The 101,243-nt window shown below is 31.8% G+C and carries 81 protein-coding genes, 2 tRNA genes and 1 other RNA gene; 50 read left to right on the top strand and 34 right to left on the bottom strand.

Features of this window, described 5'->3' with window-relative positions; translation table 11 throughout:
• The 3 genes from CLV91_RS14145 to cmk all read left to right on the top strand — a co-directional run.
• Positions 1-1,518: T9SS type A sorting domain-containing protein (locus tag CLV91_RS14145; RefSeq protein ID WP_147406426.1), on the top strand; the 1,518-nt coding region annotated here is incomplete at its 5' end.
• 212 nt (positions 1,519-1,730) lie between these two features.
• The gene (lon, locus tag CLV91_RS14140; RefSeq protein WP_121068867.1) at positions 1,731-4,181 is read left to right on the top strand and encodes an endopeptidase La; all 2,451 of its coding nucleotides are present in this window, start codon (positions 1,731-1,733) and stop codon (positions 4,179-4,181) included.
• A 24-nt stretch (positions 4,182-4,205) separates the two neighbouring features.
• On the top strand, positions 4,206-4,913 hold the full coding sequence (cmk, locus tag CLV91_RS14135; protein WP_121068866.1) for a (d)CMP kinase: 708 nt from the start codon (positions 4,206-4,208) through the stop codon (positions 4,911-4,913).
• 28 nt (positions 4,914-4,941) lie between these two features.
• On the opposite strand, the gene CLV91_RS14130 is transcribed toward cmk, so the two are convergent.
• From CLV91_RS14130 to CLV91_RS14120, 3 genes are all read right to left on the bottom strand, one after another.
• Positions 4,942-5,643 (bottom strand): fibronectin type III domain-containing protein, encoded by a 702-nt coding sequence (locus CLV91_RS14130; RefSeq protein ID WP_121068865.1) that lies wholly within the window; start codon positions 5,641-5,643, stop codon positions 4,942-4,944.
• 3 nt (positions 5,644-5,646) lie between these two features.
• A complete protein-coding gene (locus CLV91_RS14125; protein WP_170146763.1) occupies positions 5,647-8,226 on the bottom strand; it encodes a T9SS type A sorting domain-containing protein in 2,580 nt (859 codons plus the stop codon).
• 181 nt (positions 8,227-8,407) lie between these two features.
• Positions 8,408-8,788, bottom strand: a complete 381-nt coding sequence (locus tag CLV91_RS14120; protein WP_121068863.1) for a LysM peptidoglycan-binding domain-containing protein — start codon at positions 8,786-8,788, stop codon at positions 8,408-8,410.
• Between the two features lie 260 nt (positions 8,789-9,048).
• Between CLV91_RS14120 and rpsA the strand changes: the two genes are divergently transcribed.
• From rpsA to CLV91_RS14075, 9 genes are all read left to right on the top strand, one after another.
• A complete protein-coding gene (rpsA, locus tag CLV91_RS14115) occupies positions 9,049-10,875 on the top strand; it encodes a 30S ribosomal protein S1 (RefSeq protein WP_121068862.1) in 1,827 nt (608 codons plus the stop codon).
• Positions 10,876-11,039: 164 nt separating this feature from the next.
• Positions 11,040-11,579, top strand: a complete 540-nt coding sequence (pyrR, locus tag CLV91_RS14110; RefSeq protein ID WP_121068861.1) for a bifunctional pyr operon transcriptional regulator/uracil phosphoribosyltransferase PyrR — start codon at positions 11,040-11,042, stop codon at positions 11,577-11,579.
• Positions 11,580-11,582: 3 nt separating this feature from the next.
• The gene (locus CLV91_RS14105; protein ID WP_121068860.1) at positions 11,583-12,509 is read left to right on the top strand and encodes an aspartate carbamoyltransferase catalytic subunit; all 927 of its coding nucleotides are present in this window, start codon (positions 11,583-11,585) and stop codon (positions 12,507-12,509) included.
• 2 nt (positions 12,510-12,511) lie between these two features.
• The gene (locus tag CLV91_RS14100; protein ID WP_121068859.1) at positions 12,512-12,844 is read left to right on the top strand and encodes a ribonuclease Z; all 333 of its coding nucleotides are present in this window, start codon (positions 12,512-12,514) and stop codon (positions 12,842-12,844) included.
• Between the two features lie 6 nt (positions 12,845-12,850).
• Positions 12,851-13,756, top strand: a complete 906-nt coding sequence (locus CLV91_RS14095) for a ribonuclease Z (RefSeq protein ID WP_121068884.1) — start codon at positions 12,851-12,853, stop codon at positions 13,754-13,756.
• Positions 13,757-13,831: 75 nt separating this feature from the next.
• Complete coding sequence (gene pdxH / locus CLV91_RS14090; RefSeq protein WP_121068858.1) at positions 13,832-14,479, top strand: pyridoxamine 5'-phosphate oxidase; 648 nt, start codon at positions 13,832-13,834, stop codon at positions 14,477-14,479.
• A 7-nt stretch (positions 14,480-14,486) separates the two neighbouring features.
• Positions 14,487-14,975 carry a SixA phosphatase family protein gene (locus CLV91_RS14085; RefSeq protein WP_121068857.1) on the top strand — a complete coding sequence of 163 codons (489 nt, stop codon included), beginning with the start codon at positions 14,487-14,489 and terminating at the stop codon, positions 14,973-14,975.
• Positions 14,972-17,041 (top strand): polyphosphate kinase 1, encoded by a 2,070-nt coding sequence (ppk1, locus tag CLV91_RS14080; protein WP_121068856.1) that lies wholly within the window; start codon positions 14,972-14,974, stop codon positions 17,039-17,041. The genes CLV91_RS14085 and ppk1 overlap by 4 nt, the downstream gene beginning before the upstream one ends.
• Before the next feature lie 12 nt (positions 17,042-17,053).
• The gene (locus CLV91_RS14075; RefSeq protein WP_121068855.1) at positions 17,054-17,950 is read left to right on the top strand and encodes a Ppx/GppA phosphatase family protein; all 897 of its coding nucleotides are present in this window, start codon (positions 17,054-17,056) and stop codon (positions 17,948-17,950) included.
• Between the two features lie 16 nt (positions 17,951-17,966).
• Here CLV91_RS14075 and CLV91_RS14070 read toward each other — a convergent pair whose 3' ends face one another.
• Positions 17,967-19,142, bottom strand: a complete 1,176-nt coding sequence (locus CLV91_RS14070; RefSeq protein WP_121068854.1) for a helix-turn-helix domain-containing protein — start codon at positions 19,140-19,142, stop codon at positions 17,967-17,969.
• A 495-nt stretch (positions 19,143-19,637) separates the two neighbouring features.
• On the opposite strand from CLV91_RS14070, the gene CLV91_RS16965 reads away from it, so the two are divergent.
• Positions 19,638-21,500: a hypothetical protein gene (locus CLV91_RS16965; RefSeq protein WP_211333227.1), complete on the top strand. Its 1,863-nt coding sequence runs from the start codon at positions 19,638-19,640 to the stop codon at positions 21,498-21,500.
• Between the two features lie 141 nt (positions 21,501-21,641).
• Here the strand turns inward: CLV91_RS16965 and miaE are convergent, their stop codons facing one another.
• Positions 21,642-22,223 (bottom strand): tRNA-(ms[2]io[6]A)-hydroxylase, encoded by a 582-nt coding sequence (gene miaE, locus CLV91_RS14060; protein WP_121068853.1) that lies wholly within the window; start codon positions 22,221-22,223, stop codon positions 21,642-21,644.
• A gap of 89 nt (positions 22,224-22,312) precedes the next feature.
• Here miaE and CLV91_RS14055 point away from each other — a divergent pair, with 89 nt between their 5' ends.
• Positions 22,313-22,663, top strand: coding sequence for a transmembrane 220 family protein (locus CLV91_RS14055; protein ID WP_121068852.1), 351 nt, complete (start codon positions 22,313-22,315; stop codon positions 22,661-22,663).
• Here CLV91_RS14055 and CLV91_RS14050 read toward each other — a convergent pair.
• Complete coding sequence (locus tag CLV91_RS14050; RefSeq protein WP_121068851.1) at positions 22,655-24,442, bottom strand: DNA polymerase III subunit gamma/tau; 1,788 nt, start codon at positions 24,440-24,442, stop codon at positions 22,655-22,657. The genes CLV91_RS14055 and CLV91_RS14050 overlap by 9 nt on opposite strands.
• A 136-nt stretch (positions 24,443-24,578) precedes the next feature.
• Between CLV91_RS14050 and rnpB the strand changes: the two genes are divergently transcribed.
• Positions 24,579-24,892, top strand: an RNA gene (rnpB, locus tag CLV91_RS14045) — RNase P RNA component class A.
• Here the strand turns inward: rnpB and CLV91_RS14040 are convergent.
• Genes CLV91_RS14040 through CLV91_RS14025 form a run of 4 tightly spaced genes read right to left on the bottom strand, consistent with a single transcriptional unit; the run spans position 24,890 to position 27,381 of the window.
• On the bottom strand, positions 24,890-25,360 hold the full coding sequence (locus CLV91_RS14040; RefSeq protein ID WP_121068850.1) for an OsmC family protein: 471 nt from the start codon (positions 25,358-25,360) through the stop codon (positions 24,890-24,892). The genes rnpB and CLV91_RS14040 overlap by 3 nt on opposite strands.
• A 17-nt stretch (positions 25,361-25,377) precedes the next feature.
• On the bottom strand, positions 25,378-25,923 hold the full coding sequence (locus CLV91_RS14035) for an RsmD family RNA methyltransferase (protein WP_121068849.1): 546 nt from the start codon (positions 25,921-25,923) through the stop codon (positions 25,378-25,380).
• Entirely contained in the window at positions 25,923-26,753 is an 831-nt protein-coding gene (locus tag CLV91_RS14030; protein ID WP_121068848.1) for a DUF3822 family protein, read from the bottom strand. The genes CLV91_RS14035 and CLV91_RS14030 overlap by 1 nt, the downstream gene beginning before the upstream one ends.
• Complete coding sequence (locus tag CLV91_RS14025) at positions 26,734-27,381, bottom strand: hypothetical protein (protein ID WP_121068847.1); 648 nt, start codon at positions 27,379-27,381, stop codon at positions 26,734-26,736. Before CLV91_RS14025 ends, CLV91_RS14030 begins: the two co-directional genes overlap by 20 nt.
• A gap of 101 nt (positions 27,382-27,482) precedes the next feature.
• On the opposite strand from CLV91_RS14025, the gene CLV91_RS14020 reads away from it, so the two are divergent.
• Genes CLV91_RS14020 through CLV91_RS13990 form a run of 7 tightly spaced genes read left to right on the top strand, consistent with a single transcriptional unit; the run spans position 27,483 to position 33,216 of the window.
• Entirely contained in the window at positions 27,483-28,916 is a 1,434-nt protein-coding gene (locus tag CLV91_RS14020) for an ATP-dependent DNA helicase (RefSeq protein ID WP_121068846.1), read from the top strand.
• An 11-nt stretch (positions 28,917-28,927) separates the two neighbouring features.
• Positions 28,928-29,494, top strand: a complete 567-nt coding sequence (locus CLV91_RS14015) for a DUF4126 domain-containing protein (RefSeq protein WP_121068845.1) — start codon at positions 28,928-28,930, stop codon at positions 29,492-29,494.
• A gap of 31 nt (positions 29,495-29,525) precedes the next feature.
• Entirely contained in the window at positions 29,526-30,239 is a 714-nt protein-coding gene (kdsB, locus tag CLV91_RS14010) for a 3-deoxy-manno-octulosonate cytidylyltransferase (RefSeq protein ID WP_211333228.1), read from the top strand.
• Entirely contained in the window at positions 30,230-30,928 is a 699-nt protein-coding gene (locus CLV91_RS14005) for an HAD family hydrolase (RefSeq protein ID WP_121068843.1), read from the top strand. The genes kdsB and CLV91_RS14005 overlap by 10 nt, the downstream gene beginning before the upstream one ends.
• Complete coding sequence (locus CLV91_RS14000; protein WP_121068842.1) at positions 30,928-31,551, top strand: CatA-like O-acetyltransferase; 624 nt, start codon at positions 30,928-30,930, stop codon at positions 31,549-31,551. Before CLV91_RS14005 ends, CLV91_RS14000 begins: the two co-directional genes overlap by 1 nt.
• Positions 31,552-31,557: 6 nt before the next feature.
• Positions 31,558-32,634, top strand: coding sequence for an iron-containing alcohol dehydrogenase family protein (locus CLV91_RS13995; protein ID WP_121068841.1), 1,077 nt, complete (start codon positions 31,558-31,560; stop codon positions 32,632-32,634).
• A gap of 42 nt (positions 32,635-32,676) precedes the next feature.
• Positions 32,677-33,216 (top strand): 1-acyl-sn-glycerol-3-phosphate acyltransferase, encoded by a 540-nt coding sequence (locus CLV91_RS13990; RefSeq protein ID WP_121068840.1) that lies wholly within the window; start codon positions 32,677-32,679, stop codon positions 33,214-33,216.
• 53 nt (positions 33,217-33,269) lie between these two features.
• Here the strand turns inward: CLV91_RS13990 and CLV91_RS13985 are convergent, their stop codons facing one another.
• The 8 genes from CLV91_RS13985 to thrA form a co-directional block, all read right to left on the bottom strand.
• On the bottom strand, positions 33,270-33,980 hold the full coding sequence (locus CLV91_RS13985) for a YebC/PmpR family DNA-binding transcriptional regulator (RefSeq protein WP_121068839.1): 711 nt from the start codon (positions 33,978-33,980) through the stop codon (positions 33,270-33,272).
• 74 nt (positions 33,981-34,054) lie between these two features.
• Positions 34,055-34,342: a 4a-hydroxytetrahydrobiopterin dehydratase gene (locus CLV91_RS13980; RefSeq protein WP_121068838.1), complete on the bottom strand. Its 288-nt coding sequence runs from the start codon at positions 34,340-34,342 to the stop codon at positions 34,055-34,057.
• A 17-nt stretch (positions 34,343-34,359) separates the two neighbouring features.
• Positions 34,360-35,181 (bottom strand): sugar nucleotide-binding protein, encoded by an 822-nt coding sequence (locus CLV91_RS13975; protein ID WP_121068837.1) that lies wholly within the window; start codon positions 35,179-35,181, stop codon positions 34,360-34,362.
• 2 nt (positions 35,182-35,183) lie between these two features.
• Positions 35,184-36,098, bottom strand: coding sequence for a glutaminase (locus CLV91_RS13970; protein WP_121068836.1), 915 nt, complete (start codon positions 36,096-36,098; stop codon positions 35,184-35,186).
• A complete protein-coding gene (gene gcvT / locus CLV91_RS13965; RefSeq protein WP_121068835.1) occupies positions 36,098-37,183 on the bottom strand; it encodes a glycine cleavage system aminomethyltransferase GcvT in 1,086 nt (361 codons plus the stop codon). Before gcvT ends, CLV91_RS13970 begins: the two co-directional genes overlap by 1 nt.
• Positions 37,184-37,276: 93 nt before the next feature.
• Complete coding sequence (thrC, locus tag CLV91_RS13960) at positions 37,277-38,569, bottom strand: threonine synthase (RefSeq protein ID WP_121068834.1); 1,293 nt, start codon at positions 38,567-38,569, stop codon at positions 37,277-37,279.
• A 3-nt stretch (positions 38,570-38,572) separates the two neighbouring features.
• Positions 38,573-39,496, bottom strand: a complete 924-nt coding sequence (locus CLV91_RS13955; protein ID WP_121068833.1) for a homoserine kinase — start codon at positions 39,494-39,496, stop codon at positions 38,573-38,575.
• Between the two features lie 2 nt (positions 39,497-39,498).
• Positions 39,499-41,943, bottom strand: a complete 2,445-nt coding sequence (thrA, locus tag CLV91_RS13950) for a bifunctional aspartate kinase/homoserine dehydrogenase I (RefSeq protein WP_121068832.1) — start codon at positions 41,941-41,943, stop codon at positions 39,499-39,501.
• 261 nt (positions 41,944-42,204) lie between these two features.
• Here thrA and CLV91_RS13945 point away from each other — a divergent pair, with 261 nt between their 5' ends.
• A complete protein-coding gene (locus tag CLV91_RS13945) occupies positions 42,205-43,755 on the top strand; it encodes an NAD(P)H-hydrate dehydratase (protein WP_121068831.1) in 1,551 nt (516 codons plus the stop codon).
• A 1-nt stretch (position 43,756) separates the two neighbouring features.
• On the opposite strand, the gene CLV91_RS13940 is transcribed toward CLV91_RS13945, so the two are convergent.
• Together CLV91_RS13940 and CLV91_RS13935 are read right to left on the bottom strand one after the other, a co-directional pair.
• Positions 43,757-44,146: an STAS/SEC14 domain-containing protein gene (locus CLV91_RS13940; protein WP_394340497.1), complete on the bottom strand. Its 390-nt coding sequence runs from the start codon at positions 44,144-44,146 to the stop codon at positions 43,757-43,759.
• 201 nt (positions 44,147-44,347) lie between these two features.
• Positions 44,348-46,900, bottom strand: a complete 2,553-nt coding sequence (locus CLV91_RS13935; protein ID WP_121068829.1) for an ATP-dependent Clp protease ATP-binding subunit — start codon at positions 46,898-46,900, stop codon at positions 44,348-44,350.
• Between the two features lie 262 nt (positions 46,901-47,162).
• Here CLV91_RS13935 and gyrA point away from each other — a divergent pair, with 262 nt between their 5' ends.
• A complete protein-coding gene (gene gyrA / locus CLV91_RS13930; RefSeq protein ID WP_121068828.1) occupies positions 47,163-49,721 on the top strand; it encodes a DNA gyrase subunit A in 2,559 nt (852 codons plus the stop codon).
• Positions 49,722-49,755: 34 nt separating this feature from the next.
• Complete coding sequence (locus CLV91_RS13925) at positions 49,756-51,018, top strand: tetratricopeptide repeat protein (protein WP_121068827.1); 1,263 nt, start codon at positions 49,756-49,758, stop codon at positions 51,016-51,018.
• A gap of 73 nt (positions 51,019-51,091) precedes the next feature.
• Here the strand turns inward: CLV91_RS13925 and CLV91_RS13920 are convergent, their stop codons facing one another.
• Positions 51,092-52,267 (bottom strand): acetyl-CoA C-acyltransferase, encoded by a 1,176-nt coding sequence (locus tag CLV91_RS13920; RefSeq protein WP_121068826.1) that lies wholly within the window; start codon positions 52,265-52,267, stop codon positions 51,092-51,094.
• Between the two features lie 124 nt (positions 52,268-52,391).
• Between CLV91_RS13920 and CLV91_RS13915 the strand changes: the two genes are divergently transcribed.
• The 5 genes from CLV91_RS13915 to CLV91_RS13900 all read left to right on the top strand — a co-directional run bounded on the left by CLV91_RS13915 (position 52,392) and on the right by CLV91_RS13900 (position 56,294).
• Complete coding sequence (locus CLV91_RS13915) at positions 52,392-54,443, top strand: HD family phosphohydrolase (protein WP_121068883.1); 2,052 nt, start codon at positions 52,392-52,394, stop codon at positions 54,441-54,443.
• A 110-nt stretch (positions 54,444-54,553) separates the two neighbouring features.
• A tRNA-Ser gene (locus CLV91_RS13910) sits at positions 54,554-54,642 on the top strand.
• Between the two features lie 96 nt (positions 54,643-54,738).
• Positions 54,739-54,813: transfer RNA gene (locus tag CLV91_RS13905), tRNA-Pro, on the top strand.
• Between the two features lie 216 nt (positions 54,814-55,029).
• On the top strand, positions 55,030-55,392 hold the full coding sequence (locus tag CLV91_RS17065; protein ID WP_317124781.1) for an Arm DNA-binding domain-containing protein: 363 nt from the start codon (positions 55,030-55,032) through the stop codon (positions 55,390-55,392).
• Between the two features lie 23 nt (positions 55,393-55,415).
• Positions 55,416-56,294, top strand: a complete 879-nt coding sequence (locus tag CLV91_RS13900) for a site-specific integrase (protein WP_317124780.1) — start codon at positions 55,416-55,418, stop codon at positions 56,292-56,294.
• Between the two features lie 109 nt (positions 56,295-56,403).
• On the opposite strand, the gene CLV91_RS13895 is transcribed toward CLV91_RS13900, so the two are convergent.
• From CLV91_RS13895 to CLV91_RS13885, 3 genes are all read right to left on the bottom strand, one after another.
• Complete coding sequence (locus CLV91_RS13895) at positions 56,404-56,946, bottom strand: BfmA/BtgA family mobilization protein (RefSeq protein ID WP_121068825.1); 543 nt, start codon at positions 56,944-56,946, stop codon at positions 56,404-56,406.
• Between the two features lie 322 nt (positions 56,947-57,268).
• The gene (locus CLV91_RS13890; RefSeq protein WP_121068824.1) at positions 57,269-57,940 is read right to left on the bottom strand and encodes a LytR/AlgR family response regulator transcription factor; all 672 of its coding nucleotides are present in this window, start codon (positions 57,938-57,940) and stop codon (positions 57,269-57,271) included.
• A complete protein-coding gene (locus CLV91_RS13885) occupies positions 57,937-58,983 on the bottom strand; it encodes a sensor histidine kinase (protein ID WP_121068823.1) in 1,047 nt (348 codons plus the stop codon). The genes CLV91_RS13890 and CLV91_RS13885 overlap by 4 nt, the downstream gene beginning before the upstream one ends.
• 359 nt (positions 58,984-59,342) lie before the next feature.
• Between CLV91_RS13885 and CLV91_RS13880 the strand changes: the two genes are divergently transcribed.
• From CLV91_RS13880 to tnpA, 7 genes are all read left to right on the top strand, one after another.
• Entirely contained in the window at positions 59,343-60,092 is a 750-nt protein-coding gene (locus CLV91_RS13880) for a polyphosphate polymerase domain-containing protein (RefSeq protein WP_121068822.1), read from the top strand.
• A gap of 6 nt (positions 60,093-60,098) precedes the next feature.
• Positions 60,099-60,701: a DUF4956 domain-containing protein gene (locus tag CLV91_RS13875; RefSeq protein WP_121068821.1), complete on the top strand. Its 603-nt coding sequence runs from the start codon at positions 60,099-60,101 to the stop codon at positions 60,699-60,701.
• A gap of 8 nt (positions 60,702-60,709) precedes the next feature.
• Complete coding sequence (locus CLV91_RS13870) at positions 60,710-61,420, top strand: DUF2490 domain-containing protein (RefSeq protein WP_121068820.1); 711 nt, start codon at positions 60,710-60,712, stop codon at positions 61,418-61,420.
• Between the two features lie 5 nt (positions 61,421-61,425).
• The gene (locus tag CLV91_RS13865; protein ID WP_121068819.1) at positions 61,426-62,892 is read left to right on the top strand and encodes a CotH kinase family protein; all 1,467 of its coding nucleotides are present in this window, start codon (positions 61,426-61,428) and stop codon (positions 62,890-62,892) included.
• A gap of 72 nt (positions 62,893-62,964) precedes the next feature.
• A complete protein-coding gene (locus CLV91_RS13860) occupies positions 62,965-64,200 on the top strand; it encodes a cytochrome-c peroxidase (RefSeq protein ID WP_121068818.1) in 1,236 nt (411 codons plus the stop codon).
• Entirely contained in the window at positions 64,172-65,506 is a 1,335-nt protein-coding gene (locus CLV91_RS13855) for a sulfatase-like hydrolase/transferase (protein WP_121068817.1), read from the top strand. The genes CLV91_RS13860 and CLV91_RS13855 overlap by 29 nt, the downstream gene beginning before the upstream one ends.
• A gap of 207 nt (positions 65,507-65,713) precedes the next feature.
• A complete protein-coding gene (gene tnpA / locus CLV91_RS13850; RefSeq protein ID WP_121068816.1) occupies positions 65,714-66,145 on the top strand; it encodes an IS200/IS605 family transposase in 432 nt (143 codons plus the stop codon).
• A gap of 315 nt (positions 66,146-66,460) precedes the next feature.
• On the opposite strand, the gene CLV91_RS13845 is transcribed toward tnpA, so the two are convergent.
• Positions 66,461-67,945, bottom strand: coding sequence for a cytochrome C (locus CLV91_RS13845; RefSeq protein ID WP_121068815.1), 1,485 nt, complete (start codon positions 67,943-67,945; stop codon positions 66,461-66,463).
• Positions 67,929-68,405, bottom strand: coding sequence for a DoxX family protein (locus CLV91_RS13840; RefSeq protein ID WP_121068814.1), 477 nt, complete (start codon positions 68,403-68,405; stop codon positions 67,929-67,931). The genes CLV91_RS13845 and CLV91_RS13840 overlap by 17 nt, the downstream gene beginning before the upstream one ends.
• Before the next feature lie 120 nt (positions 68,406-68,525).
• Here CLV91_RS13840 and CLV91_RS13835 point away from each other — a divergent pair, with 120 nt between their 5' ends.
• Positions 68,526-69,194: a LytR/AlgR family response regulator transcription factor gene (locus CLV91_RS13835; protein ID WP_121068813.1), complete on the top strand. Its 669-nt coding sequence runs from the start codon at positions 68,526-68,528 to the stop codon at positions 69,192-69,194.
• On the opposite strand, the gene CLV91_RS13830 is transcribed toward CLV91_RS13835, so the two are convergent.
• From CLV91_RS13830 to CLV91_RS13805, 6 genes are all read right to left on the bottom strand, one after another.
• Positions 69,178-71,841 carry an ATP-binding response regulator gene (locus CLV91_RS13830; protein WP_121068812.1) on the bottom strand — a complete coding sequence of 888 codons (2,664 nt, stop codon included), beginning with the start codon at positions 71,839-71,841 and terminating at the stop codon, positions 69,178-69,180. The two genes, CLV91_RS13835 and CLV91_RS13830, sit on opposite strands and share 17 nt — an antisense overlap.
• Positions 71,842-72,192: 351 nt before the next feature.
• A complete protein-coding gene (locus CLV91_RS13825; protein ID WP_121068811.1) occupies positions 72,193-73,389 on the bottom strand; it encodes an acetate/propionate family kinase in 1,197 nt (398 codons plus the stop codon).
• Between the two features lie 14 nt (positions 73,390-73,403).
• The gene (pta, locus tag CLV91_RS13820) at positions 73,404-75,491 is read right to left on the bottom strand and encodes a phosphate acetyltransferase (protein WP_121068810.1); all 2,088 of its coding nucleotides are present in this window, start codon (positions 75,489-75,491) and stop codon (positions 73,404-73,406) included.
• A 37-nt stretch (positions 75,492-75,528) separates the two neighbouring features.
• On the bottom strand, positions 75,529-77,160 hold the full coding sequence (pckA, locus tag CLV91_RS13815) for a phosphoenolpyruvate carboxykinase (ATP) (RefSeq protein ID WP_121068809.1): 1,632 nt from the start codon (positions 77,158-77,160) through the stop codon (positions 75,529-75,531).
• A gap of 25 nt (positions 77,161-77,185) precedes the next feature.
• A complete protein-coding gene (locus tag CLV91_RS13810; RefSeq protein WP_121068808.1) occupies positions 77,186-79,024 on the bottom strand; it encodes an SLC13 family permease in 1,839 nt (612 codons plus the stop codon).
• A 22-nt stretch (positions 79,025-79,046) separates the two neighbouring features.
• Positions 79,047-79,826: a universal stress protein gene (locus tag CLV91_RS13805; protein WP_121068807.1), complete on the bottom strand. Its 780-nt coding sequence runs from the start codon at positions 79,824-79,826 to the stop codon at positions 79,047-79,049.
• Positions 79,827-80,057: 231 nt separating this feature from the next.
• On the opposite strand from CLV91_RS13805, the gene CLV91_RS13800 reads away from it, so the two are divergent.
• Positions 80,058-80,774 (top strand): DUF2490 domain-containing protein, encoded by a 717-nt coding sequence (locus tag CLV91_RS13800; protein ID WP_121068806.1) that lies wholly within the window; start codon positions 80,058-80,060, stop codon positions 80,772-80,774.
• A 7-nt stretch (positions 80,775-80,781) separates the two neighbouring features.
• Here CLV91_RS13800 and CLV91_RS13795 read toward each other — a convergent pair whose 3' ends face one another.
• Positions 80,782-82,386 (bottom strand): helix-turn-helix domain-containing protein, encoded by a 1,605-nt coding sequence (locus tag CLV91_RS13795; protein ID WP_121068805.1) that lies wholly within the window; start codon positions 82,384-82,386, stop codon positions 80,782-80,784.
• Positions 82,387-82,772: 386 nt separating this feature from the next.
• Here CLV91_RS13795 and CLV91_RS13790 point away from each other — a divergent pair, with 386 nt between their 5' ends.
• The 3 genes from CLV91_RS13790 (at position 82,773) to CLV91_RS13780 (ending at position 85,797) form a co-directional block, all read left to right on the top strand.
• Positions 82,773-83,597, top strand: coding sequence for an SDR family NAD(P)-dependent oxidoreductase (locus CLV91_RS13790; protein ID WP_121068804.1), 825 nt, complete (start codon positions 82,773-82,775; stop codon positions 83,595-83,597).
• A gap of 97 nt (positions 83,598-83,694) precedes the next feature.
• Positions 83,695-84,966, top strand: coding sequence for an NTP/NDP exchange transporter (locus tag CLV91_RS13785; protein WP_121068803.1), 1,272 nt, complete (start codon positions 83,695-83,697; stop codon positions 84,964-84,966).
• 54 nt (positions 84,967-85,020) lie between these two features.
• Complete coding sequence (locus tag CLV91_RS13780; protein WP_121068802.1) at positions 85,021-85,797, top strand: ThuA domain-containing protein; 777 nt, start codon at positions 85,021-85,023, stop codon at positions 85,795-85,797.
• Positions 85,798-85,851: 54 nt separating this feature from the next.
• Here CLV91_RS13780 and CLV91_RS13775 read toward each other — a convergent pair whose 3' ends face one another.
• Positions 85,852-87,003, bottom strand: coding sequence for a helix-turn-helix domain-containing protein (locus CLV91_RS13775; protein ID WP_121068801.1), 1,152 nt, complete (start codon positions 87,001-87,003; stop codon positions 85,852-85,854).
• Positions 87,004-87,145: 142 nt separating this feature from the next.
• Between CLV91_RS13775 and uxaC the strand changes: the two genes are divergently transcribed.
• Genes uxaC through CLV91_RS13735 form a run of 8 tightly spaced genes read left to right on the top strand, consistent with a single transcriptional unit; the run spans position 87,146 to position 101,147 of the window.
• Complete coding sequence (gene uxaC, locus CLV91_RS13770) at positions 87,146-88,549, top strand: glucuronate isomerase (protein ID WP_121068800.1); 1,404 nt, start codon at positions 87,146-87,148, stop codon at positions 88,547-88,549.
• Between the two features lie 8 nt (positions 88,550-88,557).
• Positions 88,558-91,383: a glycoside hydrolase family 2 TIM barrel-domain containing protein gene (locus CLV91_RS13765; protein ID WP_121068799.1), complete on the top strand. Its 2,826-nt coding sequence runs from the start codon at positions 88,558-88,560 to the stop codon at positions 91,381-91,383.
• Positions 91,384-91,394: 11 nt separating this feature from the next.
• The gene (locus CLV91_RS13760; protein WP_121068798.1) at positions 91,395-94,226 is read left to right on the top strand and encodes a glycoside hydrolase family 2 protein; all 2,832 of its coding nucleotides are present in this window, start codon (positions 91,395-91,397) and stop codon (positions 94,224-94,226) included.
• A 12-nt stretch (positions 94,227-94,238) separates the two neighbouring features.
• Positions 94,239-95,546: a glycoside hydrolase family 117 protein gene (locus CLV91_RS13755; RefSeq protein WP_121068797.1), complete on the top strand. Its 1,308-nt coding sequence runs from the start codon at positions 94,239-94,241 to the stop codon at positions 95,544-95,546.
• A 16-nt stretch (positions 95,547-95,562) separates the two neighbouring features.
• Positions 95,563-96,876 (top strand): glycoside hydrolase family 117 protein, encoded by a 1,314-nt coding sequence (locus CLV91_RS13750; RefSeq protein WP_170146762.1) that lies wholly within the window; start codon positions 95,563-95,565, stop codon positions 96,874-96,876.
• 44 nt (positions 96,877-96,920) lie between these two features.
• A complete protein-coding gene (locus CLV91_RS13745; protein ID WP_121068796.1) occupies positions 96,921-98,210 on the top strand; it encodes a glycoside hydrolase family 117 protein in 1,290 nt (429 codons plus the stop codon).
• Positions 98,207-99,592: a sulfatase gene (locus CLV91_RS13740; RefSeq protein ID WP_121068795.1), complete on the top strand. Its 1,386-nt coding sequence runs from the start codon at positions 98,207-98,209 to the stop codon at positions 99,590-99,592. Before CLV91_RS13745 ends, CLV91_RS13740 begins: the two co-directional genes overlap by 4 nt.
• Before the next feature lie 25 nt (positions 99,593-99,617).
• The gene (locus CLV91_RS13735; RefSeq protein ID WP_121068794.1) at positions 99,618-101,147 is read left to right on the top strand and encodes an alpha-L-fucosidase; all 1,530 of its coding nucleotides are present in this window, start codon (positions 99,618-99,620) and stop codon (positions 101,145-101,147) included.
• Positions 101,148-101,243 lie beyond the last annotated feature (96 nt).

Below are 101,243 nucleotides of genomic sequence, written 5' to 3'. Positions count from 1 at the left end.
TTTGTATCTAACGAGGATGCGGGGCAGTATGTGTTAACTACAATTGATGGTTGTATTACGGTAATAAACCTAAATGTATCTGGTAATTGTGACCCAGGAGATACTCCTATATCCGCAGAATGGCGTATTGGAGGTTCTGGAAACCCTTATGAATCGGAAAGTGAAGGAGTAAATGCTTCTATAACTGCGGATAATGGACAAGAGGTACGTTTAAGTATTCTACCAAATGGACTTGGTTATAAGGTTATTACACCAAATGGAGGAATAATAGAAAATCTTACAGGGGATTATATAATTACAAATGTCACAAATGACAATACAGGGCTTTATTTACTAGAATCTGACCAAGGGTGTTCTGTTGCTATAGATGTAACTATTAATCAAGTGGTATGCGATGCAACTACTCTTAGAGCAGAATGGTCTTTAGACGGTGGTAACACCTACAATGAAGCACCTGATAACCTTCCTGTAACAATAGAAGCTAATACTGGTGATAACGTAATTCTAAGTATGATCCCTAATGGTATTACTTTCACTGTATCCCTTAACGGAGTAGAAGTTTATTCAGGAGTAGGGGATTACATATTAGGGAATATTGGTTTTTCGGATTCTGGTGTTTATGTAATAACCTCATCAGAGGGTTGTTCTACTTCAATAGATTTGGATGTGATTGGCGAATTGGAGCCTTGTTTACCAGAGCGTTCTATTCCAGAATATAGAATAAATGGGAATTGGCAAAGTGGGTCAACAGAGTTGAGTTTAGAGTTAGGTACATCGTTAATGTTGAGTATGTTGCCAAACAATATAGATGTTTCGATTACATTACCTAATGGGGATGTAGTTGGGGATGATTATAGTTTAGGGAATATTGGTTTTTCGGATTCTGGTGTTTATGTAATAACCTCATCAGAGGGTTGTTCTACTTCAATAGATTTGGATGTGATTGGCGAATTGGAGCCTTGTTTACCAGAGCGTTCTATTCCAGAATATAGAATAAATGGGAATTGGCAAAGTGGGTCAACAGAGTTGAGTTTAGAGTTAGGTACATCGTTAATGTTGAGTATGTTGCCAAACAATATAGATGTTTCGATTACATTACCTAATGGGGATGTAGTTGGGGATGATTATAGTTTAGGGAATATTGGTTTTTCGGATTCTGGTGTTTATGTAATAACCTCATCAGAGGGTTGTTCTACTTCAATAGATTTGGAGATATTTGATTCTGTGTCGCTGAAGTTTAATAGTAAGGAAAAGACATCGGTAAATAATAATGAAGTCTTAATTTATCCTAATCCAACAGCTTCTATAATAAATATAGATTTATCAAGTAAATTAAATGAGGCTTTAGATGTGAGAGTTATAAACTCATCGGGACAAGTAGCTTATTTTGTTAACTATAATAAAGATCATAAAGCAATAGAGAAATTAAATTTAGGTACTCTTTCAGATGGTGTATATCTTATAATAATAGAAGGTATTAATTATAAAATTTCTAAATCAGTAATTTTAAAAAAGTAAAAAATAAAGAATTTAATGTATAGCTTAACCCTTTCTAGTATACTAGAAAGGGTTTTATTTTTTATCTAATTGGCATGACAATTGTCTTTATAGTATTGAAAGAATGAGATGTGAGTTGTAAAGCTAATAAAAACAAGACTTTACAAATTAATTTAATAATAAGATAAAAAAGGTTTTTGTTATATTAATGACAAAATGACCGAATTAAAAATATGGGAGATTCTAAATTTTCAAATTTTGACAATATGTCTTTACATAGTATAGATGAGGATTCTGAGTTAATACCGTTATTAACACCAGAGGATGAAGAAAAAATGAATAGTGAAGGTTTGCCAGAAACGTTACCAATATTACCGTTACGAAATACTGTATTGTTTCCTGGAGTTGTTATTCCAATAACAGCAAGTAGAGATAAATCTATACAATTAATAAAAGAAGCTAATAATGGGGCTAAAGTAATAGGTGTTGTATCTCAGAAAAATGAAGAAACAGAAGATCCTGATGTAGATGATATAAATACATTAGGGACTGTAGCTAGAATTTTAAGAGTTTTAAAAATGCCTGATGGTAACACTACTGTTATTATTCAGGGTAAAAAAAGGTTCGAGATTGCAGAAGTGCTTACAAAAGAACCTTATTTTACAGCTACTGTTAGAGAAACGGAAGAAGAGAGAGGTGACCAAAATACAGAAGAATTCTTAGCTATTATTGAGTCTATTAAAGATTTGGCGCTTAAAATTATTAGAGATAACCCTAATATTCCAAGTGAAGCTTCTTTTGCTATTAAAAATATTCAGAGTAACTCATTCTTAATTAATTTTGTGTCTTCTAATCTTAACTTAGAACTAAAAGCAAAACAAGATTTATTAGAGATAGGCAATTTAAAGGAGCGTGCTTTAGCTACTTTAAAATACATGAATGTAGAGCTTCAAAAGTTGGAATTAAAAAATGATATTCAATCTAAGGTTCGTAACGATTTAGATAAGCAACAGAGAGAGTATTTTCTACATCAACAAATGAAAACCATTCAAGAAGAATTGGGAGGAGTTTCTTATGATGAAGAAATCCAGGTAATGCGAGAAAAAGCTGAAAAGAAGAAATGGAATAAAAAAGTAGGGGAGCATTTTGATAAAGAGTTGGCTAAAATGCAACGTATGAATCCGCAAGTTGCGGAATATTCTATTCAAAGAAATTATCTAGATTTATTTTTAGATTTGCCTTGGGAAGAATTTTCTAAAGATAAATTCGATTTAAAAAGAGCGCAAAAAATATTAGACCGTGATCATTACGGTTTAGAAGATGTTAAGAAAAGGATTATTGAATATTTGGCTGTTTTAAAGTTAAGAAATGATATGAAATCCCCTATTCTTTGTCTTTATGGTCCTCCAGGTGTTGGTAAAACATCTTTAGGAAAGTCTGTGGCAGAGGCCTTAGGTAGAGAATATGTTAGAATTTCATTAGGAGGATTACGTGATGAAGCGGAAATAAGAGGGCATAGAAAAACCTATATAGGGGCAATGCCTGGTAGAATTATTCAGAGTTTAAAAAAAGCCGGAACTTCTAATCCAGTGTTTATTTTAGATGAGATAGATAAATTATCAAACAGTCATCAAGGGGATCCATCTTCAGCTATGTTAGAGGTCTTAGATCCTGAGCAAAATAGCGAGTTTTATGATAATTTTTTAGAAATGGGCTATGATTTCTCTAAAGTAATGTTCATTGCCACAGCAAATAATATAGGTTCTATTCAACCTGCATTAAGAGACAGAATGGAAATTATTAATGTTACTGGTTATACTATAGAAGAAAAGGTAGAAATAGCTAAAAAACATTTGCTGCCAAAGCAATTAAAAGAACATGGTTTGTCCGATAAGCATTTAAAAATTGGAAAACCACAGTTAGAAAAAATTGTAGAAGGGTATACTCGTGAATCTGGAGTGCGTTCTTTAGAAAAACAAGTAGCAAAAATGGTTCGTTATGCAGCAAAATCAATTGCCACAGAAGAGGAGTATAATATTAAAATTAACAATGATGATGTAGAAGAGGTTTTAGGTGTGCCAAGACTAGAAAGGGATAAGTACGAAAATAATGATGTTGCTGGAGTAGTTACAGGTTTAGCATGGACTAGTGTTGGGGGTGATATTTTATTCATAGAATCTATTTTATCTAAAGGAAAAGGAGCGCTTAATATTACAGGTAACCTAGGTAAGGTTATGAAAGAGTCTGCAACAATTGCTATGGAATATATTAAATCTAATGCGGATGTTTTTGGAATAGAAGCTGATGTGTTCGATAAGTATAATGTACATATTCACGTACCAGAAGGGGCTACTCCTAAAGATGGTCCAAGTGCAGGTATTACAATGTTAACTTCCTTAGTTTCTTTGTTTACACAACGTAAGGTTAAAAAGAGTCTTGCAATGACAGGAGAAATAACTTTAAGAGGAAAAGTTTTGCCCGTAGGAGGTATAAAAGAGAAGATACTTGCTGCAAAAAGAGCACGTATTAAAGAAATAATTTTATGTGAATCTAACAAAAAAGATATTCTTGAGATTAAAGAAAGTTATTTAAAAGGATTAACTTTCCATTATGTTATAGATATGTATGAGGTTGTGGAATTAGCGTTAACTAAAACAAAAGTAAAGAATGCTAAAAAATTGTAATGTTACCGATGTAAAATATATGTAATGACAAAAATTACCATAGCAATAGATGGGTATTCATCTACCGGGAAAAGTACCATTGCTAAGCAATTAGCTAAAGCATTGGAGTATGTGTATGTAGATACAGGTGCCATGTACAGAGCGGTTACTTTGTATGCTATGCGTAGGGGTTTTGTTGATGGTTCTAAAAATGATATTTCTTTACTTTCTGGTAGTTTGTCTGAGATTAAATTACGTTTTGAGTATAATGAAGTTTTGGGTTATTCTGAAATGTATTTAAATGATGAAAACGTAGAAAAGGACATCCGAACTCTTGAGGTATCTAAAAATGTAAGTAGAGTAGCAGAGCTGCAAGAAGTAAGAGAAAAGCTTGTTCATATGCAACAAGAAATGGGGAAATCCAAAGGAATTGTTATGGACGGTAGAGATATTGGTACTGTAGTTTTTCCGGATGCTGAGCTAAAGGTTTTTATGACGGCTTCTGCAGATAAAAGAGCTTACAGGCGTTACAAAGAATTGTTAGATAAAGGGGAGAAGGTTACTTATGAAGATGTTTTAAAAAATGTAGAAAGTAGAGATTATATAGATTCTCATAGAGAGTTTTCACCATTACGACAAGCAGAGGATGCGATACCTTTTGATAATAGCGATATGGGACTGGAAGAGCAATTTGAGCGAATGTATAATTTTGCTTTAAGAATAATTAATAAAGATGAAAAGGGTGCTAATTAGCACCCTTTTTTAGTTTTGTGTAATACTCTTAATTAGTATTAAAACTCCATATTTGCCCTATAGACTGACCACCTTTGTTATCTTTAGAAACAATTTTCCAATAATAAGTTGTGGAAGTAGTTAAGGTAACATCTAAAGATTTTTCGCTTTGATTTTCACTAATTAGGGTTGTTGGAGGATTTGTAGTGTCAAAATACACATCATATACAAGAGGATCGTTATCTACATCACTAGCATCCCATTGTAATTTTGTAGCCATTCCAGTAACATTTCCGTCGATTTCAGGAGCAATTATTTTTGGAGAAAAAGGGACGTGATTTGTTTCTCCAATACCTTCTGTGTAAAATTGATATGTTGTTGAATAATCACCACTTAAATTTTTGCTATCCATTGCTTTTACACGCCAGTAATAAGCAGTTTCTTTTTCTAAAGTTACATTTTTGGTAGTTCCAGAAACTTCAAATGATTCCTCTGTAGTGGTAAATAGATTGTTTTTAGAAATTTCAAGTAAATAAGAAATACTATCACCGTCTGGGTCAGAAGCAGCGCTCCATTCAAAATCCAAAACATTTGTAGTACATAGCAGATTATCTGTGGGGAAAGTTAAAGTTTCAACTTTTGAAGGTGCTTGGTTTTCTGTAGGTGGTGGAGTAGGTTCATCACCGCCACCACTTTTTGAACATGAAATTAATAAAACTCCTGTTATGATTAATATGTTTATTTTTTTCATCTTTTAGTTCTTTATTATTTTAACATTAGTAGGTTTTTTACTTTTAATCTTTGCAAAATAAATTCCATCAGGATTGTTCTCAATATTTAGGTCAACAGTTCCAGACTCTATAGGGTATAATTTGGAGGAAATTAATTGAGAATTCATATCATATAATTCAATAATAACCTTTCCTTCATGAACTGGTAATGAAAGTTGAAAATTACCTTGAGTTGGGTTTGGGTAAGCAACTACATTTCCTTGTAAGTCTATAGGTTCAATAATTGTTCCTTCACATGTAACATCCGATTTAACTTCAACCGTATCACCATGTTTTACATCAACCGAAAAAGATTTTTCAGATGTTTTAAAAATAACTTTGTCATTAACAGAAACTCTAAAAGGAGCTGTACCTTTTTCAATATTTACAGAAAGTTTATTCTGTGTAAGTAATGATATACCTTGAATTTCATCAGCTTCTTTTATTTCTACACTAAAACATTGACTTTCGGTATCACCGTTTATAGAAATACAGAAATCATAAGTGCCTGGTTCAATGTTTTCTAATGTAGTTTCTGTTGTAAAATTGGTATTAGTACCGTTAAAAGCAACAACATAATCTTCCGGGTAATTTGCTACAATATTAACTTTACCATTATTTTGGTTTGGACATGTTTCAGTTGTTGTTGCAATAGTAAATTGAGTGTTCAGTACAGACCAAGGGATGCCTTCTCCTGTATCTTCTATAGCATTTATCCCTGCTGTCCATCTTGTGCCACCTAACTCGTAAGCACCTATATCTGGAGAATTTCCTTTAAAAGGTTTATTAAAACCAGTAATTATTGGTGCCATATCTACTAATGCACTACCTATAGCGGGCATAAAATTTTGGTTGTCCGCATCTTCAAATGGAGAGTCTGCAAAAATTGGGCTATCCTTAATTTCAAAATCCGTAGCCGTTTTTGTAAACCATTCTCCAGTATTTGCGTAATTATTATAAATTTTGTTGTCTAATTGAGGCCCGTTTATATCCCAAGAATCCATAGCACGTTCAGCATTCCAAATGGTATTATGGTAAAAATCGAGATTTGTATTATTCCAATTTACTTGGTAGCCACTCCATGATACATTCCATACAACGTTATGATGAACAGTAAAACCTTTACTATCGTTATCTAGATATATACCTGCGGCTTTTGCTGGGCTATTTGGGTTGTGTGAATAAGAAGGAGCCGTAGCATCATGGAACCAGTTGTGATGAATCTCACTATTTCTTAAATTATCATTTCCTACAGTGTAAAATACACCTGAATCACTATTGATTTTTTGAGAAGCAGACACATCATTATAGGCTATTTCATTTCCAGTTCCTGCAACATACATTCCATCTCTACCTGTAGTAAAGATGGTGTTTTTTAAAATTTTCATGTTATCACCACTAGATCTTATTGGAGAAGCATGTATACCTACATAATCTAAATTACTAATGGTATTTTCCTCAATAATGCAGTCGTCTGCAGCCCAACCTGCTACTAAAATACCATTAGTTGAACTGTGATTTATGGTGCAACCTTTTATAATGGTGTTATCTCCTAGAACCTCTATAGCAGATTCTCCAACTTGAGCGGAGGCATTAGTAAGAGAATCATGTCCTTCACTACCGTGTATAACTTTGCAGTTGATTATTTGATTGTTATCAGCATTATTGTGAATTTTTATAGCACCACCAAAAATTTCTAGCCCTTCAAGTTTTATGTAGTCTCCATTTAATTCGATAGCATATTTACGAGTTGCATATTGCACACTGCCATCAGTAGGAATATTACCATTAGCCGTTTGAAGGTATAATACCTTGTCTACATTATCATAGTACCATTCTCTTGCGCTATCTAAAGCTTCTAGTTTATTGAATAAAAATAATTGTCCATGTGGATTTGCTATATTACCTTCAGTCCATTGTGGGTTGTGATTAGAAAATGGCCATTTGTTTATATCAACACCCGCATGTTCAATCCTATTGGTAGAGCTTGCTGTTATAGGTCTAGTCCAACTAGTTCCAGAATGAGTTGCTAGGTAATAAACCATCCCTCCTGTCCAATCTATATTTGGGATGTTATCAGCAAGAAAATGCGCACCGTCACCTCCAGTAACAGGTTGGCAGTCTATAGTCCATCTGTTATTATCTGTATTATTAGGCCATCTAGCCAAATCCATATAGTCGTTGTTGTGATATACAGCTCTAAATCTACTTTCGATAGCCATATCAACATCGGCTTTGTAGATGTTTCCATTATGTATTTCCCATCCATCAACTGTAGAGGTAGCTTTAATTTCAACAGTTTCCCCATCTGCGGCTTTAAAGGTTAAGGGGTTGCCTGGTGTTCCGTTTTTATTCATAGATAGTTGTTCTTCATACACTCCTCCTTTAATAATGCAAATATCTCCAGCAGACATTTCCGAGATAGCTTTGCTAAATGTTTTATAAGGTGTGCTTTCAGATCCATTATTGTTGTCATCGCCATCAGTTGCAACATAAATAGTTTGGGCAAGAATTATAGAATGCGTAAAAAAAATAAATAAGAATGTAAAAAGTAATTTATTCATCATAAGTAGTTTTCTACAAATTAAATATGAATAAGGTGTTTGTGAAGATTTTCATGATCTTATTTATGATTCATATGGTCAGTAGATAAATTTTTAGTTTTTATTTAATTTTTTAATGAGAACTATATGTAAACAAAAAGGACGCTAAGTAGCGTCCTTTTTTATAAGTAATTTACTTTTTTTACAAGTTTGGAATAACTAATTCCTGGTCTGGGTGTATAACATCTGGGTTTTTTAAAATACTAGTGTTAGCAGCAAAAATTTCTTTGTATTTCATTGCATCACCATAATAGTGCTTTGCAATTTTACTTAAAGACTCACCACCTTTAACAGTATGTCTGTGGTATACAGAACTGTCAGTAACTGTAATATTAGCTTTAATGTCGCTAGCACTTTCACCACCTAATTCTTTTATTTTATCCCATAATAAGTTTTTCTCGTATGGAGTATTAGCTTCACCTTTTATCTTTAAGACACCACCTTCTTCAGATACATCTCCATTTTTTATTCCTAATTGCTCACCTAGATTTAATACTCCTTGGTATTTTGCTTTAACGCTCATAATAATTTTTTAAAACGGTTAATATTTATAGCTCAATATACTAATAAATAGCACAATTAATCCTAAAAAAAAGCTTAATTCTAAATTAAATATTTCACAGGTGCTAAAAAGGTTGGTAAAATGATAAATAAAGACTATTTTTGCACACCTTTTTTACAAAGAATCAAGAGGAAAAGGAATTAAATAAAAACAAACATAACAACTTCTGTGATAATTGTTTAGCTCTTGTAAAATTACAGAATACAAATTTAAATCTTCAAATGGCTGAAGAAAATACAAATGTTCCTGCAGAAGAAACTGTAGAAACACAAGAAACAAAGGTGGTAGCACCTGTACAAGATCCTAAGGAATTTTTAGAAAATTTTAACTGGGAAAAGTACGAACAAGGAATTGAAAAAGTGGAAGACTCTAAATTAGAAGAGTTTGAAAAGCTTGTATCTGAAAACTTCGTTGATACTGCAGATGAAGAAGTTGTAGAAGGAACAGTAGTTTACCTTACGGATCGTGAAGCAATTATTGACATTAATGCTAAATCTGAAGGAGTTATTTCTTTAAATGAGTTTCGATACAATCCAGATTTAAAAGTAGGAGACAAGGTTGAAGTATTAATCGACATCCGTGAAGACAAAAGTGGTCAGTTAGTTCTTTCTCATAGAAAGGCAAGAACAATCATGGCTTGGGATAGAGTTAATGCTGCACATGATAAAGAAGAAATCGTTAGTGGTTTTGTTAAGTGTAGAACTAAAGGTGGTATGATTGTAGATGTTTTCGGAATCGAAGCATTCTTACCAGGTTCTCAGATAGATGTGAAGCCAATTCGCGATTACGATCAGTATGTAAATAAAACAATGGAATTCAAGGTTGTAAAAATAAACCACGAATTTAAAAACGTTGTTGTTTCTCATAAAGCACTTATTGAGGCTGATATTGAAGAACAGAAAAAAGAAATCATTGGTCAATTAGAAAAAGGACAGGTATTAGAAGGTGTTGTTAAAAACATTACTTCTTACGGTGTGTTTATTGATCTTGGTGGTGTTGATGGTTTAGTACATATTACAGATCTTTCTTGGAGTAGAATTAATCATCCAAATGAGGTTGTTGAGTTAGATCAGAAATTAAACGTTGTAATTTTAGACTTTGATGAAAACAAATCTAGAATACAATTAGGTCTTAAGCAATTAGAGAAGCATCCTTGGGAAGCTTTATCTGATGAAATTAAGATTGGTGATAAAGTAAAAGGTAAAGTAGTTGTAATCGCTGATTACGGTGCATTTATCGAAGTTGTTGAAGGTGTTGAAGGATTAATTCACGTTTCAGAAATGTCATGGTCTACGCACTTACGTTCTGCACAAGATTTCGTAAAAGTAGGAGATGAGGTTGAAGCTGTTGTTTTAACTCTAGATAGAGATGATCGTAAAATGTCTCTTGGTATTAAGCAATTAACGCCAGACCCTTGGACAGATATTACTTCTAAGTACCCAGTAGGTTCTAAGCACAGTGGTATTGTAAGAAACTTTACAAACTTTGGTGTTTTTGTTGAGCTAGAAGAAGGTATTGATGGTCTTATTTATATTTCTGATTTATCTTGGACTAAGAAAATTAAGCACCCATCAGAATTTGTTTCTGTAGGGGATAAATTAGAAGTTGAAGTATTAGAATTAGATGTTGAAGGTCGTAAATTAAGTTTAGGACACAAACAAACTACTGCTAATCCTTGGGATAAATATGAAGCTGAGTTTGCTTTAGATACTGTACATACAGCAACTATTGCAGATGTAGTAGATAAAGGAGCTACAATTGAATTCAACGAAGATATTGTTGCTTTTGTACCGCAACGTCATTTAGAGAAAGAAGATGGTAAAAAATTAGGCAAAGGAGACGAAGCTCAATTTAAAATCATTGAATTCAATAAAGACTTTAAGCGTGTAGTTGCAAGTCATACTGCAATCTTTAGAGAAGAAGAAAAACGTAATGTAAAAGCTGCTGTTAAGAGACAAGCTGCTGCTGCAGATGAAGCTAAGCCTACTTTAGGAGATGCTAATGAAGCGTTACAAGCGTTAAAAGATAAAATGGAAGGTAAAGCGTAATGCAACATTCTTAATAATCTTATTCTACTAAGTAGAATCAAAAAGCCCAAACTCATGTTTGGGCTTTTTTGTTTTTAAATTTTAGGAATGCATTCGTGCATTTTCTTTTTCTTTAATGATAATTCCCTATTTTTGTATTTCAAAAAGTGTATAGAACCTAATGCATGAGTAAAAAAGTTCTACTTTCCTCAAAAGAAATAAACATCATCCTACATCGATTAGCTTGTCAGCTTCTCGAAAGTCACTTAGATTTTAAAAATACTGTTCTAATAGGAATTCAGCCTAGAGGAAAATTCTTGGCAGATAGGCTAACTAAAATACTTAGGGAAGAGTATGGGGTTAAGGAGATAGAATTAGGTTATCTAGATATTACTTTTTATAGAGATGATTTTAGAAGAGGAGATAAAACTCTAGAAGCTACAAAAACCAAAATAGACTTTTTAGTAGAAGATAAGAAAGTAGTTTTAATAGATGATGTTTTATACACAGGTAGAAGCATAAGAGCTGCGTTAACAGCAATACAAAGTTTTGGTAGACCTTCCGAAGTAGAGTTACTAACTTTAATAGATCGCAGATTTAGTAGGCATTTGCCAATACAACCTAATTATAGAGGAAGGCAGGTAGATGCTATAAATGATGAAAAAGTGCAGGTAATGTGGGAGGAGAATGATGGTAAAGATGTTATATATTTAATAAATAAATAAGAAATGAGCGAACTAAGTGTAAACCACTTACTGGGAATAAAATATCTAAAAGAACAAGATATACAACTCATTTTTGAAACTGCTGATCATTTTAAAGAAGTAATAAATAGGTCTATTAAAAAAGTACCTTCTTTAAGAGATATAAATATTGCGAATATCTTTTTTGAGAACAGTACAAGAACAAAACTTTCTTTTGAGTTAGCAGAGAAAAGACTCTCTGCAGATGTAATTAATTTTTCTGCAGGACAATCTTCCGTTAAAAAAGGAGAAACTTTAATAGATACGGTGAATAACATATTATCTATGAAAGTAGATATGGTTGTTATGCGTCATCCAAATCCTGGTGCAGGGATATTCTTGTCTAGACATGTAAAAGCTGCTATAATAAACGCAGGAGACGGGGCACATGAGCACCCAACACAAGCCTTATTGGATAGCTTTTCTATTAGAGAAAAATTTGGAGATGTTGCAGGAAAAAATGTGGTTATCGTTGGCGATATTTTGCACTCTAGAGTAGCGTTATCTAATATTTTTGCACTAAAATTGCTTGGAGCTAATGTTAAAGTTTGTGGGCCTAAAACATTAATACCAAAATATATAGAGTCTTTAGGAGTAGAGGTAGAGACTAATTTAAGAAAAGCTTTAAATTGGTGCGATGTTGCTAATATGTTGCGTATTCAGAATGAGAGGTTAGATATTAGTTATTTCCCAACTACAAGAGAGTATACACAACAATATGGAGTAAATAAGGCATTATTAAATAGTTTAGATAAAGAAATAGTAATTATGCACCCAGGCCCAATAAATAGGGGGGTAGAAATAACTAGTGATGTAGCAGATTCTAAACAATCTATAATCTTAAATCAAGTAGAAAATGGAGTAGCCATTCGTATGGCTGTAATTTACTTATTAGCAGCAAAAATTAAATAATCATGATTTTTACTAAAGAAGGAAATACTACTATTGTTTTTCAGGAAAATATAACTTTAAATGTGTTTTTGGATAATTTAAATAAAGAATATTCTAAAATAAATAAGGATAATATTATTGTAAATCTTTTTTCTTTTGATGCAATTACTGCAAATGATGTATTAGAATTTTTGCATTTATCAAATAATCATAGAGCTTTAAAAAAATCTTTTGTATTAGTTACTAATAAAGTATCTTATGACGACGTTCCAGAAGAGCTTTGCGTAGTTCCTACCATACAGGAAGCAAAAGATATTATAGAAATGGAAGAAATAGAAAGAGATCTTGATTTTTAATTAATGATAAAGCTAACCATATTAGGTTGTTATGCAGCTACACCAAGGACATTAACAAACCCAACAGCGCAATTACTCGAAATTAAAAACCATATGTTTTTAATAGATTGTGGCGAGGGAACACAAGTGCAATTACGTAAGCATAAGATTAAATTTTCTAGAATAAATCATATTTTTATTTCACATTTACATGGGGATCATTTTTTTGGTTTGCCTGGTTTAGTTTCTACATTTAGATTATTAGGACGCGACAAAGAATTGCATATTCATGGTCCTAAGGGAATAAAAGAAGCAATTACGATGCTTCTTAAACTAGGAGATTCATGGACTAATTATAATTTGTATTTTCATGAGATTACAGCTAAAGAATCTGTGTTGGTGTATGAGGATGATAAAGTTACTGTAGAAACTATCCCTTTAAACCATAGAGTATATACCAATGGATATTTGTTTAAAGAAAAAAAAGGGCTTAGAAAGTTACATGTAGAAGCGGTAGAAAAGTATAAAATTGATAAAGTCTACTATCAAAAAATAAAAAGTGGAAAAGATATTACTTTAGATACTAGAGAAACTATTTCAAATTCAGAACTAACAATAGATCCAGATGCTCCTAAAAGCTATGCTTTTTGTAGTGATACGGCGTATAAGCCAGATATAGTTCCAATTATTAAAAATACTACAGCTCTTTACCATGAATCTACTTTTTTACATACGCAAGAAGATTTAGCGGTTAAAACAAAGCATTCTACAGCAAAAGAAGCAGCTACTATTGCAAAAGATGCTGAAGTTGGCACTCTGGTTTTAGGTCATTACTCTACCAGATATAAATCTATAGAGTTATTTAAAACAGAGGCGCAAGAAGTTTTTGCTAATGTGCATTTAGCGGAAGACGGAAAAGTCTTTGAATTTTAATAAATACCCTCTCATTTTTTTCTTTGTCCCTTCTTTTGCAGAACTTTGTGTATCTTGTAAATAGACTAGAAAATAATGCAAAAAGACTTAGGTAATTATAGAAAATCCTACGAGAAAAGTGAACTTGTAGAGGAAGCTATTTCAGATAACCCAATGGAGGTTTTTCAGAAGTGGTTTTATGAGGTGGAAGCTTCTAAAGGAGTAGATGAAGCTAATGCAATGACAGTCTCCACGATAGGTTTAGATGGTTATCCAAAAAACCGAGTCGTGCTTTTAAAAAAATATACTTTCGAGGGTTTTATATTTTATACCAATTATACCAGTGAAAAGGGGAAAGCAATTTCTGAAAACCCTAATGTGTGCTTGTCTTTTTTTTGGCCAAATTTAGAACGCCAAATAATTATAAAAGGAAGAGCCGAAAAAATTGCAAAAAACCTATCGGATGGCTATTTTGAGTCTAGACCAGATGGCAGTAAATTAGGGGCAATTGTATCTAACCAAAGTAATGTTATAGCTTCTAGGGAAGTTTTAGAAGGAAAACTAAAAAAATTAGAGGAGGAATATCAAAATAAAGAAATAAAGCGTCCAGAGTATTGGGGTGGTTATATTGTAAAACCTGTATCGATGGAATTTTGGCAAGGAAGACCTAATAGATTACATGATAGAATCCGTTTTGAAATACAAGAAGATTTTAACTGGAAAGTAGAACGTTTAGCCCCATAAATTGTGTATGAAAAATTTAATTTTAGTTCGTCATGGTAAATCTTCTTGGGAGTATAATGTAAAGGATAAAGACCGTCCGCTAAAAGAAAGAGGCATTAATGATGCTTTTTTGGTAGCTGAAGTGTTAAGAAAACAACAATTAAATATAGACTACGTGTTTTCTAGTCCTGCAAATAGAGCGTTACATACAAGTATGATATTTTGTAGAGAGCTAAAACATGATTTTTCTAATTTTCAGATTTCCAATGAGTTGTATGATTTTTCTGGGGAAAGTGTTCTTTCTTTTGTAAAAACGATAGATAATAATTTAAATACAATAGTAATATTTGGACATAATTATGCGTTTACGCATATTGCTAATTCTTTAGGAAATAACTATATTGAAAACGTTCCGACCAGCGGTTTGGTACATTTACAATTTAACGAAGATAAATGGTCTTCTGTTACTAAAGGAATAACAAAACAAGTCATTTTTCCAAAACAATTAAGGGTATGATAAAAAATAAGAATCAATACATAAATAGAGAAATAAGTTGGTTGTTATTTAATGAAAGGGTGCTACAAGAAAGTGCAGACACTAATGTTCCTTTAATAGAACGCATGCGTTTTTTAGGAATTTTTTCTAACAACTTAGATGAGTTTTTTAAAGTTAGGTATGCTACTGTAAAGCGTATTGTAGAGGCTGGTAAGAATGGAAAAAGTGTCTTGGGCGGCGAAAAAGCTAAGGACCTTTTAGAAGAGATAACTAAAATCGTAATTTATCAGCAAACAAAAAGTTTAGGAATATTAAAAAAGGTAGAAGAGGAACTAGAGGCGCAAAATATTTTTATAATAAAAGAAACGGAACTCAACGATAGTCAAAAAGAGTTTGCCAAAAATTATTTTTTGCAAAAGGTAGGTCCGCAACTAATGACTATTATTTTAAGTGATGTAAATAAGTTTCCTACCCTAAAAGATACCGCAGCATATTTGGCTGTAAGAATACTTTTAAAAGAAGAAAAAGGGAAAAAACTAAAAAGGTTTGCTTTAATAGAAATTCCTAAAGGGATAGATCGTTTTGTAGTTCTTCCTAAAGAAGGAGATAAAGACTATATTATACTATTAGATGATTTAATTAGATATTGCCTTGGTAGTATATTTACTATGTTCGATTATGAGTCTATTTCTGCGCATATGATTAAAATTACCAGAGATGCAGAATTAGATATTGATAACGATTTAAGTAAGAGTTTTATAGAAAAAATATCCTCTAGTGTAGAACATAGAAAAGTTAGTGACCCAGTACGTTTTGTGTATGATAAAAGTATAAGGGCAGATACCTTATCCTATCTAAAAGAAAAAATGGAAGTGGAAGATACAGATAGTGTTATTCCCGGCGGGCGTTACCATAACCGTAGAGATTATATGGGGTTTCCAAGCTTGGGAAGACAAGATTTGTTATACGACAAAATAAAACCTTTGCCTGTTAAAGGCTTAAATACCGAAGGTAGTATTATAGAGTCTATTGCTAAAAAAGACTATTTATTATATACACCATACCATACTTTTTCTTATATAATTAAATTTTTAAGAGAAGCAGCTTTAGACCCAAATGTAAGGTCTATAAAAATTACTGTTTATAGACTTGCAAACGATTCTCAAGTGGCAGCTTGTCTAATAAATGCAGTTAAGAATGGGAAACAAGTAACAGTACAAATAGAATTACAAGCACGTTTTGATGAGCAAGCAAATATTGAATATGCTGAGCAATTACAGTCAGAAGGTGTTAAATTAATTTTCGGAGTTCCAGGGTTAAAAGTACATAGTAAAATATGTTTAGTAGAGCGTGAAGAAGAAAATGGTTTAAAAAGATATGGCTTTGTTAGTACTGGTAATTTTAACGAGTCTACCGCTAAAATATATACAGATTTTACGTTGTTTACTGCACATGATGCAATTTTGAAGGAGTTAAATAAAGTTTTTGACTTTTTTGAGACTACCTATAAAATTAATAAATACAAACATTTAATAGTTTCTCCACATTATACAAAAAGTACATTTATTAAATTCATTGAAAAGGAAATACAAAATGCCAACGAAGGTAAAGAGGCTTTTATTAAAATTAAGATGAATAGCTTTACATCGTATAAAATGATTGATAAATTATATGAAGCTAGTAATGCGGGGGTAAAAATACAATTGATAATTAGAGGAATCTGTTGCTTAATTCCTGGTGTAAAAGGAATGAGTGAAAATATAGAAGCAATTAGTGTAGTAGATAAATTTTTAGAACATTCTAGAGTTTTTATTTTTGGTAATGACGGAGATTCTAAAGTGTATATATCTTCTGCGGATTGGATGACAAGGAATCTAGACAATAGAGTAGAGGTAGGATGCCCAATCTATGATGAAGATATTAAAAAAGAAATTTTAGATACGTTTGATATTTGTTGGAATGATAATGTTAAAGCTCGTATTTTTTCAGACAAACAAGATAATGCTTATAAAGAAGGAGGAGAAGAGGCAAGTAGATCTCAGTTTGTAAGCTACAACTATTATTTAAATAAATTAAATTTGCAATAAAAAGGCAGAAATTTGAAGGTTAGAAAATTTGCAGCAATAGATATAGGCTCTAATGCAATACGTTTATTAACACATAACGTAATAGAGGAAGAAGGAAAAAAAACGCAGTTTAGAAAAAGTGCATTAGTACGTGTTGCTGTTCGTTTAGGAGAAGACTCTTTTACAAAAGGAGAAATATCCGAGAAAAACGAAATTAGAATGCTAAAATCTATGAAAGCCTTTAAACTTTTAATGGAGGTTGCAGGAGTAGAAGATTATAGGGCTTGTGCCACATCTGCAATGAGAGAAGCAAGTAATGGTACAGAAATTATTGAGAAAATAAAAAAAGAAGCTGGTGTTTCTATAGATTTAATTAACGGAAAACAGGAAGCTGCAATTATTGCATCTACAGATTTAAAAAGTTTAATCAAGGAGGATCAGTCTTATTTGTATATAGACGTTGGTGGTGGTAGTACAGAATTTACCATATTCACTAATGGAAAAATAAAAATATCTAAATCATTTAAATTAGGTACTGTACGTTTGTTAAATGATATGGTAAAACAAGAAGTTTGGGATAACCTTAAAAAATGGATAGAAACTAATACAGATAGTTTAGAAAAACTTTCTATTATTGGTTCTGGAGGAAACATTAATAAGTTACATAAAATGTCTGGTAGGAAAGAAGGACAAGCACTTTCTTATATATGGCTTAATGCACAATACAAGTTTTTAGATAGTTTAAGTTATGAGAATCGTATATCAGAATTAGGTTTAAATCCAGATAGGGCAGATGTTATTATACCAGCCGCACGGATATTTCTATCGGCTGCAAAGTGGAGTGTTGTCAAGAAAATATATGTTCCTAAAATAGGATTGTCAGATGGTATAATAAAAACGCTTTATCATTCTAAAAAGAAAAAAGCCTAGGTTAAAAGTGATTTAACTAATTTACTATTTCTAATTTAATTAATTCACAACTAATATCTGTTCGTTGTAATCCACTTACACGAAAAAGAGCATTAAAATGTTGTGATTTACCTTGTAATTCACTTTTAAATGTTGCTAGCCATTTTTTGTTAGTAAATTTTCTTACAGTGGCCATTACACCAATATCATTGTTTGATACAAAGTATAAAGCACTTTTATTAGGGTTTAGGGATGTGTAAGAAACCATTGCGTATTCCACTTTTTCATTAGCGCTAAATTCGGTGTTATAAATTTTTTCGATACCGTCTTTTGTGTACTTAAATCCGTCATTAAAAGTAGCAAATATTTTACTTTTTTTTAAGAATAATGATTTAGATAAATTCATCGTTTTATACTGTCCTATAAATAAAATATTGTGGTTTTGTATGTCTTTATATTTAAGTTTGCTCTCCAGTTCTAGTTGAAAATCAGAATCATTAGAACAGAACCAATAACTTAGAGCCTTAGTTGTATACGGTGCCATCTTAGACATTAGTGTATAATCTGTTGTACTTAACTCTTTATCAGTGTGCGCTTTTGTGTATTTAATAAAATCATTATAATTATTAATTTCTGGGTATGAAACCCCATAAGTTTTACCGTCAGTTAGCTTTTCATAAACTATGAATTGGTCAGAAAGTACAAGTAAATTTTTGGCGCCTTTCCTAAAATAGTCTTCCCATATAAAACTTGGTTTTTTTAAGTATTTCTGGATAACTAATAAAGATGCTATTGTAATTATTAAAAATACGAATGCTAGTTTAATATATTTTGTCGGAATCTTTACTGATTTACTGTAGTTGGGCTTAGATTTGTAATACTCATCAACAGACAAGAAACTTAGATTATACTGTCCTTTAATAATCTCGAAAATAATATCTTCATTCCCCTCCGTTTCTTTGTAGTATTCCGTTAGTTTTTTACGAAGTTTATACATGTAGGAACGGACGGTACTATTTCGTTTGTTTTCTGAATAATCAATTCCATAAAGATTACTTCCAATAGTAACTTCATTTATTTCTTCTTCATTAATTGTTTTTTTAACTAGGTATTTTAATAATAAAATATGTGTAGGTGAGTTTAAAAAAATTCTATGCGAGCAAATTTGATTAAGTGCTTTGTTAATAGACTTTTTTTCTTTCTCGGTTATCATAGGATACAAAAATACTACGATTTTACTTTAATGTATATATTACATAATATAATTGTTATATAGAGTGTTTAGTTGTTGATAATTAATAGTTTAAAGGTGGTTAGTAACTGTTGCAATCACCGTTTTATAACCCAAAATTATAGATTTAGCAGTTTTTTTATTTCAATTAAGCATACTATTGTATATGGCTTTGTGAAATAAAGAAGAAATTATTTTGTAAAAGAACACGCCATATATAAATTTAAAAATTGTATTAGTAGGTTCTATAAGTACATATGTTCAAATTTTGGAAAGAAGTTAAGGCAGATATTGATAATCGTGAAGAAGATTTATTGTCAAATCAGAAAAATTTTATAGTCCTTATTGAAATGTGTTTTTTGTTAATATATTATGGTGCCTCATGAAAATTAACTTTAAACAAGACTATTTAACTACTAATATAATGCAGGTATTAACTTTAGAACGGTTTCAAGAACCGTTATAGAAAATTTAAAAATGAAATTAAAAACCTTTATATTTTTAATAATTCAAATTCTTTTCCTAAAGAGTTTTGGACAAGCTTGGGACTATAACAATCATAGAATTGCTATAAGTGCTGATGGTAATAGTGCTCCAGATAATGAATATAAATGGCCAATTGGTGACCCAGATGATTGGGGTGCTAACGCTGCTATTCTTGCAGTTTTAGCAAAAAAGGAAATGCAAGATAATTTGGTGCATTATTCATATAATAATTTTATAGACGCTCCGGAAGGACCAGATAGTGAAAACCAAAACAAAATTAGTTGTGATGGCGGTATTATTCGGTGGAATTTTGATTCTTCTAACTTTTTTGATGTTACAGCGCAAAAAGAAAAAGCTATCCTTCATTTAGCAAAAGAAATGGCAAAGTCTACGGCAGAAGACCCGCTATATTTTTTGCATGCTGGTTTGTCCGAATTTGTATATCAGGCAGTAGAGAAAACAATCGATATTGGAGGTTTAAAAGCTTTGAGTCATGTAAAACTTATTTCACATAGCGGTTTTAATGAAAAAGAAAAGCGTAGAGAGTGGCATCATACATGGGCTGATATTCAAAGAATATCCGGTCAGCGTATACAGTATCATAAAATTAAAGATCAAAATGCATGTAGTGAGCCTGATATTTTGTGGTGTTCTGGTAAAAATTTTTCTCCTTGGTATTGGATGCGAGACCACAAAGATGAGAGTCTTCGTTGGCTATATACAAGGATGTTGGCTCATGATACAGGTAAAGCTGATATATCAGACGTTGGTATGCTGTATTGGTTATTAACTGAAGATGAGAATGGAAGCCCAGAAAAATTTAAATTATTTTTAGGAGATGGTATACCAAATGCAGTGCAAGGTATTGCTTTAACAAAAAAGCTTGATGAGAACGATAAGTTTACTCTTGAGGCCATAAAAGATTTTCCTATAATTAATATTCCAGGGTATGTGGCTCCTTATATTGATTCTCACAGAAAAGCATTAGCTATTGATGCATCAAAATATCAAAACATGTATGCTGCTAGTAAAGTAGAACTTACAATGCCAAGGGGGCTCTATTATTTGACACTCAAAACATTGAAAGAAATTGATGGTGAATCGTCTTATAAATTAATTATTAATGGAGAATTAATTAAAGAGGTAAGTAATTCTGATACTTCCAAGGATTATGAAGTACAAAATCATAGTTTTAGAAATGTAAGACTTAGAGCTATTAATGATATACAAATAGCTTTTAACTCTCATTCTAATGGTAAAGTGCCAGAGGGAAATCAATTTGCATTTTCTAGAGGAAGGTGGACTGAGCTTAAATTTCATTGTGTCGAAAAAGCAGTAGATAGGAGTAATGATTCTGAAATAATTGTTATTGAAGGTGAGAAATTTGACCTTCATGGGCAATGGAAAATGATTAAGGATAATTCGGCTTCAGGAAATAAATATATTACTTATTTTGGAGCTAATAACTATAAAAAAGTCGATAATAAAGAAACGATTATATCCCAATTTGAAATTTCTAAACCGGGAACATATACTGTTAAATGGTATATGAGGCAACCTTTAGAGGCTGAAGGAGATAAATCTAATGATGCTTGGATAAACTTTCCTGATGCTACTCAAATAGGGCGCGGAAATTTAAAAGGTTTTTACAAATTTGTTGGGCGCAGTAAAAATATTTTTGAATGTAATGGACAACTTGATTTACATGGCGACCAGCCGTGGATGAAGGTTAAATTTGATAAACCAGGATTTTATACACTGAAAATATCTGGGAGGTCAAAATTTCTACAGATAGATAAAATAATTCTTTATAAGGATATTACATTTGAACAGGCTAAATTAAAGACAAAATAGTTTCGGTTTGATTTTAATGAATTCCAGCATATGCACATATAGTTTACTCGATAATCGAGATTTAAATACTCCGAGGCTTGCCTCGAAATCAAAATTAGTTTCCTAATAAATGCCTCGTGGAGTTGACTCGGGGTAGTTTACTTAACCATGTACCGTTTCTTTACTACCAAGGTCTTTCATTATCTCAGCTTCATAAGTAAGTAAGTCTTGCCACTTTTTATTTACTTCTTCGGTGTCCCCATATTGTCTTGCAAATTGTAAAAACATAGTGTAGTGCCCAGCTTCGCTTACCATAAGTTTATGATAGAATTCTGCCAATTCTTTATCTTCAAGTTCTTCAGATAATAGTCTAAAACGCTCACAGCTACGAGCTTCAATTAGTGCGGCATATAATAATCTATGTACTAACTGCGTAGTTCTGCTACCACCTTTTGGAAAAAATTTTAAGAGTTCTATTACATAAGAATCTTTACGATCTCTTCCTAAAGTTTTGCCACGTGCCAATATACGGTCATGAACCATTTTAAAATGCCCCATTTCTTCTCTAGAAAGAGCTATCATTTCTTGGGTAAGTTCTGTGTATTCTGGAAAAGAAACTATCAAAGAAATAGCTGTACTTGCTGCTTTTTGCTCGCAATAAGCATGGTCAGTAAGTATTTCATCAATATTTTTTTCTACAATATTAACCCATCTTGGGTCTGTTGGTAGTTTAAGTCCTAGCATAATATAAAATGAAATCAAATGTACAAGTAAACATAATCACATCAAAATAGTATCTTTGAAAGATATAATACATTTTACTTTTTATTAGTATGCAAAAATTAGATGAATATTTAGGTTTTTTATACGGGATATTATGTTTTGTTTCTGCATTATTACAATACAATGACCCAGATCCAATGCTTTGGATTGTTATATATTCTTGTGCAACAATACTTTCTATTGCTTTTGCTTTAAATAAAATACACCCAATTTTGTTAGCTTTAACAGCTGCAATTAGTTTTTTTGGATTTTTTTATATGTATCCAGAAAAATTTGAGGGTTTCGAAATAGGAGCTGGAGATATTAAAAATATTGAAGAGGCTAGAGAGGCTTTTGGATTGCTCATTATGGCTATAATGTTTATCATATTTTCTTTTAGAGCTAAGAAAAAATTAGGTTAAATCCATATCAAATTCTTTTCGGAGTAAATCTATTACAGGATTTTTTTGTCTTAGTTTCTCGTATTTTTCTTCGGGTGTAAATGCAAATTTAGTTTCTGTAGTTTCGTTTACTTTAATTTTAAGCTCTAAAAAATAATTATTTAGCTGTTTTTTTAAAAACTCCATGAGTTCATATTGTTCCCGCTCTACTTCTTTTCTCATAGTATCATTAGGAAGTTCTATATGTATGCTAGTTTCATTTTTAAGTTTTGGAATATCTGCATTTAGGTTAGATGCTAGTATTTTTTGTCCTTTAGCATCAATCACATTAACAAATTCTGCCCATAGTTTCTGTAATTTTTCTTCGGATACAATATCTTTTGGAAGTTTAGATTCATCAATTACGAGTTCTTTTTTATTTAACTCATGTTCTTTTTTGGCTTTAAGGCTAGATATAGATAAACCAGAAACTCTTTTTGTTGGATTTTTTAAATCTATTTTTTTGGGAGTAGGAGTTTTAGTAGGAACTTCTTTTGTAATTGTAGATACTTTGGTTTCAAGGGTTGAAACTGTATTTTGTGGTAGTACAGTTTCTTGTTGTTCTTCTACAATTGGTTTGCTATTTTCTGTTTTTACAGTATTGGTAGAAGATTTCTCTTTTTTAGAATGAAAGAAAGAAGCAGGGGCAATAAATGAAATAGTTTTATTGTGTAATGCTACGGATTCAGGATTTTTTTTTTCTCCATCAAAATTGATAGAGGATAACTTCATTAAAGTAAGTTCTACAAGTAATCGTTGGTTTTTACTGGTTTTATACTTTAAGTCACAATCATTTGCAATGTCTAATGCTTGAAGTAAAAAAGAAGCCGATGCTTTTTTTGCTTGTTCTTGGTATTTCTTTTTTGTTACCTCTCCAACTTCTAATAAAGGTATTGTCTCTTGGTGTTGGCATACCATTAAATCTCTAAAATGTGATGCTAAACCACTTATAAAATGGTGGCCATCAAAACCTAAAGAAAGAGTTTTATTAAAAAGAATTAAAGCTTTTGGTATGTTATGTTCTAAGATATAATCTGTAGCAGAAAAATATGTATCGTAATCTAATACATTTAAGTTTTCTGTAACGGCTTTTCTTGTAAGTGTTGTTCCAGAAAAGCTTACTACACGGTCAAAAATTGAAAGCGCATCTCGCATGGCGCCATCTGCTTTTTGTGCTATAATATGTAATGCTTCTTCTTCTGCTTTTATCCCCTGATTTTCTGCTATGTATTTTAAATATTCCGTAGCGTCTTTAACTGTGATACGCTTAAAATCGAATATTTGGCAACGAGATAAAATAGTTGGTATTATTTTATGTTTCTCTGTAGTTGCTAAAATAAAGATAGCATGTTTAGGAGGCTCTTCTAAAGTTTTAAGAAAAGCATTAAAGGCAGATTGCGTTAGCATGTGTACCTCATCAATAATATATACTTTGTATTTTCCAACTTGTGGTGGTATGCGAACCTGGTCTATAAGACTACGAATATCATCTACAGAGTTGTTAGATGCTGCATCTAGTTCAAAAATATTAAAAGCAAAATCTTCATCAGAATTTTGAGAATCATCTTGGTTTATTTGTTTTGCTAATATTCTAGCACAGGTTGTTTTACCAACCCCACGAGGACCACAAAAAAGTAGCGCTTGTGCTAAATGATTACTATCTATAGCATTTAATAGCGTATTGGTTATAGCTTGTTGCCCTACAACATCTTTAAATGTTTTGGGTCTGTACTTACGTGCCGATACAATAAAAGGTTCCAAATATGCTATTTTTAATTCTGATGCTACACAACATGAAACATGTATAGTATTACAAATATAAAAATAGCATTAGATTTAGAACTTCATTTAAATAATAATAGCTACATATTTATCAACAATTAGGTTACATTTGCGGTTAGCAGGTCTCCTTATCGCTGTTCACCTTGTGTGAAGAGAGGAAAGTCCGGACACCATAGTGCAGTATAGCGGGTAACACCCGTCTCCCATTTATTGGGACGGACAAGTGCAACAGAAAGTATGTACAGGTAATGCTGTAGTGAAACCAGGTAAACTCTATACGGTGAAACGTCACGTAAATCAGTGTTTGAGGGCTGCACGCCCGAGCTGAAGGGTAGGCGGTTAGAGCTATTGGGTAACTAATAGTCTAGATAAATGATAAGGTTTTGTTTTTTAACAAAGACAGAATCCGGCTTATGGCCTGCTTTTTTATTCTATTAGAATTGTAGCTTTATGTTTTATTTTAAAATTACAAGAATTAGCGATAAAGCACATTTCATTAGCTTTTTCATGTAAAGCCATAGCTTTTTCTTTGTCAGAGCTATTTGTTATGGTAATTAAAGGATTTAAGGTTACACTTGTAAATTTCCCATTACCATTGGGGCTTTCTTCCATACAACCAGTTGCATTATCTTTATAAGAGGTAATAATAATGTTATTAGTAGCGCATAAGTGTAAATACCAAAGCATATGACAAGATGAGATAGATGATAAGAACAAGTCTTCTGGATTGTAGCGTGTTTTATCTCCTAAGAATGCAGGGTCAGAAGAACCAAGTATTTCAGTATATTTTCCTTCGCCGTTAATAGAGTGATTCCTGTTGTAAGTCTTGTAGTTTTTTGTTCCAGTACCTTCATTGCCAGTCCAAACAGTTTTTATATTATAATGATGTTTTTTCATTGCAAAGGGTGTCTTGATTAATCCGGGTTCTGTTCAAAGAAACTAAAAACACTACCGCCATATTTTCTTTGATTTGTAAAATTATCTAAAATAGATAAATCTGTATGTTTAGAGTGTTCTACAATTAATACGCCATTATCTAATAATAAATTGTTTTTAAGTACTAGTTCTGGAATTTTAGAAAAATCCTCAATAGATAAATCATAAGGTGGATCTGCAAAAATAACAGTGCTTTTTTGCGCTGCTTTTTCTAGATATTGAAAAACATCACTCTTAATGGTGTCAATAGTAAACTCTAATTCTTTTGAAATTTTATCAATGTATTGGATGCAGCCATAATTAGCATCTACTGCTGTTAACTGTGTGGTGCCTCTAGATGCAAATTCAAAACTAATGTTACCAGTTCCAGAAAATAAATCTAAAACCACTAGATCTTCTAAATAATATAAGTTATTTAATATGTTAAATAGTGCTTCTTTAGCCATGTCTGTAGTTGGTCTTACAGGCAGTTTTTTTGGGGCTTGTAAATATCTTCCTTTATGTTTTCCAGAGATTATTCGCATTATAAAGCATTTAAAACTGTAAAATCTATTGCCTCAGAATTAGATTCATCTATTGGATGATACGTATTTTTTGGAATAAATATGGTTATATTTTTTATGTATTTATAGCTTATATCATATAAGTTGTCTCCTTCTTCTATTGCTCCAAAAAGCTTTAATACAACTGTTTCTGGATCTAAGTTTAGTTGTTCTAAAGTAAAAAGAATGTAATAAATAAAATCTTCTTTAGAGTTAAAGTTAAAAGAGTTATGTAATATTATTTTTTTGTTTTTTAAGATAGTTATATCCATATATTTTTCAGAAACATGAATATAACAAATAGCTTCTTTGGAGGTGTTAGAGAGTCCTAAAAGCGTTTGGATCATTACAGAACTATTGTGCTTATATGTAAATTCTCCAAAAAGGTCATATATATAATTATTAATGTTAACAAAAGGAACATAGACAGGTATTATGTCATGATTTTCTATTTCATCATAAGCTAAAAGATCTGTAGCAAGAATTTTAGAATTAAAGTTTAAATAACTTTCAAGTTCATTTGGATTAAATAATGCCTTAGGAACCAAACTGTATAATAGGTTTTTGTGAATAACGATAACCTCAGAAAATTTTTGGGCAGTTATGTTATTTTCTTCTAAAACAGGCTTTAGTTCTTTTACTAAAGCATTAGGATTTACTTCTTCTTTAAAAAGTAAACTTTTAGAGGCAATGATTTTATTGCTAATTGTATCTGCAATACAAAAAGAAAGTCCATTCAAACTAATTTGAATGGACAATTTCTTATAATCGTTATCTCCGATGTTGGTAATATTATTCGTTCTTTTTGTCATAAATAGGAGGCCAGTTACCACTTGTGCTAACTTCGTCTAGAGAACCAACTTTAATTGTACTACCATTAACTTCTTCAACACTTGCGTGAGAATTTTCACGTTCTAAAAGAGTTTTAGGTTGGTCGTATAGTACTACGCTTTTTTCAACTTTTGCTTCAAAAACAGGAGCTTTATAGCCACTTTTTTCAATAACAGAAGATTTCATAGTAAATTTTTCACCATTTGCAGCACCAGGAACATTCATCATAGTTTTGTAACGGTCATCTTTCTTAAATAAAGAATCTTTTACAGATACAAATCCTAGAGTATCTATAATTTTTACTTCTTTTAAGACATCAATTTGATACGTTTCATCAAACTGCATGAAAGAAGAATCTCTTTGTTGTGTTATGGTATATTTTCCTCTTTCTACAAAATCAATAAGACCTTTAAAGTCATTTGCATACTTTCCAGTTACAGTTTTATAGGCTTCTTGTGAATTTTTAATGTCTTTTAATTTAGAAACAACTTTTGCAAAACGTTCTTGTTTTACTTTTTTAAATTCGATTGGTCCGTTAACTGATTGATAAATAGCATATCCTAAACCGATGCACGCAATCCAAAGTACAATTTGTATTATGGTCTTCATTTTGTATGTGTTAATTATATTTAGTGGTTCTCACAAATCTACAATTTTTTTTTAATCGTAAAAGGTTTTCTAGAAAAAATCCTGATTATATTTGATGTTATATGAAATCTATTACTGATGCTTCCTTTTTTAGCTTACTAAAATCTAAGTTTCCACATGAACCTACATTAAAGCAAATTGTGGCTTTACAAAAATTAGCTACCTATATATTATCTAAGGAAAAAGAACAAGTCTTTTTGCTAAAAGGTTTTGCAGGTACTGGTAAAACAACTTTAATAGGAACCATGGTAAGTTGTTTGTGGCAAGTAGGTAGTAAAGCTGTTCTTATGGCTCCTACGGGTAGAGCTGCTAAGGTTATGTCTAACTATTCCAATACAAAAGCTTTTACTATACACAGGAAAATATATTTTCCTAAAAAGCAAAGTGGAGGAGGCGTACAGTTTGTTATGGCGCCTAATAAACATAGGAACACTATATTTATTGTCGATGAGGCTTCAATGATACCGGATAGGCCAGCAGATTCTAAATTATTTGAAAATGGTTCTTTGTTAGATGATTTAATACAGTTTGTGTATTCTGGTCATAATTGTAAACTTATATTAATAGGAGACACAGCACAGTTACCGCCAGTACATTTAAGTTTAAGTCCTGCTTTGGATGCGGATAAACTTTCCTTAAACTATAATAAAGACGTTATTAAATTAGAGTTAGATGAGGTAGTAAGGCAAGCAGAAAATTCCGGAATATTAGTAAATGCCACTTTATTAAGAGAAGAGTTGCAAGGTTCTTTTTACGATACATTTAAATTTAATGTAGAGTCATTTAAAGATATAGTAAGGTTGCAGGATGGTTATGAAATTCAGGAAGCTATTGATGCCTCTTACTCTGAAAATGGAAAAGAAGAAACGGCGTTTATAGTACGATCTAATAAAAGAGCAAATCTTTATAATGAAAATATAAGAAGTAGAATTTTATTTTTAGAAAATGAACTTGCGGTTGGCGATTATATGATGGTGGTTAAGAACAACTACTTTTGGTTAAAGCCAGAATCTGAAGCTGGTTTTATTGCTAATGGGGATATTATTGAAATTTTAGAGATTTTTAGATTTAAAGAAATTTATGGCTTTAAATTTGCAGAGGTTAAAGTAACTATGGTAGATTATCCTAACCAAAAACCTTTTGAAACTGTTCTTTTATTAGACACTATTAGTGCAGAGTCCCCTTCATTATCCTATGAAGATGGGAACAAATTGTACCAAGAAGTAATGAAGGATTATGAGCAGGAATCTTCTAAGTATAAAAAATTCTTAGCAGTTAAGAATAATAAGTTTTTTAATGCTTTGCAGGTAAAATTCTCTTATGCTATAACATGTCATAAATCGCAAGGTGGGCAATGGAATACTGTTTTTGTAGAACAGCCATATATGCCAAACGGCATAGATAAAGAGTATTTAAGGTGGTTATATACTGCAGTAACTAGAGCAAAAAAACAATTATATTTAATTGGTTTTAAGAGTAATTTTTTTGAAAATTAAGAGCATAAAAAATGACAACAGAAACAATTTTAAGTGTATTTCTTGGAGTAGGTTTAGCAGCATCTGTAGGATTTAGAGTATTCTTGCCTTTGTTTGCTTTAAGTTTAGCTTCTTATTTTAATATCTGGGAACTAAATAATAGCTGGGAATGGATTGGTAGTTTAGCGGCTGTTGTTACGCTAGGTGTAGCTACCTTAGTAGAACTGTTTGCTTATTTTATTCCTTGGGTAGATAATCTTTTAGATAGTTTTGCAGTACCTTTGGCAGCTATTGCTGGTACAGCAGTGATGGTGTCTACTGTAGCAAATTTAGACCCGGTAGTAACATGGTCTTTGGCAATAATTGCAGGAGGTGGTACAGCAACTGCAATAAAAGGGGCAGGGGCAACCACTCGTTTGGCTTCTACTGCAACTACAGGAGGATTGGCTAATCCCGTTGTTGCAACAATAGAAACCGGAACAGCAGTAGCAGTTACTACGGCTTCCATTTTTGCTCCAATATTAGCAGCAGTTTTAGTAATAATAATTTTGGTTATAATATTTTCAATTTATAGAAAATTAAGACCAAAAAGTAATTAATATAACCATCAATAGCGTGAAAGTAATAGCAATGATTCCGGCTCGGTATGCCGCTTCTAGATTCCCCGCAAAATTAATGCAAGACCTTGCGGGAAAACCAGTAATACTTAGAACATATGAAGCTGCAGTACATACAAATTTATTTGATGAGGTATATGTGGTAACGGATAATGACCTTATCTATGAAACTATAGAAAAAGCTGGTGGTAATGTTATAAAAAGTATTAAAGAGCACGATTGTGGGAGTGATCGTATAGCAGAAGCTGTAGAAAATTTAGAGGTAGATATTATTGTTAATGTGCAAGGAGATGAACCTTTTACGGATAGAGAGAGTTTAGCTGCTGTTTTAGAAGTTTTTAAAAACGACCCTAATAAAGAAATAGATTTAGCGTCTTTAATGGTTAAAATCACTGATTTAGAAGAAATAAGTAACCCAAACACAGTTAAGGTTATAGTAAATAAAGAAAATTTTGCATTGTATTTTTCTCGTTCTCCAATTCCTTACCCTAGAGATACAAATATAGAAAGTACGTATTATAAGCATAAAGGAATTTATGCTTTTAGGAAAAGTGCTTTAATGGATTTTCAGCGTTTACCTATGTTAATGTTAGAGGCTGTAGAGAAAATAGAAGCTATTCGTTACTTAGAATATGGGAAAACAATAAAAATGGTAGAAACAACTGTAAGTGGAATAGAAATAGATACCCCTGAAGATTTAAAAAGAGCAAGAGCAGAATGGAAGTAGATTATAGTAATATAAAAGTTATTGGTTTTGATGCAGATGATACACTTTGGGTAAATGAAACCTATTTTAGACAGGCCGAAGAAGAATTTGCAAGTCTGTTAGATGGCTATGAAACCAAAAATAAAATAGACCAAGAATTGTTTAAGATGGAAATTAAAAATCTTCATTTATACGGTTATGGTATAAAAGGATTTACATTGTCTATGGTAGAATCTGCGATGGATTTGTCTAACAATAATGTGCCTCAAAAAGTTATTAATCAAATTCTAGATATAGGAAAAAGAATGATAACACAGCCAGTAGAATTGCTAAATGGTATAGAAGAAGTTCTAGAAAATTTACAAAGTAAGTATAGATTAATTGTTTTAACAAAAGGAGATTTGTTAGATCAAGAAAGAAAAGTAGAACGCTCTGGTTTAGAAAAATACTTTCATCATGTTGAGGTGTTAAGTGATAAAAAAGAAAAAAATTATCAAAATCTATTAGAGCATTTAGAAATAAAAGAATCCGAGTTTTTAATGATTGGAAACTCTTTAAAATCAGACGTTTTGCCTTTGGTTAATATTGGCGCAAAAGCGGTTCATGTTCCTTTTCATACTACCTGGGAACACGAAAAGGTTAAAGAAGGAGAGGATAATGGAGATTACCTTAAATTAAATTCTATAAAAGATATTTTAAACTATTTGTAATGCATTATTTAGATATTGATGCTTGGGAAAGAAAGCAGCATTTCGAGTTTTTTAACACCTTTACAGACCCATATTTTTCTGTAGCAGCAGCTGTAGATGTAACTCGTTCTTATGCCTTTGCTAAAAAAAATAAGATTAGTTTTTTTGCAGTGTACTTACATGCATGTATGACAGCAATAAATCAGGTTAAAAATTTTAAATATAGAATTGAAGAAGATAAGATAGTAGTCTATGATACAATACATGCATCTGCAACTATAATGAGGCCTAATAAAACATTTGGATTTTCATTTATAAATTATAATGAAGATGTAAAAGTTTTTGAAAAAAATCTAAAAAAGGAAAAAGATAGAATATATAACTCAGATTCGCTTTTTCCGCCTCAAAATACGCAAGATTGTATTTACTGTTCTGCTTTGCCATGGGTAAGTTTTACAGGACATAAAGAGCCTGTTAATGGAGGTAAAGAATCTGTTCCAAAATTAGCTTTCGCTAAAATAGAAGAGAACAATAAAAAATTAAGTATGCAAGTATCCGTAAGTGTAAATCATGCTTTGGTAGATGGGTATCATGTAGGGCTCTTTTACGAAAAATTTCAGGAAGCATTAAATAAAAATATATAACAGTATATGAAGTTTAAAAATTTTCCAATGGTTCCAAGAGTAATCTTTGGCGCAGGTAGTTTTAAACAACTGGGAGAAATACTATTGCCTAAACGTAAAAGTTCGGACACTCCAGTTATTTATTTAGTCGATGCTATTTTTGAAAATCAAGAAATATCTAAACAAATTCCGGTCTTATTTAGTGATCAAATTATTTATGTTTCTACAGATGAAGAGCCTAAAACAGAGCAGGTAGATGCGTTAGTGTCTTTATTAAAAACTAACTATCCAGAATTGCCTGCAGCAATTGTTGGTATTGGTGGAGGCTCTATTTTAGATTTAGCAAAAGCGGTTGCTATTATGCTCACCAATAAAGGAAAAGCGGAAGACTATCAAGGTTGGGATTTAGTTAAAAACCCTGCAATATACCATGTAGGTGTGCCAACACTTAGTGGAACAGGAGCAGAGGTTTCTAGAACTGCTGTGCTTTCTGGTCCAGAAAAAAAATTAGGAATTAATTCCGATTATACACCTTTTGACCAAGTTGTCTTAGATCCAGATTTAACCATAAACGTAGAAAAAGACCAATGGTTTTATACAGGAATGGATTGCTTTATTCATTGTATAGAGTCTTTAAACGGTACATATTTAAATGCATTTAGTCAATCTTACGGTGAAAAAGCGTTAGATTTATGTAAAGAAGTTTTCTTAGAAGATATAGATTCTTCTAGTGCCAGAGATAAATTAATGATGGCTTCTTGGCATGGTGGTATGAGTATTGCCTATTCTCAAGTAGGTGTTGCACATGCAATTAGTTATGGTTTGTCTCACGTATTAGGCATTAAACATGGTATAGGTAATTGTTTAGTGTTTCAATATTTAGAAGAATTTTACCCAGAAGGTGTTGCTTTATTTTCTAAAATGATGGACAAGCATAATATTATTTTGCCTAAAGGAATTTGTAAAAACTTGTCAGAAAATCAATTAAATACCATGATAAAAGTGGCTATGGCAATGACGCCTTTATGGGAAAATGCTTTGGGTGCAAACTGGCAAGACACAATTACCGAAAGTAAACTAAAATCTATTTATAAAAAGATTTAGTAATTTTTAGCTTTTTTAATAAAACAAGTCTAATATTTTTTGATGCACAAAATTGCAAAATTTATTTACTTTAAACTTTTGGGGTGGAAAACTGTTGGCGATTTCCCTCAAGTAAATAAATGTGTTATTGCTGTAGTTCCGCATACCAGTTGGGTAGATTTTTTTCTAGGTCTTCTTATTAGAAAAGTATGGAATGAGGAGATTAATTATGTAGGTAAGAAAGCCTTATTTAATCCTCCTTTTGGATGGTTTTTTAGATGGACAGGTGGTGCTCCTGTAGACAGAACCAAAAATAATAATATGGTTAGCGCTACTGCCGAAGTATTTAAAACTCGTAAAAAATTTAGGTTAACCTTAGCGCCTGAAGGTACGCGCAAAAAAGTAACAGAATGGAAAACAGGGTTTTACTTTATAGCAATAGAAGCAAAGGTTCCTATTGTTTTGGTCGCTTTTGATTTTGGGAAGAAACAAGTAAAAATATCTAAACCTTATACACCAACAGGAAATAAAGAAAAAGACTTTAAATCTTATGCACAATTTTTTGAAGGGGTAAAAGGTAAGGTTGAAAAATATAGTTATTAAAAAAGCCCTAACAATTAAAATGTAAGGGCCTTGTATAAGTTTTGAAGAGATATTTATTCTTGCATAGTATGGTACACATTCTGCACATCGTCATCCTCTTCAATTTTCTCTAATAGTTTTTCAACATCTGCAGCTTGTTCTTCTGTTAGCTGTTTTGTTACTTGTGGTATACGTTCAAAACCAGAGGATAAAATTTCAATTTCTCTAGATTCTAATTCTTTTTGAATAGAACCAAAGCTTTCAAAAGGAGCATAAATTAGAATTCCATCATCATCAACAAAAACTTCTTCTGCGCCAAAATCTATTAATTCTAGTTCTAACTCTTCAGGGTCTATACCTTCAGCAGGGATTCTAAAATTACAAGTATGGTCAAACATAAATTCTACAGAACCAGAAGTTCCCATATTGCCATTACACTTGTTAAAATAACTACGTACATTGGCTACTGTTCTGGTGTTGTTATCTGTTGCAGTTTCTACTAAAATTGCAATTCCGTGAGGAGCATATCCTTCAAACAAAACCACCTTAAAATCACCAAGACTTTTATCACTTGCTCTTTTTATAGCGCGTTCTACGTTATCTTTAGGCATGTTTACAGATTTTGCATTCTGTATAACTGCTCTTAGTTTTGCGTTTGAATCTGGATCTGGTCCTCCTTCTTTTACAGCCATTACAATGTCTTTGCCAATACGCGTAAAGGCTTTGGACATAGCAGACCATCTTTTCATTTTACGTGCTTTTCTAAACTCAAAAGCTCTTCCCATGGTAATATTTTTTTAAGGTATAATTACAAATTTAATAAATTTTATTGCTGTGGCAAGTACTAGATGCTACAGGTTTATTCGCTAGTAATTATTTCTTCTATGGTATGGGCAAGTGTAATATCGTTTTCTGTAATCCCATTAGCATCGTGGGTATTTAAACGTATGTTAAGTTTGTTGTATACATTTGTCCAATCTGGATGATGATTTTGTTTTTCGCACTCAAAAGCTATTCTAGTCATTACAGAAAAAGCATCTTTAAAATTTTTAAATTCAAAAGTGGTTTCTATAGCTCCGTTTATATATTCCCAACCATCTAGTTGTTTTAAGTTTTCTTCTATTTGGGAATCTGTTAGTTTTTGCATTTTGTTTTTTTATAAAGTTAGCTAATTATATGATGGTCTATTATTTCTTGATACGTAAATTGTAAATTCTTAGGTAGTTTGTTAGATTTTGGTAAAACAGCTAAGTAACGTTCGTTATTAGTTGTAAAATTTCGTTTATATATGGGGTTAAAAGTGCCAATACGTTCTATAATTTCTTTTATAAAATCTTCATGGTGTACTAAATCTTTAGAGCCTAAATGGTAAATTCCGCTTTTATTTCTATTAATTAAATAATGAATTTGTTGTGTTAGCTTATCATCATTAGTAACATTAATTATAAGGTTTGGAAAAACGTCAATAGGTATATTATTTAAAATACTCGTTTTAAAATCTTTTATCCTTGTAGATGTGTTTCCAAAAACCATAGGAACTCTTAATATTGCCATTTTTTCTTTTGGCAGTCTTAAGAGCATATTTTCAATCCTAATTTTTAAACGACCGTAAATACTTTCAGATAAAGTTTTGTCATTTTCATAGGATGGATATTTGCTATATGCATCAAAAACATTAGCAGAGGATACAAATACAAGTCTGCAATTATGCTCTTCAACATATTCTACTATATGATGATGTGCTTGTATTTGCGATGCAAAATTACCTCTTATCGCAGAAATAATTATTTGTGGTTTTATATTTTCTAGGATGGTATATATATCATCCTCTTCCATATTGTATTTAAAAAAATGTTGATTTTTTTCAAAAGACCTTCTTGCAGAATTGTAGGTACCGTAGGTATTAAAATAGGGGTGTAGCTCTTTATAAATAGCGTTACCTATAAAGCCACTTCCGCCTATTATTAAAATTCTTTTTACTTCCAATTTTAAAAAATTGAGTGCCCTGTTCTAGTTGTTAATTCTTCTAAGGCAGCCATGCCTAATTTGGAATTTCCTTTTTTGTTTAATCCAGGAGACCAAGTTGCTACACAATATGTATTGGGTAATAAAGCTACAATACCACCGCCAACGCCACTTTTTCCAGGAAGGCCTACCTCAAAAGCAAATTCTCCAGCTTCATCATAGAAGCCACAAGTTAGCATTAGAGCGTTTATACGTTTTACTTGATTTACATTTAAGTAATTTTTTCCTCTTTGGCATGTGCCATGATTCATAAAAATATAAAAAGCATTTACTAGTTGTTTGCAATTCATTTCTATGGCGCATTGGTGAAAATAAAAATCTAATACAATTTCTACATCATTATGTAAATTCCCATAGGATTTTAATAAGTTGGCAGCTGCATAATTTTTAAACCCAGTTCGTTTTTCAGATAAAGCTACTTTTTCATTGTATCTAATACTGGGGTCGTTAGTTAATTCTCGAATAAAATTTAAAAAATCTTCTTTAGGGTTTTTTAAGTGAGACGCTAAAATATCTGCAATTACAATTGCTCCAGCATTTATGAATGGGTTTCTTGGAATACCATTTTCTAATTCTAAAAGAGATAAATGGTTAAATGGGTCGCCAGAAGGTTCTACATCTACTCGTTTCCATAAGTCATCTCCTATTATACCAAAGGACAGTGCTAATGTTAATACTTTAGAGATACTTTGTATAGAGAAGCCTTCTAAAGCGTCTCCAGAACTATAATTATTGTTTTTTGCATCAAGAATATGAATTCCAAATTTATTTAAATTTATAGTTGCAAGTTCTGGAATGTAAGAGGCCACAACACCTTTATTTAAAGTGTTTTTGGAGTCTATTGCAATTTTATCTATTATATTTTGGTATGCAATCATTATCCTTTGTAAAATGGAAGTTTAACTACCGTTGCTGGAATAGCTTTTTTACGTACTTGTATGTTTATTTTAGAGCCAACTTCTGAAAATATTTTTGGGACATAACCAAGGCCAATTCCTTTTCCTAAAGAAGGCGACATAGTACCAGAGGTAACAATTCCTATTTTATTTCCTTGTCCGTCCACTATATCGTAATCATGACGGGGAATTCCACGATCATCTAACTCAAAAGCAACTAGTTTACGCTCTAATCCTCTTTCTTTTTCTTGAGCTAAGGCTTCACTATTTACAAAATCTTTAGTGAATTTTGTAATCCAGCCAAGTCCAGCTTCAAAAGGGGAAGTAGTATCATTAATGTCATTACCATAAAGACAATAGCCCATTTCTAAGCGTAAAGTATCTCTTGCGGCTAACCCTATAGGTTTTATGCCAAAGTTAACACCAGCCTCAAAGACTTTATTCCATACTTGTTTTACTTCTTCGTTTTTACAATAAATTTCAAATCCGCCAGAACCAGTATATCCTGTGGCAGATATGATTACATGTTCTATGCCTGCAAAATCTGCAACTTTAAAATTATAAAATTTTATTTGAGATAAGTCTATACTAGTTAAGCTTTGCATAGCCTCTACTGCTTTTGGGCCTTGTATAGCTAATAAAGAATACCCTTCTGAGATATTACGCATATCTGCATTAAATTCTTTATTGTATTTAGTGATGTGGTTCCAATCTTTATCAATATTAGATGCATTAACTACAAGTAAGTATTGCTCCTCTTTTATTTGATAAACAATTAAGTCGTCTACAATACCGCCAGTTTCATTAGGTAAGCAACTGTATTGTGCTTTGCCAATATAAAGTTTGGAAGCATCATTAGAAGTTACTTTCTGAATTAAGGCTAATGCATTTGGGCCTGAAATTAAAAATTCGCCCATATGCGAAACATCAAAAACCCCAACACCTTTACGAACGGTTTCGTGTTCTATGTTTACCCCTTCATAAGAAACAGGCATATTATATCCTGCAAAAGGAACCATTTTTGCTCCCAGAGCTTCGTGAATAGCAGTTAGTGCAGTATTTTTCATTTTTTCATAAATTTAGTCGCGCAAATTTATCGAAAATATATGGATAGACTTATTTCGACTCAATTTTTTAATAAAAATGTAATAACAAAAATACTATTGCAATAAGTAGCTTTTTAGTTCCTTGTATGTCCCTATTTTATGAGAAACTTTTTCTTTGTTCATCACTTTTAAGATTTGCGAAGGGATAGGAATTTTAACATCCATAGTTTCTTCAACAATATCTAAAAACTTTACAGGGTGCGCAGTTTCTAAGAAAATTCCGTAGGTGTTAGAGTTTTCTTTTTGGTATTTTTTTAGACCTAAATATCCAACTGCTCCGTGAGGGTCAGCTGTGTATTTAGCATCTTTATATATTTCTACCATGGCTTTTTTTGTTTCTTCATCTGTGAAAGAATAAGAAGAAAGGTTTTTAGCTAAATCTTGAAAATTATCTTTAAATAAATGACGAATTCTGATGAAATTACTAGGGTCACCAACATCCATGGCATTAGAGATTGTTGCTGTAGAAGGTTTAGGAGAATATTCTTGAGTTCTCATAAACTCAGGAACGGTATCATTAACATTAGTGGCTGCAACAAATTGTTTTACTGGCATGCCTAAACGCTGTGCCATTAAACCAGCACAAATATTTCCAAAGTTACCACTAGGAACAGAAAATACAATTTCTTTTCCTTTGGATTTAGCTTCTTTGTATGCAAATAAGAAATAAAATAATTGTGGTAACCAACGTGCAACGTTTATAGAATTTGCTGAGGTTAACTGCATTTTATCTAATAACTCATTATCTAGAAAAGCATTTTTAACCATTGCTTGGCAATCATCAAAAGTACCATCTACTTCTAAAGCAGAAATGTTTTGCCCTAAAGTAGTTAATTGTCTTTCTTGAATATCGCTTACTTTTCCGCTAGGATATAATATTACAACTTTTACGCCTTTTACCCCTAAGAAACCATTAGCTACAGCGCCTCCTGTGTCTCCAGAAGTAGCTACTAAAACAGTAACTTCATTGTCTTCTCCTTCAGAAAAATAGCCCAAACAGTTAGCCATAAATCTTGCTCCTACATCTTTAAAAGCCATAGTAGGACCATGAAACAATTCTAAAGTAGCAGTATCTTCATTTAATTCTACCACGGGGAAATCAAAATCTAAAACGGTATCTAATATCCCTTTTAATTTATTTTCAGGAATTTCTGAAGAAACAAATTGTTTTATAGCTTCAAAAGCAATTTCTGTATTAGATAAAGATTCTATATTTTCAAAGAAAGAAGCAGGTAATGGCGTTATGCTCTCAGGAAAGTATAATCCTTTATCTGGCGCAATACCTTTAATTACAGCATCTTTAAAAGATACAATTGGAGCTTGTTTATTTAGGCTATAAAAGTTCATTCTCTAATTTATTATTTTTATTCCTTGGGTATTAATTTTAGAGACATGTATGTCAAAATCAATACCAATATTTTTATATATTTTTTTCATTGCTTCGGCAACTTTTTGTGCGGTTTCTTCCCCTTTACTAAAAGTAAATATAGAAGGTCCAGAACCAGATATACCACAACCTAAAGCACCAGATTTAATGGTTTCTTCTTTTATAGAATTGAACCCAGGTATTAAGATAGAACGAATAGGTTCTATGATATGGTCTTCTAGTGAGCGACCAATTAAATCATAATCCTCCATAAATAATCCAGCAACTAATCCGCCTACATTGCCCCATTGTTTTATACCATTTTCTAGAGAAATAGTAGTTTTTAATATTTTTCTAGAGTCCGATGTTTTTACTTCAATCTGAGGATGTATAACAGTTGCGTAAAGCTCAGACGGATTCTTTATAGGAACAATATCTAAAGGTGTATAACTACGCACTAAAGTAAAAGCACCAAATAGGGCAGGGGCAACATTATCTGCATGTGCAACACCACTGGCTAAACGTTCTCCTTCCATAGCAAATTGTACTAATTCGGTTTTGGAAAAAGGATTTCCTAGTAAGTGGTTCATAGCCCATACTGCACCAGTAGAACTTGCTGCGCTACTACCTATACCGCTACCAGCTTTAATTTTCTTATAGATTTCTATTTCAAAACCACCAGTATATTCCGCTTTTTCTAAAAGAGCTAAGCCAGCAACACCTGCAACATTTTTATTGGTTTCTAATGGTAAATCTTGTCCTTCTAATTTTGTAATTCGTATTCCGGTTTCTTTGGTTTTACGAACTACCATTTCATCTCCAACAGAATCTAAAGCAACTCCTAAAACATCAAAACCACAAGAAATATTTGCAATTGTAGCAGGACAAAAAACTCTTACTTCTTCCATAATTAAAAGTTTCCTATTCTAATAATATCTGCAAAAATACCTGACGCTGTAACATCTGCACCAGCACCAGCTCCTTTTATAATCATTGGTTGGTTAGGGTATCTTTCTGTGTAGAAAAGAACAATATTGTCGCTACCTTCTAGATTGTAAAAATCATGACCTTTTGGTATTTCCTGTAAACCTACACTAGCTTTGCCATCTTCATATTGTGCAACATACTTAAGTTTACTATCCGCATCTTTTGCTTTCTTATAAATAGCTTGGAAAGAATCTTCATGTTTAACAAGCGATGCAAAAAAGTCTTCATTGTTTGTTGTATCCAAACTTTCTTTAGGTAAAAAAGGATTGTTAACAATATCCTCAATCTCAATTTGATTTCCGCTTTCTCTTGCTAAGATTAATATCTTACGCATTACATCAACCCCACTTAAATCTATTTTTGGATCAGGCTCCGTATATCCCTCTTCCTGAGCTTGTTTTACAATATCATGGAAGGTTGTTTCGTCATTAAAATAATTAAAAACAAAATTTAAGCTTCCAGAAAGTACTGCTTGTATTTTTAAGATTTTATCACCAGAAGCAATTAAATGCTTAAGTGTATCAATAATTGGTAAACCTGCACCTACATTAGTTTCAAATAAGAAAGGGGCATTATACTCTCTTGCTAATCTTTTTAATTCTTGGTAATTATCAAATTTAGAAGAACATGCAATTTTATTACAAGTAACTACAGAAATACTGTTTCCTAAATATTTGTTATATGTTTCGGAAACTTCTGCACTGGCTGTATTATCTACAAAAATGCTGTTTCTGTAATTTAGAGAATTAACTTTCTCAAAGAACTTTTGCTTATCGGCTTTTTCTCCTTTTTCAAGAGAGTCTTCCCATTTATTAAGGTTAATTCCACTCTCATTAAATAGCATAGTTCTGGAATTAGAAATTCCAATAACTCTAATATTTAATTTTAAATTTTCTTTTAGGTATTTCTTCTGTTGCGAAACTTGAGTTAAGAATTTTGCACCAACATTACCAACTCCCATTACAAATAGGTTTAGTTGTTTTACATTTTCTTCAAAAAACTCTTCGTGTAAAGTGTTTAGTGCTTTTTTTACGTCGCCTTTTTTAATAACAGTTGATATATTTCTTTCCGAAGCACCTTGCGCAATAGCTCTAATATTTACATTGTTTTTTCCTAAAGTGCTAAACATTTTACCGCTTAACCCTTGATGACTTTTCATGTTATCCCCTACAAGCGCTACAATTGCTAAATCTTTTTCAGGAATTACAGGGTTAATTTTTCCACGCTCTATCTCATATTCAAAAGCATTATTTACAATTTCTACAGCTTTATCTATGTCGTCTGCAGATATACCTACACAAATGGAATGTTCTGAAGATGCTTGTGTAATAAGAACTACACTGATTTCTGCTTGCGACAATACTTCAAAGAAACGTTTAGAAATACCTGGTATCCCTACCATTCCAGAGCCTTCTAATGATAGTAGAGCAATATTTTCTACACTACTAATACCACGAACTGTTTTTCCTTTCTCGTTCTTAGATTTTGTAATTAATGTTCCGTTATTTTCAGGTTCAAAAGTATTCTTAATACAAATAGAAATACCTTCAGAAAGTACTGGTTGTATTGTTGGTGGGTATAATACTTTAGCTCCAAAATGAGAAAGTTCCATAGCTTCTTCATAAGATATATGAGGAATAGCTTTTGCTTGTTTTACTAATTTTGGGTTGGCAGTATACATACCACTTACATCCGTCCAAATTTCTAAAATATCTGCTTTTACAGCTGCAGCATAAATAGCTGCTGTGTAATCTGACCCACCACGACCTAAAGTAGTAGAATTTCCATTTTCAGAAGATGCTATAAAGCCAGGAGCTACAACAACAGCATGTTTTGTGCCTGAGAAAAAGGTATTTGCATTTTTGTATGTAAGGCTAAAGTTTACAACAGCTTTACCGTTTAAATCGTTTGTTTTTATAAGCTCTCTGCTGTCTTTGTAAATAGCGTCTAAACCTTCTTGTTTAAAATATTCACTGATAATGAAGGAAGAAAGCAGCTCTCCAAAGCTTACTATTTTATCAGATAACTTTGCTGTAATTTCTCCTATTAAGAAAGCACCTTCTAATAAAGTTTCTAAAGTGTTAAGTTCACTTTTTACTTTACTTAAAACAGAACTTTGGTTTTTTACAGAAATAAGTTCTTTAGCTGTAGATAAATGCCTTTCCTCTATTTCGGTAATTACTTTCTTGTATGTTGCGTCTTGATTTGCTGCTAAGTTAGCAGCTTTAATAAGTAAATCTGTAACTCCGCCAAGAGCAGATACAACAACTATATTTTTTTTGTTACTACTATTGCTAACAATATCTTTTACTAAACCTATATTATTTGCGTTGGCTACAGAAGTGCCTCCGAATTTTAAAACTTTCATTATGTATGGAAATTAACTTGTACTATATGAGTGAATTGCGTAAAATAACGCGAAAAATGGACGTATATGTAGTTGCTTACCCCAATGGGGTAGTGGTTCCAATTGTAGTTGTACCATTGGTTAATGTAGAAAATAATATGTCCGTAATTTTGTCGTACATGGTTCTTTGTGAGATTCAAAAGTAGTACATTTGGGTTGTTAATCAAATGTTTCTAGTGATTTTTATAGAATTATCACTAATTGACTGAATAATTGTATAGTATGAAACTTTTTGCTGCCGAGCAGATTTATGCTGCGGATAAATTTACAATAGAAAAACAACAGATAACTAGTGATGCGCTAATGGAGCAAGCTGCAATTCAGATTTTTAATTGGATGCACCTACGTATGCAAGGGGCTCCCGTTAAAATTCATCTTTTTTGTGGAATAGGTAATAATGGAGGTGACGGAATGGCTTTGGCGAGACATTTGCAAGAGCATGGTTATAATATTGGAGTTCATGTTGTAAATTATAGTGAGAAAAGATCTAAAGATTTTTTGATAAATTTAGATAGATTAAAAGACCGAAAAATATGGCCAAACTTTATAGATTCGAACTGTGAGTTTCCAGAAATTCATAAAGATGATATAATTGTAGATGCTATTTTTGGAATTGGTTTAAATAGGGAGCCTAGTGACTGGGTTGTTAATTTAATAGACCATTTGCATAAATCAGAAGCATTTGTTCTTTCTGTAGATATACCTTCAGGGTTGTATACAGATAAAATTTCTACTAATGAAAAGGCAATTGTTAAAGCAAATTACGTACTAAGTTTTCAAGCGCCAAAGTTAATTTTCTTCTTGCCAGATACGGGAATTTATATAGGACAATGGGAGGTTTTGGATATAGGATTAGATCCAGAATATTTGTCTGCAACAGAGGTGGAGTATGAAATTATTGGAAAAAATGAAGTACTTCCAATGTATAAGCCAAGAGAAAAATATACGCATAAAGGAACGTATGGGCATTCATTGTTAATAGGTGGTAGTTATGGTAAAATAGGAGCTTCTATTTTAGCTACAAAAGCTTCATTAAAGATTGGAAGTGGTTTGGCAACGGCTTATGTACCAAAGTGTGGTTATATTCCATTACAAACTGCAGTTCCAGAAGCAATGGTTTTAACTAATTCTGAAGAATATATTGCAGATATAAGTTATAAAATAGAGCCTAATGCAATAGGTGTAGGAGTTGGTTTAGGAACCGAAAAGGAAACTGTAGATGCTTTTTCTAAATTCTTAGATAGCAATAAATTGCCTTTGGTGGTAGATGCAGATGGTTTAAATATACTGTCTGAGAATAAAAAATTACTTAAAAAACTCCCAGAGAATTCTATTCTTACGCCACATCCTAAAGAATTGGAAAGGTTAATAGGTGTTTGGAAAGGAGATTTTGATAAACTTAAAAAGGCCAAAGCATTTTCTAAAAAGTATACCTGTGTACTTATTATAAAAGGTGCAAATACAATTACTTTATTTAATGGTAAGGTGTATATAAATACTACTGGAAATCCTGGTATGGCTACGGCTGGAACAGGGGATGTTTTAACTGGTGTAATTACAGGCTTAATGGCACAAGGTTATGATTCTCTTAGTGCTGCAATATTTGGTGTTTATTTGCACGGTAGAGCAGGAGATATGGTTGTTGAGCAAGTTGGGTATCAATCCTTAATGGCGAGTGATATTTTAGAAGCGCTAGGTGATGCTTATATAGATTTGTTTAAGGTTCCTGAGCAGGCACCACCGCAACAAGAACAACAGCAAGAAGAGGGTTAGGTTACTTTGCTTTAACTCTTCTTTTTACCCATGCAATTGCATTATCATATTCAATATAGAACTTCATTGCTTTTTTGTAAAAGAGTTTTTCTATATTAAAATTATGCATGTCTATTTCTTTCACAGATACAATAGCAAATGCTTTTAGGTTTTCTAGTTCTCTTAAGTGACTATATATGGTTGGGTCTACCGCATAAGAATTTTTGCGGTAGCTAACGTAACCAAAAGGTTTGTTTTTAAAGTGAATTTCTGCAATACCAATTATTTGGAAAACACGTTCTAAAGTAAGTGTAACCCCTTCATTAAAAATGGAAACCATATAGGTGTCAAACACCTGTATTTTTCCTATCTCTAATTGATATTCTTTTACTATAATTTTTTTCTTCGCCAAACTCACTTTCAAATATTATTTGTTATAGTGTCTTGAGCGAATTTAGGGGTAAGTAAAGGTTTGGGATAATATTTTAGATTAAAAGCTTAAAATTCGTTTATACTGCTTTTGGGTATTTTGTAGTATACAGTAGATTTAGCTTTTTTGTGGATTAAAAAAAGGGCTCAACTGAGCCCTTCTTCTTATAATATGGTAAAAATTTTATTCTGTTTTAGAAGACTCTTCAGCTTTTTCAATTTTAATAGTAAGCTCGTCTTTCTTCTTATCTAAATCCATGAAAATGCTATCTCCTTCTTTTAATTTAGAATTTACAATCTCTTCGGCAAGTGCATCTTCAATATATTTTTGGATGGCTCTTTTTAAAGGTCTAGCACCATATTGCTTGTCAAAACCTTTTTCAGCAATATAGTCTTTGGCTTTATCTGTAAGATTAAGATTGTATCCTATATCTTTAATTCTAGCATATAATTTTAGAAGTTCTATATCAATAATTTTATGAATATCTCCTCTTTCTAAAGCGTTAAATACAATTACGTCATCTATTCTATTTAAGAATTCTGGAGCAAATGCTTTTTTAAGAGCATTTTCTATAACTCCTTTTTGGTGTGCATCTGCTTGCGATTTTTTTGCTGCAGTACCAAAACCAACACCTTGTCCAAAGTCCTTTAATTGGCGAGCACCAATATTAGAAGTCATTATAATGATAGTATTTCTGAAGTCAATTTTTCTGCCTAAACTATCTGTTAAAAATCCATCATCTAATACCTGAAGCATCATATTAAACACATCCGGATGCGCTTTTTCAACTTCATCTAATAGTACAACAGAATAAGGTTTGCGTCTAACTTTTTCAGTTAATTGCCCTCCTTCTTCATAACCAACATAACCTGGAGGTGCACCAACTAATCTTGAAATGGCAAACTTCTCCATGTACTCACTCATGTCTATACGAATAAGTGCCTCTTCAGAATCAAACAACTCTTTTGCAAGAACTTTAGCTAACTGTGTTTTACCAACACCAGTTTGTCCCAAGAAAATAAAGGAACCTATTGGTTTATTAGGGTCTTTAAGTCCAGCTCTATTTCTTTGGATGGCTTTTGCAACTTTAGAAACAGCATCGTCTTGGCCAATTACGTTCGATTTAATTAATTCTGGTAATTCGGCTAATTTGTTGCTTTCTGTTTGTGCAATTCTATTCACAGGAATACCACTCATCATGGAGACAACATCGGCAACATTGTCTTCAGATACAGTTTCTTTGTGAAGTTTGCTGTCATCTTCCCATTTTTCCTGAGCAGTAGCAAGGTCTTTTTCTATCCTTTTTTCATCGTCTCTAAGTTTTGCAGCCTCTTCATATTTCTGCTTTTTAACAACGCTATTTTTTAATTCTCTAACATCTTCTAGTTGTTTTTCTAATTCTAGAATTTGTTTAGGAACATCCATATTAACAATATGTACTCTAGATCCGGCTTCATCTAAAGCATCAATAGCTTTGTCTGGAAGAAAACGGTCTGTCATATACCTATTTGTTAGTTTAACACAGGCAATAATAGCTTCATCTGTGTATGTAACATTATGGTGGTCTTCGTATTTTGTCTTAATGTTTTGTAAAATTTCTATAGTTTCTTCTACAGAGGTAGGTTCTACAATAACTTTCTGAAAACGTCTTTCTAAGGCACCATCTTTTTCAATATACTGTCTATATTCGTCTAATGTGGTAGCGCCAATACATTGAATTTCGCCTCTTGCTAAAGCTGGCTTAAACATGTTAGAAGCATCTAAACTCCCAGTAGCACCACCTGCACCAACAATGGTGTGTATTTCATCAATAAAAAGAATAACATCATCATTCTTTTCTAACTCATTCATAACGGCTTTCATGCGTTCTTCAAACTGGCCACGGTATTTTGTACCGGCAACTAAAGAAGCTAAGTCTAGGGTAACAACTCTTTTGTTGTATAAGATTCTAGAAACTTTTTTGTTAATAATTCGTAATGCTAAACCTTCCGCAATAGCACTTTTACCAACACCAGGTTCCCCTATTAATAATGGGTTGTTCTTTTTTCTTCTACTTAGTATTTGAGAAACACGTTCTATTTCTTTTTCTCTACCAACAACAGGGTCTAAATTGTTTTCCTCTGCCATGCGTGTTAGGTCTCTTCCAAAATTATCTAAAACTGGTGTCTTAGATTTTTTGTTTCCTTTAGGAGTAGAAGAGTTTCCAAAGGTACTTTCTTTGTTGTCACCAGTCTCGTCAGAATCACTAGGAAAAGATTCAGATGTTGGAGGGTTTACAATATCATCATCGCTTGTAATCATAAATTTAAACTGTTCTTTTACGCCATCATAATCTACTTTTAATTTGTGAAGTAGTTTTGTGGTGGGATCATTCTCATTTCTTAATATGCATAATAGTAAATGAGCTGTATTAATTGAGGAACTTTGAAATAACTTAGCTTCTAAAAAAGTGGTTTTTAGAGCGCGTTCTGCTTGTCTTGTTAAATGTAAGTTCTTTTTATCTTTTTGTATGCCGCTTGGGTTGGGATTGGAAGGACTAAGAATTTCAACCTTTCTTCTTAAGTGGTCTAAATCTACATCTAGAGCATCAAGAATGTTGATAGCTTTACCGTTTCCATCTCGTAATAATCCAAGCATAAGATGCTCTGTGCCAATAAAGTCATGGCCAAGTCTTAGTGCCTCTTCTTTGCTAAAGGCTATTACATCTTTTACCCGTGGTGAGAAATTATCATCCATATAATTATTTGTATCAACTATAAAATTACTAAATATTGCTTAATTAGTCGCAATTACCGTACCTATATTCGTTAAACTATTCCTAAATGACGAAAAAAGAGCCGGATTACAAAATTTTGCCCTATATAATTGTTAACGGTTGTTGTGGTAAAAAGTGTTAATAAATTATTTAATAAAATATCTTAAGTGTGCTGTGTTAGCTTCGATTTTGAGTATATTGGCATGCTTTTTTAACCTTAATTAAAACAACTAGATTTTTAAGATGGCAGACGGAGAAAAATTGATTCCTATTAATATTGAAGATGAAATGAAATCGGCTTACATTGATTACTCAATGTCGGTCATTGTGTCACGTGCACTTCCAGACGTAAGAGATGGATTAAAACCTGTACACCGAAGAGTTTTATTTGGAATGTATGAATTAGGTGTAAGATCTAGTAGTGCTCATAAAAAATCTGCCCGTATTGTTGGGGAGGTTTTAGGTAAGTATCACCCACATGGAGATACTTCGGTTTATGACTCTATGGTGCGTATGGCTCAGGAATGGAGTTTGCGTTATATGTTGGTAGATGGCCAAGGTAACTTTGGTTCTATTGATGGGGATAGTCCTGCAGCAATGCGTTATACAGAGGCTCGTATGCGTAAGATTGCAGATGATATGTTAGCAGATATTGACAAGGATACGGTAGACCATCAATTAAACTTTGATGACTCTCTTAAGGAGCCTACAGTATTGCCAACCAGAATACCAAATTTATTAGTAAATGGAGCATCTGGTATTGCAGTTGGTATGGCAACCAATATGCCTCCTCATAACTTATCTGAAGTTGTAGACGGTACTGTTGCTTATATTGATAATAATGATATTGAAATTGATGAGCTAATTACGCATATTAAGGCGCCAGATTTTCCAACTGGTGGAATTATATATGGGTATGAAGGAGTAAAAGAGGCTTTTCATACGGGTAGAGGTAGAGTTGTAATGCGTGCTAAAGCCGTTATTGAAGAAGTGCAAGGAAGAGAATGTATTATTGTTACAGAAATTCCTTATCAAGTGAATAAAGCGGATATGATTAAGAAAACCGCTGACTTGGTGAATGATAAAAAGATAGATGGTATATCTACAATCCGTGATGAATCGGATAGAAAAGGTATGCGTATTGTTTATATTCTTAAAAGAGATGCTGTACCTAATATAGTATTAAATATGCTATATAAATACACGGCATTGCAATCTTCTTTTAGTGTAAATAATATTGCTTTAGTAAATGGTAGACCGCAATTATTGAATGTGAAACAAATGATTCACTATTTTGTGGAACATAGACATGAGGTAGTTGTAAGACGTACAGAGTATGAACTAAAGAAAGCTGAAGATAGAGCACATATCTTGGAAGGCTTAATTATTGCTTCGGATAATATTGACGAGGTAATTGCTATTATTAGAGCATCTTCTAATGCAGATGAAGCCAGAGAGAATTTAATGGAGCGTTTTAAGCTTACAGAAATTCAATCTAAAGCAATTGTAGAAATGAGGTTGCGCCAGTTAACTGGTTTAGAGCAAGATAAATTACGTGCAGAATACGATGAAATATTAAAGACTATTGCAGATTTAAAAGATATTCTTGCTAATAAAGACCGTAGAATGTCTATTATTAAAGACGAGCTTTTAGAAGTAAAAGATAAGTACGGAGATGAGCGTAGGTCTGAAATTAACTTTGCAGGTGGAGATTTAAGTATGGAAGATATGATTCCTAATGAGCAAGTAGTAATTACTATTTCTCATGCGGGTTATATTAAAAGAACACCACTTTCAGAATATAAAACACAGAATAGAGGTGGGGTAGGGCAAAAAGCCTCTTCTACAAGAAATGAAGACTTTTTAGAGCATTTATTTGTGGGTACTAACCACCAATATATGTTATTCTTTACGCAAAAAGGAAAATGTTTCTGGATGCGAGTTTATGAAATTCCGGAAGGAAGTAGAACTTCTAAAGGACGTGCAATCCAAAATCTTATAAATATTGAGCAAGATGATAAGGTAAAAGCTTTCATTTGTACACAAGATTTAAAGGATGAGGAGTATGTAAATAGTCATTATGTAATTATGGCTACTAAAAAAGGTACAGTTAAGAAAACTTCATTAGAGCAATATTCTAGACCGCGTCAAAATGGTATTAATGCTATTGGTATAAGAGAAGGGGATGAGCTATTAGAAGCTAAATTAACAACAGGAACTAGTCAAGTATTCTTAGGGTTAAAATCTGGTAAAGCTATTCGTTTTGAAGAAAGTAAAACTAGACCAATGGGAAGAAATGCTTCTGGTGTACGTGGTATTACTTTAGCTCATGATAATGATGAGGTAATAGGAATGGTAACCGTACATAACTTTGAAGATGAACTTCTTGTGGTTTCTGAAAATGGATACGGAAAACGTTCTAGTATAGATGATTATAGAGTAACTAACCGTGGAGGTAAAGGTGTTAAGACAATATCTATTACAGAAAAAACGGGAGGTTTAGTGGCTATTAAAAATGTTACAGATTCTGATGATTTAATGATTATTAATAAATCTGGTATCGCAATTCGTATGGCGGTAGAGGACTTAAGAGTTATGGGTAGAGCTACGCAAGGAGTTAAGCTAATTAATATAAAAGGTGAAGATTCTATTGCAGCAGTTGCTAAGGTAATGAAGGATGAAGATGAGATTGATGAATCTGAAATAGCTGATTTAGAGGTGAATGCAGAAGATGGCACGGCAATTGATAAAGATAGTTCGGATACTAACACAGATGATAATACAGAAGAAACAAAAGAGTAATTTACTAACACTAATATTTAATTAAATTAAAAAAATGAAAACTAAGATTATATTATTGGCAGCACTGTCTTTTACAATGGTAAGTTTTGCCCAGAAGAATGAATTAAAAACGGCAGATAAAGCTTTAAAAGGAGGAGACTCGGCAAGTGCTAAAGCATCTTTAGAAGCAGCTTCTAGTTTAGTTGCTGGTGCAGATGCTAAAGTACAAGCACAATATGAATTTTTAAGAGGAAAAACATATGCAGATTTAGCAAAAAAAGGAGATGGTTCTGCTTTTCAAGAAGCAGTTAACTCTTTTAAGAAAGTTTTAAAAATTGAAGAAGAAAGTGGTAAGTCTAAATATTCTGCAGAAACTAAGCAGCATTTGTCTGCCATTACTGCAGATTTGGTTAATTCTGCTGTAGCAGATAATGGAGCTAAAAAGTTTAAAGAAGCTGCAGAAAAGTTATATCTAAGCTACAAATTAAGTCCAAAAGATACTTCTTACCTTTATTACGCAGCAAGTAGTGCAGTAAATGGCGGTCATTACGAAGAAGCCTTAACTTATTATAATGAATTACAAGAAGTTGGTTATGATGGTAGTGCTATTGTGTATAAAGCAACCAATGTTGCTTCTGGAGAAACAGAGGAAATGGATAAGGTACAAAGAGATTTAATGGTAAAATCTGGTACGTATAAAGATCCTAAAGATGAGAAAACTCCATCCAAAAAAGCAGAGATTGTTAAGAATACGGCATTAATATATACACAGTTAGGACAAGATGATAAAGCATTAAAGGCTTATGAAGCTGCAAGAGCAAATGATCCTAAAGATGTTAACTTAATTCTTAACCAAGCTAATCTATATTTTAAATTAGGAGATAAGGATAAATTTAAATCTTTAATGGCAGAAGCTGTAGCAGTTGCTCCTGATAATCCAGATTTGCACTATAATATTGGTGTAATTAATATGGAACAGGGGAATATTGAAGAAGCAAGAGCAGCTTATAAAAAAGCTTTGGAAGTTAATCCAGGGTACACTAATGCGCAATTAAACTTATCTACAACATATGTAAATGAAGGTAATGGATTAATTGATGAAATGAATTCTTTAGGTAACTCTAGAGCAGATATTGCTCGTTATGATGAGTTAAAACAACAAAAGGATGATTTATTTAAAGAAGGTGCTGGGGTTTTAGAAGAAGCATTAAAAACTAATCCAGATAACCAAGGGATATTAACACAGTTAAAAAATATCTATGGTGCAATGGGAGATAATGAAAACTTCATGAGATTAAAGAAGTTGTTAGGAGAGTAATTCTCTAATACTTTATAATATAAAAAGGGTCTTTCACTTAATGAAAGACCCTTTTGTATTTTGATATATTTTGTTAGTTTCTTTCAATAATTATGGCAGATGCGCCACCTCCACCATTGCATATTGCAGCAGCTCCAGTCCTAGCATTTTTTTGTTCTAAAACATGTATTAGAGTAACTAATATTCTAGCGCCAGAACATCCTAAAGGGTGTCCTAAAGAAACAGCGCCACCATTAACATTAATGTTAGCGTCGTTAAGTCCTAAAATTTTCATATTAGCGAGACCAACTACAGAAAAAGCTTCGTTAAATTCAAAATAATCTACATCAGAAATAGAAATATTAGCTTTTTCTAAAGCTTTTGGTAAAGCCTTTGCAGGGGCAGTTGTAAACCATTCTGGTTCATGAGCAGCATCGGCATAACTTTTAATAGTAGCTATAGGCTTTAAATTTAGTTCTTTTGCTTTTTCTTCACTCATTAAAACTAATGCAGCAGCTCCGTCATTAATTGTAGAAGCATTTGCGGCAGTTACAGTGCCTTCTTTGGTAAAAGCAGGTCTTAAAGCGGGTATTTTTTCTAATTTTACGTTTTTATACTCTTCATCTTCCTTTACAAGAATAGGTTCTCCTCGTCTTTGTGGAACTTCAACTGGGACAACTTCATTTTTAAAAAGATTGTTTTCCCAAGCATCTGTAGACCTTTTGTAAGATTGAATTGCAAAATTGTCTTGGTCTTCTCTAGAAAAATTATATTCTGTTGCGCAAGCATCTGCGCAAACACCCATTGCGTTTTCATCATAAGCATCTACTAATCCGTCTTTCTGCATACCATCAACCATAGGAGTAGGGCCAAATTTTACACCGTTTCTTAAGTGTAAATAATGAGGTATTTGACTCATGTTTTCCATTCCTCCTGCAACAACAATAGAGGCATCTCCTAAGGCAATAGCTTGTGCTGCTTGCATTATAGCTTTCATTCCAGAAGCACAAACTTTGTTTACCGCAGTGCAGGGAACTGTATTTGGGATACCTGCGTAAATGGCAGCTTGCCTAGCAGGAGCTTGCCCTGTGCCAGCTTGCACTACGTTGCCCATTATTACTTCTTCTATTTTATCTGGGCTTAAATTTATTTTTTGCAAAGCCCCTTTAATGGCAGTTGCACCTAGTTTTGGAGCAGGTATTGTAGATAATGCCCCCATGAAGCTTCCAATCGGGGTTCTAACTGCAGAAACTATTACTACTTTTTTCATTTATTTAGTTTACTTAAACGTTTTCGTAAAATTAAGAAATTTAATTACAAACTAAATGGTTAATAGTGCAATAGGCTATTTAACGTTATATTTTTCTATTTTTGGTATTCAGATACATCTATATATGCAAAAATCTTTGGACAATATTTACAAGAATCAGTCCCATATTTATAAATACGGTTTATATATAGTATCTATTTGTTTTATAGTTTTCTTTTTTCCTAAAGGAGGAAAATTTAAATATGAATACCAAAAAGGAAAGCCTTGGCAGTTTGAAAATCTCTATGCGCCTTTTGATTTTTCTGTGAATAAAACAGAGGAAGAAATTTCTAAAGAAAAGAAGACTATTCAAGAAAATCAAATTCCTTATTACAGGGTTAATAGGAATATAGAAAAAGAAGTATCTCAAGCTTTTGTGTCTAACTTTTTTGTCTTTTTTGATAAAGAAATATACACAAAAGAACAACTGAAAACTTTAGATGAAGTTGGTAGGGAAATTTTAAAAAAATTATATAAAAAGGGGGTAAGCTCTGGAAAAGATATAAAAGAAAATGAAGAGTTAATTTATTTGATAAAAAATAATTCGGCTCAGCAATTAGATAAGGATGACTTACCAAGTTTATTGCATAAAGAAAATTATATAAATGAGATTCTTTCTCAAAAAGGGCTTTTAAATTTTGAAAAAACGTATCAAGCATTTTTTAATAAAATATTAAAACCCAATATTTCTTTTGATAAAAAATTGTCTAAAAAAGCATTAGAAGATGCATTTTCTAAAATATCTTATACAAGAGGTGCAATTGAGGAAGGAGATATTATTATAGCTAAAGGAGAAGTAGTTAGAGCAGATAATATTAAAATTTTGGACTCCTTAAAAGGAGAGTACGAATCTGAATTATGGTCTGATACAAATTATTATTTTATTATTGGCGGATATATTGTTTTGGTTGCGCTTGTATTAATGATGTTATTGCTTTTCATTAGAAAGTATAGGAAAGTAATTTTTGAAAACAATACCAAAGTAACTTTTATATTTTTTAATATACTCCTATTTATATTGGTAACCACGTTAATGCTTAAATATAAAGAAGCCTACGTGTTTGTAGTACCTCTATGTATTTTGCCATTAATATTAAAAACCTTTTTTGATTCTAGATTAGCATTAATTGTACATGTATTAACCGTTTTACTTTTAGGGTTTATTGTTCCAAATAGTTTTGAGTATCTTTTTTTGCAAATTATAGCAGGAGTAGTAACAGTACTTACAATTTCTGAACTTTATAAGAGAGCAAATTTATTTATATCTATTGGGCAAATTACCTTAATATATATACTTGGATATTTGGCTTTTCATGTAATACATGAAGGTAATTTAAATAATTTAGATTGGATAACACTTAGCTTGTTTTTGTTAAACGGGATGATTACTACGGTTTTTGTGCAACCGCTAATTTATATATACGAAAAAGTATTTGGGTTAGTATCTGATGTTTCTTTGTTAGAGTTATCAGACACTAACTCTAAGCTATTAAAGGAGCTTTCTAATAAAGCACCAGGAACTTTTCATCATTCTTTACAGGTTTCTAATTTAGCAGAAGCAGCAGCCAACGAAATAGGTGCTAATGCAATGTTGGTTAGGGTAGGGGCTTTATATCATGATATAGGAAAAATGGCAAATCCTACATTTTTTACCGAAAACCAAGTTACAAATGCTAACCCTCATGATGAGTTAGAACCTAAGGAAAGTGCAAAAATAATTATAGATCACGTAATTAATGGTATTGAAATTGCCAGGAAGAATAAACTTCCAGATAGGGTCATAGATTTTATACGTTCGCACCATGGAGTAACTTTGGTATATTATTTTTATAAAAAACATATTGATTTACATGGAGAAGCAGATGAAAAAGATTTTAGGTACCCTGGACCATTACCTTTTTCTAAAGAGACAGCAATTTTAATGATGGCAGATTCTGTAGAAGCAGCATCAAAGAGTTTAAAAAATCCAACATATGGTATAATAGATGAGTTTGTAGATAAAATAATTGCCGGACAAGTTAGTGCAAACCAATTTTTAAACGCAAATATTACATTTAAAGAGATAGAAATTATAAAAAAAGTAATGAAACAGAAGCTTAGAAACATATATCATTTAAGGGTAGAGTATCCAGAATGAGATAGTTATGATTTTGGGTTAAAAAAAAGTAAAAAAAATGTTGCATTATAGTATATGAAAATATACATTTGCATCCGCGTTTTGATACGCACGTTCTTAAGAAAAGATTTGGAGAGGTGCCTGAGTGGCCGAAAGGAACGGTTTGCTAAATCGTCGTACTTAGAAATAGGTACCCAGGGTTCGAATCCCTGTCTCTCCGCAAGAGTCTGTGTGAGATGGCAGATATCATATAAACAAGGAAGCTTATTACCGGTTGTTTCTTTGTTCTCTACAAAAGTAGAAATACACTCATTATCGGGGTGTAGCGTAGCCCGGTTATCGCGCCGCGTTTGGGACGCGGAGGTCGCAGGTTCGAATCCTGCCACCCCGACAAACCTAGAAATAGGAAAAACTAAAACACTGTTAATTGTATAATTATCAGTGTTTTTTGTTTTATATGATGTTGTTTGATATCATATAATATCAAATAAAAGGTGTGCAATTAGGTGTACACTTTCTTCACAGAATTATCGTAATTTTAAAGAGCTTTTAAGAGCAATTTGACTTTTGTCTTTACAATATCATTGTTTAACTAAAGCCATTAAAAATGCAGACAAATTCAACATTTTCAATCATTTTATTTACTAGAAAATCTCGTAGCGTAGCGAACAAATTATCCATTTATGTTCGTATTACGGTCAACAGAAAACGATCAGAAATCAGCCTTAAAAGAACTATTTTAATTAATGAATGGGATTCATCAAAAAATAGAGGACGCGGTAACTCTTATAAAGTAAGAATTTTAAACAGCTACTTGGACCAATGCTATAGTCAATTACAAGATTGCCAAAAACAATTATTAGAAGAAGGAAAAATTGTTTCATCCAAGGCTATAAAATCTCGTTATTTAGGAGAAGATAATACTCATAAAACACTTACTGAACTTATTGCATATCACATTCAAACATGATTAGTGTTTTGAAATTAGGTACTATGAAGAACTATTACACTACTGAAAAATATGTCAATAGATTTTTAAATCAAAAATTAAAGTTAAGCGACATCTACTTAAAACAATTGAATTATAGGTTCATCTGCGATTTTGAGCAGTTTCTTAGAACTTATAAGAACAAGAAAAAACAATTAATGTTATCCAATAATGGTGTGATGAAACATTTAGAGCGATTAAAAAAGATGCTAAACCTCGCCATAAAATTAGAATGGATTACCAAAAACCCCTTTAATCAGTTTCAGTTAAGGTTTGATAAATATGATAGACAATATCTAACGGAACGAGAATTGGAACTCATTGAAAATACACATTACAATAATGGTAGGTTAGAACGTGTAAAAGATTGTTTTATATTTTCATGTTATACTGGATTGTCTTATGTTGATGTGAAGCAACTTAGTTTAAATCAAATAACTAGAGGTATAGATGGTAATTATTGGATATATACCAAACGAGAAAAAACCAATGAAACGGTTAAGATACCCATTCTGCCCAGAGCATTAGAAATCATTGATAAATATAAAATTACTTCTGAAAGGTTAAATAATGAAAAAGTATTGCCATTATGTTCAAACCAAAAAGCAAATAGTTATTTAAAGGAAATAATAAAAGATTGTGGTATATATAAAAATGTCACTTTTAATGTTGCAAGACATACGTTTGCCACTACGATTATGCTATCCAATGGTGTTCCTATAGAAACGGTGTCAAAGCTATTAGGTCATACAAAATTGTCGACAACACAGATTTATGCAAGAGTGGTTGAAACTAAGATTAGTGAGGATATAGGTAACCTGCTTATAAGATTTAAAACGAAAAAGCAACAAATAAAAGCAGAAAGCCAACCAACATTTTTTTAAGCTGAAATGAATTTCCTTTCAATGCGCTCCTCACAAAGTAACGGGAGTGTATTGAAAGGGAATTTACTAAAGAATATTAATAACATTATACTTAATTGCAAAGAGCAGATTAATTTAAATCATCAAATAAATTAATTTTAAGGGCTTTATATTCGTCTACATTTAATTTTAAGATATATTCATCAGAACTAAAAGTATGTTTAACTAATTTAAACCTATTAAAGGTCTCTTTGATCCTAAATTTGAAATTGTTTAGTTCTGACTGCTTTTTAAAATATGCCTTTCTATAATATATCAATTCCTCATTTTCGGTTGTTATAATTGGTTCTTTGAATTCTATTTTCTCAATGAACTTTGGTTGTTTTTCTTCAATTCCTTCAAATAAAGATTCCAACATTTTCTTGGTGGGCTTTAGTTGAGATTCTTCAACGTTTCTTAAAATTGAGATAACAGCATCAATACGTTTGTTTAAAACATTTTGAAGAGAAGTCCTATTCATTCCTAAAGTATCATAAGGAGACAGGTTATTGTCTTGAAAAAAAGCAATCATAAAATCCAAAGTTTCAGAATAGCTGGGGCTAATCTTTTTTGAATATTTCTTAAATTTGTCAATAGTTTTCTTCTTTAACCGAATGGTATTAAAATCATCCATATTTTATGAGATTGTTACAATGAAATGCTGGTTTTACTGGTGTAAAAATGGAATTTACGCAAAAAATAGAAATTGACAATAAGTATTACGGAGTTAATTTATTGAAAATCAATAAATTATGAATCAGTAACATCGCGCAGCGTGTTACCCTCTTGCTTTTTCCCCTTAGTTTTACAAACACACTTTATTTAGGGATTATTTATATGTTAGTGAGTTTCTTTAATTGTTAACTTTCTATCGGGGAATACTCCCCATAATAATAAACTGTGACCAAACTGATATGGGCGAATTATGTTATTCTTAAAGTTTATAAGCTTCTACTTTATTTGAACAATTCGGTTTTTACTTTGTCAAAATAACTATCGCTTACAGGTATTTTTTTTTCATGAATAAAAAGGTTTTTTCCTTTTAGTGCAGATACTTTTTCTTTGTTAACTATATAGGAACGATGAACACGCATAAACAAGTTTCGTGGTAGACTTTCTTGTAAAGATTTAAGTGTTCCATGACTCATTATTTTTCTTTCAGGAGTATTAAATACAACATATTCATTATCACTTTCAATAAATAGAATATCACTGTATTTAAGTTTATGTAAATCGTAACCAGATTTAATAGTGATAGTGTCTTGAATAACTGTTTCAGGCTTAATTTTATTTACAGCTTGTAAAAAACGCTCAAAGGTGATTGGTTTTAGTAAGTAATCTAAGGCATTTAAATTAAAGCCTTCTAAAGCATATTCTGAATATGCTGTGGTAAAAACTACTTTGGTTTTTGAGGTTATTAGTTTAGCAAAATCAGTTCCCTTTAATTTAGGCATTTGAATGTCTAAAAAAATAAGGTCAATCTGTTTTTCTTTTAAAGTAGATAGAGCTTCTATTGGGGTTTCAAAAGAACTAATATTTTCTAAAAAATCAACTTTATCTATATAAGTTTTAATTAAAGTTCTTGCTAATTCTTCATCATCAATAATTATAGTTTTTATGGTTTTCATTGTGATGTGATATTTAGTTGAACTTTAAAGGTTGATTCACTTTTTGTAATATATAATTCATGTTTATTTGGGTATAATATAGATAATCTTTTTTTTACGTTTTTAAGTCCAATACCGCCTACCTCATCTTTAATTGTATTATTTTTTGGTAAACTATTTTCTATTTCAAAATTAACGACGTTATCTTTTGCTTCAATATTAATATTAACAAAGACATTGTTTATTTTTTCAATATTGCTGTGTTTTAGCGCATTTTCTATAAATGGAATTAATAGCATTGGAGCTATGGAAATATTTTCATTTTCAATTTTAAAATTGGTAGTTATAGGGTATACTTTGCTGTTTTTTAAAGCAAATAGTTTTAGGTAGTTTTTAATATATGTTATTTCTTTTTTTATTGGTACTAGTTCTTTTTCACAATCATATAATACGTATCTAAGCATATCAGAAAGGTAGGTTATACTTTGTTGTGTTTTACTGGAATCTATAACAGATAAAGCATAAATATTGTTTAATGCATTAAATAAAAAGTGAGGATTTATTTGAGATTTTAGTAGTTTGATTTCGTTTTGTAGATTAATGTTTTTAGCGTTTATAGTTTCCTTTTCCTTTTCTTTTAAATTAATAAATACTTCAGTAAGAATAACGAATGCATAGGCTATAGATAGCATTAAAAAATGAAGTATAAAAAGTGATGGTGGTTTTTTTATTCTCAATCTTGGTGGTAAAGGAAAATCGGGAGGAAAATTAGATGGATTACCACTAAAAGGGCTTCCTATTAGTATTGGTGAAATAACTGATAGTATCCATGCAAAAATTGGTAAAACAACAATGGAACAGATAAATAATTGTAAATATTTTTTTTTAACTAAAAGTTGTGGTGCCGCAAAATATATAAAGCTGCCAATAAGAATAATTTGAAATAATAAAATCAACAAATTTTTTTTAAGTACATATAAATTTGCTCTTTGGCTAATCCAAATTATAACACCAATTAGCAACCATAAAAGGGCTTGAAAGCTAAATCTTTTAAGTTTATTCATAATACAAAGTAAAGGAAAAATAACCCCCCAATTCTTAAGGGTTCTTTTACGACTATAAAAGATAATAATACACAGATTATAAACTTGTATTCATTGAAAAGATAGTTCCATTCACTGAAAATAATAATTTCTTAATAAACTATTTAAACCTTTTGTAGTCAGAATATAAAAAAATAAAATTTCTATAGTGAAACTGATTTTAGATAAATACCTAAAGTTAAAGCGCTAATACGTAGAGACACAAAAAAGCGTCTAATTCCCTACTGATAGGTTATAATTTAACAAATATAAGGACATTACTAAATAGTGTAGTAGTTATTTCTGGAGTTGATAGAAAACGATTTTTGTTATTAAAGTTTATGAAAAAGACATTAGAACATATAATAAATAAGATTGAGCCTATTTCTTTAGATGAAATGGATGCAGTGTCTTTAATGAAAAGAACAGATACCAAATTTGTTATTCATGAGAAAGATTTAACTCTTCTTTTAGAAAATATTCAAAATCAATATAAAATACTTGAAATTAATGAGAATAGGGTTTTAACATATTCATCCTTGTATTTTGATACGCCTTCCAAAAAATTTTATAATGACCATCATAATAAAAAAGTTAATAGAGCTAAAGTTAGAATGAGAAAGTATGTAGAATCTAACCTATGCTTTTTAGAAATAAAGCAAAAAGATGGAAAGGGTAAAACCAAAAAGACAAGAATAACCATTGATGATTTTGAAACAGAACTATCCAATAATTCTTTAGAATTTATTCAAAATACTATGCAGAGTAAGTTGGATTTAGAGCCTATTATTTGGAATGCATTTAACCGAATTACCTTGGTTAACAAAACCATGAAAGAGCGTTTAACAATAGATTTAAATTTATCTTTTAAAATTAAAGACTCTTTAAAAAACTATCATAATTTGGTGATTATTGAGTTAAAACAAGAGCGGTTTAACAGAAATTCTCCAGTAGTACAGCAATTAAAATTAAAACATATAAACCCCTATAAACTTAGTAAATATTGTATTGGTATGATAAGCATTTACGATGATTTGAAATACAATAGATTTAAACAAAAATTAATAAAAATAAACAAATTAATAGCTTAATAACTTATGGAATTTTTAGATATACCCCTATTCGATGATGACTTTTTTAAGATGATGTTTAGATTCATCATCAACTTTACCTTTTTAACGGTCATTATTAGATTTATATATTACCCTATAGCCAAACGCAAAGATTATGTTTTTACATATTACCTTATAAGCGCCATTGTATTCTTTTTGTGTTTTACACTTAAAAAATATGAATTGGATGTTGGTATGGCATTAGGATTATTTGCCATTTTTGGAATTATAAGATATAGAACAGACCCGGTTGATATTAAGGAAATGACATATCTATTTGTTGTCATTGGTGTATCTGTTATCAATTCTCTGGCTAATAAAAAAATGAGTTATTCCGAAATTTTGGCTGCCAATGCACTGGTAATAATCGTGTTGGTAATTATTGAAAAATATTGGGCCTTAAAGCAAGAAGAATCAAAATCAATTATTTACGAAAACATTGAAAATATAAAACCCGAAAATTATAAAACATTAAAAAGTGACCTAGAAAATAGAACAGGTTTAAATATCAACAAAATCACTATTGGAGATGTAGACTTTTTAAAAGATACCGCCAAAGTTACCATATTTTATTTCAAATCAAATTAACTGTATTTATGTATTATTTAAAAAATAGTAGAGCATTATTAATGCTTATACCCCTTATGATGTTATCGTTTATGTGTTTTTCTCAAGATGAAGATAACAAAGACTTAGAAAGCTGGACAGCTATAAACTTAAAATATAAACTAAATAAGAAATGGGCCTTTAACCTAGAGGGACAACTGCGCTTAAAAGAAGATATATCTGAAGTTAGTGAATACTTTTCAGAGTTCGCCACAGCATATACCGTTTTTAAAGGATTTAAGCTTGGAGCAGGATTTCGATACATAAGAGAAAATGATAATGTTGGAAATTTACAAGGTTATGAAAATCATTTTAGGTTTAATATTGACGCTTCTTATAAGCATAAAATAGATGATTTTTCACTTAAATATAGATTCCGTTATCAAAATAAAAATGAATTAGGTATAAGCTCTTCAGAAGGAGATTATGCTAAGCAAAATATTCGATTTAAAACATCATTAGAGTATAACATTGGTAATTGGAAACTAGACCCAAAGGTTTCAGCCGAAATTTTTAATCGTTTTGAAAAGGATGAAGACAGTAGGTTTAGTAAATACCGATTAACTTTTGGAACAGAATACAAAATGAAAAAAATTGGAACTATCGGTCTATTCTACAGGCTTGAAAAAGAATTAAACCAAGAGGTTCCAAAAACCACCAATATTATTGGATTAAAATATACTTACACAATTAAAAATTAAAAGAAATGGAAAACAATAAAAAAAACTTAAGATTATTTTTTGTAGTACTATTTTGTAGTACATTATTACTAATCAATTATTCATGCAGTAGTGATAAGGTTGCTGTTAATGAAATTTCTGAAGAAGAAGAAGAAATTGTTACTATTATTGATGACACAGATTTTGAAGCCACAGACTGGACAACAGAAACACACAGTAAAGATGTTAATCCAAATTTCGATGAAGTATTTCAAGACAATACGGTAAAACGAATTGATATTGTAATTGCAGAAGAGCGCTGGGAGGCTATGATGGATAATATGACAGAGTTATTTGGAGCTTTTGGAAGTGATTCAGGCTCAACTGGAGGCGGTCCAGGTGGAGGAATGGGTAATTTATTTGGTCCTGATGAAGACCCTCTTTTTGTGCCGGCTGAAGTGTTTTATAATGATATAGAATGGTACAGAGTTGGTGTTCGATTTAAAGGAAATTCAAGCTTAAAAAACACATGGGGAAGCGGTAGTTTAAAACTGTCTTTTAAGCTGGATTTTGATGAATTTGAAGACTCGTATCCACAAATTGACGACCAACGCTTTTATGGATTAAAAAAATTACATCTAAAAAATAATTACTTTGACGATTCGATGTTAAGAGAAAAAGTAGCTGCAGATGTATTTAATAATTTTGGGTTAGCTTCCCCTCTTACAGCATTTTACACTGTATATGTAGATTATGGAGACGGCCCAATATATTTTGGATTGTATACCATGGTTGAAGATATAGAAGACACTGTTTTAGAGACGTATTTCTCAAGTGACGAAGGAAATTTATACAAACCCGAGGGAGACGCTGCAAGTTTTGAGCAAGGTACTTTTAATGAAGAAGAATACGAAAAGAAAACCAATGAAGACGAAGGAAATTATTCCGATGTTTCTAACTTATTGTCTGTTATAAATGATAACTCTAGAACTACTGACCCGACAACTTGGAGAGCCAATCTTGAGGCTATTTTTGATACCGATGTTTTCCTAAAGTATTTGGCCGCAAATACAGTGATTCAAAACTGGGATACTTATGGAAAAACAAAGCACAATTATTATTTGTATAACAACCCAAACACCAATAAATTAACGTGGATTCCTTGGGATAATAACGAATCATTACAAGAAGGAAGATTAGGAGGTTCTTTACCACTAGATTTTTTGGGGTTAAGTAGTAGTAGTTGGCCATTAATTGGGTATTTATATGAAGATGAGGTTTATAAAGCTAAATATGAGGTTTATTTACAAGAACTAGTAGATGATGCTTTTAGTGTAAATAATATCCAATCTCAATATGCTACATATTCGACATTAATAGAGTCTTATGCAACTTCAGAATTAGATGGGTATACTGTTTTATCCAGTAGTTCCGCTTTTTATTCAGAGGTGAACAAACTAAACACACATGTGTCAGAAAGAGTTACTGATGTAAATGATTATTTGGGTGATTAACGTTTAATTGGTTATATAATAAACTTTTTTATTAAACTATTTCAAAAGTTCATTGTCTTAAAGGAAAACAATATGAAAAAAATATTTTTAGGAATAAATGTTTTCACATTAATATGTATTCTAGGTTGTTCAAAAGGAGAAGATAATTATGAATCTATAGATTTATTGGAACCTATAGACCCATTTGCAGAGCCAAATCTACCAGAATCATATTTCAATTATGCTGATATTCAGCTGCCAAGCTATTATACTGCTGATGAATTTCCGTCACAATTTCAATTTCAAGCACCAAGTGAATATGATAATACCCCAAGTGATAATTTAATAACAAATTCTGGAGCAACATTAGGGCGAGTACTTTTTTATGACGAAAAACTAAGCGCCAATGGTACTGTGTCTTGCGCTTCGTGTCATCAAGCAGAACATGGATTTTCTGATTCAAACATGTTTAGCGAAGGATTTGAAGGTGAGCTTACGCGAAGACATTCTATGAGCATTGTTAATGCACGATTTTATGCTCAGGGAAAGTTTTTTTGGGATGAACGTGCCGCAACATTAGAAGAACAAGTGCTTATGCCTTTTCAAGATGATGTTGAAATGGGATTAAGCCTTGAAGAATTGGTTAGTATTGTAAATGAACAAATTTATTATACACCTTTATTTGAAGATGCCTTTGGAGACAAAACCATTACGAGTAACAGAATTTCTAAAGCTTTAGCTCAATTTATAAGAAGCCTGGTAAGTATAACTTCTATATACGATGAAGCAAGGAGTGAGGTGGAGTCTCCTCTAGATGATTTTCCTGCATTTACTTCACAAGAAAATGAAGGTAAGCGTCTCTTTTATTTACCACGAACTTTAACAAATGGGGAGAGTGGAAACTGTGTAGGGTGTCATCAAACAGAAGCCTTTATTGGGCCAGTACCAACATTTTCAGGTTCAACAAATAATACATTTACCACAAGTAACGGTTTAGATGCAACTTTTACTAATGATTTGGGTGTTAACGAATCAACAGGTAATCCAAATGATATTGGGAAATTTAAGTTTCCTTCTTTAAAAAATATAGGAGTTCGTCCGCCTTATATGCATGATGGTAGGCTTGCTACTTTAGAGCAAGTTATTGAGCATTACAGTTCTGGGATTAAAAATCATTCAAATTTAATATCGCCATTAGTAAATTCAACTGGACAAGTAGGGCGATTTAATTTTACTGAAAAAGAAAAAGAAGCCCTAGTTGCTTTTTTACACACATTAACAGATAATAAAATGTTAACAGATGAAAAATATAGTAATCCTTTTAAATAATATTAAGAAATTATTTTTTGCAATCATAATAGTTACAATCTATAGTTGTAGTACAGATAAAGTCACTAATGAGGTGGATGTTGATACAGATAATACAGATTCTAATGAAAATACACCAAATATTCTATTAATTATTGCAGACGACATAGGTAAAGATGCTATTAATGGTTTTTCCGAAGGAAATATAAAACCTAATACACCAAATATTGATGCTATAAGAAATTCTGGTTTATCTTTCACTAATTTTTGGGCATACCCAACGTGTTCGCCCACCAGAGCAACTATTCTAACAGGGAAATATGGCTACCATACTGGTGTAAAATGGGCAGGAGATGAGCTTGATTTATCTGAAAAGAGTTTGCAAAAATATATAAATGAAGAAACTAATAATAAATATTCAACAGCCTTAGTTGGTAAATGGCATTTATCAGGAAGTAATTCATCTTTCAACCCAGAGGTTTATGGAATAGATTATTTTTCAGGCCTTATAAGAGGTGAGGCACAAAGCTATTACAATTGGTTATTAACAGAAGATGGTACTGGAAATCTAGAAAATGAGTATACAACTAAGAAATTTACGGATGTAGCCATAGATTGGATAAGTAAGCAAAATAAACCATGGTTTATGTGGTTGGCTCATAACGCACCTCATACACCTTTTCATGCACCACCTGTAGAAATGCATAACCAAGGAAATTTACCTGATTATGAAGAAGGTATGGATGCTATGCCGTATTTTATGGCGGCAATAGAAGCGCTAGATTTCCAAATAGGAAGATTATTAGAAAGTATTCCAACAGATGAGCGTGAAAACACCGTAATTATATTTCTTGGTGATAATGGAACACCAAATGAGGTAGCTCAAGAACCATATCTGGGTTCTACAGCAAAAGGCTCTTTGCATCAAGGAGGAGTAAATGTTCCTCTTTTTATTTCTGGAAAAGGAGTTTCTAGAACAGGAGACATAAACAATCTAATTACAAGCACAGATTTGTTTGCAACAATCGCTGAAATAGCAGGAATATCTGTTAGTGAAATTAACGATAGTAAAAGTTTTAAACCGTTATTTACTCAAGATGCTGCTATAAGAAATTTTCAATATGCCGAATCTAATAATAGAAAAGAGGCGTGGGTAATAAGTAACGGAAGTTATAAACTTTTTGAAAATGTTGATGGAGATAAGGAGTTTTTTATTTTAGATAATGACCCTTACGAGAATAATAATTTATTAAATGGGGTTTTAACTACAAATGAGACAAATGCCAAACTAGGATTAGAAGCGCAACTATTAGAAATAAGGAAATAAAAAACTAAACCTTTGTTTTGTCAAGAGTATAAGCCTTAAAGAAAAAAAATTGCCCAATTAAATCTAGACTATATTATGAAAAAGTGCCCAAGCCCCAAAATCGTTATCTTAACAAGTCTTTCACTTTTTTATTGGTCACAAATTTAGTTAAAACTATGCACTTTTGTGCATCTCACTTTAGGTTCTAAAATTTTTTATCTTTTGTTAATGTCTCATCAAAGAATAAACGCTCATGTAGTATCAAGGTTAACGGTTCATATAGTTTGGAGCACAAAATATCGTTATTCAGTTTTAAAAGGAGATATTCAGATTCGCTGTCGTAAATTATTGATACAGATTTGTGATGCTGAAGATATAATTATATTGAAAGGAGTTGTCTCACAAGACCATGTTCATATGCACATTGAATATCGTCCATCACAAAATATTAATACCATAGTAAAGCGTCTAAAAGGGAGAAGTTTAAGAAAATTGCAAGAAGAGTTTCCGGAATTGAATAAAAGATATTGGGGTAGGCATTTTTGGGCCATTGGATTTGGGTGTTGGAGCACAGGTAATATTACTGATAAAATGGTGAATGAGTATTTAGAACAACATAGAACATCAAAAAATGATAGTGATGATTTTATACTTGAATAATCACGTATTGCTGACTTTAGTCAGATTCAAAAACCTATGGACTTCCAGTCCATAGTGGTTTAGTTTAATGGAGGTTTATATAATTTGTATCTTTATGATTATAAAGACGAGCAAATTATATTTTTAATAAGTTCTTTTAAAGAATAGTGTGCAATTAGGTGAACACGTGTTTATAGGAATTACGAAATAGCAGTAAACCTAGGTGGTATGGGAGATTTGAACTAAGTCTGCCACCCCGACAAAAAGCCTTTAAATCATTTGATTTAAAGGCTTTTTTAATTATTTAATAATAGAAATAGACCAATTTTAGATCTATTAAAGGCACATCATATAGGCCGTTATTGCTTCTTTTTCTTTTTTAGTTAATTTTAATTCTAAAATTATATTGAAAAACTCTGTTGCATCATCTAATGTTGGTAACCTACCGTCATGTAGGTAAGGAGGGGAATCTTTTATGCCCCTTAGAGGAAATGTTTTTATTGGCCCTTCAGGTCTTCCATTGTAAAAACGCTCAACTTTTAAATCGTGTAAATAGTCATCTACAAAAGCAGGACCACTATGGCATGTGAAACATTTAGCTTTACCATTAAATAGCTTTTCTCCTAATAATTCTTGCTTTGTTGATTTTTTTGGTATTAAATTTCCCATAGCATCAAGTTTTGGGGCAGGCGGAAAGTCTAGCATCGAATTAAAGTCTCCCATTCTATTAGATAGTGCTCTTTGCAGACCTCTTTGTCCTATATGTTGCTGCATACCTGGATCTCCATCAAAGTATTCTTCTACTTCTGCAAAATGATCCATACTACGTATAGAACGTTTAGACCCTAATTGCATAGCGTTAAAATTACCTCTCATAGTTGGAGTATCTACACGAAGACGTGCTAAGTTTGGTCTACTATCAGGTCCTAATTCAATTGCCCCATTTGTATGGCCATTAACATGACAAGAAAAGCAAGAAACCCCTGCGCTAGGTTCTTTGGTAACCCTATGTTGTGTATGGTTAAACCAAGTGGTAGGTGTAGGTGTTAATAACTCATTTAAACCTTCCATTTGTTCAGGAGTTAGGAGTCCATTAAATATTTCAAAGTAATTACTTAGTGTAATTTCTCTTCCTTTAGATACATCTCCCAGCTCTTTATGGTTTGATAAGAACATTGGTGGTGGAAATTCTGGTAAGTACTCGTCTGGAAAATCATGGTCTACATCAATTCTATCATGTTCTGGGTGTGCTTTATTCCAATTACTAGGAAAAAGCATATGCGCTGTTGAGTGTAATGGGTGTGCCAAAGGCATAAAAGGGAATAGTTCTAGACTTTTAATTTGGTCTGGGGTATAATTATCTAAATCTTCAAAAGAAGAGATACCTTTTGGAAGTCTTGTAATTGGACCTTTCATTATTGGATTTCTTCCTCCAGACATCATTTTTCCTTCATATGCTTCGCCACTGAAATTAAATCGGGAATTCATATATTTTTTAACATCAGCCATTAACTCAGGCTTTTGTTTTTCATGGAATTTTAACCAATCTTCCCATGGCATGGGTAGGTCAGGTTTAGTAAATGAACTTTTTCCTTTTCCGCCATAACGCCACAAATCAAAAGGAGTTCGTTCTCCTTTTTTAACATTAGGATACGGTATTAAAGAATCTATATGACCAGAGCCAAGTTCATAGTCAGGCTCTATATAATCTTGTACCACAGCGCCAGGAGATTGTAATAAATGTAGTTTGTTATTTACGATCTGAAAGCTTAAAAGTGCTAATGCCAATATTACTATGGCATATTTATACTGTTTTTTCATTTTGATATTTTATTTGGTGGTTATTTTTAGAAAAGACAATTATTAGCCCACTAATAATCACAATATTTTTAAGAATATATTGTCCTATTATACTAAAGCCAAAAGGTGGATTGTTAAATGTTATTTCTGTCATTAAAAAAAATGGAGCAAAGGTTCCAAACATATGAATAAAAACTAAATACATTAGTGGTTTGGTTTTAAGCCTAATTATAAGAGATATACCAATAAAAACTTCCACTATAGCTAAAACTATAATTAGAATATTATTATCTATGGCATGAAAAACTAAAATTGATAATGTTTTTGCAGCTAAACCTTCAGCAGGGCTCCAATTAGGAAAGAATTTTAACAGACCAAACCATAAGTATATTATGCCTATAGAAATGGTTAGTATATTGACTTGATTTTTGCCAAAAAAAAAGTTTAACTTCTCTACAATGCTGTTTTTTAAATAGGTCATAATCATAAATTTATTGTAGATTTAAACCAATAATAACAATTACTTTTTTTCGATTTATATGAAATTGACGAAATAGAAGTTTTAAATGGTGAAATATAAAAATTAAAGGACTAAATTTTTATGAGGTGTTTAATTGTTGATGACGACCCTTTAGTTTGTGACTTATTAGAGCATTTTTGTTCTAAATTAAATATGGGTATTGAGGCTACGATTGCGACATCGGGTTTTGAATCCATTAATTTAATTAATCAAAGTAATTTTGATTTTATTCTTCTAGATTATGATTTGCCGGACATAACAGGTAAAGAAATTTTATCTATAATTAAAGAAGATACTTCTGTAATTATGATTACTTCTAATAAAGATTTTGGTCATGAGTCATATAACTATAACCAAATTGTTGATTTTTTATTAAAACCTATAGAGTACTTACGATTTTGTAAGAGTATTGAAAAGATTAAAAAAAGTGCTAGACCCAAAGATCATTTTTTTTTAAAAGATGGTACAGGACTCACTAAAGTTTTAATTAATGATTTACTTTATATTAAATCTGCTGGGAATTATTTGGAATTTGTGATGCCAAATAAAAAAGTAATGACCATTATGACTGTTAAAGATGTTCTCCCTAAATTAACATCTAGTTTTCAAAGAACGCATAGGTCTTACATAGTGAATATGAATAAAGTAGAAAAAGTTACAACTAACGGAATAAATATTAGGAATAGTATAATACCACTAAGTAAAACTTTTGAGACATCATTTATGTTAAAACTTAATCTTTTAAATTAAGAAGCAATTCATTTCTTAAATAGCACAATATATATAGAATATTATTTTTTAGTTCTATAGAGTTATTTAAAGTAATTTCATTAATATTTACCTTAAGTAAGTAATTTATATTTTTAAGCTCCAAAGAAGTTACATGCGTAATTATTTTGTGCTTAATAGCTTTCCACTCCTCCTTGTCTTTAGATATAATTACGTTTAAAATACGGTCATAGTAATTTTCAAATTCATGGATTAATATGTGTAGATAATTATTAATTTTTTGGCTATTATTATCGTATTGTTTATAAATATTATGTAGCTGAGGAACATCATATATAGTACTACACATATTAGTAATTATGCTATCTATAAGAAGTTCTATTTTAATTGGTTTTTGTACTAATGAAGTTTTAAGATGTTTTACATCTGTTTTTTGAAAAGCAGAAAAAGCTAAAACAGGTGTTTTTTGTTTGTATAGTTCATTGTTAACATAGGTAATAATATTTGTAGAACCCAGCATTAAATCTGTTAGTATTAAACTAAATTGTTGATTGGCTAAAAAATTATTAGCCTCTTGTTTAGTGCTGGCAGACTTAACAGTTATTCCAAGAGACTCTAATGTGTTTTTAATAAGAATTTGTGAGGACAAATCATCTTCAATATGAAGTATAGAGCAATTTTTTATAATTGTGGGGTATAGGTAATTAGTATTTGGATGCGGTTCTTTTGTTAAAGATGCTTCTTCTATAGGAATACTAAAACTAAATGTTGAACCTTGCCCTAAAATTGAATTTACTTCTAATGTGCCATTAAATAAATCTATAATTTTTTTAACAATAGAAAGCCCTAAACCAAACCCTTCTTCTTTAGTTATATGGTTGTTTTTTTCACGGTAAAATCTTGTTTTAATTTTTTCAAGATTTTCTGGTTTAATGCCCTGTCCTGTATCAACAATTTTAATTATTAATTGGTTGTCTTTCTCTTTACCATAAATAGAAACATATCCTTTAGAAGTATATTTTATACTATTTACTAATAAATTAGTTACTATTTGTTCAAACCTTAAGCTATCCAACAAATAGGATTTGTTTTTTAAAGAACTATCGGTTATTAAATTAACTTTTAATCCCTTTTTAATAGCTTTAAAGGTGTAATTAGAAACTATAGTTTGTAATAATTCATCAATATTCGTTTTTTGGAATGTAAGAGATATTTTTCCTTCTTTTAAGCGTTGTTCATCTAAAATATCATGCATTAATCCATTTAAATTATTGGCACTTCTTTCTAGAGCATTTATGATTGGTTTTTGAACTTCAGATGGTTTGTTTTTGTTTAAGAGATTTACTAAACCTAATATGGCATTTAAAGGTGTTCTTAACTCATGGCTCATATTTTGTAAAAATTCATTTTTATCTTTTACAGCTTCTTTTTCTCTTTTTAAAGAACTCTTTATTGTTTCTAAATTAGAGTCAATATTACTTTTCATTTTTAAATAGGTCAAAGCAAGTATGCCTATTTCGTCTTTACGGTGTATAATTTTTTTTAAGTAAGTATTAGAGAAATTTTTGTCATTATAACTGCTAATGGCAGAGGTTATTTTACGTATTCTTAGGACAAAATAATAGGCATAAAAACAAAAGATTACAAAAATTACAATACAAATTATAAAAACCGTGTATATGGAGTATTTGTTAAGGTAGCCTACATTTGCAAAAATCTTTTTTTTACTTGCAATAGACACTATATATAAACTGTTTATTCCACTGGAATAGGTTATTTTTTTTGATATATATATGAATTTTTGATGATCAAAATCTACTAAAGTATTGTCTTTGTTCTTAGGGTTTAATACACTTTCTAGTTTACCCTTATATTTTCTTTTAAAATTAACGCCTGTTTTATTCTGCTTACCAAAACAGTTCTTAATGTCATCATTATATTTATAATCTCCTAGAGAATCTATAATTACAGTCTTAACTTCTTGTTTATTAATTTGTGAAATTTCTTCATAGAATATAGAAAGGTCAACATTTATTATAATTAAAAATGTAACATTTCCGTTTTGATCATAAAGTTTACTTATAGCTCTAAGAGTTGGCTTTAAAGGTTTTGTTATTTTTCCATAGTCTTCATTTAAGCTAACTTCTGAAAAATAAAAAGGTTCTTTTACTTTTAATGCATTTTTATAGTAGTCTTTACTTCCTTTAAATTGTAATTTTTCTTTAGGGGTTTTATGAATAGAATCCAGATGTTTTTCAAACTTTATTAATTCTTTTCCATTGTCGTTGACACTTAAAAGTCGAATTTGAAAGTAGTTTGGTTTTTCACTTAAAACTATGGGCCAAAATTTGGTTATATTTTTATAATCAATAATGTTATTACTGTTAGTTGTGCGCTCAACACTAATGTTTTTAGATATAAGAGATATATCATTCTTTATCTCTTTTAACATTAAGTAAAAAGATTTTTCTACAATATTAGAAGCATGAGTTAGTCTTTCTTGACTATGAATCTTAATGGTGTTTGTAGCTTTTTTGTTAATAAGGAAAATAGAAAGAATAAGAACAATAGTTAAAATAAGAATAAAAAGGATACCCGATTTAACAATAATTGAGCGACTAAAATTTATTTTCTTTTTTGAAAAAAAAGGATCCTTTATGGAATTCATATTTTTAAGACAAGAATAGTTATAAACTTAATAAGAAAAAAGATTGGTATTTTATAAGATTAGTAATTTTAAAGATATCAATTTTTAAATTATAATTTATCTTGGTTTAAATTAACGGTATTGTTTTTTATAAAAAAAATATTTTCATTTTTCAGGGTATCAAATAGAGGATTGGAACCGATCAGTTATTCTTAAAAACCTATTAAAACTAAAGTTTTTCAGAACCAGCCTTACATTATTCCCAATAAAATATCAAATATTGAAACACAAAAAAAATTAGATTTAAGTACTACTAATAGTAAAGAACTGCGAGGTGAAAAAATCAAGGTAACAAATTAGTAATAATAAGCTCTATTTTGGCATATTATTAGATAAGGAATAACTTTGTTTAGCAATTTCAAGTTCTTCATTCGTTGGGACTACTAAAATACGAGCCCTACTATGTGAGGAGCCTATATCTCTAATACCATCTATTTTAAGATTGTTCTTTTCAGTATCTAATTGAATATTAAAACATTCTAAACCTTCACATATTAATTTTCTTAAGGTGCTAGAGTTTTCACCAATACCAGCAGTAAAAACTATAGCGTCTAGACCAGACAGTACTGTAATATAGGAACCAATATATTTTTTAATTCTATAAGCAGATAGTTGTAGTGCAAGAATACAATCGCGGTTTCCTGCTTTTGCTTTTTCTTCAATTTCACGAAGGTCAGAATGCCCCGTGAGACCCAAAAGCCCACTTTCTTTTTGTAGTATATTACTAACTTCCTGCCCTGTAATGTTTAAGCTTTCCATCATATAAAAAATGATAGATTGGTCTATATCTCCACAGCGAGTACCCATTACCAAGCCATTAGTAGGGCTAAAACCTAAAGAATGGTCTATACTTTTGCCATTTTTAATTGCAGTAATACTACAGCCATTTCCAAGATGTATTGTAATTATTTTACTTTGTTTTTTTTTGAGAATTGAATTTACTTTTTCTGAAACATATTTATGACTTGTACCATGAAAACCATATGCTCTAATTTTGTGCTTTAAAGCTATATCTTTAGGGATAGCGTAGGTATATGCTATTTCTGGTAATGTTTGAAAAAAAGCAGTATCAAAAACTGCAATTTGTTCAGCATCTTTAAATACATTCATAGCAACTCTAATACCTTCTGCATTAGCAGGATTATGTAATGGCGCTAAAAAAGACAATGCTTCTATTTCTTTTAAAACTTCTAGCGTAACCTTTGTTGGTGCGTTAAATTTACTACCACCATGCACTACTCGGTGTCCTACCATGTTAATATCAGAAACAGAAGAAATTAATTCCTGTGAAGGATCTAATAAAAATTGAGAAATTTTATCTAGTCCATCACTATGATTAGGTATTTGTGTTTTTTCTTTATTAGAATAACTGCCCTTGTTATAACTAAAAATACTGTCCTCTAGACCTATACGTTCTAATAAGCCTTTACACAAAACTTTTTCAGAGGGCATTTGTATAAGTTGAAATTTAATGGAAGAGCTACCTGAATTAATTACTAATATGTTCATTAATTAAATTTAAATTATTGTTCCTGAGCTTGTATTGCGGTTACTATAACGGTATTAAAAATATCTTCTATGGTACAGCCTCTACTTAAATCGTTAACCGGTTTATTTAAACCTTGGAGTATTGGACCAATAGCTAAAGCCCCTGTTTCTCTTTGTACCGCTTTGTACGTGTTATTTCCGGTGTTTAAATCTGGGAAAATTAATACAGATGCTTGTCCTGCTACTTTAGAATTAGGTAATTTGTTTTTACCAACTATAGGGTCAACAGCTGCATCATACTGTATAGGACCTTCCACATTAAGGTCTTTTCTTTTTTCCTTAACTAAATCTGTAGCCTGGCGTACACGGTCTACATCTTCTCCAATACCTGATGCTCCAGAAGAATAAGAAAGCATTGCAATTTTGGGATCAATATTAAAAGCTTTTGCGGTATCTGCAGAGGATATTGCTATCTCTGCAAGTTCTATAGCTGTAGGATTTGGGTTTATAGCACAGTCTCCAAAAACAGAAACTCTATTTTCTAGACACATAAAAAAGATAGAAGAAACTATAGAGCTATTTGCTTTTGTTTTTATAAACTGCAAGGCAGGTCTAATAGTATGTTGCGTAGTGTGTATTGCTCCGGACACCATGCCATCTGCATCTCCTTTGTAAACCATCATAGTTCCAAAATAGGAAATATCTTGCATTAAATCTTTTGCAGCGTCCATAGTTATGCCTTTGTGTTTTCTGAGCTCAAAAAGCGTAAGAACATAATCGTCAAATTTACTAGAAGAACAAGGGTCTGTTATTTCAATACCTTTTAAATTTAGACCATGGAGAATTGCATTTTTTTCAATCTCTTCTTTATTTCCTAATAAAATTAAATCTACCACTCCGGTTTTTTGTAAGTTAGAAGCAGCTTGTAGTATTCTCAAATCTTCACCTTCGGGTAATACAATTCTTTTTTTAATTGCTTGTGCTCGTAAAGCCAAATTATACTGGAACATTCTAGGAGTTACTATTTTTGGTTCATAGGTTTCCAGTTTTTCCAGTATCTCTTGTCTGTTTATATGCTTATTAAACAAGGCAATAGAAGTATTTATTTTTCCTTTGTTTTTTGCGTAAATTTTAGATTTAATATTCCCAACTGCATTTGTAGTGGCAAAAGTACCTTGCTTTACAGATAAAATTGGCACACTAGGCTCGGAACCTTCTAAGAGTTTCATTATAGATTCTTCAGGTTTAATACCACCAGTAAGTAAAATTCCAGAAATAGAAGGATAGTTTGCAGAGGAATTTGCTTGCAAAGCCCCTAAAATTATATCGGATCTATCACCAGGAGTAATAACCAAACCATTAGCACTTAAATGTTTTAGATAATTAGCCAATTGCATAGCACCTACACCAAAACTTCCGGTTTGGTTGTTTAAATAATCTTCTCCAAAAAGTACTTCGGCCATTAAAGCATCTCTTATCTCCATCATGGTAGGGTGGGATAATTCTGGATGTCTAGGAACTGAATATATAGAGGTTCCACGGTCTAATTCTCTAGAAATTTCAGTTAGTACAAGTTCCGTATTTTCAGGCCTTGTTTTATTCGCAATTACACCAAGAATATTTAAACCTTTGTCTTTATAAGAGCGTACCGCAGATACGACACTACTACAAAAATCTTTTAAGGATTTACCTTTTGCATTATCTACTAAAATAACAGGGGACCCCAAGTTTTTTGCTATATCCCTGTTTAGGTCTAATTCTATTACATTGTTTTCTCTATAAAAATCTGTTCCTTCAATTAAAATAAAGTCAAAACGTTTTTCTAAAGTTTTATAAGTATTGATAATCCTGTCCAGAATTTCACTGCTTTTTCCTTCATTATAAAGTTCTAAGACTTCATCTTGAGTTAAGGCGTAAGATTCTTTGACAGGAATATCAATATTAAAATGGTTAATTACCGTTTCAATATGATTATCGGCTCCATTGGAGTTTACTTGGTCAATAACAGGTCTAAAGTAGCCTACCTTTCCCATTTTACCTAGTAACATTTCCATTAGTCCTAAAACTACTAGAGATTTACCGCTATGGGCTTCTAAAGTAGCTACATAAAGTGATTTTACCATTTTAAATTATTATAAAGTGATAGTTTTTTGTTTATAATTATAAGTGAGCTAAACCTTGATGAGTGTCAATTAACGGCCCACCATGCATAATCTCATTAGAAGCTTGATCTATAAATTTATCAAAATTTAAATGAAAAGAGTGTGCTAGTTGTATTGCTTTACTAACATATGCACCTTTTTGTAACCAAGTGTTCATTGGGTCTAGTATTTCTGAAGGTACATCGTGTATATATTTTGGCATATGAAGCCCAAACACAGGATGCTGTTCATAATCTACATCATTAAGAGCTCCTTTCATAGCCTCTGTAATCATAGTTCTTGTATAGCGTAACTTTATTCTTGAGCCTACACCATAAGGTCCGCCGCTCCAACCAGTATTTACTAGCCACACATTTACGCCAGCTTCGGTCATTTTTTTACTTAACATCTCTGCATATACTGTAGGGTGTAATGGCATAAAAGGTTCCCCAAAACAAGCAGAAAAAGATGGCACTGGTTCTGTAATACCAGCTTCTGTACCAGCAACTTTAGCCGTGTATCCAGATATAAAATGATACGCAGCTTGTCCTGGTGTAAGTTTAGATATTGGAGGTAAAACACCAAAAGCATCACAAGTTAAAAAGAAAATATTTTTAGGATTTTTAGCAAATGAAGGTTGCATAATGTTATCTATATGATGTATAGGATAACTAACTCTTGTATTTTGTGTAATAGAAGTATCTGCATAGTCTACCTCTTTAGTTCCTTTTTTAAAAACAACGTTTTCTAGCATAGCTCCTGGGCGAATTGCACGAAAAATGTCTGGTTCTTTTTCTTCTGTTAAATCTACAACTTTAGCATAGCAGCCACCTTCAAAATTAAAAATTGTATTCTCAGCAGTCCAACCATGTTCATCATCTCCAATTAGTTTGCGATTTGGATCTGCAGATAATGTAGTTTTTCCTGTACCAGAAAGCCCAAAGAAAATAGCAGTTTCACCATCTTCACCTACATTAGCAGAGCAGTGCATAGGTAAAACATTTTTTTCTACAGGTAAAATAAGGTTAAGCGCACTAAAAATTCCTTTTTTCATTTCTCCAGCGTAAGCAGAACCACCTACTAGTGCAACTTTTCTTGTAAAGTCTAAAATAGAGAAGTTTCCTTGACGTATTCCTAGAGCTTCAGCATTTGGTGTTTCATAACCTGGTGCACATAATACTAACCAGTCTTCAGAAAAATCTGCATACTCAGAATCTTTTAGCCTTAAGAACATATTATTTACAAAGTAGTTAGACCATGGATATTCTGCTATAGTCCTAACATTTAAACGATATTCAGGGTCAGCACAAACATAACCGTCATGGATATAAATTTCTTTATTAGATAGGTAGTTTACAACTTCGTTATATAATTGGTTAAAGCTATCAGAACTAATACCTTTATTGGTTCGGTTCCAAAACACTTTATCTTTAGTATAATCATCTTTTACGATGAAGCGATCTTGCGGAGACCTACCAGTAAATTTACCAGTATTTATACAAAGAGTACCATTCTCAGTCTCTGTTCCCATCCCTTTTTCTACAGTTATTTTTTGGAGCGTATCTGCATCTAAATTCCAGTGAACATTTGCATCTTTAATACCATACTTGTCTAGGCTAGAGTTAATAGGTTTTTTTGTCATTGTTTCCATAATATCCTGATTTTTAAGTTATTAATTAAAATGGCCAAAATAATGGCACTAAAAATATTGTTGTAATAAAAAATAGAAAGAGTAGTGGTGCTCCAACTTTTACATAATCTAGGAATTTGTAACCTCCAGCAGCCATAACCATAGCATTGGTTGTAGTGCCAACAGGAGTTAAAAATGCTGTGGATGCTGATACTGCTACGACAATCATAAATGGTTTAGGGGAAACCCCTAGTGTAGTAGCGGCAATTAAAGCAATTGGAGCCATTAGAACAGCAGTAGCCGAATTATTTATAGTTTGACTAAAAGCAGTTGTTAATAAGAAAATGCCTCCTAAAAGCATGGTAGGGTTTATAGCTCCTAAGTTTGTTACAAGACTATTTGCAGCCCATTGCGCTACACCTGTTTTTTGTAATGCTACTCCCATAGGAATCATTGCAGCAATCATAACTACACTTGTCCAGCTTATGCCTTTATATGCTTTGTTAATAGGAACACAGCCAGTGAGCATTAATATTCCAGCACATACTAGTGCAGCAATTGCTCCAGGCAAAATTTTAAATACTAATAGTATAATCATTAAGATTAAGGTACTTAGTGCTATATAGGATTTAAGAGTAAGCTTATCTACATTTTTTGCCATTGCTTCTGGGTTACCAGATATAACAACATGTTCGTATTCTTGCTGTAAATCTTCTATAGCATCCCAAGAACCTCTAATTATAAAAGCATCTCCTGGTTTTATTGTTACTTCTTCACCTACTAGTGGAGCATTATCACGAGATACGCCTAAAAGTTGAATGCGATTTTTATCTAAATAGCTTCCTAAAGGAACTTTACGTCCTACAAAAGCAGAATTTGGAGTGATAAGCATTTGCGAGAGGCCTACTTCTTGATTAATGAGCTCTTCTTTTAATTCTGAATTTGTATGTTTAAAAGGAATAATTCCTAATTTATATTTACGCATTATAGCGTCAATATTCTTAGCTTTTCCTTTAACGGTTATTATATCATGATAACGCATTTGGGTCTTAGGTTCAGGAAACTCTACAAATTCGGGAACTCTTTTTAACGTATTAGGATGTCTTCTGCGCAAACGCATAATGGTTACTTTATAATTCTCCTCAAAATTCCAATCTTCAATTTTTGTGTTAATAAGAGGAGACATAGAGCGAATACGAAAACGGTACATATTATCCCCAATACTATAATCTTTAACCCACTTGTGCATTTCAGAATCTATGTCTATTGGACGGTCTTTTGTTTTGTTTGATGGTAAAAGCCTATGGCCTATATATCTAAAATAAAGTAGAGCAATAATTAAAAGAGGAACTCCTATTAAACCAAATTCGAAAAAAGAAAATCCTTCTAAACCAGCTTCTACCAAAGCATTACTAGCTATAATATTTGGTGGTGTTCCTGTTAAGGTTAGTAAACCTCCTGTATTAGAACCAAAAGCAATAGGCATTAATAGTTTAGAAGGTAATGTACCCGCGTTCCAAGCCGCGGATACAGTTACAGGTAATAAGGCCGCTACGGTTCCAGTATTACTTACAAATCCAGAAAGTATACTGGAGCCCATAGTTACAATGATTAGTAACTTAGGAATACTGTTTCCAGCCCATTCTACAAACTTTTTACCTGCCAAAGCTGTCCAGCCAGTTCTGGAGAGGCCTTCACCAATTATAAATAATGCAGCAATCATTATTACTGTAGGGTTACTAAAACCACTTAAAGTCTCTTTTAAATTTAAGACACCAGATAAGTAAAGAGTAAGCATAGATAAAATGGCTACAACATCTGGCGGATATTTTCCCCAGATAAAAAGTAGTATGGTAATACTTAAGATTATAGTTATGGTTAGCAAGGTTTTATTTTTTTAGAATTAATTATTCAATAGTTAACACAGGTACTGTAGCTTTTAATACTAATTCCTTTGTAAGCAAACCATCAGACGGAATAGCTTTTTTTGTGTGGTTTCTAGGTAGAATAGCAATCATATCTATATCATGTTCATTGACATAAGAAAAAATTCCTTCAACTATATCTGGGTTTTCTATAAAGGTGTGTTCACTATAAAAATTCTCTAGATAGTACATTAATGTATTTTCATTTTTTTCATCACTTTCTGTATATCCAAAAGTTCCTGGTTCATTTTGAATAGTTAAGACATGAACTTTAGCGTTAAACTTTTGAGAAATACTTAAAAGGGTTTTTAAAGCAGTAGGTTTATCAATTTCATTTTTTCCTAAAACCAAACTAATATTCTTTATTTCTTGCTTTTTAGTATCTTCAGGAACTACTAAAATTGGATATTTAGATTCTTTAACAAGTTTGGAGGTTAAAGAAACATCCTTATTTAAGGACCACCCAGAAGTACCCATAATAATTAAATCAGATTTTTTTTCTTCTTGAGCTTCCATTATTACATCTGTAACAGGACCATCCCAACCTAATGACCATGTCATTGGAATTTTAAGCTTGTTTTCATATTTTTTGGAAAGACTTTCATAAGTGTCACGCATCTTATCATTATCTGCATTATTAGATACATGGATGAGGTTTATATTAATCTTTTCATCTGCTACAAATTGTACTGCATAGTCCAAAGCTTTATCTGCACTTGTAGAATAATCATAGGGTACTAATATTTTAGATATTGTGTTCATGATAACTTTGTTTTTAGGTTTATTTAAATATTCTATTCAAAAGTAAATTGCATTCTTTTTTTAAAATGTGATATATGTCATGTTCTCATTTTAAACCTGTTAGATGTATGATTTTTAACTTTATGTTAACCTAAATTTTATATACTACAAATTCTAAACATGTCATATGTCATGTTTTGATGAGTACATATTTTAAAAATTTGTGCTTGATTCTAAAGAAGAGTTTTTGTAATGATAAAATTTAGAAAAAGAGCAGATTACAACAGATTAAATAAAACTTTTAAAAAGGGTGTAACAATACTATTACTACTTGTTTCCTTTTTTAATTATGCACAGGATCAAGAAGACTTGTTAGGGTCTTGGTTTATACTTTCTGGAAGTAATAAAATATCTAATAAATTTAGTATTCCAACTTTGAGTATTTTAAGACATTATAAGCTTATTAGTAATTATGAGTTTGCTTTTTTTAGGACAGGATTAACCTATGCGGTAAAAAAGAATTTCCTAACTACAGTAGGAGTAGCATATTTAGATTCTGAAGCATATATAGGTAATGAATTTGGGGGGCATACCAAGCAGTTTTGGGTTTATGAAGAATTAGTATTTAAATCAAAATATAAAAACACATTAATTTCTAATAGAATACGATTAGAATCTCGTTGGATAGATAAAGTAGGGGAGAACCTTGTAAATAATAGAATTAGATATAGGTTGCAAGCAAAAATTCCTTTAGAAAATTCTTTTTACTTTAAAATATCTAATGAATATTTTGTAAACCTAAAAGCACCGCACTTTAATCAAAATAGATTTTTTATTGGGTTGGGATATAATTTAACAAAGAGTGTAAAAGTAGATGTTGGGTACATGAAAAATACCTTTAAAAAAAGTAATTATGACCGTATACAGTTAGCCGTATATTTTAAAACAGATTTTAGAAAAAACAAGTAAGGTAAATTTATAGCCTCCCAATAAATTCAGATAAGTTTACAGATTTTTCTAGATTCATTTTTTTTCTAAGCCTATAGCGAGAGGTGTTTACGCTTTCCATAGAAATCCCTAAAAAATGAGAAATTTCTTTACTAGAGAATTTAAGTTTTATTAGTGCACACAATCTATGATCACGCTGTGTTAATTCAGGAAAGGTTTCGGTTAGTTTTCTGTAAAAAACTTTATTAACAGAGATAAAACGAGCATTAAACTCTTTCCAGTCTAGGTTTTTGTTAATTTTTATTTTTGTTAGTATTTTGTTTATTTCTCTTTTGTTACTGGGGTTTAGTTTTCCTAAAGAGTTCTTTATTTCAAGGATAAGTTCATCTTTTTGTACTAATTGAAGAGCAGAACTTGTTAGTTCTCTATTCTTAAAAGCTAAAATCTCTTCGTTTTTTTCCCTGCTTAATTGTTGCTTATTTAAATAATCAATTTTTTCAGATTTTCTTCTTTTGTGTAAATACCAAATAATAACTCCAGAAATAATAAGTAAGGATAGTATAGATACAATTAATGCTATATTTCTAAAAAAAAGTATTTTTTGTTGTTGTTCAAGCTTGTTTACTCTTGCTACTTCTAGTTTTTGTTTTTGTTTTTCATTTTCAATACGGTGAGCATCTTTAATTTCTAAGATATCAGTATTACTAAAACTTCTTGCTCCAAACAATTGTTCGGTTAAATTTTTAGATAATTGTAGGTTTTTATAGGCTAAATCTTTTTTATTTATTTTTAAATATAAATCTCCCAATTTCTGATATAAATTGGGAATATAATTAGAATGACTCTGGTATTTTTTTGAAAAATAAAGGGATTTTAAATAATAATACTCTCCTTTGTTATACTGATCTTTTTTAACATAGATGTCTCCTAAAAAAGAATAATATATAACTTGGTATTCTGGAAAATTAGATTTAAAATAACTTTCACTTGGTAATAATAAATTAATTGCTAAATCATATTTTCCTTCATGATAATAAATGTATGCTTGTTCCGCATTAAGAAATTGATATGTTTTTTTAGAAATTTTATTATACATAATACGGCAGCTATCTAAATACTTTTTTGCTAATCCGTAGTTGCCTTGTTCTCTATTATGACTAGACATAATGTAATATGTGTCATTTAAAGCTTTGTATTTTTTTATGGAGTCTTTTGATTTGCTTTTTGCTGTTTTTAACGATAAATTAAAATATTTTTCTGCTTTTTCACCTCTTCTAAAAATACTATATAGTAGCCCTAATTTTCTATAGATGGTAATTTTATGAACACTATCTGATATGGCATTAGAGTATATTAAGGCTTCCCAATAGCCATCATAAGCTTTAGAGTAATTACCAGTAGTAGTATGTATTTTAGAAGCTTTAATAATGGTATTAATAGCATTTGTAGTATCTCCAATTTTTAAACCCTCTAATTTGTCTTTATTATAAATGTATAATAAACTATCATAGTTTGTGAATTTTGAGTTTAAAGAAGTGCCATCTATTTCTAAAGAGATATTTTTATTCTGAGCCTTAGAATTTTTAATAGTAAAAATGATAAATAATAGAATTACGATGTATTTTATTTTCATTTTTATATGAGTTTAATGTAAGTGAAATAATATTAAAAATACATATCATTAATTAATTATCAAAAATTATGTCATTCTTTTATTTTATTAAAATTATGATTATCAGTATTTTAGGTTGTATTTTTTTTGTTTTGTCTATATCTAATCTATTGCCTTTATTTAAAAGTCTAGTGTGTAACTATATCTAATTTTAGATTTATTAGTATTTATCAAACATATTTGGCATAATTCTGAGAGCTTTAACTATGTGTTTGTTACTTTTTTAAAGTGTTTGCTTTTTTCAAAGTTATTACTCTTAGTTTACTATGTCTCAAAAATGATTTTTGAGCATTAGCTTTTTACTCATTCATTTATAATAAAAATAGTAACTATAAAAAAACCAGGTTATGTTAAAAATTATGCATCAAAATTTAAAAGTAAGTGTGGCAAGTATGGTAATTATATTGTGCTTCAGTTCTTTTGGAACTTTTAAAGAATTAAAAAAAGAACCCTTAAATACAAAACTAAATATGAATACAAAAACTGCAATAGTTACTGGTTCTAATAGAGGTATGGGACTTGGTTGGGTTAAGCATTTTTTAAAAGAAGGGTATACCGTTATAGCAACTACACGTAAACCAGAAAAGGCAAGCGATCTTCTTGCACTTAAGAAGGAGTATAAAAAACAGTTATTAATACAAAAATTAGATGTAACCAATGAGGAAGATATGCTAGCGTTGGGAGAGTTGTTAAAAAAGAAAAAGATTAAAATAGATGTTGCTATTAGTAATGCAGGAGTTACTGTTGAAGAAAAATTTGGAGAATGGACATCAAAGTCTTTTCTCGCAAATTATAAAGTAAACACTATGGGTGCTGCTTTTTTTGCACAAACAATTTCTCCATTTTTAGCAGAGGGTTCTAAATTGGTTCAGTTGTCTTCAGGGCACGGTGCAATAGGTACACATGCAAAAAGAATGACAGGTAAAATAGATGCTTATGGAGTAAGTAAAGCAGGTGTTAATATGCTAACAAGAAAATTATCTTTTATATGGCAAGACCGTAAAATTATTGTTGTGTCTATTACTCCTGGAGGAGTTAAAACAGATATGAATCAATACGGAAAATTATCTGTATCCGAAGCTATTCCAATTATGTATAAAACAATAGCAAACCTTACTATAGAAAATAGTGGAACTTTTATTAATAACACAGGCAAAGTAATGTCTTGGTAACTACCTTATTCTAATTATATGAAAATTTAGGATTTTAAAAACGTTTCTAATGGAACGCTAGAATTTAACACCCTTTTTTTAAGTAAAAACCAACCTAATGATAAAGAAATTATTAAAAAAAGCTTCTGAAATAGAGCCTCACGAGATAAAGGCGACAACATTGTCTTTTTTACTTGTTTTTGTGTTAATGTTGGCTTATTATATTTTAAGACCGGTGAGGGATGCTATGGCAAGTGACTGGACTGATGCAGAAGTTAGTCAACTATGGACACTAAACTTTTTTATAAGTACAGGTGTAGTAGCGCTTTATGGTTTAGCTGTTTCAAAGATAAAGTTTAAAAGTCTTGTACCTGGAGTTTATGCTTTTTTTGCAATTTCTTTTGTTCTTTTTTATTTTTTCATGTCTACTATAACAGATAGGGTGCTTATTGAAAAATCTTTCTATATATGGATAAGTGTGTTTGGAATGTTTCATCTTTCTGTTTTTTGGAGTTTTATGTCTGATTTATTTAATAAAGATCAAGCCAGACGTCTTTTTGCTACTATAGCAACAGGGGCAAGTGCAGGAGCTTTAATAGGGCCAATGATACCTACCATATTTGCAGGAATATCAGGAACAGATAATTTGGTGTTAGTAGCATCTGTATTACTTCTATTTGCTATTCCAATAATAGTATACTTGTCTAAAATTAAGGTAGAGGTATTTAAAAATGAAGATACTACTACAGATATGGGTAAGTATAAAATAGGAGGAAACCCATTTGCAGGTTTTAAGTCTTTTGTAACCAATCCATATTTATTAGCTATTGGAGTATTTATTTTGCTTTATACCATGATAAGCACCTTTGTATATTTTGAGCAAAAAAATTTACTGGCAGAATATGATAGAGCAACCCGAACACAAATTTTAGGAAGTATAGATTGGATTGTAAATGTTTTAACATTTGGGATAGCATTTTTTGCAACTTCAAGAATTGTAAAAAATATTGGTATGGGGTATACTTTAGCTATTATGCCATTAATTGTATGCGCAGGTATTTTAGTATTAGCTTTTGCTCCAATCATAGTAGTTTTATTGGCACTTCAAGTTGGCCGTAGAGCAGGCAATTATGCTATTACAAAGCCTGCTAGAGAAATGCTTTTTACAGAGGTAGATAAGGAAACTAGATTTAAGGCTAAACCAGTAATAGACGTTGTGGTTTATAGAGGAGGAGATACGGTAACTGCTTGGATATTTACAGGCTTAACAGAAGGTCTTGGGTTAGGATTTGCTGCAGTTGGTGTTATTGGAGCAGGAATAGCAGCTATATGGGCAGGTGTAGGTATATATATGGGAAAACTTTATAATCGCAAAAAAACCAAAGAATAGCCACTAGTTTATCTTTTATTTATCGAAAAATTATATTAAATAAATTTTATTATTATGTTTTATAAAAAATTATGTTCGTATTTAAATAGTAATACATTAAGAAAAATAATTGGTTTTATTCCAATATTTTTATTTCTTTTTATAGCTCAAGTATCTAACAGTCAAGAAAATAAGAAAACTTCCGTATTGGTAGTTCGCGGGGGTCATCCTTATGACACACCAGATTTTGAAAACATGTGTAATAGCCTAGAAGGTGTCCATGTAGATTTAGTGTTAGATGCACATTTTAAAGCAATGAAACTAGATAAGATTAAAGAAAAATATACTGCTATTTTATTCCTAAATCAGAATAAATATTATGAGGAATCTGAGAAGACAAAAAAGAAATATGTAGAATTAACTAATGAGGGTATTGGCATGGTTTTTCTTCATTTTACATTATCTTCTCAGCCTAACTGGAATAAATATCATGAAATAATAGGCGGTAAGTGGTTTTTAGGAAGCCATACCAAAGATAAGAGTAAAGTTTCCACTTATTTTATAGACTTAAAGGTAGACGTTAAGGTATCAGACAAAAAGCATCCAGTAACAAAAGGGATAAAGGATTTTACTATGACCGATGTTTTTTATGGTAAAATTCATATGGAGCCGGGAGTACATGTTTTACTTGATTCAGATAATACCGATATAGCTCCTATTGCTTGGACTCAAAAATATAATAAATCTAAGATAGTTTATATAATGCCCGGATATTCTAAAAAAGCTTTTGAAAATTATTCTTATAAAAAGCTAATATCTAATGCGTTAAAGTATGTTGGCTATATGGAATAAAAGAATTAACTATTTTTTGTTAATTTGATAAAAGGTCTTTTATTGAGGCCTTTTTTAAAAACCAATTACTCTTTCTAATTTAATATCTGTGTTTGTTCTATTTTGTCCTTTTACTTTAAATACGGCAGTAAAGTAATTTTTGTCTTTTAAATAAGTATTCGTAAAAGATTGTAAACTGTCCATGTTTGTAAAATATTCTGCAGTGGCACTAACTCCAATATCATGCTCAGAGAAGAAAACAAAATGTTCTGTATCTCCTATGCTTGGATATTTAGAAACTATAGCATATTCTTCGTCTACCATAGAAGATTTTAAATTTAGTGTAGTGTCTTTTATAGTAGGGTGATTGGAGATATGAAGACTGTATTCGGAGATTTTTATATGTGGATTTGCTTCATTCAGAAAGTGAGTAAACTTGTTTTTATTCTTAATAGGGCCAGCGTAAATAGCATTGCCTTCTTTTATATCAGATATAGAGGTTAATGTGGAAAATTTAATAAGTATGTTTTTGTTATAATATTGATATAGTCTTTGAAACTGTTGTGTTGCCAGAGCTCCCATTCTTGTAGTATAGGTATAGTTGGCGGGTTTAATTGTGTTTTTAAGTTCCGGATTTTTGTCTACATAAAGGTAAAATTCATTAATGTTATTAATTTGAAAATCCCTAGTCCATCCTGTATTTCCGGTTATTGTTTTGCCAGAAATACCAAAATGATCTCCTATAAATAGGTTTGTTGGGACTTTTGTAGAAATAAAAGATTTCCAAATTTTAGGAGTTTTAGGGGCTGTATTGGTATAAATTAATGCCATAATAGCTACTAATAACCCTACATAGGGTAGTGCTTTAGCCCAACTTATTCTTTTAAATAACGATACTGCATCTGGTTTTTTTATAAAACGAATTTCGTATTGCCCTTTATCAATAAGTACTTGCCATGTTTCATCTTTGCCTTCAGAGTCATAATATTTAGTAAGTTTTTTTCTTAGGTTGTATACATTAACCCTGACTCTAGGGTTACTTTTTTCTGTAGGTTCCTTATTCCTAAAAAACTCAATATCTATAACAGCTTCTTTTAAATTAGTTCCTTTAAGAGTTGCTTCATGTAAGTACTGTAGTAAAGCATTACTTGTTGGGGCATTTTTAAAAGTATTACTATTTCTTATTTTGGATACTATCTTTTGTTTTTGAATATTAGAAAGTACCATTGTTAAATATTGATTTTTAGTTTATTGCATCAAAACTTTAACCGTTATAGCTACCGTTAAAGTAGCGTTAAAGTTATAAAAATAAAGTTAAGTATTTAATTTTAAGCCGAATACTTTTTTGTAGGGATTAATTTATTTTTTTATGAAAGCATTTTTAGATTCGGATTTTATTTTAGAAACAGAAACAGCAAAGGAGCTGTTTCATAATGCGGCAAAGAAAATGCCTATTATAGATTATCATTGCCATTTAAGTCCTAAACAAATAGCGGAGAATAAAAATTTTAAAAACCTTACGGAACTTTGGTTATATGGGGACCATTATAAATGGAGAGCTATGCGCACCAATGGTGTTTCTGAGGAGTATTGTACTGGTAATAAAACAGATTGGGAAAAGTTTTATGAGTGGGCAAAGACAGTTCCTCATACGCTAAGGAATCCTCTGTATCATTGGACGCACATGGAGTTGAAATCATTTTTCGGTTACGAGGGTATTTTAAATGAACACACCGCTAAAGAAGTTTGGGATTTAGCCAATGAAAAATTAAAAACAGAAGCATTTACTCCACAAGGGCTTATGCAAATGATGAACGTAGAGTTAGTTTGTACTACAGACGACCCTATAGATAGTTTAGAGTATCACATTCAAATTGCCAATAGCGATTGTAAAACAAAAGTATACGCTACATGGCGACCAGATAAAGCCATGGCAGTTGATGATCCCGAAAGTTATAATGATTACATTGATAAACTATCTGAAGTTTCAGAAATAAGCATTAATACTTTAGAAGATTTATACAAGGCTTTAAATAAGCGTCATGATTTCTTTGCAGAAATTGGCTGTAAATTATCTGACCATGGAATTGAGGAGTTTTATGCTGGAGACTATTCCGAAGAAGAGGTAAAAATCATATTTTCAAAAGTGCGTTCTGGTAATAAATTAACTGCTGTTGAAATTAGAAAGTTTCAATCTGCCATGATGTACGAATTAGGTATTATGGATCATAAAAAAGGGTGGGTTCAGCAATTTCATTATGGTGCAATTAGAAATAATAATACAAGATTATTGTCTAAACTAGGGCCAGATACTGGTTTTGATTCTATTCATGATGTAAACAGCGCCGCAGCCATGTCTAAGTTTTTAGACCGTTTAGATAGTGAAGATAAATTGGCAAGAACCATTATCTATAATTTGAATCCAGCTAATAATGATGTAGTAGCGACGATGATTGGAAATTTTCAAGACGGGTCGGTTGCTGGAAAAATGCAATTTGGTTCAGGTTGGTGGTTTTTAGACCAAAAAACTGGTATGGAGGCGCAAATGAACAGCTTATCTAATATGGGACTTCTTAGTCGTTTTGTTGGAATGTTAACGGATTCAAGAAGTTTTTTATCATATCCTAGACACGAGTATTTCAGAAGAATTCTTTGTAATTTACTAGGCAATGATGTGGAAAACGGATTAATAAATCACGACATGGATTTATTGGGTAGCATGGTAGAAAATATATGTTACTACAATGCTAAAAAATATTTCAACTTCAATTAAACAATAAGATGCAAAAAATAAAATTATTATTAATTGTTTCTGTACTTTTTGTACAACGAATATGCACTGCTCAAGTAGATTCAAAGACAGAAATACACTATTTATCTGGTAAGGATAAAGACAACTTGGTAGAATGGGATTTTTATGCTTCAGAAGGTAGAAAAAGCGGAAAGTGGACCAAAATAGGTGTGCCTTCTTGTTGGGAGCAACAAGGTTTTGGAGCTTATAATTATGGGAGTGATGATGTAAAAACTCGTGCCAAAGAATATGGTTTATACAAACATACGTTTAATGCTCCTATAGAATGGAAAAACAACGATGTAAAAATTGTTTTTGAAGGCGTAATGACAGATGCTGAGGTAAAAATAAATGGCAAATTAGCAGGAGAAATTCACCAAGGTTCTTTTTACGAGTTTAAATATGCTATTAGCAAATTACTTAATTATGGCAAAGAAAATCTTCTAGAAGTAAAAGTAAATAAGGTTTCGGCAAACGAATCTATAAACCATGCCGAACGCGATGCCGATTTTTGGATTTTTGGTGGTATTTACAGACCTGTTTATTTAGAAGTTTCTCCTAAAAATAATATAGAACGTGTTGCTATTGATGCTAAAGCAAATGGTGTTATTAATACAGATGTTTTTACAACCTCAAAAAAAGCAACTTCAGTAAAAATGATTTTGTCTGATGCTAATGGGAATAAAATTCAAGATTTATCGGTTACAGAAAACTCAAGAGTTAATGGTAAATGGAATGTATCTACTAAAGCAAACAATATAAAAACTTGGAACCCTGAGTTCCCTAATTTATATACTTTAACTATTCAAATTCTAAATAAAAAGAATGCTATTCTGCATAGCATCAATAAACGTATTGGATTTAGAACTGTTGAAATTTTAGAAGGTGATGGTATTTATGTAAATGGTGAACGCATTAAGTTTAAAGGTGTAAATAGACATTCTTTTCATCCAAAATCTGGGCGTACTACTTCAAAAGCATGGAGTATAGAGCAAGCGCAACAAATGAAGGATATGAATATGAATGCGGTTCGTATGTCGCATTACCCACCAGATGTTCACTTTTTAGAGGTTTGCGATTCATTAGGGTTATTTGTTATTGATGAGATTTGTACTTGGCATAACCCTATGTTAGATACTAAGGTTGCTCGTAAAATTATTAAAGAAACCGTTGTTAGAGATGTTAATCATCCTTCAATTATACTTTGGGCCAATGGTAATGAACAAGGTTGGAACCCAGAAGTAGATGGAGATTATACTAAATGGGATATTCAAAATCGTGAAGTTATTCATCCATGGAGTATTTTTAATAAAACGAACACCATACATTACAGTCATTACCATTCTTTAATAAATGATTCGTATTCCAAAGAAAAAATCTTGTTCCCAACCGAGTTTTTACATGGCTTATATGATGGTGGTCACGGTGCTGGATTAGATGATTATTGGAATATTATGTGGAATTTACCTTTAAGTGCAGGTGGTTTTTTATGGGATTTTGCAGATGAAGGTATTGAGCGTACCGATAGAAATAATGAACTTGATTTACAAGGTAATAAAGCCGCAGATGGTATTGTTGGGCCTTATGGCGAAAAAGAGGCTAGTTTTTTTACAATTAAAGAAATATGGTCTCCAATTTATATAGAAGACCGTTTTATAAATAAAGATTTTAATGGAATATTCCGATTAGAGAACCGCTATCATTACACCAATTTAGATAAGGTGTCTATGAAAGCCAAATGGTTAAAGTTCAGCAGTCCAAACGGTAAAAAGAATGCTACTGTTTTAAGTGAGAGTGAAGTAAAATTACCAAACTTAGCACCATCGTCTAAAGGTAAGTTCACAGTTGATAAGCCAGAAAATTGGCAATCTGCTGATGCGTTCCATTTAACGGCAATAGATCAATACGGAAAAGAGATTTTTACTTGGAGTTATCCAGTTTCTAGACCAAAAAAAATAAATAATTCTATAATTGATTATTCTGGTAATGGAAAAGTAAAGGTAGAAACTAAGGATAAAGATATTAAGGTAGAAACTAATGATATTACGTATCTTTTTTCTAAAGAAACAGGTATTTTAAAAGAGGTGAAAAAGGAAAATACTATTATTCCTTTAAATAATGGGCCAATTATATTAAATCAGAATAATAAAGTAGAGGATGTAAAAATTACTTCTACCAATAATAATGTTCAAATAGAAGTTGTTTACGAGAAAACAGATAAGTCTCCAGGGTGGTCTACGATTAAAGAGTATGCTTCAGACATTATAAAATGGACAATACACGCTAATGGGTTAATTGATTTACAAGTCAAGTTTAAGGGCTATAGAAATTTAAAAGGATTTAGAGGTATTACATTTTCTTTTCCAGAGGAAGAAGTTGAAGGTATGAAATGGCTAGGGGATGGTCCATATCGCGTTTGGAGAAATAGAATGAAAGGCACCAAATTTCAAGTTTGGGAGAACGATTATAACAACACAATTACTGGGGAATCTGGGTTTGTTTACCCAGAATTTAAAGGTTTCTTTTCAAGTTTATATTGGTCAGAACTAAAGGGTAAGAATAATAATGGCTTTATCGTGTATTGTAAAACACCACATACGTATTTAAGAATGCTAACACCAGATGCACCAGCAGATAATAAAAGGGAGAAAGTTATTCCTAAATTTCCTAAAGGAGATATATCGTTTGTGATGAATGTTCCAGGTATTGGCACTAAATTTCAATACCCAGAAAGTACAGGGCCTCAAGGAAACAAAGAGCATTATTTTGGAAATGATGATGATTTAATAGAGATAGATTTAACCTTTCAATTTTAGTAAAACAGCAAATGAAAATAATTACTAAATCAATATTTTTAGTCGTATTCTTTCTGTCTTGTTTCGGGATGTTGCGTGCTCAAAATCAAACACAAATTCAATACTTATCTGGTACAGATAAAGACAATACTGTAGAATGGGATTTTTATTGTTCGGATGGAATGAATAGTAAAAAATGGACAAAAATAGGAGTGCCTTCTTGTTGGGAATTACAAGGGTTTGGAAACTATAATTACGGTCGAGATTACAAAGCAAAAAAAGAATATCACGACGAGCATGGTTTGTATAAGCACAAATTTAATGTGCCAGCGAATTGGAAAGACAACGAAGTGAAAATTGTGTTTGAAGGTGTTATGACCGATTGTGAGGTGAAAATCAATGGGAAGTTGGCAGGAGAAATTCACCAAGGCGCTTTTTACGAATTTAAATATGCTATTTCTAAACTTCTTAAATACGGAGCTGGAAACTTATTAGAGGTTAAGGTGAATAAAATGTCTTCTAATAAATCTATAAACAGTGCAGAACGAAATACAGATTTCTGGATTTTTGGAGGTATTTATCGCCCTGTATATTTAGAAATTTTACCAAAACAGTTTATAGAGCGTGTTGCAGTAGATGCACGAGCCAGTGGAGATATTATTGCAGATGTTTTTACAACCTCTAAAAAAGCAAGTGCTGTTCAAGTGAAATTGCTTGATGCTAAAGGAAATTTTGTTCAGAACCTTTCAAATTTTAATACTGAAAAGAAAGAAGAGAAATGGACGTTTACAGGTAAAGCATCCAATATAAAAACCTGGAATCCGGAGAACCCTAAAATGTATCAACTTGAAATAAGTTTATTAGATAAAAAGGAAAATACATTACATACATACTTTCAAAAAATAGGATTTAGAACTGTTGAAGTTCGTGAAGGAGATGGAATTTATGTAAATAACCAACGTATTAAATTTAAAGGCGTAAACCGTCATTCTTTTCATCCAGAATCTGGAAGAACTACTTCAAAAGCATTGAGTATTGAGCATATTAAAATGATGAAAGATATGAATATGAACGCAGTTCGTATGTCTCATTATCCGCCAGATGTTCACTTTTTAGAAGCTTGTGATTCCTTAGGTTTATTTGTGATAGATGAAGTTTGTACGTGGCATACACCATATTTAGACACCAAAATTGGAAGAAAGTTAATTGAAGAAACTGTAGTTAGAGATGTGAATCATCCATCTATTTTACTTTGGGCAAATGGAAATGAAACGGGTTGGAATAATGAATTAAATGATGATTACGCAAAGTGGGATATTCAAAAGAGAGAAGTAATTCATCCTTGGGGAATATTTAGGAAAACAAACACCTATCACTATGTGCATTATCATGGTTTAGCTTACGATGGTTATGTTAAAGATAAAATTTCATTCCCTACTGAATTTATGCATGGTTTGTATGATGGAGGTCATGGAGCAGGTTTAGATGATTATTGGAAAGTTATGTATCCAATGCCATTATCTGCAGGCGGTTTTCTATGGGATTTTGCAGATGAAGCTGTGGTTAGAACGGATAAAAACAGAGAGTTAGATGCAGATGGTAATCATGCGCCAGATGGTATTGTAGGCCCTTACGGTGAAAAAGAAGGAAGCTATTTTACAATTAAAGAAGTTTGGTCTCCAATTCACATTGAAGATAGATATATAAGAGAAGGTTTTAATGGTGTGTTTAGAGTTGAAAATCGTTACCATTTTACAAATTTAGATGCTTGTACAATGCAAGCTAAATGGGTAAATTTTGATGGCCCTAATGGTTCTGCTAATGAACAAGTAATTTCAGAAAGTACTATGAAACTACCTTCAATTGCTCCAGAACAAAAAGGAAAATTCAAAGTTAATTTACCGCAAAACTGGACCAATGCAGATGCGCTTTATTTAACAGCTACAGACCAACACGGCATGGAAATATTTACATGGTCTTACCCGATTAAACTTCCGAAGAGTTATAATAAAGATAAAGTAAGTTATTCAGGAAACGGAAAAATAGTTACTAAAACGAATGATTCAAAAATTGAAATTTCAGTAAAAGAACTAGACCTAACGTTTTCTGCTAAAACAGGTTTAATTGAAAAGGTTGTTAAAAATGGAGTTTTAATCCCTCTGTCAAATGGTCCTGTTCTTTTAGATAGTAAAAACGAAATAGATAACGTTTTTGTGACAAATTCAAAAGATAAGGTTGAAATAAAGGCGCTTATGAAAGCTAAAAGAAAATACTGGGATTGGGAAGATAATGATGAAATGATTCAGGAGTTTTTTAAATGGACTGTTCATTCTAACGGACTGGTAGATTTAAATGTTAGCATACATAGTACTAGAAAAACAAAAGGATTTAAAGGCATTACATTTTCTTTCCCTGAAAAGGAAGTTGCAGGAATGAAATGGTTAGGTGATGGACCGTATAGAGTTTGGCGTAACCGAATGAAAGGAACAAAACTGAAGGTCTGGGAAAACGATTATAACAATACAATTACAGGACAGTCTGGATATGTTTATCCAGAGTTTAAAGGATATTTTTCAAGTTTATATTGGGCAAAAGTTCGTGGTAACAATAACAATGGTTTTAGCGTGTATAACCATAACGCGCATACTTTTTTACGCATGCTTACGCCGGATAAACCCACAGAGGCATTAAGAGGGTCTGATGATACCAAATGGCCTAGTGGAGATATCTCTTTTGTGAAAAACATTTCACCTATTGGGTCCAAATTCAAGGAAATTGGAGAAATGGGGCCAACTAGTAATGAAGAAATGATTTTTGGGAATGATGATGCCCCAATTATAATTGATCTAAGTTTTGAATTTTAAAGCAAACCACTTATGAAAATTAAATATCTATTCTTATCAGTAATAGCAGCAGTAGTTTTTACCGCTTGTAATTCCACAGAATCTAAATCAGAAGAAAAAGAACAAAAAGATTTCCCTTTTTTAATTCCTTCGGAAAAGCCGAGCTGGCCTTTAAGCGCAGCAGTTGCTCGTGGCTATGACAAGTATGGAACCTTGAGACCAGAGCAAAATGAGCTTTATACACAGTTTAAATACACCAAACTAAAAGGTTTTGACTATAACGGATATAATGGCACTATATCACGCCGTGACCCTTCTAAAGTCATCTTTGAAAATGGAAAGTATTATGTGTGGTACACACATCGTAAATCTCCTGTACCAGTAGGAATGAGTAGAGCAAAAGAAGCCACAGATGTCATTCCTTCAGCAGATTGGGATTTGGCGGATATATATTACGCTACTTCAAAAGATGGATTTACATGGGAAGAACAAGGTGTAGCTGTAGCACGTCCTCCAAAACCACAAGCAGGTTGGCGTTCAGTTACAACAACAGATATTTTAAAGTGGAAAGGCAAATACTATTTATACTTCCAAGCATTTATGGAAGCTAGTGGGTTACGTGGCGATTTTTGCCCAGTGTCTGTAGCCTATTCAGATTCTCCTGATGGACCATGGACGCATACAGGAAAAATTGTAATTCCAAATGGGTCTGAAGGTTCTTGGGACCAATTTCAAATTCATGATCCATACCCGTTAGTTCATGATGGTAAAATTTACATTTACTACAAGTCTGGTTTTGATAAAAAAACGGAAATGCTACCAACAAAAGTATTAATGCAAGGGGTGGCAATTGCAGATAACCCATTAGGACCGTTCAAAAAGCACCCTTTAAACCCGTTAATTAATTCTGGTCATGAAACTACCTTATTCCCATTTAGAGAGGGGGTAGCTGCCATTATTCAACGTGATGGACAAGAACATAATACCATTCAATATGCAAAAGATTGGGTGAATTTTGAAGTGGCCTCTAACGTAGAATTACTACCATTAGCAGCAGGTCCTTATGTGGCAGATGCCTTTACGGATACTAAAGATGGAAGAGGTATTACATGGGGAATTTCACATTTTATAAAGGAAGGATCAGATAAAACTAAAAACAACTTATCTATATTAACACGATTTGATTGTGATTTAAGTCTTGATTTACATGACCCTCATATGAAACAACACTATACGCTTTATGGTTCTGAACTTCACTATAAACAAGGGTTAAGTGAGGCGCAAAAGCAAAGAATAAAAGAAGAAAACAACAAATTGTCTAGAATAGTAATAAACAAATAATAATAACATAATAAATTTGTATAAAATATTAGTGGCTTTAGTTTTTGGAGGAATTATACTATCGTCTTGCCAAAACAATCAAGAAAAAGCATTAGAAACAAAATCAGAAACAAAACAAACAGAGACCTCAGAAGAATTTCCATTCTTTATTCCTTCAGAGAAACCAGATAGAGAGTTAAGTGCTGCTGTAAAACGTAATTATGAGGCATATTCAGCGATCAGACCTGAACAAAATGAGTTGTATTCGCAATTCAAATACACCAAATTAAAAGGCTTCGATTATAACGATGGTGATGGTACGATCACACGTAGAGACCCTTCCAAAGTCATTTTTGAAAATGGGAAATACTATGTTTGGTACACTGGTAGAAAATCACCTGTTAGACCAGTTGGTATGTCGCGCGCAAAACAAGCAACAAATGTTATCCCTTCAGCAGATTGGGATTTAGCAGATATTTGGTATGCTACTTCTGAAGATGGTTTTACTTGGAAAGAAGAAGGTATTGCTGTTCCGCGTCCGCCAAAACCTCAACCAGGTTGGCGTTCTGTGACTACAACAGACATTTTAAAGTTTAAAGGGAAATATTATTTATACTTCCAAGCATTTATGGAAGCTAGTGGGTTACGTGGAGATTTTTGTCCAGTATCTGTAGCTTATGCAGATTCACCAGATGGACCTTGGACGCATACTGGAAAAGTGGTTTTGCCTAATGGACCAGAAGGTTCATGGGATCAATACTCCATTCATGATCCATACCCATTGGTGCATGATGGTAAGATTTATTTGTATTACAAAGGCGACTTTGACAAACGTCCTGAGTTGAAGCCTTCAAAAATTAGAATGCAAGGTTTAGCAATTGCAGAGGATCCATTGGGGCCTTTTGAAAAGCATCCACTTAATCCAGTAATCAATTCCGGCCATGAAACAACATTATTCCCTTTTAGAGAAGGTGTTGCTGCCATTGTGCAGCGTGATGGACAGGAACATAATACCATTCAATATGCTAAAGATTGGGTGAACTTTGAAATCACATCTATTTCCGAATTATTGCCATTAGCAGCGGGTCCTTATGTACCAGATGCCTTTACAGATACTAAAGATGGTAGAGGAATAACTTGGGGAATATCACATTTTATTAATGCAGATGGAAATTGGAATCATACCGTATTAACGCGCTTTGATTGTGATCTAAGTTTAGATGTACACGATGACGTTATGAAGAAGCACTATTATGCTTATCCACAAGATTTTTATTATAAGAATCATGGGTTGAATTCGAAGCAAAAGCAAAGAATTAAAGAAGCAAACAAAGCGCTTCAGGGAGAATAATAGTTGATAACAAAATGAATTACCACCATAAATGCTAAGTAGATATGCGTAAAATATTAGTTGCTCTTGTTTTAGGATTATTAATGTTCTCCTGTCAAAACAATCAAGAAAAACAGGAAGATAAAACAACAGAAGGATTTCCTTTCTTCATACCAGCAGAAAAACCAAACCGTCCATTAAGTTCTGCTTTAGAAAGGAACTATGATAATTATCTGTCTATTCGTCCGGAACAAAACGAATTATTTACGCAGTTTAAATACACGAAGCTTAAAGGCTTTGATTATAATGGTGGCGACGGAACATTAACCCGTAGAGATCCTTCAAAAGTAATTTTTGAGAATGGTAAGTATTATGTGTGGTATACTTATAGAAATACACCTGTAAAACCTGTTGGAATGCGAAGAGCAAAAGAAGCTAATGATACCATTCCTTCAGCAGATTGGGATTTAGCAGATATTTGGTATGCAACATCAGAAGATGGGTTTACCTGGGAAGAGCAAGGTGTAGCTGTGCCACGTCCGCCAAAACCACAACCTGGTTGGCGCTCTGTAACCACTACTGATATTTTAAAGTTTAAAGGGAAATACTATCTATACTTCCAAGCATTTATGGAAGCCAGTGGGTTAAAGGGAGACAATTGCCCAGTTTCGGTAGCATATGCTGACTCTCCTGACGGACCATGGACGCATACTAATGAATTAGTGATTCCTAATGGCGCCGAGGGTGAATGGGATCAGTTTAAAATTCATGATCCATACCCATTAGTTCATGATGGTAAAATTTATATTTATTATAAATCTGGTTTTGATGACAGGAAGGAATTCAAACCATCAAAAGTGCGTATGCATGGATTGGCCATTGCAGATAATCCGTTAGGGCCATTCAAGAAGCACCCGCTTAATCCTATACTTAATTCAGGGCATGAAACAACTTTGTTTCCTTTTAAGGAAGGTGTTGCAGCTTTTGCAATAACAGATGGTATGGAACGAAACACCATTCAGTATGCTAAAGATTGGGTGAATTTTGAAATAGCTTCAATATCAGAATTAATGCCTGTATCGGCGGGTCCTTATGTGCCTGATGCTTTTACAGACACTAAGGCCGGTAGAGGCATAACATGGGGGCTTTCTCATTTTATTAATGCGGGAGGAAATTGGAGACATTCAATATTAACACGTTTTGATTGCGATTTGAGCTTAGATGTAGATGATCAATCTATGAAAGGGCATCATTTGTTTTATAGTCCAGAGTTTCACTATAAATATGGATTGAATAAAAAGCAAAAGGAGCGCATTAAAAAGCAAAATGAGGAAATGAAAAAAATTGAAAAATGAAAAACAAAATTTCACTTTTAGTTATAGGGGTATTAGTTTTTGTTGCTGCTAATGCTCAAGAGGCTGAGGATATTCAGAAATTAAACATTCAACCCAATATTGTTTTTATTCTTGCTGACGATATGGGGGTTGGGCAGTTAGGATGTTATGGTAGTGAATATTACAAAACCCCAAATATAGATAGCATTGCCGAAGAAGGGGTCAAATTTACGGATGCTTATGCGGCCGCTGCTGTATGTTCTCCAACAAGAGCTTCTATAATGACCGGAAAGTATCCTGCTCGACTACATCTTACAGATTATATTCCAGGAAGAACAAAAGAAACAGATGTTTTAAACACACCAAAATGGCAACAATTTCTTCCTTTAAGAGAAATTACTTTTGGTGAAGTGTTAATAGAAAATGGATATAAAACAGGACTTATTGGAAAATGGCATTTAAGTAAAGAAAAACGGCCACCAGTAAGTTTAGAACATAATCCAGACAAACAAGGATTTCAAGAAACGTTTGTTACTTATAAACCAAGTAAAAACCTAAAAAAGTTTTGGCAAACAGCAGACAATGACGCTCATAACATTGATACTATTACAACTAGAAGTATTGATTTTATGCGAAAAAACAGAAATAAACCATTTTTTTTAATGGTTTCTCATAACGCAATTCATGACCCTTTAATGTCGAAAAATGAATTGATAAAAAAATATATAAAACATCCACTTAATAATAACCCAGAAAACCACCCAGTAATTGGAGCTATGGTTGAAAGCCTTGATAACAGCGTTGGTAGAATTCTAGATGAAATTAAAGAATTGCGTATTGAGAATAATACCATTGTAGTCTTTTTTGCCGATAATGGAGGGAAAGCAGCTTATGTAGACCAAAAACCATTTAGGGAGGGAAAAGGTTGGTTATATGAAGGAGGTATTCGTGAACCATTAATCATTAAATGGCCTAACAGAATAAAAGCTAACAGTACATCAAAGGAGATGGTTTCTTCTATTGATTTTTTCCCAACATTTCTTGAAATGACAGGACTTAGTATTCCCCAAACGCCAGGGTTAGATGGAAAGAGCATGATGCCTCTTTTTGATGGTAGAGAGCTTAAAAGAGAGGCTTTATATTGGCATTATCCACACTATCACTATGGCTCGGGTATGGTTCCTGCAAGTGCTATTCGTTATGGAGATTATAAATTAATTGAATGGTATGATAAAAAGCTTACGGGAGATAGAGATTATATTGAATTATACAATCTAAAGGAGGATATAAATGAACAAAAGAATTTAGTAAAATCAAACCCTGATTTGGTTAAAAAATTATTAATCAAATTAGAGCATTGGAAAAAAGAAGTTGGCGCGCAAATACCCACAATTAAAGAATAATATTAAATAACAAAAAGAGTTAATCATGAAGTTTATTAAAATAGTACCAATTTTTATACTGTTAGTTTCTTTAGTGGCATGCAAACAGAATGAGAAAATAACAGAAATAGAAGATGTTGAATTCAAATATGAACCAATACAGGAATCCCTAAAACAGCATAAAGCAGCACCCGAATGGTTCGCAGATGCCAAATTAGGAATGTATTTCCATTGGGGTCCCTATAGCGTACCGGCCTACGGTAGTGCATGGTATCCTCATAATATGTACAAGGATAAAGGTAAAGTTCGTGAGCATCATGAAAAAACATATGGTAGTATTCATGAGTTTGGCTATGAAGATTTTATTCCAATGTTTAAAGCGGAGCAATTTGATCCAGAAGATTGGGCTGAATTATTTAAAAATACGGGAGCAAAATTTGCAGGACCAGTGGCGCAGCATCATGACGGATTTGCAATGTGGGATAGCGAAGTAAACCCGTGGAATGCTGCAGATATGGGACCAAAACGTGATATTTTAGGGGATATCTTTAAGTCTTTAGAAAAAAGAGGTTTAAAAACTATTGCAACATTTCATCATGCTCGTAACGGGCAACGTAATGCAGATAAGCCCAAATTATGGAAAACAGCATATAACAGCCATTATGTATACCATCCAGACCTACCAACATCAACTACAGACCCAAAATTGAGAAAGTTATTTGGGAATTTTGAAACTATTGAAGAATTCAATCAATATTGGTTAGATCAAGTCACTGAAGTTGTAGACAAATACAACCCAGACATTTTATGGTATGATTCCTGGTTAAATTTAATTCCTGAGGATAAAAAGCTAGAAATGGTTGCGCATCATTTTAATAATGGAATTAAGCATAATAAAGAAGTAATGACTGCTCATAAGCAAGAAGATTTGCCATTAGAGTATAGTGTTTTAGACTATGAGCAAGGTGGGCGTAGAGACTCTTGGCCAACACCATGGATGACAGATATTACACTTGGTAAAAGTAGATGGATGTATGTTGAAGGACACCCATATAAAACAGCAGATTTGGTTATTAGAAACATGATTGATGTTTGGAGCAAAAATGGTGTGGTACTTTTAAATGTATCTCCAAGAGCAGACGGTGTTATAAATGATGAACAACGATCTGTTTTAAAAGAAATAGGTGATTGGATGAAAATACATGGAGAAGCTGTTTATGGTACTAGACCTCATATTATTTTTGGATACGGAACTACTAGTGCAGGTGACGGGCATCATGGAGGGCAATCTGCAACTGTAAATTATTCGGCTAGTGATGTGCGTTTTACAGTGGCAAAAGATAAAAAAGCTATGTATGTGTTCTTTTTAGGTAAACCTGAGGCTGGAAAACGTATTTCAATGAGAGCAATAGGAGGGTATCATCGTAATATTCCGCCATCACCAATTAAAAACATTACGCTGTTAGGTTCTAATGTAAAGGTTGATTGGGAATTAACATCTGGAGATTTCTTTTTAACAATGCCAGATGTAGAAATGAATGAATTAGCTACTGTTTTTAAATTTGAACTAGAATAAAAACTACACATTTAACTAGTAAAACACATTTGTTCTTCTATGAGGAACATTTGTTGTTTGATATTCTATAGCGAATAAATATTTTTATACTAATTA

The sequence above is a fragment of the Maribacter vaceletii genome (assembly GCF_003634105.1).
Lineage (GTDB): Bacteria > Bacteroidota > Bacteroidia > Flavobacteriales > Flavobacteriaceae > Maribacter_B > Maribacter_B vaceletii.
This window is presented reverse-complemented; position numbering and strand designations above follow the sequence as displayed.

Excerpts from the sequence above, each read along its gene's own strand:
- CLV91_RS13825 (WP_121068811.1), bottom strand. The coding sequence starts at position 73,389 with ATGAACATATTAGTAATTAATTCAGGTAGCTCTTCCATTAAATTTCAA.
- thrC (WP_121068834.1), bottom strand. The coding sequence starts at position 38,569 with ATGAACTTTTATAGCCTAAATAAACAAGCTCCAATTGTATCTTTTAAA.
- CLV91_RS13760 (WP_121068798.1), top strand. The coding sequence starts at position 91,395 with ATGAAAATAATTACTAAATCAATATTTTTAGTCGTATTCTTTCTGTCT.
- CLV91_RS13830 (WP_121068812.1), bottom strand. The coding sequence starts at position 71,841 with ATGAATTCCATAAAGGATCCTTTTTTTTCAAAAAAGAAAATAAATTTT.
- CLV91_RS13780 (WP_121068802.1), top strand. The coding sequence starts at position 85,021 with ATGTTTTATAAAAAATTATGTTCGTATTTAAATAGTAATACATTAAGA.
- CLV91_RS14070 (WP_121068854.1), bottom strand. The coding sequence starts at position 19,142 with ATGATAACCGAGAAAGAAAAAAAGTCTATTAACAAAGCACTTAATCAA.
- CLV91_RS14130 (WP_121068865.1), bottom strand. The coding sequence starts at position 5,643 with ATGAAAAAAATAAACATATTAATCATAACAGGAGTTTTATTAATTTCA.
- CLV91_RS13880 (WP_121068822.1), top strand. The coding sequence starts at position 59,343 with ATGAAAAAGACATTAGAACATATAATAAATAAGATTGAGCCTATTTCT.
- CLV91_RS13925 (WP_121068827.1), top strand. The coding sequence starts at position 49,756 with ATGAAAACTAAGATTATATTATTGGCAGCACTGTCTTTTACAATGGTA.
- tnpA (WP_121068816.1), top strand. The coding sequence starts at position 65,714 with ATGTCTCATCAAAGAATAAACGCTCATGTAGTATCAAGGTTAACGGTT.
- CLV91_RS14005 (WP_121068843.1), top strand. The coding sequence starts at position 30,230 with ATGGAAGTAGATTATAGTAATATAAAAGTTATTGGTTTTGATGCAGAT.
- CLV91_RS13835 (WP_121068813.1), top strand. The coding sequence starts at position 68,526 with ATGAGGTGTTTAATTGTTGATGACGACCCTTTAGTTTGTGACTTATTA.
- CLV91_RS13860 (WP_121068818.1), top strand. The coding sequence starts at position 62,965 with ATGAAAAAAATATTTTTAGGAATAAATGTTTTCACATTAATATGTATT.
- CLV91_RS13970 (WP_121068836.1), bottom strand. The coding sequence starts at position 36,098 with ATGATTGCATACCAAAATATAATAGATAAAATTGCAATAGACTCCAAA.
- CLV91_RS13800 (WP_121068806.1), top strand. The coding sequence starts at position 80,058 with ATGATAAAATTTAGAAAAAGAGCAGATTACAACAGATTAAATAAAACT.
- kdsB (WP_211333228.1), top strand. The coding sequence starts at position 29,526 with ATGATTCCGGCTCGGTATGCCGCTTCTAGATTCCCCGCAAAATTAATG.
- CLV91_RS13740 (WP_121068795.1), top strand. The coding sequence starts at position 98,207 with ATGAAAAACAAAATTTCACTTTTAGTTATAGGGGTATTAGTTTTTGTT.
- CLV91_RS13885 (WP_121068823.1), bottom strand. The coding sequence starts at position 58,983 with ATGAATAAACTTAAAAGATTTAGCTTTCAAGCCCTTTTATGGTTGCTA.
- CLV91_RS13990 (WP_121068840.1), top strand. The coding sequence starts at position 32,677 with ATGCACAAAATTGCAAAATTTATTTACTTTAAACTTTTGGGGTGGAAA.
- pdxH (WP_121068858.1), top strand. The coding sequence starts at position 13,832 with ATGCAAAAAGACTTAGGTAATTATAGAAAATCCTACGAGAAAAGTGAA.
- pyrR (WP_121068861.1), top strand. The coding sequence starts at position 11,040 with ATGAGTAAAAAAGTTCTACTTTCCTCAAAAGAAATAAACATCATCCTA.
- uxaC (WP_121068800.1), top strand. The coding sequence starts at position 87,146 with ATGAAAGCATTTTTAGATTCGGATTTTATTTTAGAAACAGAAACAGCA.
- CLV91_RS13775 (WP_121068801.1), bottom strand. The coding sequence starts at position 87,003 with ATGGTACTTTCTAATATTCAAAAACAAAAGATAGTATCCAAAATAAGA.
- CLV91_RS13900 (WP_317124780.1), top strand. The coding sequence starts at position 55,416 with ATGAAGAACTATTACACTACTGAAAAATATGTCAATAGATTTTTAAAT.
- CLV91_RS13935 (WP_121068829.1), bottom strand. The coding sequence starts at position 46,900 with ATGGATGATAATTTCTCACCACGGGTAAAAGATGTAATAGCCTTTAGC.
- CLV91_RS13915 (WP_121068883.1), top strand. The coding sequence starts at position 52,392 with ATGCAAAAATCTTTGGACAATATTTACAAGAATCAGTCCCATATTTAT.
- CLV91_RS13755 (WP_121068797.1), top strand. The coding sequence starts at position 94,239 with ATGAAAATTAAATATCTATTCTTATCAGTAATAGCAGCAGTAGTTTTT.
- CLV91_RS13945 (WP_121068831.1), top strand. The coding sequence starts at position 42,205 with ATGAAACTTTTTGCTGCCGAGCAGATTTATGCTGCGGATAAATTTACA.
- CLV91_RS14105 (WP_121068860.1), top strand. The coding sequence starts at position 11,583 with ATGAGCGAACTAAGTGTAAACCACTTACTGGGAATAAAATATCTAAAA.
- CLV91_RS14025 (WP_121068847.1), bottom strand. The coding sequence starts at position 27,381 with ATGAAGACCATAATACAAATTGTACTTTGGATTGCGTGCATCGGTTTA.
- CLV91_RS13805 (WP_121068807.1), bottom strand. The coding sequence starts at position 79,826 with ATGAACACAATATCTAAAATATTAGTACCCTATGATTATTCTACAAGT.
- CLV91_RS13995 (WP_121068841.1), top strand. The coding sequence starts at position 31,558 with ATGAAGTTTAAAAATTTTCCAATGGTTCCAAGAGTAATCTTTGGCGCA.
- CLV91_RS16965 (WP_211333227.1), top strand. The coding sequence starts at position 19,638 with ATGAAATTAAAAACCTTTATATTTTTAATAATTCAAATTCTTTTCCTA.
- CLV91_RS14000 (WP_121068842.1), top strand. The coding sequence starts at position 30,928 with ATGCATTATTTAGATATTGATGCTTGGGAAAGAAAGCAGCATTTCGAG.
- CLV91_RS13735 (WP_121068794.1), top strand. The coding sequence starts at position 99,618 with ATGAAGTTTATTAAAATAGTACCAATTTTTATACTGTTAGTTTCTTTA.
- CLV91_RS13795 (WP_121068805.1), bottom strand. The coding sequence starts at position 82,386 with ATGAAAATAAAATACATCGTAATTCTATTATTTATCATTTTTACTATT.
- CLV91_RS13840 (WP_121068814.1), bottom strand. The coding sequence starts at position 68,405 with ATGACCTATTTAAAAAACAGCATTGTAGAGAAGTTAAACTTTTTTTTT.
- CLV91_RS13785 (WP_121068803.1), top strand. The coding sequence starts at position 83,695 with ATGATAAAGAAATTATTAAAAAAAGCTTCTGAAATAGAGCCTCACGAG.
- ppk1 (WP_121068856.1), top strand. The coding sequence starts at position 14,972 with ATGATAAAAAATAAGAATCAATACATAAATAGAGAAATAAGTTGGTTG.
- CLV91_RS13895 (WP_121068825.1), bottom strand. The coding sequence starts at position 56,946 with ATGGATGATTTTAATACCATTCGGTTAAAGAAGAAAACTATTGACAAA.
- CLV91_RS13855 (WP_121068817.1), top strand. The coding sequence starts at position 64,172 with ATGAAAAATATAGTAATCCTTTTAAATAATATTAAGAAATTATTTTTT.
- CLV91_RS14055 (WP_121068852.1), top strand. The coding sequence starts at position 22,313 with ATGCAAAAATTAGATGAATATTTAGGTTTTTTATACGGGATATTATGT.
- gyrA (WP_121068828.1), top strand. The coding sequence starts at position 47,163 with ATGGCAGACGGAGAAAAATTGATTCCTATTAATATTGAAGATGAAATG.
- gcvT (WP_121068835.1), bottom strand. The coding sequence starts at position 37,183 with ATGAAAAATACTGCACTAACTGCTATTCACGAAGCTCTGGGAGCAAAA.
- CLV91_RS14120 (WP_121068863.1), bottom strand. The coding sequence starts at position 8,788 with ATGAGCGTTAAAGCAAAATACCAAGGAGTATTAAATCTAGGTGAGCAA.
- CLV91_RS14100 (WP_121068859.1), top strand. The coding sequence starts at position 12,512 with ATGATTTTTACTAAAGAAGGAAATACTACTATTGTTTTTCAGGAAAAT.
- CLV91_RS13920 (WP_121068826.1), bottom strand. The coding sequence starts at position 52,267 with ATGAAAAAAGTAGTAATAGTTTCTGCAGTTAGAACCCCGATTGGAAGC.
- CLV91_RS14020 (WP_121068846.1), top strand. The coding sequence starts at position 27,483 with ATGAAATCTATTACTGATGCTTCCTTTTTTAGCTTACTAAAATCTAAG.
- CLV91_RS13845 (WP_121068815.1), bottom strand. The coding sequence starts at position 67,945 with ATGAAAAAACAGTATAAATATGCCATAGTAATATTGGCATTAGCACTT.
- thrA (WP_121068832.1), bottom strand. The coding sequence starts at position 41,943 with ATGAAAGTTTTAAAATTCGGAGGCACTTCTGTAGCCAACGCAAATAAT.
- CLV91_RS14015 (WP_121068845.1), top strand. The coding sequence starts at position 28,928 with ATGACAACAGAAACAATTTTAAGTGTATTTCTTGGAGTAGGTTTAGCA.
- CLV91_RS14030 (WP_121068848.1), bottom strand. The coding sequence starts at position 26,753 with ATGACAAAAAGAACGAATAATATTACCAACATCGGAGATAACGATTAT.
- CLV91_RS13790 (WP_121068804.1), top strand. The coding sequence starts at position 82,773 with ATGTTAAAAATTATGCATCAAAATTTAAAAGTAAGTGTGGCAAGTATG.
- CLV91_RS14085 (WP_121068857.1), top strand. The coding sequence starts at position 14,487 with ATGAAAAATTTAATTTTAGTTCGTCATGGTAAATCTTCTTGGGAGTAT.
- pta (WP_121068810.1), bottom strand. The coding sequence starts at position 75,491 with ATGGTAAAATCACTTTATGTAGCTACTTTAGAAGCCCATAGCGGTAAA.
- CLV91_RS13865 (WP_121068819.1), top strand. The coding sequence starts at position 61,426 with ATGGAAAACAATAAAAAAAACTTAAGATTATTTTTTGTAGTACTATTT.
- pckA (WP_121068809.1), bottom strand. The coding sequence starts at position 77,160 with ATGGAAACAATGACAAAAAAACCTATTAACTCTAGCCTAGACAAGTAT.
- CLV91_RS14125 (WP_170146763.1), bottom strand. The coding sequence starts at position 8,226 with ATGAATAAATTACTTTTTACATTCTTATTTATTTTTTTTACGCATTCT.
- CLV91_RS13875 (WP_121068821.1), top strand. The coding sequence starts at position 60,099 with ATGGAATTTTTAGATATACCCCTATTCGATGATGACTTTTTTAAGATG.
- lon (WP_121068867.1), top strand. The coding sequence starts at position 1,731 with ATGGGAGATTCTAAATTTTCAAATTTTGACAATATGTCTTTACATAGT.
- CLV91_RS13955 (WP_121068833.1), bottom strand. The coding sequence starts at position 39,496 with ATGGAAGAAGTAAGAGTTTTTTGTCCTGCTACAATTGCAAATATTTCT.
- CLV91_RS13745 (WP_121068796.1), top strand. The coding sequence starts at position 96,921 with ATGCGTAAAATATTAGTTGCTCTTGTTTTAGGATTATTAATGTTCTCC.
- CLV91_RS14040 (WP_121068850.1), bottom strand. The coding sequence starts at position 25,360 with ATGAAAAAACATCATTATAATATAAAAACTGTTTGGACTGGCAATGAA.
- CLV91_RS13765 (WP_121068799.1), top strand. The coding sequence starts at position 88,558 with ATGCAAAAAATAAAATTATTATTAATTGTTTCTGTACTTTTTGTACAA.
- CLV91_RS13980 (WP_121068838.1), bottom strand. The coding sequence starts at position 34,342 with ATGCAAAAACTAACAGATTCCCAAATAGAAGAAAACTTAAAACAACTA.
- CLV91_RS13985 (WP_121068839.1), bottom strand. The coding sequence starts at position 33,980 with ATGGGAAGAGCTTTTGAGTTTAGAAAAGCACGTAAAATGAAAAGATGG.
- CLV91_RS13870 (WP_121068820.1), top strand. The coding sequence starts at position 60,710 with ATGTATTATTTAAAAAATAGTAGAGCATTATTAATGCTTATACCCCTT.
- CLV91_RS17065 (WP_317124781.1), top strand. The coding sequence starts at position 55,030 with ATGCAGACAAATTCAACATTTTCAATCATTTTATTTACTAGAAAATCT.
- rpsA (WP_121068862.1), top strand. The coding sequence starts at position 9,049 with ATGGCTGAAGAAAATACAAATGTTCCTGCAGAAGAAACTGTAGAAACA.
- CLV91_RS14035 (WP_121068849.1), bottom strand. The coding sequence starts at position 25,923 with ATGCGAATAATCTCTGGAAAACATAAAGGAAGATATTTACAAGCCCCA.
- cmk (WP_121068866.1), top strand. The coding sequence starts at position 4,206 with ATGACAAAAATTACCATAGCAATAGATGGGTATTCATCTACCGGGAAA.
- CLV91_RS13890 (WP_121068824.1), bottom strand. The coding sequence starts at position 57,940 with ATGAAAACCATAAAAACTATAATTATTGATGATGAAGAATTAGCAAGA.
- miaE (WP_121068853.1), bottom strand. The coding sequence starts at position 22,223 with ATGCTAGGACTTAAACTACCAACAGACCCAAGATGGGTTAATATTGTA.